The organism is Mycobacterium sp. NGS16 (assembly GCF_059813225.1).
On sequence record NZ_JCALEE010000010.1, the window covers coordinates 56807 to 145206 of the forward strand.

The following is an 88400-nucleotide window of genomic DNA, read 5'->3' on the forward strand; positions in this document are numbered from 1 at the left end:
GAGATCGACTACCACCTCTACGGGCGCTCGAGCATCCGTTACTTCAAGGGCCACTCGTCGCCACCCGACCAGCGGGGCTCGCTGGCCATGCACGTCGGCGCGTCGGCCGGGGACGGCACCAAGGTGACGCGCACCTATGTCGCCGACCACGATCACGGGGTGCTGTATGCGGTCGAATCCGGTCGTGGCGGTGACGGGTTGGAGGTGGTGGGGCACGCCGGCCTGCCGTCGTCACCGATCCGTTATCTGGGCACCGACGACACCAGGATCTACGCCGCCACCGACCAGCAGCTGGTGACCCTGGAGACGGCGAGCTTCACCGGCTACCCCGACGACATCATCCCGACGGTCAAGGTCGTCGACTACCGCGCTGGTCTCGGTGCGGAACAGGCCCGCTCGGCACCGCTGTCCGGGATGGCGATCGGTCCGCACCGGGTGTTCCTGACCTTGCGTGGGGCGCCGTATGTGATCAGCGTCGCCAAACCGCATCTCTGAGCCCAGGAGGGACACCGATGAGCACGTCCGCAGCGAACGTCTTCGGTGTCGACGACGACTTCGAGTGGATCGCCGAGCAGATCCGGGAACTCAAGCACCTGGGCGAGAAGACCGAGGTCACCCAAGACCAGAGCTACGACCTGTCCGTCCGATGGGGCACGGCGCTGGCCGGGCGGCTGCGGCGGCTGGTGCTCTACAGCTCGCAGGGCAGGCTCGAAGGCGCCGACGAACAACGGTTCCAGGTGCTGTGCACCGAACTGCGCGGGCTCTCCGAACTCATCGATCGTTTCGGACTCACGCAACCGGTGTTCACCGTGCCGGCACCGGCAAAAGCTAAGCGGCACCGGGGACCTCGACGGACCAACTCGCGGCGCGCGCCTGGCCGGCGTCGCGGTCCAGAAAATCCCTCTCCCGCAGCCTGATCGCCGTCCGTGGTTTGGCGCATTCCGGGTTGCGACACGTCAACGCCACCATGTAGGCGTCGTCGTCTTCGTCCAGGAACAAAAACCCCAGATACAGTGCGTCGCCGACGCTGAAGTCCGTTGCGCCACAGCACTCACAGTGCCCGCCCTTGGCGGCGAGCTGCTCGGTTACCCGCTGGCGCTCGGTGGCCTGCAGCCGGACCAGTTCCGGGCGCACCATCGCCTCCTCGGCCATCTCAGATCTCCACATCCTTGTCGTAGTGCACGTTGTCCTCACGCCAGCCGCCCAGGCCCATCCCGATGCCGGAATGGTCGTCGATGAACTCGATCTGGTTGATCCACTTGGCCATCTTGAACCCGACTTGGGTCTCCACCCGCAACCGCAACGGCGCGCCGTGCTTGATCGGTAAGGGTTTGCCGTTCATCTCGTAGGCCAGGATCGTCTGCGGCTTGTAGGCCAGTTCCAGGTCCATCACCTCGTAGAACTGCCCCGATCCCTCCGCGCTGGGTTCGTCGCGGCCGGTGTCCTGCATGGTCAGAAAGCAGATGTAGCGGGCCTGCGGCAGCGGGCGCACCTCCTGCAGCAGCCGGCTCAGGTGAATTCCACTCCACTGGCCGATGCTGGACCAGCCCTGGACGCAGTTGTGCAGTACCCGCTGGGTTTCCGGTTGACCCAGCGCCCGCAAGGCGTCGAGGTCCAAGGTCACCGGTTTCTCCACCAGGCCGCCGACCCGCAGCCGCCAGTCGGCAAAGTTGTGTACCGCCATCACCTTGTACTCATCCGAGCAGGGCGGCTTGCCGTTGACCCGGTGTTCTTCGGAGATCTTGCCTGGCGGGTAGTTCTGCCGGGAATTCAACGGCCGCAGCAGGATCAGCCGAGCCCGGGTGACAATGCTGCCCAGAATGCGGTGCACCTGGGTGGGCCGCCGCAGGCTCCATACCGTCGCCGCGACATGCACGGCCACGACCGCCGCAATGATGGCCAGCGACCACAACGTCGCCCAGTTGATGTTGCGCACCGCGCCGAAGATCATCAGCGACGTGAGCTGGCCCCAGCCCCAGAAGAACACCATCGACAGGTGGATCGCGATGAAGGCCAGGAACGCGGCCAGCCCGACGAAGTGCAGACTGCGTGCCCACTGCCGGCCTCCGAACATCTGGACATACCACGGGAAGCGCGCCTCGATCGCCGGGGATTGCGCGGCGCCGGTGAGGATTTGAAAAGGCGCCAGCACAAAGATGACGCCGGCATAGGTCAGCTTCTGGATGGCATCCAGCGGCTCGCCGGGCAGCAGCGGGGGGAGGTTGAACGTCAGGTAGGTGACGACGTCGTTCCAGGCCTCCGAAAAAATCGACCACGAATACGGCCAGTAGCGATGCCATTGGCCGGTCGCGAACAACAGGATGTAGTAGGACAATCCAACCGCGATCCAGCCCATCACCGAGATGAAGTGCCAGTGCCGCCCCATGCCCAGCTTCTTGTGCCCGGGTAGCGCAACGACTGAGCTGTAGTCCTCTTCCTCGTCGAGGGTGTCATAGAGCTTGTCGGTCGGCATTTCCCGGGGCGTGAAGCGTGCCCACTCGGTGCCCGGTTTGCTGTGCTCGTTCCAGTACAGCTTCGGGTGCGTGGAAAGTATCTCGATGCCGCTGCGCAGCAGCAACGTCAGAAAGAGGAAGTTGAGCCAGTGCTCGATGCGCAGCCAAGCGGGAAAATCGAGTGTCGTCATCAGTCGTGCCAGCCCTGGTGTTGGGGGTAGGCGACGTTGATCCGCAGCAACACCGACATGTGCACCGCGAGGAAACCGGCTGCGCAGGCCATGGCCCAGGTGCCGGGTGCGATGTCCCAGCGTCCGGTCAAGGCGACCAGACCCGGCCAACTGCCGGCCCGGCTTACCAGGTACAGCCCGAGAAAGACGACCGAAAGCAGATCGCCGAGCAGCCACCCCAGCGGTGGCAGCCGGGGGGTGACGGCAAGCCACATGATGCCCGCGGCCAGCAGGCAACCACTGATCAGCAGCGCGGAGTAGACCCCGAAGGACGCCGGCAGCGCTCGCTCCCGGATCACGACGTAGGCATGAGCTGCCGCGAGGCCCACCAGCAGCAGACCACCGAGTGCGGTCACCGTCCGCGGAAGGTCGAATGCGACATACCCGCCCAACCGCAGCATCCGGTGCAGCTGGTGCAGCCCCGTGCGCCGGAGGAGAGAGCTCACGCCGGCTGCGTACCCTGCGCCGCGGGGCGGCAAACCATCCTGCGCGGCCGCCACCATCCCGCCCCTCGTTGACTCAGTGCCGCTGTGCAGGTGGCGATTCCGGGCGCTCGGGTCGAGCCGGCGCCAAGGACCCGCAATCGCTCCGGCAAGTCCTCGCATCAGGGCGGACTCGGGACTAGCCTGACAATGATCCTGCTCCGACTGCGCCGGGGGCGCCACATGGCGAGAATCCTGCTGCTACCGCGCGACGGCGCCTGCCCGGCGCCGGTCGAATGAGCGGCGATGTCTGCGCCGGTATGGATGGGCGTCCCGCCGGAAGTGCATTCGGCGTTGTTGAACAGCGGCCCCGGAGCCGGGTCGCTGCTCAGGGCGGCCGCCGCGTGGTCGTCGATGAGCGCCGAATACGCCGCTGCGGCCGAGGAACTCAGCGCCGCATTGAACGCCGCCGGGACCGGGGTCTGGCAGGGTATCGCCGCGCAGTCCTACCTCGACGCCCATGCGCCGTTCGTGGCCTGGTTGGAGCAGTCGGCGGCTGCCAGCACCCGCATCGCCGTGCAGCATGAGATCGCCGCGGCCGCATACGAAGTCGCTGTCGCAACGATGCCGACCCTGGCGGAGCTGGCCGCCAACCATGCCGTGCATGCGGTGCTGGTGGCAACGAACTTCTTTGGCGTCAATACCATCCCGATCGCGGCCAACGAAGCCGACTACGCACGCCTGTGGGTTCAGGCGGCCGCCACCATGTCCGGCTATCAGACGGTGTCCGCCGCAACGTTGGCCGCTGCTCCGCCCGCCGCGCCGGCACCACGAATCGTCAACGCCGAGGCATCGCAGCCGGTGGCGGCCACCGGCGATCCGTTCGACTTGTCGTCGCTGATCGCACAGCTGGAGAAGTTCGAGGGCGCCCACAGCCTCCTGGAACTGATCTGGCCCGGCAATCCTTTCACCCCGTTCCCTCCGGGAACAGATTTCGGCGGCGCCTTGAGCGACATGGGGACCAGCTTCGTCGAGGGGCTGTTTCTCTACGATCCGCAGACCCTGGCCTTCGCGCACAACCCGGCCCAGCTGGTCTTCGTCATCGCCTTGGCGGGGGTCCAGCTCATCACGCACCGGATCTTCGACCTTGTCCAGCTGGTGTACAACTTCCCACAGCTGCTGCCGGCGATGTTGCCGCTGTTGCAGGCCCCGGTGACGGCGGTGGGCGGCCTGGCCGGGTTGGCGGGGCTGGCCGGGCTGCCGCAGCCCGCCGTGGTGCCGGCCGGAGTCCCGCCAGCAGCGGTCGGCATGCAGCCGTCCCCGACGGCCGTGGGCACTGCTGCCGCGTCGGGTACCTCCGCCCCGGCGCCGGCGCCGGCCGCCGCGGCCGCTCCCCCGCCCGCCTTGCCGCCGCCGGGCGCCGCCCCGCCGGTTGCCGGGTTGGAGGCGTTCGGCTATCTCGTCGGTGGGGGCGGGCCCGACATCGGGTTCGGTTCGGGAATGGGCAACAAAGCGCAGGAGCCGGACGCCCAGGGAGCCGCCGCTCGGGCCACCGCGCCCCTCGCCCGAGCGGAGGCGGGTCAGCGGCGGCGAGGGCGCCGGCGGGTGGGGCTACGCGGCTACGGCGATGAGTACATGGATCTGGATATGCCGATCGGCCCCGCGGCAGTGGCAGCGGATCGTGGCGCGGGGTCCCGGGGCTTTGCTGGAACCAGCCGGAAGGTCGGTGCCGGGGCGCCCAGCGGGTTGGCCACGGTGGCCGGCGACGGCTTCGGCGGCGGGCCGCGCATGCCGATGCTGCCGGATGGCTGGTGCGTTGGGAAAACGGACCGTTAGCCGTTGGCCTACGCCACTTTATTCACTTGCGTCACAGGCGATTTATTGGTCGGTGCCTCTCGCTACGATTCGCACATGCGTTCGAACAGTCGGAAAGAGATCGTCGAAGTCTTCGACGCGCTGGCGGCTGAGCTGGATCGGGCGCTGGAGCTGGACTTCTCGGCGCTGACACCGCGGGAGTGTGTGGCGCTGTTGCAGCGCTGCGAGCGATTGCGCCGCCGGCTGCCGGCGCTGGAGCATCCGCTGGTCAACCAGGTTGCCGCCACCGACCCGGCCGAACTGGGCGGCAAGCCACGCTGGGTGCTGGCCGACGAACTGCATCTAAGCCGCGGGGAGGCCGGTCGCCGCCTCGCCGAGGCCGCCGAGCTGGGCCCGCGCCGCACCCTGACCGGCGAACCGTTGGAACCGGTGTTGCCTGCCGTGGCCGCCGCCCAACGCGCCGGAGCGATCGGGGCCGCCCACATCGAAGTGATCCGCAAATTCTTCGACTACCTGCCCGACGGTCTCGACACCGCGACGTTGGTGCAGGCCGAAACAGAGCTCACCGAGCTGGCCGGCCAGTACCGGCCTGAGCAGCTGGCCAAACTCGCCGGGCGCATGGCCGATCACCTGCACCCCGACGGCAACTACACCGACGCCGACCGCGCCAAACGCCGCAGCCTGGTATTGGGCCCCCAGGACCGCGACGGCATGACCCCGATCAAAGGCCACCTCGACCCTCAGGCCCGCGCCACCCTTGACGCCGTGCTGGCCCGCTGGGCCGGCCCCGGCATGTGCAACCCCGCCGACCCCACCCCCTGCACCAGCGGCACCCCCTGCCAAGCCCAGATCCAGGCCGATGTGCGCAGCGCCGCCCAACGCAACCACGACGCCCTGACCGCCATGGGCCGCGCCCTGCTGACCAGCGCAGACCTCGGCCAGCACAACGGACTACCCGCGACCATCATCGTCTCGACCACCCTGACCGATCTGGAATCCGGCACCGGCAAAGCCCATACCGGCGGCGGCAGCTGGCTACCCATGCGCGACGTGATCGCCCTGGCCTCCCACGCCCACCACTACCTGCGGATCTACCACGGCGCCAAAGAACTGGCACTGTTTCACACCAAACGCCTAGCCACACCAGCCCAGCGCATCGTGCTGTATGCCAAAGAACGCGGCTGCAGCCACCCGGGCTGCCCCATTCCCGGCTACCTGTGCGAAGTCCACCACGACAACGACTACGCCAAAACCGGGCGCACCGACATCGACACCCTCAGCCTGCGCTGCGGCCCCCACCACCAACTGCTCACCTCAGGCGGCTGGACCACCCGCAAACTCCACAACGGCACCACCGAAACCCTGCCACCACCACACCTCGACCACGGCCAACCCCGCACCAACCACTACCACCACCCGGAAAAACTCTTGCGCGACAGCGAAGACGACAACGTGCCCTAGTCGCTGTCGGTAGCCTGCCGTAGCGTCCGGAGGCATGAAGACCGAGGCGTTGACCGCCGATTTCGTCGCAGAAGAATTCCGGTATGTAGCTGCCGGCGCGAAACGCCGCGCCGCATTTCCGGCAAAAGACTTCGTTCCCGGCCTCCAGGACATCACCGTCCCCGGCCTCGATGACCTGGCCAGCCTGCTGGCGTCGGCTCGCGGCTGGGGAGAGGTCGGAGGCCAGGACGAATGGTGGCGCGTCACGTTCAACGAACAGATGATTGAGACGGATTCAGCAGACATCCCGAACACCATCACCTTCCAGCGGACACGTCATAACCCGCGCACCGACTTCGATGCGTACCTGGCGCTACGTGGTACCGACCCGATCCTGTGGGCCTACGGCCGCGTGGACAGAAACCGGAGCGAGGAGAAGCTGTCGCATGTCAGCAGTGCGATGGTTGGCCTGCGGATGATGTGGGAATCAATCACATTGTGCACCGGCGAATATGAAAGCAAAGGGTTCGTGGCGGACATGAACTCCTGGCTTATGCGGGTGATCTACCGGAGAAACGGCGAGAACGAGTTTGAGTTTCGTACCCCCTGCCGGTTCCGGCAACCCGAAACGTGGGCGCCGCGTTGGGAGACCGTGGCGTGTCCCGCCAACAGATGCGTCGCTCAAGTCGGGCACCGCCGCAAGCATCGGCACGCCGACGGGCCTTAACCGCCTACAGCGGGGTCACATAGGCCGAGCTGATCCCGCCGTCCACCAAAAACGTCGAGCCGGTGATAAACGATGCGTCGTCGCTGGCCAAAAACGCCACTGCGGCCGCGATCTCTTCCGGCTCGGCGAAGCGGCCCACCGGTACGTGCACCAGCCGGCGCGCCGCCCGTTCGGGGTCGGCGGCGAAAAGCTCTTGCAGCAGAGGAGTGTTCACCGGCCCGGGGCACAGCGCGTTAACCCGGATTCCCTGTCGGGCGTACTGCACTCCGAGCTCCCGCGACATGGCCAGCACACCGCCCTTGGAAGCGGTGTAGGAGATCTGCGATGTCGCCGAGCCCATCACCGCCACGAACGACGCGGTGTTGATGATCGAGCCACGCCCGGCCGGCGTCATGTGCCGCAGTGCCGCCCGGCAGCACAGGTACACCGATTTCAAGTTGACGTCCTGAACCCGTTGCCAGGCAGGCAGTTCGGTGTTTTCGATCAGGTCGTCGTCGGGCGGGGAGATACCGGCGTTGTTGAAGGCGATGTCGACCGCGCCGAACGTCGCGGCCGCGGTGTCGAATAGCGCGTCGACCTGCGTCTGATCGGAGACGTCGACCGGCACGAACAGACCGTCCAACTCATCGGCGATCGCGGCGCCCGCCGACGGGTCCAGGTCGCCGACCACGATGCGGGCGCCCTCGGAGTGCATGCGCCGGGCGGCCGCCAGGCCGATTCCGCCGCCCGCACCGGTCACCACGGCAACCCGCCCGGCCAGGCGCTGGGTCAGATCGGTCACTCACATCTCCTTCACTGCGATGAATACGTTCTTGGTGTCGGTAAAGGCCAGGGGGGCATCCGGACCCAGCTCGCGGCCCAGCCCCGATTGTTTGAAGCCCCCGAACGGGGTGTTGAAGCGGACCGAGGAATGCGAATTCACCGACAGATTGCCGGCTTCCACCGCCCGCGACACCCGAAGCGCCCTCGAGAGGTCGTCGGTCCAGATCGACCCCGACAGCCCATACACCGTGTCGTTGGCCAGCGCCACGGCGTCGGCTTCGTCCTCGAACGGTAATACCGTCACCACCGGGCCGAAGATCTCCTCGGTGACGCAACGGTCGGTGGGCGCCGGGGTCAGCACTGTCGGCGGGAACCAGAACCCAGGGCCGTCCGGCGCCTGACCACGAAAGGCGACCGGCGCGTCATCGGGCACATACGAGGCCACCTTCTCCCAGTGTGGCCGCGACACCAGCGGACCCATCTCGGTGTCGCGCGAGGTCGGGTCGCCGACGACGACACCGGACACGGCGGGCTCCAGCAGCTCCATGAAACGGTCATAAACGTTGCGCTGCACCAGGATCCGGCTGCGGGCGCAGCAGTCCTGCCCGGCGTTGTCGAACACGCCGTAGGGCGCCGTCGCCGCCGCCCGCTCCAGGTCGCAGTCGGCGAACACGATGTTGGCGCTCTTGCCGCCGAGCTCCAACGTGACCCGCTTGACCCCGGCCGCCGCGGTGGCCAGCACCCGGGTGCCGTTGACGGTGGAGCCGGTGAACACGATCTTGGCCACCTCCGGGTGGGTGACCAGCCGCTCCCCCACCACCGCGCCCGGGCCGGGCAGCACCTGCACAAGGTCCGGCTCCAATCCGGATTCGACGGCCAGCTCGCCCAGCCGCAGGGTGGTCAGCGGAGTCCACTCGGCGGGCTTGATCAACACCGCGTTCCCGGCGGCCAACGCCGGGGCGAAGCCCCACGCGGCGATCGGCATCGGGAAGTTCCACGGGGTGATGATCCCCACCACGCCGAGCGGCTCGTGAAAGGTCACATCCAACCCGCCGGCCACCGGTATCTGTTGACCCGACAACCGTTCCGGGCTGGCCGCGTAGAACTGCAGCACGTCGCGGACATGGCCGGCTTCCCACTCGGCGGCCGCCACCGGATGACCGGCGTTGGTCACCTCCAGTGCGGCCAGCTCCTCGACGTGGGCGTCGACCACCGCGGCGAAGGCCCGCAACGCCGCCGCCCGCTCGGCCGGCGCGCGCCGCGCCCATCGCTTCTGCGCTGCCTGCGCTCGGCGCACCGCGTCGTCGACCGCGGCGGCGTCGAGGTGCTCGACGGCGGTGAACACCTTCCCGGTGGCCGGGTTGACTAAGTCGTGGGTCATCGGTTCACCTGTGCATAGTTGCGCGCCGCGTCCACGATCGCGGTGAACAAACGCAGGTCCTCGCGTGACGCCTCCGGATGCCATTGGACCGCGACCACGAAATCCTCCCCGGGGAGCTCGATCGCCTCGATGACACCGTCGTCATCGCGCGCGCTGACCACCAGCTTGTCACCCAGCTCGGCGATCGCCTGGTGGTGGTAGCACTGCACTACGCAGGTTTCGCCGATCAACTCGGCCAGCCGGGTACCGGCCACGGTGCGCACCGGCATCGGGGTGAACACGCCGTTGCCGGCCCGGTGGCCGGCGTTGCCGAGCACGTCGGGCAGATGCTGGTGCAGCGTCCCGCCGAATGCGACATTGAGCACCTGGGCACCGCGGCAGATCCCCAGCACCGGCAGCCCGCGCCGCAGCGCCTCGGCCAGCAGTGCGAACTCCCAGGCGTCCCGCGTCGGGTCGGGCCGATCGGTTTCGGCGTGCGCGGCCTGGCCGTAGCCGGAGGGGTCCAGGTCCCTGCCGCCGGTGATCACCAGGGCGCAAACCCCGTCGAGCACCCGTGCGGCGATCTCGGGCGTCACCGGCTGCGGCGGCAGCAGCACCGCGATACCGCCGGCGGCGGTGATGCCCTCGAGGTAATCGGCGGGCAGCAAGCCGGCGCGCACATCCCACACACCGGTCTGCGCCCGGTCCAGGTAGGTGGTCAAGCCGACCACCGGGCGATCGGGTTCAGAACCGTTCAAAACCCCGGACCCTTTCCCAGTCCGTCACCGCGGTGTTGAACGCGTCCAACTCCACCCGCGCGCCGTGCAGGTAGTGCGCGACGACGTCATCGCCGAACGCCTTGCGCACCACCGTGGATTCGGCGAACGCCTCGGCAGCCTCGGCCAGCGTCGAGGGCAGGTGCGGCAATCCGGCGCGGTAGGCGTCACCGTCGACCGGGTCGGGCAATTCCAGATCATTGTCAATCCCGTGCAGGCCCGCCGCGATCAGCGCCGCCACCGCCAGGTAGGGGTTGACGTCGCCGCCGGGTACCCGGCACTCCACCCGCAGCGAATCACCGTGGCCGACGACCCGCAATGCGCAGGTGCGATTATCCAGGCCCCACCCGATCACCGTGGGAGCGAAACTGCCGCCGACGAATCGTTTGTAGGAGTTGATGTTCGGCGCGTAGCACAGCGTCAGCTCCGCCAAGGTGGCCAACACGCCGGCCAGAAAGCTGCGGAACAACGCCGACATGCCGTGCGGGGCAGCCGGATCGGCGAACACCGCGGTGCCTTCGCTGCTGCGCAGCGACAGGTGCACATGGCAGCTGTTGCCTTCGCGTTCGTCGAATTTGGCCATGAACGTCAGGCTCTTGCCGTGTTGGTCGGCGATCTCCTTGGCACCGCTCTTGTAGACGCTGTGGTTGTCGCAGGCGACCAGCGCCTCCTCATAGCGGAAGGTGATCTCCTGCTGGCCGGTGTGGCACTCGCCCTTGACGCCCTCGCAGCGCATGCCCGCACCGGCCATGCCCAAGCGGATGTCGCGCAGCAGCGGCTCCAACCGGGTACCGGCGACCAGGCCGTAGTCGGCGTTGTAGTCCGTCCCGGGTGTCAGGCCGCGATAACCACCAGCCCACGCCTGCCGGTAGCTGTCGTCGAAGACCAGGAACTCGAGTTCGGTTGCCGCGTAAGCCACCAGCCCGCGCTCGGCCAGCCGCGCGATCTGCCCCGCCAGGATCTGGCGGGGCGCCACCGTGACCGGGTTACCGTCCGGCCAGAAGGCGTCGGCCAGCACATGGGCGGTGCCGGGCAGCCACGGGATGCGCCGCAACGTCGTGAAGTCGGGTCGCAGCACCAGGTCGCCGTACCCGGTGCCCCAGTCCGCGATCGGGTAGCCGGGAACGGTGTTCATCTCGACGTCGACCGCCAGCAGGTAGCTGCAGCACTCCACGCCGTGCCCGGCGACCTCGTCGAGGAAGTGCTGCGCCGCGACCCGCTTACCGACCAGCCGGCCCTGCATGTCGGTGAGCGCCACCACCACGGTGTCGATCTCGCCGCATCCGACCAGCTGCTGCAGTTCGACTTGGGACAGCATCGCGGGCCGGGTCATTGTGCTCCTTCACCGACGACGGTCCCCCCTGACGTTGAGTGCTGTCAGGCTACCCGCCCGCCGTCAGCCGATCGGCTCCAGCCGACGGAACTGCTGCGACCGATAGCAGTCGGCGCACGTCGATCGGCGGATCTTGCCGCTGGTGGTGATCGGCAGTGAGCCGGGGGCGACCAGCACGAGATCGGCGACCCGTACCCCGTGTGATCGCGAAACGGCTGCGGCGACATCCTTTTTCAGCGTCTGTATCCACTGCGCTTCCTCATCCGGGGTGCCCCGGCTCTTGATTTCGGCGATGACGACCAACTGCTCGCGCCCGTCCCCGGTCACCGGCACCGCCGCGACCCGGCCTCCGGTGAGTTCCTGCACGGTGGCTTCGATGTCGTCGGGGTAGTGGTTGCGGCCGTCGACGATCAACAGGTCCTTGATGCGGCCGACGACCAGCAGCTCACCGTCGTAGATGACGCCCAGGTCCCCGGTGCGCAACCACGGCTGCGCCGGTGTGCCCGGGGTCGGGACGTCGAGCCGCCCGCCGAAGGTGCGCTCGGTCGCCTCCGGGTTGTGCCAGTACCCGCTGGAGACATTGGGCCCGTGGATCCAGATCTCCCCGACTTGACCGTCTGGCCGCTCGGTACGCGTCTCGGGGTCGACGATGCGCACCGTGCAGGCGCGCGGGGCACCGATGCTGACCAGGTCGGCGCCGGCGGGGTCAGCTGCCGCGGTGCCGGCCACCAGCTTCTCGTAGTCGAGCCGGACGGTCACCGGCCGGTTCGCGCGCGGCGCCGAAGCCACGTAGACCATCGCTTCGGCCAGCCCGTAAGACGGTGCCAGTACATTGGCCGGCAGGTTGAAACGGGCGAACCGCTCGGTGAACCGGCGGATGGTCGCCGCGTGGATGCGTTCGCTGCCGGACAAGATGGTGTGCACGCCACTGAGATCCAGACCGGCCATGTCCTCATCGGTGGTGCGGCGCGCGGCCAACTCGAAGGCGAAGTTCGGCCCCGCGGTGAACGAGCAGGGGTTGATCGCCAGCTGCTGGATCCAGCGGGCCGGTTTCTGCAGGAAGCCGATCGGGCTCATCACCACCGATTGGCGGCCCAGGGTGACGGCGCCCATGACGCCGAGCAGCAGGCCCATGTCGTGGTAGAACGGCAGCCACGACACCAGGGTCAGGTCGGCCGGTGCCTCTCCCCCCTCGTCGGCGAAGTAATCGGCCAGCACCTGCTCGATGTTGGCGAAGACGTTGCGGTGCGAGACGACGACGCCGCGCGGCGAGCCGGTCGAGCCGGAGGTGTACTGCAGCAGCGCGGTCTTGGTGGTCAGCGCCCCGGCCCCGTTCCAGGTCACCGGCGAGTCGAGGTCGAGCAGATCCATCTCGATGATCGCCGGCGGGTTTCCGCCCAGGGCACCGATGCACGCCTGAATGTCGCCGACGACCGCCGACGTGGTGAGCACCGCTGCCGGTGCACAGTCCTTGAGGGCCGCCGTGACCCGCTCATCGTGGCTGCCGAACGCCGGTACCGGCAGCGGCACCACGATGCAGCCGGCTTCCATCGCACCGAAGAAGCCGGCGATGTACTCCAGGCCCTGCGGTGCGAGCAGCGCGACACGGTCGCCCGGCGATGCCACCGCGGCCACCTCGACGGCGATGGACTCGGTGCGCTGGGCGATCTGCGACCAGGTCAGTGTCTCGGCGTAGCCGGCTGGATCGACCTCGTAGTCGATAAAGGTGTACGCCGGCCGGTCCGGCCACTGCTGAGCACGTTCACGCAGCAGTGCCGGTATCGAATGTCCCCACGACAACACTTGCACCCCCCAAAGGATGATTATTCGATTTTTGTGAAGCCGACGCCCCCGATGACGCTCGGCTATGCCGAAAATACTCTTCCCGCCGACCCCTACCAGGTACTGGCCCGCAACACGATCTCCATCGCAAGTTGCGCAGTGAACTCGCTCGCGCTGCGGCGCCCCGGCAGCATAACCAGGCGGTGGTCGCCGTAAACGAACCGCTGGCTGGCGCTGGCCACCGAGGCCGAGGCCCGGGAACTGACCAGAACGGTCGTGTTGATCTCCACCGGTGGGCAGCGTTCGTCGCGGATCGCCCCGTTCAGATCCGGCGCCCGCGGATGTCCCCGGTCAAGCACCACCAGGCCGGTGAAGCGGTCCGGGCGCGTCGCCGCAAGCTCCCAGGCATTGTCACCACCGGTGCGGTCACCGACGAGCACGCCGCACTGGACTCCCAGCGAATCGAGGATTCCGACCACGGACTTCGGCGTCAGGCGCGGGTCCGCGCCGATCACGATGGTGCGCAACGACGCGGTGTGCAGCCGCTGACAGACGGCGTCGTACGAGGTAAGCGGATGTTGGGCGGCCGCGAGCACGACGACGACGGGCCCGGTGTGCGGGCCGGCGATATCGACCGGGATCGGAAACCCGTCGATGGTCATCATCGTGCCAGGCATTTCCGCAACGCTACAGCCAGCGGGCCCGCATCGGTGCGATTTTCGCAGGTCCTCAGCAGCTCGACAGTAAACAGCCGGGAAATCACACGAGTGTGAGGATCTCGGCGCCCTCGTCGGTGACCACCAGGGTGTGCTCGAACTGAGCGGACCAGCGCCCGTCGCTGGTCACCACCGTCCAGTCGTCGTCCCAGATCTCGTAGTCCAGGCCGCCGAGGTTGATCATCGGCTCGATGGTGAAGGTCATTCCCGGCTCGATGACGGTGTCGACCTCGGGTTGGTCGTAATGCAGCACCACCAACCCGTTGTGGAACGTCGTGCCGATGCCGTGCCCGGTGAAGTCACGGACCACGTTGTAGCCGAATCGGTTCGCGTAGGCCTCGATGACCCGACCGATCACCGAGAGCGCGCGGCCGGGCTTGACCGCCTTGATCGCGCGCATCGTCGCCTCCCGGGTGCGCTCCACGAGCAGCCGGTGTTCCTCGGAAACGTCCCCGGCCAGAAAGGTGGCGTTGGTGTCGCCGTGGACGCCGTCGATGTAGGCGGTGACATCGATGTTGACGATGTCACCGTCGGCGATCACCGTCGAGTCCGGGATACCGTGGCAGATCACCTCGTTCAGCGACGTGCAGCACGACTTGGGAAAGCCCTTGTAACCCAACGTCGATGGGTAGGCGCCGTGGTCGACCATGTAGTCGTGGGCGATGCGGTCCAGGGCATCGGTGGTAACCCCCGGGGCGACGGCCTTGCCCGCCTCGGCCAGCGCGCCCGCCGCGATCCGGCCCGCGACCCGCATCTTCTCGATCACCTCAGGGGTCTGCACCCACGGCTCGCTGCCCTCGGCGGCGGTGGAGCGGCCGACGTACTCCGGGCGCGGGATCGAGCGGGGCACCGGCAGCGTCGGAGACACCACACCGGGAGAAAGCGGGGCACGAACGGGCATTACGCCAGCTTAACGGCCCGCTAGCGGCGCAGCCGCTGCCGGCTGAGCCAGGGCCGCCGTGGGCCCCGGATGTCCACCGACCCGCACACCACGCGTCCGGCCAGCACGACATGCGGTGTGCCCTCGGCGGGGGCGTCCTTGCGGTGGTCTTTGGCGCTGCCGCCATAGACCTCGACGTCGTCGATCGAGGCGCTCGCTCCGTCGGGCAGCCGGATGCCGACGGAGCCGAATCGCATATCCAGTTCCATGACGACCACCGGCCCGGCGAAACGCGCCCTGGTGAGGTCGAGGTCGACAGACCCCAGGCGCCGCACCAACGCCAGCCGGGTCGGCACGATCCATTCGCCGTGCCGCTTGAGCGAGCCGGCCCAGCCGCGCAGTTCGACCCGGTCGGCCGCCGAGGTGACGATGGCGCGCGGCCCGGGCAGGTCCCCGATCAGCGTGTCGAGCTCGGAGCGCAGCCTGGCCTGCGACACCTGCGCCGCCCGTTCCTCGAATTCGCCGATGTCGATCAGCCCGAGGGAGACCGCATTGTGCAGGCGGCGCAGCGTGCCGTTGCGGTCCGCATCCGAGATGCGCAGCACCGCCGCCACGTCGTCATCAATGCCGGTCATGGCATCTCAACTTACCGCTGCCGGCGGGGGCGCGCCTTTAGAGCAGGAAGTTGTCCGGCAGCGAATCGAACATCACCTTGGTCATCCGCACCGCGTACTGCGAGCTGCCGCCGCCGACGATCAGCGCGGCGAATGCCATGTCGCCGCGGTAGCCGGCGAACCAGGAATGCGATCCGCCGGCGAATTCGGCCTCACCGGTCTTACCGAACACCGGCCCGCAGCCGGCGATGTCGCGCGCGGTGCCGTCGGTGACCACCAGGCGCATCATCTGACGCAGACCGTCGAGCATCTCCTTGCTCACCGGAGGAGCCTCCGGGCCGTTGACCGCGGTGGGCCGCCCCTGGATCAACCGGGGCACCGGGGTCTTGCCGGCGGCCACCGTCGCTGCGGCCAGCGCGACACCGAACGGGCTGGCCAGCACCTTGCCCTGCCCGAATCCGTCCTCGGTGCGTTCGGCCAGATCCACCGTCGGCGGCACCGAACCGGTGACCGTGGTGATGCCGTCCACCAGGTAGTCCACCCCGATCCCGTAGCGGCTGGCGGCCTGCGACAGCGCCCGCGGCGGCATCCGGCTGGCCAGTTCGGCGAAAGTGGTGTTGCACGAGTTGGCAAAGGCCCGCGACATCGACACCAGGCCGAGGTCGAACCCGCCGTAGTTGGGAATGGTGCGCTGGCCGATGTCGAGTTCGCCGGGACAGCCCACCATCGAATTCGGGGAGGCCATGTCACGTTCGATCGCCGCGCCGGCGGTGACCATCTTGAACGTCGACCCCGGCGGGTACAGGCCGGTGGTGGCGACCAGCCCGTCGGCGTCGGCGGCAGCATTCTGGGCAACCGCGAGCAGCTCGCCGGTCGATGGCTTGATCACCACCATCATCGCCTTGTCACCGCGGGTGTTGACCGCGTTCTGGGCGGCGCGCTGCACCGATCGGTCCAGGCTGATGGTCAGCGACGGCGCCGGCGACGGGTCGACCTCATGCAGCACCGCGACGTCGACACCGTTCTGATTGACGCTCACGACGCGCCAGCCCGCCTCGCCCTCGAGTTGCGCCGCGACGGCCTTCTTCACCTCGCCGATGAGCGCCGGGGCGAAACGGTCATCGGTGGGCAGCAGATCCGGACGCGGGGTGATCACCACCCCGGGCAGGTGGGCGATGGCGGCTTCGACACGGTCGTGGTCGTTCTTGCGCAGCGTGATCAGGTCCAGGGGGGTGATCGAGGAGCTGGCCTGTTCGGCCAGCCACTGCGGGTCGCCCAGGGTGTCGTCGAACGGCCGCAGCGCCTCGACCACCGCGCGCGCCGTGCGCATCAGGTTCTGCCCGGCCCGGCCGGCATCCAGCTCGTAGTGGTAGACGTAGCCGGGCACCAGCACGTCGGTGCCGCCGGCCTCGTTGACCGAGGCCCGCCGCGGCGGGTCGGCCCGCAGCGCGAACGTCTGGTGCTCGCCCAGCCGGGGGTGCAGACCGGTGGCCGTCCAGCGGACCGCCCAGTGACCTTCGTTGCGGACCATCTTGAGCTGGCCGTCGTAGGACCAGGTCCGGTTCTTCGGCAGCTGCCAGGTATAGCGGTAGGACACCGTCCCGGTGTCGTCGTTGTAGCGCGCGCCCAGTACCTGCGCGTCGAGGTGTTCGGCCTGCAATCCGGCCCAGGCGGCGTTGAGGGCACTGCGGGCCGTCGAGGGGTCATCACTGAGCTCGGCGGCGGCGGCCGTGTCGCCGGTGGCCAGCGCGGCGAAGAACCGCTCGGCGGTGGGCGCCGGGCCGTCCGGGCGGGGAGTGCAGGCGGCCAGGGCGAGCACCATCAACAGCACAGCCGATACTGATGTTGTTTTTGTTGCCATTGGTGCTGATGTTACGAAATGGACACGGTTGGCGCGCGGAGGCACACCGAGAGCTCAGTCCAGCAGCACCGTGGCGAACGTTCCGGCCTGGGTGAAGCCCACCCGCTCGTAGGCGGCGCGCGCCACCGCATTGAAATCGTTGACGTACAGGCTGGCGATCCGCCCGGTGCCGACGATCACCGCGGCCAGCATCGCAGTGCCACCGGAGCCCAGCCCGCGCCCCCGTCGTTCTGGATGCACCCAGACACCCTGGATCTGGCCGACCGTCGGCGACTGCGAACCCACTTCGGCCTTGAACACCACCTCACCGCGCTCGAAACGGGCCCAGGCTCGGCCCGCCGCGATCAGGTTGGCCACCCGCCGGCGGTAGGCCCGGCCGCCGTCACCGACCCGCGGATCCACCCCGACCTCGCCGATGAACATGTCGACGGCCGCCACCAGGTAGGCGTCGAGCTCGTCCGGGCGCACCTGGCGCACCTCGGGATCTATCGGGCAGCCCGGCATGGTGCTCAGCGCCATCAGCGGCTGGCTCTCCCGCACGTCACGGGCGGGGCCCCAGACGTCGGCGAGGCGCTGCCACATCGGCAGCACGTACTCGGCCCGGCCGACCAGCGACGAACAGCGGCGGATGGAGCTGACCGCCTTGTCGGCGAAGGCGGTCAGGTCGGCCGGCGCCCCGCGCAGCGGGATCAGATTCGCCCCGGCGTAGCACAGCGACTCGTCCGCGCCGCCGCGCGTCCACAGCTCACCGCCGATCGAGCGGGGGTCGACACCATGGTCAGCGACCCGCGCGGCCACCATGCAGGAGCCGACCGGATCCGCATCGAGCACCCGCCAGACCGCCGCGGCATCGCGGACGACCGACACCCGTCGCTGATCGAGACGGAAATCCGGCGGAGCCGACATCGTGACTCCTTCCGCGTACTGGTGCGTTCAGCTTACGGCGACGGTCGGTGAACCGCCGGGGGATCCCTCGCCCATTTCTGATGCGAGCCGCAGCGCCTCCTCGATCAGGGTTTCCACGATCTGCGCCTCCGGAACCGTCTTGATCACCTCGCCCTTGACGAAGATCTGACCCTTGCCGTTGCCGGACGCCACGCCCAGATCCGCCTCGCGCGCCTCACCGGGACCGTTGACCACACAACCCATCACCGCGACCCGCAGTGGGACGTCGATGCCCTCCAACCCGGCGGTGACCTCGTTGGCCAGCGTGTAGACATCGACCTGCGCCCGGCCGCACGACGGACACGACACGATCTCCAGGCCCCGCGGACGCAGGTTGAGCGACTCCAGGATCTGGTTGCCGACCTTGACCTCTTCCACCGGCGGCGCCGACAGCGAGACCCGGATGGTGTCGCCGATGCCGCGGGAGAGCAGCGCACCGAACGCCACAGCGGACTTGATGGTGCCCTGGAACGCCGGGCCGGCTTCGGTGACGCCCAGGTGCAGCGGGTAGTCACAGCGCTCGGCCAGTTGCTCGTAGGCGGCCACCATCACGACCGGGTCGTTGTGCTTGACGCTGATCTTGATGTCGCCGAAGCCGTGTTCCTCGAACAGCGACGCTTCCCACAGCGCCGACTCCACCAACGCCTCGGGGGTGGCTTTGCCGTACTTGGCCAAGAACCGCTGATCCAACGAACCGGCGTTGACGCCGATCCGGATCGGGATACCGGCGGCGCCGGCCGCCTTGGCGACTTCGCCGACCCGGCCGTCGAATTCCTTGATGTTGCCCGGGTTCACCCGGACCGCGGCACATCCGGCATCGATCGCGGCGAAGATGTACTTCGGCTGGAAGTGGATGTCGGCGATTACCGGCAGCTTGCTCTTGCGGGCGATCTCGGCCAGCGCATCGGCGTCTTCCTGACGCGGGCAGGCCACCCGCACGATGTCGCAGCCGGAGGCGGTCAGCTCCGCGATCTGTTGCAGAGTCGCGTTGACGTCGTGGGTTTTGGTGGTGCACATCGACTGCACCGCGATCGGGTGGTCGCTGCCCACCCCGACGCCGCCGACCATCAGCTGGCGCGTCTTACGGCGCGGCGCCAAGGTGGGCGCCGGCACCGCCGGCATACCTAGGCCGACGCTCATGAGGGCTCTCCTGTCAAAACAGTCTGATGGGGTTGACCAAATCGGCGGTCACGGTGAGCAGCATGTAGCCGACCACCACTACCAAGACTACGTAGGTGGCCGGCATCAGCTTGAGATAGTTCACCGGCGCAGCAGCGACCTTCCCGCGGGCCGACCGGACCATGTTGCGGAGTTTCTCGTAGACCGCGATCGCGATATGCCCGCCATCGAACGGCAGCAGCGGCACCAGATTGAGCACACCGAGAATGAAGTTCAGCTGCGCCAGGAAGAACCAGAACGCCACCCACAGCCCATGGTCGACGGTGTCGCCGCCGATGATCGACGCGCCTACCACGCTGATCGGGGTCTCCGGGTCGCGCTCGCCGTGCGGGTTGCCGATCGCGTGCATCAGCGCACCGACCTTGGACGGGATGTTGGCCAGCGACTTGCCCAGCAGCACCGACAGGTCACCGCTGAAGGCGAACGTGGCCGGCACCGCGGTGACCGGGTTGTACTGGGTCGGTCCGAATTGGGCGGCGCCGACGCCGATGGCGCCGACGGTGCTGGGGACGGCCTCACGGTCGGGGCCGTCGGCGATCCAGCGCTGCGTGGGAGTCACGTCGACGTACTTGGTGAGGGTGGCGCCGTCGCGCTCGACGACGATCGGCGTCACCCCGTGCTGTTTGCGCACGGCCGCAGCCATCTCCTCGAAGGTCGACACCGGCGTGTCACCGACTTTGACCACCACGTCGCCGGACTGGATGCCGGCCAGCGCGGCCGGGCCGGGACCCGAGCAGGTTCCCAGCTCGCCTTTGACGACTTCCGGTGCCACACAAGCCGTTTCGCCGATGACGGCGGTGGTCGGCGCGTGCAGGTTGGGCAGCCCCCAGATCACCGCGATGGTGTAGACCAGCACCAGGCCGATGATGAAGTTCATCCCGGGCCCGGCGAACAGCACCGCCACCCGCTTCCAGGTCTTCTGCTTGTACATGGCGCGGTCGACCTCGTCGGGCGCCAGTTCCTCCACCGCGGTCATGCCGGCGATATCACAGAAGCCACCGGCCGGGATCGCCTTGAGGCCGTATTCGGTCTCGCCGCGGCGCGTGGACCACAAGGTGGTGCCGAAGCCGACGAAGTAACGCCGCACCTTCATGCCGGTGGCCCGGGCCACCCACATGTGGCCGCATTCATGCAGCGCCACCGACACCAGGATGGCCAGCGCGAACAGCGCGATGCCGACCGCGAACATCATCGGGTGCTTCCGACCTTTCTCATCGCTATCGCCTCGACGACACGGGCTGCCCGCTCCCGGGCCCAGCGCTGCGCATCGAGTACGTCGTCCACGGTAGCGGGTTGGGCGGCCCACTGGTCGGCCGCGGCCAGCACCTCGGCGATGGTGTCGACGATGGCGGGAAATCTGAGCCTCCCGGCCAGAAAGGCCGCCGCCGCTTCTTCATTAGCCGCGTTGTAGACCGCGGTCATGCAGCCGCCGGTCTGACCGGCGTGGCGGGCCAGCTGAACCGCCGGGAAAACCGCATCGTCCAGCGGCTCGAATTCCCAGCTGGACGCCGAGGTGAAGTCGCAGGCCGCAGCCGCGCCGGGCACCCGGGCCGGCCAGCCCAGCGCCAGCGCGATCGGCAGGCGCATGTCCGGCGGGCTGGCCTGGGCGATCGTCGAGCCGTCGGTGAAGGTGACCATGGAGTGCACGATCGACTGCGGGTGCACCACGACGTCGATGCGGTCGTAGGGCACACCGAACAGCAGGTGGGTCTCGATGAGCTCGAGCCCCTTGTTCACCAGCGACGCCGAGTTCAGCGTGTTCATCGGCCCCATCGACCAGGTCGGGTGGGCGCCGGCCTGTTCGGGGGTAACGTGCGCCAGCTCGGACGCCGACCAGCCCCGGAAGGGTCCGCCGGAGGCGGTCAGCACGATCTTGGCGACCTCGTCGGGTGTGCCGCCCCGCAGGCACTGCGCGATCGCGGAGTGTTCGGAGTCCACCGGCACGATCTGGCCCGGCGCGGCGGCTGCCAGCACCAGCGGCCCGCCGGCGATCAGGGATTCCTTGTTGGCCAGGGCCAGCCGGGCCCCGGTCGCCAGCGCGGCCAGGGTGGGCCGCAGTCCGAGGGCACCGACCAGGGCGTTGAGCACCACGTCGGCTTCGGTCTCTTGCACCAGCCGGGTGACGGCGTCGGGTCCGCGGTAGGGGGCGCCGAGCGCTTCGCCGGCCCGTGGGTCGGCAACAGCGATATCGGTGACGCCGGTCTCGGCGCGCTGGGCGGCCAGCAGTTCCGGGTGGCCGCCGCCGGCGGCCAGCCCGACCAGCTCGAAGCGGTCCGGGTTGGCGGCGATGACCTGCAGCGCCTGGGTGCCGATCGAACCGGTCGAGCCCAACAGCAGAACTCTGGTGCGGCCCGCCGCAGACACACTCACCTGCCCATTGTGCCCGAGATCAGCTCGGCGGTTCCCCGCTGTAGTCACCGAAGCTCCACAAGTTGCCCTCCGGGTCGCGGACGGTGAACTCGCGGGCCCCGTAATCGGTGTCGCGCAGGGGCTGCACCACCTCGGCCTGGTGTTGCAGCACGCGTTCGTACAACCGGTCTGGGTCGCTGGTGACGACGTAGCCGCCCGCAGTGCCCGGTTCGCGGCACCACACCTTGCCGGGCTTGTGACTGCCGAGCATGATGCCGCCGCAGCCTTCGGGCCAGACCAACTCGGCGTGTTCGATGGTGCCGCCGTCGACGCCGTGTCGGGCCGTCACGACGAAGCCGAACGTCTCGACGTAGTAGTCGATGAGCCCCGGCGCGTCATGCGCTTGCAGTGTCAACCAAACAGTCGGATTCGAAGTTGTCATGGCACCACTCTGAGCGCACCGGGTGGCCACCGTCTTGAATGTTCCGGAACTCCTCGGACAGCCAGATCCCCGGCGGCACCCCGGCGAACCGCACGAACTCGCGGGTCAGGTGCGCCTGATCGGCGTAGCCGGCGTCACCGGCAATACCGGCGAGGTCGACCCGCCGGCGTCGGCGCGCCGCATCCGCCATCCGGGCGGTGGCGTATTCGAAGCGCATCAGCAGCGCGACGGTCTTCGGGGTGCGGCCCACCTCGCGGTTAAACAGCGTGGTCAGATGCCGTTGGCTCAGCCCGACCCGCTGGGCGATCGCGGTGACCGAAGCGCGCCCCCGGCTGCGCTCGAGAAGATGCCAAGCGTAGGCGACCTCGGGCCGCACGGCGCTGGGGCGCCCGCGGCTGCCCGTCGTCAAGTAGTCGGCCAGCAAGGCGAACGCCTGCGACCAGTGGCGGGTGTCGGCGACCCGCTCATGCAGCTGTTGCGCGCCGCGGCCGAGCATCGGCAGCGCGTCGAAGTCGGTCACGCTCAGCTCCGCCGCCGGCACGCCGAACACCGACCGCGCGGCCAACGGATGCAGGGCGACCTGGATGCCCGCTTGGCCGCGACGCTGGCGCACGTGGCTGGCCTGCAGGTGCAGGCCGCCGAGAATGACCGGATGCGGCCGGGCCGCCGGCAGGGCCTCGGCGGTGTCGGCGGCCTCCACGCCGTCGTCCAGGCTGACGATGAAGGTCAAGGTCGACGAGGGCAGCCCCCGGTGCACCGTGTCGGGGACGTCGAGCGCGCGGTAGCCCACCATCGACGTCACGCCCGGCGCGGAGCGCGGCGGAGCCACCACGAAATCCCAGATCTGCGGCGCGGCATCAGCGGCCATGGCGCCCACCGTAGCGCCGTAACCCGGCCCTTGACGGCTCAAGTCACCCGATGCAGAATCCTACACACTGTAGGAAATCTGAAAGGCGGACGAAGTGAGCACCCTGCGCCAATGGCTGTCCCTGCCCGATGCCGAGCCCGCCGAGGATTACGGATTCTTCGGCCCCGACTCGGTGACCTGGAAGGTGTGGAGCTACCCGACCTCACTGTCGATCGGTTTCCAGCGCGCCGTGGTCATCGAGGAGCTCGACCCCGGGCTGGTCGCCTCCGTCGACCACACCCAGGCGATCTACGACCGGCCGCGGACCCGCTACGACCGCACCCTGCGCTATTTCGCGATGGTGGCCTTCGGCGAAAGCCGCACCACCGTCGAGGCCGCCGACATGCTGGTGCGGATCCACTCCAAGGCCATCGGCGTCGACCCGGTCACCGGTGCGCACTACGACGCCAACGACCCCGCCGCCCAGCTGTGGATCCATCTCACCGCCTGGCACTCGATCCTGTACGCCTACGAGAAGTACGGGCCCGGCCCGCTCTCGGCCGACGAGGAAGCGGCCTACTGGGCCGACTGCGCCAAGGCGGCCGAGTTGCAGACCCTCGACCCGGCCGACGTGCCGCGCACCCGGGAAGGCATCCGCGCGTACTTCGAGCAGATGCGCCCGCAGCTGATCAACTCCGACATCGCCCGGCGCGCGATGGCCCACCTGCTGCACGCCGAGGTGATCCTGCCGCCGTCGCTGCCGCGGTTGCTGTGGCCGGCCACGCTGGTCATCACCGCCTTCCTGCGCCGCGGCACGCTGGCGACCATGCCGCGCTGGATGCGCCGGCTGGGCGGGGTGGGCACCTCGCGGCTGCTCGACGCGCTGATCGTGCCCCCGCTCAGTGCCGCGTTCACCTTGCTGAGCCTGAGCCCGCGCGTGCAGTTGATGCTGCTGCGGCTGATCTCACCGATGACGCTGCCGATCGGCACCCGGGTGCTGCGTTCGATCCGGCCGCTCGACCCGGTCACCACGACACCGCGCGAGGCCCAACAGCGTTTCGGCTACGCCGTGCCGGCGCAGGCCCACCTGGACTTCCGGGCCAAGCAGGCCAACCGGGTCTTCGGTGAAGGGTTGGCACCCAGCGATGAGGGGCTCATCGAGTCCCAGCCGATCCTGGGAAGCATCCGATGACCGGCGAGCTGCAGCAGCTGCTGGACCGCCGGCTGAGCATCCGCCAGCTGTTCTACCTGGCCGTCCTGGGATGGGTGCTGCTCGGCGTCTAGCTGGTGATTGGAGTGTTCTGGGCCGGCAGCCATTACCAGCACCTGGGCGAGGTCCGCGGCGCCGACAAGGTGTTCTCCGTTCTCGGCGAGATCGTCGCCTGGCCGGTACTGATCATCGCCGATATCCAACTACGCTGAACCGGTGCCGGAACCCGCCGCCAACCGGTCCCGCGCCGAGCATCTCGGTCCACAGCGCCGTCGCCCGCAGGTGCTCGACGCCGCCTTGCAGATCGCGGCGGACCACGGCGTCGCGGGGGTGACCATGGCGGCCATCGCCGAGCGCATCGGGGTCACCCGCCCGGTGGTGTACGCCTGTTACGACGGCCGCGGCGAGGTGCTGGCCGCACTGCTCGACCGGGAGACCGAGCTGATGCTCACCAGCCTGCTCGCCGAGTTGCCGCCGCAGCGGGCCGGCAGTGTCGAGGACCGGTTCGTCGCGGGCTTCTGCGCGTTCCTGTCCACCGTGCGTGAGCGCCCGGCGTCGTGGCGGATCATCTTCACCGCCGACCAGGACCCGGTGCTGGCGGCCGCCGTCGTCTCGGGCCGGGCCCGGCTCACCGAGCGGGTCGCCACGGTGATGCGGCCGCTGCTGAAACAGCGCGCACAGTCCGAGCGCACGCTGGCCGCGCTCACCGAGGTGTTCCTGGCCATCGGTGAAGCCGCCGCCCGCATGTTGCTCGATGCCGAGCAGCAGTGGACGCCGGAGAGCCTGGCCGAGATCGTCGGCCGCGCCGCCTACCGGACGTTTGCGATCTAGGCGGTATGCCAGAATGTTGCGCAGTCACCCGGGTGAATGTGAGGAGTCGAAGTGTCCAGTACCGAAGTGGAGCGCCATGGTGTTGACACCGCCGAGGTGCCGTCCGCGGCGTGGGGCTGGAGCGCGATCAATTACCGCACCTGGCACATCGTCGGCCTGGGCATCGTCGGGTTCCTGCTGCTGATGCTGCGGGGCAACCACATCGGCCACGTCGAAGACTATTTCCTGCTCGGGTTCGCCGCGCTGTCGCTGTTCGTCGTGGCGCGCGACATCATCGGCCGCAAGCGCGGCTGGCTGCGCTGAACCCCACTACTGGCTGTCGGCCGCCAACTGGCCACAGGCGGCTGCGATCTCGCGGCCCCGGGTGTCGCGCACGGTGCATTCCACGCCCTGGGCCCGCACCCGCCGGACGAACTCCCGCTCCACCGGTTTGGGACTGGCGTCCCAGTCACTGCCGGGTGTCGGATTGAGCGGAATCAGGTTGACGTGCACCAACTGGCCGAGCGCCTGGTGCAGCTTGCGGCCCAAGAGGTCCGCGCGCCAGGGCTGGTCGTTGACGTCGCGGATCAACGCATATTCCACCGACACCCGCCGGCCGGTGACATCGGCGTAGTAGCGGGCGGCGTCGAGCGCTTCGGCGACCTTCCAGCGATTGTTGACCGGCACCAGGGTGTCGCGGAGCTCGTCATCGGGGGTGTGCAGCGACAGCGCCAGTGTCACGCCCAGCCCCTCATCGGCGAGCTTGCGGATCGCCGGGGCCAGCCCGACCGTCGACACCGTCACCGATCGCGCCGAGATGCCGAACCCGTTGGGTGGCGGCGCGGTGATCCGGCGGACGGCGGCCACCACCCGGGCGTAATTGGCCAGCGGCTCCCCCATGCCCATGAACACGATGTTGGAGAGCCGACCGTGATCACGATCCCGTAGTTCGACGGCGGCGGCGCGGACCTGCTCGAGGATCTCGGCGGTGGACAGATTGCGGGTGAGCCCGGCCTGGCCGGTCGCGCAGAACGGGCAGGCCATGCCGCAGCCGGCCTGCGAGGAGATGCAGACGGTGTTGCGGCGCGGGTAGCGCATCAGCACCGACTCGAACTTGGTGTGGTCATGGGCGCGCCACAGCGTCTTGCGCGTCTCGCCGGCGTCGCATTCGATCTCGCTGGCGGCGGTCAACAGGGTGGGAAACAGCGCGTCGGCCACCGCGGAGCGCACCGCGGCCGGCAGGTCGGTCATCTGCTGCGGGTCGGCGTTCAACCGGCCGTAATAGTGGTTCGCCAGCTGGTTGGCCCGAAACGCCGGAAGGTCCAGTTCGGCGACGGCGGCGGCGCGGCCGGTCGGGTCGAGGTCGGCCAGGTGCCGCGGCGGCAGGGCGCGTCGCGGTGCGGTGAATACCAGCTGTGGCTTCATGATCCGTTTCAGTATGCCCGCGGCTCAGGGCAGGACGGTCAGCACGATCCAGGTCACCACGGCCGCGGGCAGCAGCGCGTCGAGCCGGTCCATGATCCCGCCGTGGCCCGGCAGCAGCCGGCCCATGTCCTTGATGCCCAGGTCGCGTTTGACCTGCGACTCGATGAGGTCGCCGAAGACCCCGGTGAACACCAGCAGCAGCCCCAGCGGCAGTCCCACCCACCACGGCCGGCCGAGGAACACCGTCACCGCGAACACCGCCGCGGCCACACCGAGCACCAGCGATCCGGCGAAACCCTCCCAGGACTTCTTCGGGCTGATCGCCGGCGCCATCGGATGCTTGCCGAACAGCACACCGACGGCGTAGCCGCCGATGTCGGAGAAGACCACCGGGAACAGCAGGCACAGCACCCGGCCCGGACCGTCGTCGCGGAAGACCAGCAGGGCCGCGAAGCTCATGCACAGCGGCACCCAGACCGCGATCAGGATCATCGCCGACATGTCCCGCAGGTAGTTGACCGGGGCGTGGTGCAGCCCCTGGTCGACCAGCCGCCACATCATGGCGACCACGACGGTGGCACCGAACGCGCCGAGCACTCCGCGGGCTCCGAACGGCAGCGACAGCCACAGCATCGCCTGGCCGCCGAGCGCCAGCGGCAGGAACGGCACGTCGTAGCCGACTTCCCGCAGCCGCCGGGTGATCTCGTGGGTGGCGATCGGAGTGGCCACTGCCAGGATCAGCACCCAAAAGCGCGGGGCGAACAGCAGCGTGTAGACCAGCAGCCCGCCGAGCACCGCCCCCACGACGATCGCGGCGGGGAGATTGCGTCCCGCCCGCGACTGCTTGTGACCGGTATCTGCACCGGTGTCGTTGTCTGTCACGGGTTTTGACTGCTGACGGCCGTTAGACCTCCAGCAACTCGCCTTCTTTGTGCTTGACCAGTTCGTCGATCTGGCTCACGTACTGCTGGGTGGAGCGGTCCAGGTCCTTCTCGGCCCGGCCGACCTCATCCTCGCCGGCGTCGCCGTCCTTGCGGATGCGGTGCAGCTCCTCCATCGCCTTGCGGCGGATGTTGCGCACCGAGACCTTGGCGTCCTCACCCTTGGCCTTGGCCTGCTTGACCAGCTCCTTGCGCCGTTCCTCGGTGAGCTGCGGCACCGAGACCCGGATCAGCGAACCGTCGTTGCTGGGGTTCAGGCCCAGATCGGAGTTTCGGATCGCGGTCTCGATGGCGCCCAGCTGGGACGCCTCGTAGGGCTTGATCACCACCAGCCGTGCCTCGGGCACGTTGATGCTGCACAGCTGGGTGATCGGGGTGGGCGACCCGTAGTAGTCGATGACGATCCGGGAGAACATTCCCGGGTTGGCCCGGCCGGTGCGAATGGTCGCCAGGTCGTCGCGAGCCACCGCCACGGCCTTCTCCATCTTCTCTTCGGCATCGAAGAGCGCCTCGTCAATCATCTGTGCCGTCCTCTCCCCCGCAAGCGGGTGGTACCCCACTTCTCAGGTGGTGACCAGTGTTCCGATCTTCTCACCCGCGACCGCCCGCGCGATATTTCCGTCCGTCAGCAGGTTGAACACCAGGATCGGCATGCCATTGTCCATACAAAGGCTGAACGCGGTGGCGTCGGCCACCCGCAGCCCGCGGTCGATGACCTCGCGGTGACTGATCGCGGTCAGCAGTTCGGCATCGGGGTTGACCCGCGGATCCTCGGTGAACACCCCGTCGACGGCCTTGGCCATCAGCACCACCTCGGCACCGATCTCCAGCGCTCGCTGGGCGGCGGTGGTGTCGGTGGAGAAGTACGGCAGCCCCATGCCGGCACCGAAGATCACCACCCGCCCCTTCTCCAGGTGCCGCTGGGCGCGCAGCGGAATGTAGGGCTCGGCGACCTGCCCCATGGTGATCGCGGTCTGCACCCGGGTGTCGATGCCTTCTTTTTCCAAGAAGTCTTGTAGCGCAAGGCTGTTCATCACGGTGCCGAGCATGCCCATATAGTCCGAGCGCATCCGCTCCATGCCGCGCTGCTGCAGCTGCGCGCCGCGGAAGAAGTTGCCGCCGCCGATGACAACCGCGACCTGCACGCCGTCGCGGACCACTTCGGCGATCTGGCGGGCGACCTGGGCGACGACGTCGGGGTCAAGCCCGACCTGCCCGCCGCCGAACATCTCCCCACCGAGTTTGAGCAGCACCCGGGAGTAATGGGGGCGGCCGGTCGGTGAGACCCGGTCGGTACTCGTCGGCTCCGTCATCAGGCTCCTCGGGCTCCGCGCATGACAGCGCCATCGCGGAAATCGGTCGCGACGGCACCTGTCATCCTGCCCTACCGGGCCGGTCAAAGGGTGCCCGGGGTCGAGACCCAGACCGCGCAACATCACAACAGATGAAAAATTTTTCAATTGATGGCTTTCTGCTGCTATGGTGGGCCCGTGCCGAACTCGCTGCACCAGGTGAAGGCCGAATTCTTCAAGACGCTGGGTCACCCGACCCGGATCCGGGTACTGGAGCTACTCGCCGAACGCGATCGAACCGTCGGCGAGCTGCTTCCCGAGATCGGCGTGGAGGCGTCCAACCTGTCCCAGCAGCTGGCCGTGCTTCGGCGCGCGGGCGTGGTGATGGCGACCAAGGAGGGCAACACAGTGGTCTACTCCATCGCCTCACCGGTGATCACCGAACTGCTCGCGGTGGCGCGCAAGGCGCTGACCGGACTGCTGGCCGATCAGATCGCGATTCTCGACGATCTACGGGCCGGCCGATGAGCTGGCTCAGCAGGATCTTGCGGCTCGGCCGCATCACCGAACCGGCCGGCGCCCGCCCGCCCGCTGACCCGCCCCGCGGGCTGTCCGGCTCGGTGCAGGTCCGCCATGTCGACGCCGGATCGTGCAACGGCTGCGAAATCGAGATCGCCGGGGCCTTCGGCCCGGTGTATGACGCCGAACGGTTCGGCGCCCGGCTTGTCGCGTCCCCCCGGCACGCCGACGCACTGCTGGTCACCGGGGTGGTCACCCGCAATATGGCCGAACCGCTGCGCAACACCGTCGGGGCCACGCCGAAGCCGCGGCGGGTCATCGCCTGCGGTGACTGCGCGCTGAACCGCGGGGTGTTCGCGCAGGCCTACGGAACGGTAGGCGCTGTCGGTGAGATCGTGCCGGTGGACGTCGAGATTCCCGGCTGCCCGCCCACTCCCGACCAGATCGTCGCCGCGCTCCGGTCGGTGACCGGAAGGTGACTGAGCCCCACCCCATGCGTCGCAACGCGGTTGGCCCGTTGCTCAGTGGTGCGACGACGATCGGAGTGGGCGCCGCCGGAGTCGGTGTCGGGTTGACCGGCGTGTTCGGTGCCGTGCCGGCGGTCCGGATCGGCTGGCTGCTTCCGCTGGCCGGCGTGCAGCTGCGGGTGGAGCCGGTCGGCGGCTTTTTCATGGTGCTGACCGGCGCGGTGGCGGTGGCGGCCGGCCTGTATTGGATCGGCTACTGCCGTCGCGAGCGGTTCGGTGCCATTCCGCTGACGGCGCTGCCGGTGTTCGTCGGCACGCTGCTGGCCGTCCCGGCGGCGGGCTCGGTGACCACGTTCCTGTTCGCCTGGGAACTGATGGCGCTGACGTCGCTGGTGTTGGTGCTCACCGATGCGCAGCGCGGCGAAGTGCGCTCGGCCGCGCTGATTTACGCGGTCATGACACAGCTGGGCTTCGTGACGCTGCTGTTGGGGATGGTCATCCTGGCGGCGGCCGCCGGTGACGACTTCAGCGGAATCGGCACGGTGCCCGACGGCGTGCGCCACACCGTGTTCGTGTTGACCCTGATCGGTTTCGGCTCCAAGGCCGGGCTGCTGCCGTTGCACGCCTGGCTGCCGCGGGCGCACCCGGAGGCGCCGAGCCCGGTCTCGGCGCTGCTCAGCGCCGCCATGGTCAATCTCGGTGTCTACGGCATCATCCGCATCGACCTGCAGCTGTTGGGGCCCGGTCCGCGCTGGTGGGCGTTGGCGCTGCTGATCGCCGGTGGCGCGTCGGCGGTGTACGGGGTGTTGCAGGCCTCGGTGGCCACCGATCTCAAACGGCTGCTTGCCTATTCGACGACGGAGAACATCGGGCTGATCACCCTGGCGTTGGGCGCCGCGATGTTGCTGGCGGGCGCCGGATCACGGCCGGCCGCGGCGGTGGCGCTCACCGCGGCGCTGCTGCACCTGATCGCCCACAGTGCGTTCAAAAGCCTCGGGTTCTTCGCGGCCGGATCCGTGCTGACCGCGACCGGCCTGCGCGACCTGGACCGGCTCGGCGGCCTGGCCCGCCGGATGCCGGTCACCACCGCGCTGTTCGGGGTGGCCGCGCTCGGCGCCGCCGGATTGCCGTTGGGCGCGGGCTTCGTCAGCGAATGGCTGCTGCTGCAGTCATTGATGCACGCCCGGCCCGGCCATGACGCCACCATCGCGCTGGTGACGCCGCTGGCGGTCGCGGCGGTGGCGCTGACCGCCGGACTGGGGGTGGCCGCGATGGTCAAGGCGTTCGGGATCGGATTCCTGGCCCGCCCGCGCACCGACGCCGCTGCGTCGGCGCGGGAATCCCCCGTCACGATGATCGCGGCGATGGCGCTGCCCGCGGCCGCCTGTGTGGTGCTGGCCGTCGCCCCCGGTGCGGTGGCTCCGATGCTGAACCGGGTGCTCGACGCGCTGACGTTCACCGACGCCCCGACGCTCGGGGTGTTCCTGCAGCTGCCCGGCTTGCACGGTTCCATCGCCCCGGGCGTGCTGGCCACCACCCTGGCCGCCGCCGTCCTACTGGTGTCGATCGGCGCCCGGTGGCGCTCGCGGCATCGTCCCGACCCGGCCACCGTGCCGCTGTGGGCGTGCGGCGCCGACGATCTGACCCCGCGCATGCAATACACCGCGACGTCCTTCGCCCAACCCCTGCAGCAGGTCTTCGACGATGTGCTGCGCTTCGAGACCGGTGTCGAGGTGAGCGGCCCGGCAGCGCCGACCTATGTGGTCGACCGGATCGCCTATCGAGCGCGGTCCGCCGACGTCATCGAGGACCGCTGGTATGCCCCGGTACTGAAGGCCCTCGCCGCGACCGCGCAGCTGGTCCGGCGCGCCCACACCGGCAGCGTGCACCTGTACCTGGCCTACGGCGCGCTGGGCGTGCTGATCGCCCTGCTGGTGGCGCGATGACCGCGATGGCCTACCTGGCGGGTTTCATCCAGGTCACCGGCGTCGTCGTCGGCACACCACTGGTCATCGGCCTGATGCGCCAGATCCGGGCGCGGGCCGAGGGCCGCGCCGGTGCCGGGATCTGGCAGCCGTGGCGTGACCTGCGCAAGCTGTTCGGCAAGCAGATGCTCCACCCGCGCGGCACCACCTGGGTGTTCGCGGCGGCGCCGGCCGCGTTGGCCGCCACCACGCTGGTCATCGTCGCCACCGCACCGCTGGTGGCCACCGACTCGCCGCTGGACCCGGTCGCCGACCTGATCACCGTGGTGGGGCTGCTGTTTCTGGGGACCGTGGCGCTCACGCTGGCCGGGATCGACACCGCGACGGCGTTCGGCGGGATGGGCGCCAGCCGCGAGATCACCATCGCAGCACTGGTCGAACCGACCATCCTGCTGGCGGTGTTCGCGTTGTCGATCCCGGCGGGCTCGGCCAACCTGGGCGCCATCGTCGGCAACACCCTCGCGCATCCCGGCCAGGTGTTCTCGTTGGCCAGTGCGCTGGCGTTCGTCGCGCTGTGCATCGTCATCGTCGCCGAGACCGGCCGGCTGCCGGTGGACAATCCGTCGACCCACCTGGAGCTGACGATGGTGCACGAGGCGATGGTGCTGGAATACGCCGGTCCCAAGCTGGCCCTGGTCGAGTGGGCCGCCGGCATGCGGCTGACGGTGCTGCTGGCGCTGCTGGCCAACCTGTTCTTCCCGTGGGGCATCGCCGGGGCGAATCCGAGCCCGGTCGACCTGGCGGTGGGCGCCGGTGCGATCGCGATCAAGGTCGCTCTGCTGGCGAGTGCGCTGGCCGTTATCGAGGTGTTCCTCGCCAAGCTGCGACTGTTCCGGGTGCCCGAATTGCTGGCCGGGTCCTTCCTGTTGGCGTTGCTGGCGGTGACGGCGGCGAACTTCTTCACCGGGGCGGGCCGATGAGCTACGACAACATGCTGGATCTGGCCGCCGGCGCGGTGCTGCTGACCGCGGTGCTGGCCGTCTGGCGCCGCGACCTGTCGGCGATCGTGCGGGGACTGCTCGTCGCCCAGGGTGCTGCACTGGCCGCCATCCCGGTGATTCGCGGTGTGCACGAACAGGATCGGGCCCTGATCGCGGTCGGGGTCGTGGTGGTGGCCGTGCGGGCCGTCGCGCTGCCGGGGCTGTTGGCCCGCGCGCTCGGCGCCGAATTAGAGCGCCGCGAGGCCACTCCCCTGGTCAGCATCGCCGCATCACTGCTGGTGGTCACCGCCCTGGTGGTGGTGGCATTCGCGATCGCCCAGCCCGTGGTGGACCTGCAGCGCAGCACCGCGACCAACGCCGCCCCGGCCGCGATTGCCACCGTCCTGATCGCCCTGTTCATGATGGCGACCCGCCGCCATGCCATCTCGCAGGCGGTCGGGCTGCTGATGCTGGACAACGGGATCGCCGCCACCGCGTTCCTGCTGACCGCCGGTGTCCCGCTGATCGTCGAACTGGGTGCGTCGCTGGATGTGCTGTTCGTGCTGATCGTGCTCGGTGTGCTGACCGGGCGATTGCGCAACGCCTTCGGTGGGGTGGATCTGGACCGGCTGCGGGAGCTGCGCGACTGATGACACCTCTGCTGCTGCTCGCCCTTCTGGCACCCGTTGGGGCGTCCGTGTTTTCGGTTGTGGCCGGCTGGCGCCGGCTCAGCGCAGTCGCGACGTGTGCGTCGGCGCTGACGATTCTCGGCTGCGGGATCGCCCTCGCGTTTCGGCTCGGTGACCGGGCACATCTGGCCCTGAACGGCCTGCTGCGCGCCGACGCACTGTCGGTGACCATGCTGATCGTGATCGGGGTCGTCGGCAGCCTGGCCACCTGGGCGAGCATCGGCTACCTCGACGCCGAGCTGGCCCGCGGGGTGACCGATCGGCGCGGTGCACGGCTGTACGGCATCCTCACCCCGGCGTTTCTGGCCGCGATGGCGCTTGCGGTGTCGGCCAACAACATCGGGGTGGTGTGGGTCGCCGTCGAGGCCACCACGGTGGTCACCGCGTTTCTGGTCGGGCACCACCGCAGCCGTGCCGCGCTGGAGGCCACCTGGAAGTACGTCATGGTCTGTTCGGTGGGCATCACCATCGCGTTTTTGGGCACCGTCCTGCTGCACTTCGCCGCTCGCCACGCCGGCGCCGGCGGCGAGGATGCGCTGCACTTCGACGTCCTGGTGGCCCATGCCGGCGGTCTCGACCCGGCGGTCACCCGGCTGGCCGGGGCACTGTTGCTGATCGGCTACGGCGCGAAGATGGGTCTGGCGCCGTTTCACAGCTGGCTGGCCGACGCGCACAGTCAGGCGCCGGCACCGGTTTCGGCGTTGATGAGCGGGGTGCTGCTGTCGGTCGCGTTCTCGGTGCTGATCCGGATCAAGCCGATCATCGACGCCGCGACGGGCCCCGCTTTCCTGCGGGCCGCGCTGCTGACCACCGGGCTGGCGACGATGCTCATCGCCGCGCTGCTGCTGACGGTCACCGCCGACCTCAAACGGATGCTGGCCTATTCGTCGATGGAGACGATGGGCCTGATCGCGGTCGCCGCCGCCGCCGGCACCGCGCCGGCCATCGCCGCACTGCTCCTGCACGTGCTGGCGCACGGGGTGGGCAAGACGGTGCTGTTCCTGGCCGGCGGCCAGTTGCAGGCCGCCCACGGCACCACGGCGATCAGCGAGATCACCGCGGTGTTGGGCCGATCACGGCTGGTCGGTGGCGCATTCGCGGCCGGGATGGTGGTGCTGCTCGGGTTGCCGCCGTTCGCGATGTTCGCCAGCGAGTTGGCGATCGCGATGTCGCTGGCCGACGCCCGGCTGGCGTGGGCCCTGGGACTGGCGCTGGTGGCGCTTCTGGTGGCGTTCGCCGCGCTGATCGCCAACTCCGGCCGCATGCTGCTGGGTGTACCGAGCCCCGGCGGCCCGCCGATCCAGGTGCCGGCCACCGTCGCGGCCGCACTGGTGACCGGGGTGCTGGCCGCACTGGCCCTGGGCGTGACCGCGGGCCCGCTGACCGACCTGTTCGCCACCGCCGCAACACAACTGGGGGCGCTGTGACGGCTTCGGTTTCCCGCGTCGCGGTCACCGGCACCGAGTTGGCCGACGCGACCGTGCGGTTGCTGGCCGACGGCTTCCGGCTCGCACTGGTGGCCGCCCACGATGAGGACGACCACCTGCGCGTGGTGTATCTGTTCCTCGCCGGCCGGCCGGACCGTCGCACCGAGCTGACCCTGACCGTTCCGGCGCAGCACCCGTCGATACCATCGCTGGCCCGGTTGTCTTTTCAGGCCGGCCGCTTCGAACGGGAGATGCTGGACCTCTACGGGATCACCCCGGTCGACCATCCGCAGCCGCGCCGCCTGGTGCGCCACGCGCACTGGCCGGAGAATTGGCATCCGATGCGCAACGACGCCGGGCCGCCGCCGGACTTCGTTGCGGCGGGCCGCTTTCCCTTCCTCAACGTCGAAGGCGCCGGCGTCTACGAGATTCCGGTCGGGCCGGTGCACGCCGGCCTGATCGAGCCGGGTCACTTCCGCTTCTCGGTGATCGGGGAATCGGTGCTGCGGCTCAAGGCGCGGCTGTGGTTCGTGCACCGGGGAATCGAGCGGCTGTTTGCCGGCCGCGGCGCCGGTGCCGCCGTCGAGCTCGCCGAACGGATCAGCGGTGATACCTCCGCCGGACACGCACTGGCGCACAGCCTGGCCGTTGAGGATGCCCTCGGTGTCCAGCTGCCGGATCCGGCGCACCGATTGCGCGCCCTGCTCGTCGAACTCGAGCGGCTCTACAACCACGCCGCCGACCTGGGGGCCCTGGCCAACGACGTCGGCTTCGGCCTGGCCAACGTCCACGCCCAACACGCCCGCGAGCAGCTATTGCGGATCAACGCGCAGGTGACCGGCCACCGTTTGTTGCGCCAGGCGATCCGGCCGGGCGCCGTTGTGCTGCAAGCGCTCCCCGATTCTGGGCAGCTGCAGGCCCTGGCCGAGGACATCGCGGAGATCGCCGAACTGACGCTGGGCAACTCGGTGATCTATGACCGGTTCGCCGGCACCTCGGTGCTGCATCGAAGCGACGCGGAAGCGCTAGCGACCCTGGGCTATGTGGCACGGGCCAGCGGGCTGGTCACCGATGCCCGCCTCGACCATCCGATCACCGACCTGCCGGTCACCGAGGCGACGGCGGCAACCGGCGACGTGCTCGCCCGCTACACCGTGCGTCGCGACGAGTTCGCCGCCTCGGTGGCGCTGTGCCGCAACCTGATCGAGAGCCATCGCGGGCCGCTCGAGTTCACCGCGGAGATTCCCGCGGCGGGCGGATCCGGTATCGGCATCGTCGAGGGCTGGCGCGGCACCATCGTGCACCGGGTGGAGATCGGCGCCGACGGAGCCATCACCCGCGCCAAGATCGTCGACCCCTCCTGGTTCAACTGGCCGGCCCTGCCGGTTGCCATGGGCGACACCATCGTCCCGGACTTCCCGCTGACGAACAAGAGCTTCAACCTGTCGTACGCCGGAAACGACTTGTAGCGGCTTGGGACCGCTGCGCCGTGTGTCAGGATATTTGACATGGGTGACGTGGACAGCGCTCCGCTGGGCTATCTGCTGTACCGCGTCAGCTCGGTGCTGCGCCCGCAGGTGTCGGCGGTGCTGGGCCCGTTGGGGCTGACGCTTCCCGAATTCGTCTGCATGCGAGTGCTTTCGCTTCGCCCGGGGCTGTCCAGCGCCGAGTTGGCCCGCCACATCAGCGTCACGCCGCAGGCCATGAACGCCGTGCTGCACCGGCTGCAGAACCGGGGCGCGGTGAGCCGGCCGCAGTCGGTGCCGTCCGGGCGGGCGCTGCCGGCGACGCTGACCGACGCCGGTCGCGACCTGCTGACCCAGGCGGAAGAGGCGGTGCGGGTCGCCGACGCCCGGGTGCTGGCGGCCCTGAGTCCGGCCGAGCAGCACCGGTTCCGGCAGATGCTGGAGCAGATCGGCGACCAGTGTTGATGGCGGCGGCCCGCTTCGCCCGGCTTCGCGCGCTTGCGACCTCCGCTAGCCCCGGCCGGTGATCCTGGGCCAGGGCTTCGCCGCCTCGAGTTCATAGGCCAGCTCCAGCAGCCGGGCGTCCTGACCGAAGTGGGCGCTGAACATCATGCCCACCGGCAGCCCGGCCGCTGATTCGGCCAGCGGCAACGAGATCGCCGGGTCCCCGGTGGCATTCTGCAGCGGGGTGAACGCCACCCAGTCCATCAGCCGATCGATGATCTGCCGGTAGTCGGCGGTGGGATCCAGGTGGCCGACCTTCGGGGTCTCGTGGGCCAGCGTCGGGGTGAGCACCACGTCGTAGTTGCGGAACAGCCGCGCGGTGTGCCGGCGCAGGCTCGCCAGCCGGGCGATCGCCAGCGGCAGCCGGTACAGGTGCCGGGTGGCATGGCGGTCCAGTCCCAGCGTCAGGTTGTCCAGCCGACCGCGGTCGAAGGTGGGGCCGAACATCCGCCGCCCGCCGCGCACCAGCGCGGTCGCCAAAAACGCCCAGTAGAGCAGGAAGTCGTCGGCGAAGTACCCCGGCACCGGTGGGCGGTCGACATAGTCGAGGTGATGTCCGAGTTCCTCGAGCAGCGCGGCGGTCTTCAACGTCAGCTCGCGCATCTCCGCCGACGTCTCGCGCTGGATCGATTGAGTGATCACCGCGATTCGCAGCCGCTGGCTGCCCGGCGCCCGGACGTCACCGACCGGGGGCAGTTTGGGGTTGCGCCAGATCCGTTCCGCCTCGGCGTAGAAGGCCGCGGTGTCCCGCACCGAGCGGGTGACCACCCCGTTGTAGACGATGCGCACCGGCATGGCGCGCAGGTCGGAGTCCAGCGGCAGCCGGCCGCGCGACGGTTTGAGGCCCACCAGACCGTTGCACGCCGCCGGGATGCGGATGGAGCCGCCGCCGTCGTTGGCGTGCGCGATCGGCACCACCCCGGCCGCGACGAACGCCGCCGACCCCGACGACGACGCCCCCGCGGTGTAGTCGGTGTTCCACGGGTTGCGCACCGCGCCCAGTCGCGGGTGCTCGGCGGCGGCGCTGAACCCGAATTCGGACAGCTGGGTCTTGCCCAGCGCGACCAGGCCGGTGCCCAGGTACAGCCGGGCGAAATCGCCGTCGGCGGCAGCGGCGTGCGGCTGCCACGCGTCGGTGCCCTGCATGGTCGGCATCCCGGCAACATTGACGTTGTCCTTGACGAAGGTCGGGATCCCGCCGAAGTAACCGCCGCGCGGCGCCGCGGCCGCGGCGCGCGCCCGGTCGAACGCCTGGTAGGCCAGGCCGTTCAGCTGCGGGTTGACCGCTTCGGTACGGGCGATCGCGGCTTCGACGAGCTCGGCGGGCGACACGTCGCCCGATCGGATCCGCTCGACCAGACCGACCGCGTCGGAGTCGCCGAGCGCGTCGTCACCGAAGGCGTGGACATGGTGCATGTCCTGACGCTAGCAAGAGCGCCCGTGCTGGGCAGGCTAGGCCTGGCCGACCTCGAACCGCGCAAACCGCGTCACGGTCACGCCCGCTTCGTCGAGCAGCGCCTTCACGGTCTTCTTCGAGTCCGACACCGCCGCCTGGTCCAGCAGCACGGTGTCCTTGAAGAAGCCGTTCACCCGGCCCTCGACGATCTTCGGCAGGGCGGCCTCGGGCTTGCCCTCCTCCTTGGCCGTCTCCTCGGCGATGCGGCGCTCGTTGGCCACCACGTCGGCGGGGACGTCGTCGCGGGTCAGATAGCGGGCCTTGAGCGCGGCGATCTGCAGCGCCACCGCGTGAGCCGCCTCGGTTCCGGCGCCGGTGTACTCAACCAGCACACCGACCGCCGGCGGCAGGTCGGAGGCCCGCTTGTGCAGGTAGGTCTCCACGGTGCCGTCGAAGTAGGCGACCCGGCGCAGTTCGAGCTTCTCGCCGATCTTGGCCGACAGCGCCTCGATCGCCTCACCGACGGTGCGGTCCCCGATCTTGGCAGCCTTGAGCTCCTCGACGTCGGAGGTCTTGGCCGCCGCTGCGGCGGTGACGACCTCCTCGGCGAGCGCCTTGAACTCGTCGTTCTTGGCGACGAAGTCGGTCTCGGAGTTCAGCTCGATCAGCGCGCCGTCCTTGGCGGCGACCAGGCCTTCGGCGGTGGCGCGCTCGGCGCGCTTGCCGACGTCCTTGGCGCCCTTGATCCGCAGCAATTCGACGGACTTGTCGAAGTCGCCGTCACTTTCAGCCAGCGCGTTCTTGCAGTCCATCATGCCTGCGCCGGTGAGTTCCCGAAGCCGCTTGACGTCGGCAGCGGTGTAGTTCGCCACTGTGGTGTGCCTTTCCTACGATGCGTCGGTGGTGGTGTCGGTGCCGGCGGCCGGCTCAGGTGCCGAGGTGGTGGCACCGGCGAGCAGCTCCTGCTCCCATTCGGCCAGCGGCTCGACGGCCTCGGCCTCGGCCTTGCCCTCGCCGTTGCCCTGACCGGCGCGGGCCTGCAGGCCCTCGGCCACCGCGGAGGCGATGACCTTGGTCAACAGCGCCGCCGAGCGGATCGCGTCGTCATTGCCCGGGATCGGGTAGTCGACCAGGTCCGGGTCGCAGTTGGTGTCCAGGATCGCGATCACCGGGATGCCCAGCTTGCGGGCCTCGCCGACGGCGATGTGCTCCTTGTTGGTGTCGACGACCCAGACGGCCGAGGGCACCTTGTTCATGTCGCGGATACCGCCGAGGCTGCGCTCCAGCTTGTTCTTCTCCCGGGTCAGACCCAGGATCTCCTTCTTGGTGCGTCCCTCGAAGCCACCGGTCTGCTCCATGGCCTCGAGCTCCTTGAGCCGCTGCAGCCGCTTGTGCACGGTGGAGAAGTTGGTGAGCATGCCGCCGAGCCAGCGCTGGTTGACGTACGGCATCCCGACCCGGGTGGCCTCGGCCGCGACCGATTCCTGCGCCTGCTTCTTGGTGCCGACGAACAGCACGGTGCCGCCGTGGGCGACGGTCTCCTTGACGAACTCGTACGCCTTGTCGATGAACGTCAGCGTCTGCTGCAGGTCGATGATGTAGATGCCGTTGCGGTCGGTGAAGATGAACCGCTTCATCTTGGGGTTCCAGCGACGGGTCTGATGCCCGAAGTGGGTGCCGCTGTCAAGCAGCTGCTTCATGGTTACAACAGCCATTGATCCATGGCTCCTTATTTGTTGTCGGTTGTCGCCCGGCGACGGGTGAGGCCGGGCCCTGGTGCCTGCTGAGCTGCCGGACCCCTGTCGGGGACCGCCGGCAACCGGTTGTGCTGCAGACACGCGAAGTCAGCCCGCTGACGCGAACCGCGCATGTGAGTTTACACGCCGCGAACAGGTGCTTTGTCCACAGCGGTGACTGGCCCGTTTCGGGGCCGCCGGGGTGAACTGGGCGGATGCGACGCACGGCGTTGTTCCTGGTCGCGGCGTTGCTGCTGGCGGCGCCGGCCCACGGCCACCCGGTGCGGCTGGACTGGCCGCTGCGCCCGCGCCCGGCGGTGGTGCGGGAATTCGACGCCCCGCGGCCGGATTGGCAGCGCGGACATCGGGGGGTGGACCTGGCCGGTGTCGCGGGCCAGCCGGTGTATGCCGCCGGCGACGCGACCGTGGTGTTCGCCGGGCTCTCGGGCGGCGTGCCGGTGGTGTCGCTGGCCCACCCGGGCGGGTTGCGCACCAGCTATCAGCCGGTTTCGGCATCGGTGCGGCCGGGCCAGCGGGTGACGGCGACGACGGTGATCGGGGTGCTGGCGCCCGGTCATCCCGGCTGTGGCGCGGCGGTGTGTCTGCATTGGGGCGCGATGTGGGGGCCAGCCTCGCGGGCCGACTACATCGACCCGCTGGGGTTGTTGGCCTCGACCCCGATCCGGCTCAAGCCGTTATCGTGACCGCCGAGTGTGGGGTTGATGCACGCGTGTCCGGAGAAAGCGTGACACAAGCCGACGTTCGGCGCCCGTTTTGGCGCTAGGCCCGGGGGTGGGCCCGCTCGTGCACCGCCCGCAGCCGCGCGACCGTGACATGGGTGTAGAGCTGGGTGGTGGCCAGGCTGGAGTGACCCAACAGTTCCTGCACGACCCGCAGATCCGCCCCGCCCTCCAACAGGTGAGTCGCCGCGGTGTGCCGCAACCCGTGCGGCCCCATGTCGGGGGCGCCGCCGACCGCGGCGACCGTCTGGTGCACGACGGTACGGGCCTGGCGCGGGTCCAGCCGGCCACCGCGGGCACCGAGCAGCAGGGCCGGGCCGGACTCCGCCGTCGCCAACAGTGGACGCCCGCGGGCCAGCCAGGCCTGCAGCGCCTCGGCGGCCGGCTCGCCGAACGGCACCGTCCGCTGCTTGTTGCCCTTGCCGAGCACCCGCAGCAGCCGACGTGAGGGATCGACGTCGTCGACATCCAGGCCGCACAGTTCGCTGACCCGAACGGCGGTGGCATAGAGCAGTTCGGCGATCAGCCGGTCCCGCAAGGCCAGCGGATCGTTTTGCTGTGCACCGGTTTTCGCGGCGGCCATGGCAGCGTGCGCCTGGTCGGTGCGCAATACCGCCGGCAGGGTCCGGCGAGCTTTGGGCAGTGCAAGCCGCGCCCCGGGATCCGATGCCAGCAGGCCGCGCCGGGCCGCCCAGGCGGTGAAGGTCTTGACCGTCGAGGTGCGCCGGGCCAGTGTGCTGCGGGCCGCGCCGGCGCCGGCCTGCTGGGCCAGCCAGCTGCGCAGCAGCGGCAGGCTCAGGCCGTCGATGCCAGGGTGTCCGCGTTCGGCGAGGAAAGCGAACAGCGACCGCAGGTCACCGAGGTAGGCACGGCGGGTGTGTTCGGAGCGTCCCCGTTCCAAAGCCAGGTGCTCGTCGAACTCCTCGAGAATCTCGTCCACCGACTCACGGTGGCAGAAGCCGTTCAAACGCTCAGGTGACGCGCCGCAGCGTGTCCGGGGTGAGATCAACCCGTGACGGATAACCGTCGACCGCCATGATCAGGTCGGCTTCGGCCAGCAGGGAGCGCAGCACGTGCACGATCCCGCCGACTCCGCCCAGCGCCAACCCGTAGGCGTAGGGGCGGCCGATTCCCACCGCGGTGGCGCCCAGCGCCAGCGCCTTGATGATGTCGGCGCCGGAGCGGATACCCGAGTCGAACAGCACCGGCAGCCCGTCGGCGGCCTCCACCACGCCCGGGAGGCAGTCCAGCGCCGGCAGCCCGCCGTTGGCCTGGCGCCCGCCGTGCGTGGAACAGTAGATGCCGTCCACCCCGCCGTCTTTGGCGCGCCGCGCGTCCTCGGGGTGACAGATTCCCTTGACGATCAGCGGCAGGTCGGTCAACGACCGCAGCCACGGCAGGTCGTCCCAGGTCAGCGGGTTGCCGAAGGTTTGCACCCAGGACAACACGGCGGCCTGCGGGTTCTCTTCGGGCGGTTGGGCCAGCCCGGCGCGGAACACCGGGTCGGAAAAGTAGTTGGCCAGGCAGTGCCCGCGCAGCTGCGGAAAGTTCGACGTCGACAAATCCCGGGGACGCCAGCCCGGAATCCAGGTGTCCAGGGTGACCACGATGGCCTGGTAACCCGCCGCCTCGGCGCGGCGCACCAGGCTTTCGGCCAACTCCCGGTTCTTCGGCGTGTAGAGCTGGAAAAACCCTGGGGTGTCGCCGAATTCCGCGGCCACGTCCTCCAGCGGGTCGGCGGTCAGGGTCGAGACCATCAGCGGAACACCGGTGGCCGCCGCCGCTCTTGCGCTGGCCAAGTCGCCGTGGCCGTCCTGGGCGCAGATACCGATGACACCGATCGGGGCCATGAAGATCGGGGCGGGCAGCCGCAGCCCGAACATCTCGATGGACAAGTCGCGCTGCGCGGCGCCGACGAACATCCGCGGAATGAGCCCCCATCCGTCGAACGCCGCGACGTTGGCCCGCTGGGTGCGCTCGTCTCCGGCGCCGCCGGCCACATATGACCACACCGATGGGGAGAGCGCCGCGGCGGCCTTGGCCTCCAACTCGGTGTAGGTCATGGGCAGCGCGGGCACCACCCCGGCCAGGCCCTGCAGGTAGATCTCGAACTGGTAGTCCCCGTACGCCATGGGGTTAGTCTGCCGCAGCCTCGGCTGCTTCTTTGCTGGCGAGCTCCTTCTTCCATTGCCGGAAGGTCTCTTCGGTGCGACCGCGCCGCCAGTATCCGGAGATCGACGCCCACTTGGCCTCCACCCCGCGCTCCTTGCGGATGTAAGGCCGCAGATTGTGCATGACGGCCTGCGCCTCGCCGTGGATGAACACCTGAACCTGGCCGGGCAGCCACAAGGTGGTGGTAACCGCCTCGATGAGCGGGGCGTTGTCACCGGCCCGGTCCTGCCCGACCAGGTCGGCACGTCCGCCGCGGTGCAGCCAGTTCAGCTGCACGCCCTGCGGCGCGGTCAGCGCGATCTCGTCTTCGGGGCCGGCGACCTCGATGAACGCCTTGCCGACGGCGTCGGCCGGTAACGCCTCCAGGGCGGCCGCGATGGCGGGCAGCGCGCTCTCGTCACCGGCCAGCAGATGCCAGTCGGCGGCCGGGTCGGGCGCGTAGGCGCCGGCGGGGCCCATCAGGTAGACGGGCTGGCCGGGCTGGGCGGCGGTGGCCCACGGGCCGACGACGCCGTGGTCGCCGTGCACCGAGACGTCGATGGTGATCTCCCGGGCGACCGGATCGGCCCGCCGCACCGTCAGGGTGCGGATCACCGGGCGATCCTCGGCCGGCAGGCCGTCGAAGCTGTCCAGCGTCAACGGCTGCGGGAGCACGGCGACATCGAGGTCGTTGCGCACGAAGACGACCTTGACGTAGGAGTCGGTGAACTCGCTCGGGCGGAAGGTATCGAATCCGGTGCCACCGAGCACCACCCGCACCATATGTTCCGAGAGGTGCTCGGTGCGGACTACCGCGAAGGTGTGAACCGGTCTTCCTGCCACGCTGCCTCCCCATCTTGGCCTGCCCCGCCGACTATACGAGCTACCGGTTGCCCCGGACGATCGCCCAGCTGCCGTCGCGGCGCTCGACCAGGCCCGCCACCTCCAGCATCGCCAGCGGCCCGAACACCTGTGGCGGGGGGAGCCCGGAGGCGACCGCGACCTGATCGACGGTCGCCACGCCGCGGCCCGGCAGCGCTTCGTAGACCTGACGTTCGGTGTCGCTGAGTCCGTCCAGCGGGGTCACCGGCCGGGGCGGGTCGGCTGCCAGCTCCCCCACCCGCCCGGCCAACTCGATCACCTCGTCGGCCCGGGTGACCAGCTCGGCACCGCCACGCAGCAGCACATGGCAGCCGGCCGAGGCCGCACTGGTCACCGGTCCGGGAACCGCGGCCACCGGACGGCCCAGCAGCCGCGCCCACGCGGCGGTGTTGGCCGCGCCGCTGCGCAGTCCGGCCTCCACCACGACCGTCGCGCCGGCCAGCGCCGCCACCAGCCGGTTGCGGGTCAGAAACCGGTGCCGAACCGGGCGGACTCCGGGCGGATACTCGGTGACCAGCAGACCGTGCCCGCCGATGCGGTGCAGCAGCGCGGAATGGCCTGCCGGATAGCAGATGTCGATGCCGCCGGCCAGCACCGCCACCGTCGTGCCGTCCGCGGCGAGCGTGGCGCGGTGTGCGGCACCGTCGATACCGTAGGCGCCGCCGGACACCACCGCCACGTCGCGCTCGACCAGCCCGGCGGCCAGGTCCGCGGCCACCACCTCGCCGTAGGCGGTCGCGGCCCGGGTCCCAACGATCGCGGTGGCACGTTCGGCGGTCTCCTCCAGGCGCGCCGGGCCCATCGCCCAGAGCACCAGGGGTGGGCGGCAACCCGGCTTTGGGGCGGCCGCGGCCCCGCCGAAGGCGGCGAACGCCAGTGCCGGCCATTCCTCGTCGTCTGGGGTGACCAGCCGACCGCCGCGGCGGGCCAGCAGTTCCAGATCCTGGGTAGCAGAGTCGATCTCGCGTCTGGCCTCGGTGTGCTTGGCCAGTTCCGGTTCGACGGCACCGCGCCGGATCCGCTCTGCCGCCTCGACCGGACCGACCCGGGCAACCAGGTCGGCCAGATCCGGCCGCGGCGGTTCGGCCACCCGGGACAGGTACGCCCAGGCCCGCAGGGTGGTCTGGTCGGTGCTCATCGGGCTGTCCCCGGTTGACGAAAGCTCAGGGCGGTGGCGACCTCGTCCAGGCCCGGTGAGTTGCGGCCCGCCAGGTCACTCAGCGTCCAGGCGACCCGCAGAGTGCGGTTGGCGCCGCGGATCGACAGCAGGCCGCGGTCCAGCGCGGTGCGCAGCGGGGCCATCGCGGCGGCACTGAGCCGAAACTTGCGCCGCAGCAAGGCTCCGCTGACCTCGGCGTTGGTGCCAAAGCCGTGCGGTTGCCAGCGGTCGGCCGCCGCGGCGCGCGCCGCTGCCACCCGGGCCCGCACCGTGGCCGTCGACTCCCCGTCGGCGGCGGAGAACGCGCCGGCCCGCACCGGATGCATCTGCACCCGCAGATCCACCCGGTCCAGCAGCGGACCGGACAAACGGCCGAGGTAGCGCCGTTTCTCCATCGGTTTGCAGGTGCAATCCCGCGGGTCGGCCGGCGCGCACGGGCAGGGGTTGGCCGCCATGACGAGCTGGAACCGGGCCGGGTAGTGGGCGACGCCGTCGCGCCGGGCCAGGCGGATCTCGCCGTCCTCCAACGGTGTGCGCAACGCCTCGAGGGCGCTGACCCGGATCTCGGCACACTCGTCGAGGAACAGCACCCCGCGGTGCGCGCGGCTCACCGCCCCCGGACGCGCCATTCCGGAGCCGCCGCCGACCAGCGCCGCGACGCTGGAGCTGTGGTGCGGTGCGATGAACGGCGGGCGGGTGATCAACGGTGCGCTGCCCGACAGTAGGCCCGCCACCGAGTGAATCGCGGTGACCTCCAGCGATTCGCTTTCGGTCAGCGGCGGCAGCAGACCCGGAAGGCGTTGCGCCAACATGGTTTTGCCGACACCCGGCGGTCCGGTCAGCATCAGGTGGTGTGACCCGGCCGCGGCTACCTCGACAGCGAACCGGGCGTGGGCCTGACCGACCACCTCCGCCAGGTCGGCGGGCGGTTGCAGGGCCGGCGCCACCGTGGTGATCCGCTCCTGCAGCCGCGCCGAACCGTCCAGCCAGTCGTGCAGCTGCCCCAGCGTCGCCACCCCGTAGACATCGATGCCGTCCACCAGGCTGGCCTCGGCGAGATTGTCCACCGGTACCACCGCGCGCGCCCAGCCGTCGTTCCTGGCGGCCAGCACCGCCGGCAGCACTCCGTGCACCGGCCGCACCCGCCCGTCCAGGGCCAGCTCGCCGAGCAGCACCGTCTTCTCCAGCCGGGGCCAGGGTGTGCCGCGGTCCGCCGAGAGCACCGCAGCGGCCAAGGCGATGTCGTAGACCGACCCCATCTTCGGCAGCGTCGCCGGCGACAGAGCCAGCGTCAATCGCGATGTCGGCCAATGCTGTTCACTGTTGGTGATCGCCGCCCGCACGCGATCCCGGGACTCCTGCAGGGCGGCGTCGGGCAGGCCCACCAGATGCACCCCGGGCAGCCCCGAACTGATGTCGGCCTCGATCTCCACGATCAGTCCGTCCAGGCCCCGCACCGCGACCGAGAACGCCCGCCCCAGTGTCACCAGCCCACCCCCTGCAGGTGGGCGATCTCCGGGTCGCGGCGCCGCCCGATCCGCACCCTGATCACGTCCATGCGGACGGTGTCCCAGTGCGATTGCTGACCGGCGAGCCACACTCCGGCCAGCCGGCGCAACCGGCGCAGCTTCTCCGGTGGCACCGCGTACGCCAGCCCGCCGAACCCGTCACCGGTGCGGGTTTTCACCTCGACGAACACCACGGTGCGCGCCGCCGGATCGGCAGCTATCACGTCCAGTTCGCCGTACCGGCAACGCCAGTTACGGGCCAGGATCGTCCACCCCTGCCCGATCAGGTGGTCGACGGCCAGCTGTTCCCCAAGCGCCCCCAGCTCGGCGCGCGTCATGGTTGTCATGCCGGCCAGGGTCGGTCATCGCACCGACAGCGTCGAGCCGCGGCGCGCCGAAAACCGCTGCAGCCCAGTCACTTGTCCACAGCGGCGACTTCATCCACAGCCGCCGGGTGACCGGCTAGCGCTAGCCGGCGTGCGCGCCCGGAGCCCGAACCACCAGCGGCACGCCGGGGAAGTATGCGGCCATCTCGGTGCGGGCACGGCGCAGCGCGGCGGTGCCGTAGCCCTTCTTGCGGTGTTCGGGGTGGATCCAGATCCGCACGTTGACCTCGCCCCGGTTGAGGTCGCCGAAGACCATGCCGACCTTCTGCGCACCGTCGACGGCGACGAACCACGCGGCGTCTTCGTCATCGACGCGAGACAGCCCGGAGAGGATTTCGTCGTCGAGGCCCCCGGCCGGCCCGCCGGACCCGTCGCCGCTGGCGCCGACGTCGGAGGTGCGCAGCGCAAAGATGTCACGATCGGCCGCACCGGCGAACGGGCGCAGCTGCAGCGTCTCACCGGAGCTCGCCGGGCGATCACCGAGGGTGAACGTCAACTCGTTGTTCAGGTCTTCGAGCTCCGCGGCGATCCGGCTGCGGGACTCCTTGGTCAGCTGATCCAGCGACATTCCGATCACCGCTTCGCAGCCCGCCGGTGAGGTGCCGAGCAGATTCGCGATCGCCTGCACCGCAGTCGCACGGTCGTCGGAGTCCACGATCACATCGAGTACCTCATGGCGGCGTTCCATGGCTTTGAGCAGTGCATCGGTGATTTCCCGACGGGAGACGGCACGGTCGACAGCGGTCATGCCTGCCAGCCTAGACCCAACTCCACGGCGACGCTGCGGTGTTATTCGGGCAGCCGCAGCTCGGGCTTTTCGACTTCTTCGATGTTGACGTCTTTGAACGTGACCACCCGCACCTGCTTGACGAACCGCGCCGGCCGGTACATGTCCCACACCCACGCGTCGGCGAGGCGCAGCTCGAAATACACCTCGCCGTCGGCGTTGCGCGGCACCATCTCGACACTGTTGGCCAGGTAGAACCGCCGCTCGGTCTCCACGACGTAACTGAACTGCCCCACGATGTCCTTGTATTCGCGGTACAGCGAGAGTTCCATCTCGGTTTCGTACTTCTCGAGATCTTCGGCACTCATCTGCTCAGCCGTCCTTCTGTTCGGTTCGTCGTCCCCATTGTCCCCGTAACCGGGGTCGCCACCGCGGCCAGCGCCGCCATATTGCGCACGTTGATGAACGAGTAGCGATGCTGACTGCACGGCCCCAACGCCGCCAGCGCCGCGGTGTGCGCAGGGGTGGAGTACCCCTTGTGCTCGGCGAAGCCGTAGCCGGGGTCCTCCAGCGCCACCATGTACCGGTCGCGGGTGACCTTGGCCAGCACGCTCGCCGCGGCGATGCAGGCGGCCACACCGTCACCGCCGACCACCGGAAGCGAGGGCATCGGCAGCCCCGGTACCCGGAATCCGTCGGAGAGCACGTAACCGGGCCGCAGGGCCAGTCCGGCCACCGCGCGCCGCATGCCTTCGATATTGGCCGCGTGCACGCCGCGCGCGTCCACGTCGGCCGGCGCGATGAACACCACGTGGTAGGCCAGCGCGTGCCGGCGGATCACCGGAAACAACTGCTCCCGCGCCTTCTCGGTGAGCTTCTTCGAGTCGTCGAGCGCCGCCAGCGCGGCGGGCCGGCCCGGCCCGAGCACACAGGCGGCCACCACCAGCGGTCCGGCGCAGGCGCCGCGGCCGACCTCGTCGACCCCGGCCACCGGCCCCAGCCCACTGCGATACAGCGCCGACTCCAGGGTGCGCAACCCCGGTGAGCGGCGGATCACCGTGCGCGGCGGCCAGGCCGGGGCCATGGTTTAAGGCTCCTGCTGCGGGTTTATCGCTTTCACCGGTCCCCAACGCGACGGCGGCCAGGCGATGAACCGGGTCTTGCCGATGACGTTGCTCACCGGCACCGTGCCGGCGTCGAGGTCTGCACCGGTGCACAGGATCCGGTGCTGCAGATCGGGCTGGATCGCCACCGTGTCGCAGTGCGCGCGGGAATCCGACGAGTGGGTCCGGTTGTCCCCCATCACCCACAGCCGGCCCTCCGGCACGGTCACCGGACCGAACTCGTTGCCCAGGCAGGGATAGACCATCGGGTCGACCATGAGGGTGGCCGGATTCAGGTAGGGCTCGTCGAGGGTCTTGCCGTCGACGGTCAGGCCGGTGTCGTTGCGGCACTGCACCGTCTGGCCCCCCACCGCGATGACCCGCTTGACCAGATCGTTCTCGTCGGGCGGGACGAACCCGATGAAGGACAAGGCATTCTGCACCCAGCGCACCGCGGTGTTGTCCGAGCGGATCGACTTGTAGCCGACGTTCCACGACGGCGGGCCGCGGAAGACGACGACGTCACCGGGGCGCGGCGCGCTGAACCGGTAGGTGACCTTGTCGACCATGATCCGGTCACCGACGCATCCGTGGCAGCCGTGCAGCGTCGGTTCCATCGACTCCGACGGGATGAGGTACGGGCGCGCCACGAACGTCAACACCAGGTAGTACAGCACCAGCGCGATCGCCACCAGCACGACCGACTCGCGCAGCGTGCTGTGCTTGCGGTCCTCGGCGGCGGGTGCCTCCGGCGCGCCGGCCTCGGCCTGGTCGACCTCGGGCTGGACGGCCTCGGGAGAGTTCTCGGGTGACGAGCCCGCGGTTTCGGTCACGAGATCAGGGTAGTGACCGCGTCAGCAGCGCCGCAGACCGACCGGAGCGAACCCGCCCGGACGGGCAAGTCAGCGCTTCTCCTTGATCTTGGCCTTCTTGCCGCGCAGTTCACGCAGGTAGTACAGCTTGGCCCGGCGCACGTCACCACGGACCACGACGTCGATGTGGTCGACGTTGGGCGAGTGCACCGGGAAGGTGCGCTCCACGCCGACGCCGTAGCTCTCCTTGCGGACGGTGAACGTCTCGCGGACGCCGCCACCCTGGCGGCGGATGACCACGCCCTTGAACACCTGGATGCGCTCTTTGGTGCCCTCGATCACCTTCACGTGCACGTTGACCGTGTCGCCGGGGGCGAAGGCCGGGATGTCGTCGCGCAGCGACGCCTTGTCGACGATGTCCAGCGTGTTCATTGCGGAAACACTTCCTCGCGGGTCGCGGCTGCCGACCGGCCCGCACACAGGTGCGCGTGCAGCCGGTAACCGAGCCGATGGGTTCGGGCATATTGTCGCATGGTGCGGTGCCCGAGACGCCGGGCCCCGGCTGCAGAATCAACTGCCGGGCGACAACTGCTCAATTGTGCCAGACGCGGCGCAACCAGTGAAATCGCGCAAATCGCCGCTGGTCGTTGCCGCCGGAACCGCCCGCATCGTGATAAGTCTGGTGAAGAGGCGGACCGCGCGATCGCGGCGTGCCCGCGGTAACCTATCCGGCGGGCCGATGGCAGCAAGTGTGGCGAGCCCGTAGATGTCGATTACCCGACTGATGCCTGTTGAGGAGGCCTACCAGCCGTGCGGCCATCGATGCTTCTGCTGACCATCGTCATGGTGATGTCGACGGTGGTGTTCGGCTGCGACGAGAAGGTCTACGGCGCCGCCGCCACCCGGCCCCCGCAGTACCGGGCGCCCGAGGTGGCGCCGGTGGCCACCGCGATCGACGCGCCCCGAGCACCCGCGATCCCCCCGGCCGCGGTGGTCGACGGGCTGGCGGCACGCATGCAGGACGCCACCGAGGAAGCCGCCAAGGCCGGTGCCAACATCTCGGTGGCCGTGCTGGACCGGATCTCGCACCAACTGGTCACCAACGGCAACACACGGCCCATCGCCACCGCCTCGGTGGCCAAGCTGTTCATCGCCGACGACCTGCTGGTCCACCAGTCCGAAGCCACATTGTCGGCCGACGACCAGGCCGCCCTGGATGTCATGCTGCGTTCCTCCGACGACGGGGCCGCCGAGACGTTCTGGAACCTGCACGGCGGCAACGCGATAGTCACCCGAGTGGCCAGCCGCTACGGCCTGGCCGGTACCGCCCCGCCGTCCAACGGTGCCTGGTGGAACACCATCAGCACCACCCCGGACCTGGCGCGCTACTACGACATGCTGCTCAATGGCTCCGGCGGCCTGCCGGCGGACCGGGCGGACATGATCATCAACGACCTGGCGCAGTCCACCCCCACCGGCATCGACGGCTACCCGCAGCGGTTCGGGATTCCGGAGGGCCTGTACAACGAGCCGGTGGCCGTCAAGCAGGGCTGGATGTGCTGCATCGGCAACAACTGGATGCACCTGTCGACCGGCGTAGTCGGCGCCGACCGTCGCTACGTGGTGGTGATCGAGTCCCTCCAGCCCAGCGACGACGCCACCGCCCGTGCCACGATCACCCAGGCGGTCAAGACGATCTTCCCCGGCGGCCGGATCTAGACCCGGATCTGGACTTCGCTACTCCCCCAACAGATCCGGGCGACGCTGCCTGGTCCTCTGCAGCGCGGCCTCATGGCGCCAGGCAGCGATCCGCGCATGGTCTCCGGAGAGCAGCACTTCGGGAACATCCAGTCCGCGCCAGCTCGGCGGCCGGGTGTAGCTCGGCCCCTCCAAGAGTCCGGCGCGGTCGGGGGAATGCGAATCATCGTGGCGTGACGCCGGATTGCCCAACACTCCGGGCATCAGCCGCAGCACCGCCTCGAGCATCACCAGCACCGCAGCCTCGCCGCCGGCCAGCACATAGTCGCCGATCGAGACCTCTTCGACCCGCATCCGCCGGGCGGCGTCATCGGCGACCCGTTGGTCGATGCCTTCATAGCGGCCGCAGGCGAACACCAGGTGCTGTTCCTGGCTCCACCGCTGGGCGGTGGCCTGGTCGAACCGTACACCGGCTGGTGTGGGGATGACCAAAACTGTTTGCTGCGAACAAATTTCGTCAAGCGCTTCGCCCCACACCGGCGCCTTCATCACCATCCCCGGCCCACCGCCGTAGGGGGTGTCGTCAACCGAGCGGTGGACGTCGTGGGTCCAGCGCCGCAGATCGTGAACGCCCAACTCGACCATTCCGGACTCGATCGCCTTGCCCGGCAACGACTGCCGGATCGGGTCCAGATAAGCGGGAAAGATCGTCAGAACATCGATTCTCATCGACTACCCGCCCAGGTCCAGCAGGCCGTCGGGTGGATCGATCTGCACGGTCTGGTCGGCCAGTGACACCGACGGCACGATCGCGCTGACGAACGGAACCAGCAGCTCCCCGCCATCGGTCCGCTTGATCGCCAGCAGTTCGCCGGCGGCGGTGTGCAGCACCTCGGTGACGGTGCCGACCCGCTCCCCCGTCGTGGTGCAGACGGTGAGCCCTTCGAGCTGGTGATCGTAGTAGGTGTCCGGTTCGGTGATCGGCGGCAGCTCAGCCGAGTCCACGACGAACACGGTGCCGCGCAACGCATCCGCACCGTCGCGGTCCGCGACCCCGGCTAACCGCACCAGCAGTCGCGCGCCGTGCGGACGCGCGGATTCGACGACGTAGTCGCGCGGCGGCCCGCCCTTCTGGTGGGCGTGCAGGGTCGCGCCCGGCGCGAACCGGAGTTCGGGGTCGTCGGTGCGGACCTCGACGACGACCTCGCCGCTGATGCCGTGGGCTTTGACCACCCGCCCGACCGTCAGCTCCATGAGCCGGCCGGCTACCGGTCGGTGTCGACCACGTCCACGCGGATGCCGCGTCCACCGATACCGGCAACGAGGGTGCGCAACGCGGTGGCGGTACGACCGCCGCGACCGATCACCTTGCCGAGATCGTCGGGGTGCACGTGCACTTCGACGGTGCGGCCCCGCCGGTTGGTCACCATGTCGACCCGGACGTCATCCGGGTTGTCGACGATGCCGCGCACCAAGTGCTCGACGGCATCTGCCACCACGGCACTCACGACCGCGCTCAGCTCTCGGCGGCCGGCTCGGCGGCCTCAGCAGCCGGGGCCTCGGCCGGGGCGTCCTCAGCCGTGGCCTCGTCCTTGGCCTTCTTGGCCTCCCCCGCCTTGGGAGCCTTCTTCTTCTTGGCGGTGGTGGCCTCCGTGGTCGGACCACCCTCGGCCTCGGCCAGCGCGGCGTTGAACAGCTCCAGCTTGCTCGGCTTGGCCGGCTTGACCTTCAGCTTGCCCTCGGCGCCGGGCAGGCCCTTGAACTTCTGCCAGTCACCGGTGATCTTCAGCAGCTTGAGCACGGGCTCGGTGGGCTGGGCCCCGACAGACAGCCAGTACTGGGCGCGCTCCGAGTCGATCTCGATCAGGCTCGGCTCTTCCTTCGGGTGGTAGCGGCCGATGACCTCGATGGAGCGGCCGTCCCGGCGGGTGCGCGCGTCGGCGACCGCGATGCGGTACTGCGGATTGCGGATCTTGCCGAGCCGGGTGAGCTTGATCTTGACAGCCATGAGTCACTCCTGGGTAGCACGCTGCAATTCAGCGATACCGGCGGATTTGCCGGTGTCCGGTTTTGCCTCGCGTGTATGACCACTGCGCGGTACGTAACCGCACGGCGGACAGCCGCCTATTGTGCCAGAACCGGCCCGTTGCGCCGAAATCGCCTCAGGGCAGCTTCTCGAAGCACTTGGTCTCGACGCGCCGGGTCATCCGCCAACCGCCGTCGGTCCGGACGAACTCGTCGTCGTACCACAGGCCCAGCAGCATGGTCGCCGGCTGCTCCCCACCGAAGACCATCGGGTTGAAGCAGAAGGTGCGCGCGGCGGCGGTGTCCCCGTCGACCCGGATCGACGGCAGGCCCAGCATGTGGGCGTAGCCGGCGAAGTTCGGCAGCACCTCCGCCAGCCAGGCCTTCACCTGCGGGTAGCGCCCGTCGATACCGCCCATCGCGCGGTAGTCGATGTAGGCATCGGCGGTGAAGACCGCGTCGAGGTCGTCGAAGTTGCGGGTGTCGATGGCGGTGGAGTAGTCGACCAGCAGCTGCTGGATCTGCCACCGGTCCGACATTTCGGCCTGGCTCAGCATTCCTCGATTCAACACCACGCCGGTAAGGTAACCGGCCATGCGGAAAATTCTGGCCGCACTCGCGGCTGTGCTGACCGTGTTCGTCACTACCGCGGTGACCGCTTCCGCCGATGTCGCCCAGCCCCTCGGTTCGGCACCGATTCCGGCCGGCCCCGCCCCGAACTGGCTCGTCGCCGACCTGGACTCCGGACAGGTGCTCGCCGAGCAGAACGGGTACGCCGTCACCCCGCCGGCCAGCACGATCAAGGTGCTGCTCGCGCTGGTGGCGCTCGACGAGCTGAACCTCGACGACACCGTGGTCGCCAGCCCGGCCGACACGCAGGTGGAGTGCAACTGTGTCGGCATCAAACCCGGCCACGCCTACACCGCGCGCCAGCTGCTCGACGGCCTGCTGCTGGTGTCGGGCAATGACGCCGCCAACGCGCTCGCGGACATGCTCGGCGGGCCGGAGGCGACCGTGGCGAAGATGAACGCCAAGGCTGCTGCGGTCGGCGCCACCACCACCCACGCCAGCACGCCGTCCGGCCTCGACGGCCCCGGCGGCCCCGGCGCCAGCACCCCGCACGACCTGGCGGCCATTTTCCGGGCAGCGATCGCCAACCCGGCGTTCGCCCAGATCACCGCGCAGCCCTCGGCGATGTTTCCCACCGAGTCCGGCGAGCGGCCCATCGTCAATATGAACGAGCTGCTGGCCCGCTACCCCGGTGCGATCGGCGGCAAGACCGGCTTCACCGACGCCGCCCGCAAGACCTACGTCGGCGCGGCAGCGCGTGACGGCCGCCGGTTGGTGGTCGCGATGATGTACGGGCTGATCCACGAAGGTGGCCCGACCTACTGGGATCAGGCCGCCGCGTTGCTGGACTGGGGTTTCGCGCAGGGCCCGCTCTCCGGCGGCGTCGGCAGCCTGTAGGCCACCCGGCGCGGTCAGTACACCCGGCCGCGCAGCATCACCAGATCCGGGCGGCCCAGCACGTCCGGCCCGCCGCGCGGGTCCTCGGTGAAGCAGAGCAGGTCGGCCGGGGCGCCGTGTTCCAGCCCCGGCGCGCCCAGCCAGCGCCGGGCATCCCAGCAGGCCGCGCCCAGTGCCTCGGTGGCACTGAGCCCGACACCTGTCAGGGCATGCACTTCGTCGGCGATCCGGCCGTGGGAGATCATGCCGCCGGCGTCGGTGCCGGCGTAGATCGGCACCCCGGCCTCTCGGGCGGCGCCGATCCGTGAGCGGCAGCTGGCATGCAGCGCCCGCATGTGCGCGGCGTAGGTCGGGTACCTGGCCGCCGAATCGGCGATCCCGGGGAAGTTCTCGATATTGATCAGCGTCGGCACCAGCGCGGTGCCGTGGGCCAGCATCAGCGCGATGATGTCGTCGGTGATACCGGTGCCGTGCTCGATGCAGTCGATGCCGGCGTTGATCAGCCCCGGCAGAGCATCCTCGCCGAAGACGTGCGCGGTGACGCGGGCCCCGTTGGCGTGCGCGGCATCGATGGCGGACTTCAGCACGTCGTCGGACCACAGCGGCGCCAGGTCGCCGATCCCCCGGTCGATCCAATCCCCGACCAGTTTCACCCAGCCGTCGCCCCGACGGGCTTGGGCTGCAACGGCTTCCGGCAGTTCAGCCTCGTCGTCGACGTCCAGGCCCAGCCCGGGAATGTAGCGTTTGGTGCGCGCCAGGTGCTGCCCGGCGCGGATGATCCGCGGCAAGTCGTCGCGGGAATCGAAGCCGCGGGTGTCGATCGGTGAGCCGGCGTCGCGGATCAGCAGCACCCCGGCACGACGCTCGGTTTCGGCCTGGCGCAGCGCCTCGTCAGCGTCGACCGGGCCGCCCGGACCGATTCCGATATGGCAGTGCGCGTCGACCAGGCCCGGCATGATCCAGCCGTCAGCGAAGACGGTCTGGGCGCCGTCGACCGGCTCGAGGCTGACCCGGCCTTCGACGATCCAGTACTCCACTGGAGTCTCATCGGGCAGCCCGCGGCCGCGAACGTGGAGCGCCAAACTACTTCTGGCCCGGGAAATTCAGCTTGGACAGGTCGAAATCGGCCAGCCCGGGCGGCAGCTCGTTGAGCCCCTCGGGCATCTGCGACAGATCCGGGAAACCGGCCGGCATGCCCGGCCCGAATGGACTGCGCACCTTCGGCGGGGTGGGCCCGCGCTTCTTGCCGCCCTTCTTCCCCTTGCCCTTCGCGGCTTTGCGGGTACTGCTCTTGCGGCCGAGCCCGGGCAGACCCATCCCGCCCATCATCGACGACATCATCTTGCGGGCCTCGAAGAACCGGTCGACGAGCTGATTGACCTCCGAGACGCTGACCCCGGAACCGTTGGCGATGCGCAGCCGGCGGGAGGCGTTGATGATCTTCGGGTCGGCCCGCTCGGCGGGCGTCATGCCGCGGATGATCGCCTGCAGCCGGTCGAGGTGGCTGTCGTCGACGGCGGCCAGCGCGTCCTTCATCTGGCCCGCCCCCGGCAGCATGCCCAGCAGGTTGCCGATCGGGCCCATCTTGCGGATCGCCAGCATCTGCTCGAGGAAGTCCTCCAGCGTGAGCTCCCCGGTGCCGATCTTGGCGGCGGCCTCCTCGGCCTTCTGCGCGTCGAAGACCTGCTCGGCCTGCTCGATCAGGCTCAGCACGTCACCCATGCCCAGAATGCGGCTGGCCATCCGGTCGGGGTGGAAGACGTCGAAGTCCTCCAGTTTCTCGCCGGTGGACGCGAACAGGATCGGCGCGCCGGTGACCTCCCGCACCGACAGCGCCGCGCCACCGCGGGCGTCGCCGTCGAGCTTGGTCAGCACCACACCGGTGAAGCCGACCCCCTCGCGGAAGGCGTCGGCGGTGGTGACGGCGTCCTGGCCGATCATCGCGTCCAGCACGAACAGCACCTCGTCGGGCTGGACCGCGTCGCGGATGGCGGCGGCCTGGGCCATCATCTCCTCGTCGATGCCGAGCCGCCCGGCGGTGTCGACGACGACGACGTCGAAGTGTTTGGCTTTGGCTTCGGCCAGGCCGGCGGCGGCGACCGCGACCGGGTCTCCGATGCCGATCTGGGCCTCGTGCGCCTGCGCGGAGGTGCCCGGATGCGGGGCGAACACGGCGACCCCGGCGCGCTCCCCGACCACTTGCAGCTGGTTGACCGCCCCCGGGCGCTGCAGGTCGCAGGCCACCAACAGCGGGGTGTGCCCCTGGCCGCGCAACCAGGTGGCCAGTTTGCCGGCCAGAGTGGTCTTACCCGCGCCCTGCAGACCGGCCAGCATGATGACCGTCGGCGGGGTCTTGGCGAACGCGAGTGTGCGGGTCTGCCCGCCGAGGATGCCGATGAGCTCTTCGTTGACGATCTTGACGACCTGCTGGGCCGGGTTGAGGGCACCGGAGACCTCCGCGCCCTTGGCGCGGTCCTTGATCCGGCCGATGAACTCCCGCACCACCGGCAGCGACACGTCGGCTTCCAGCAGTGCCAGCCGGATCTCCCGCGCGGTGGCGTCGATGTCGGCGTCGGTCAGACGCCCCTTGCTGCGCAGTCCCTGCAGGGCCGAGGTCAACCGGTCGGAGAGCGATTCAAACACGCAGCCAGCCTATAACTGCTCCCCGCGCGAGCCGGCAGGCGAAGGGGACCTCGCGGCAGACCGCGTGGTGCAGCGGACGCCGCCACCGCGATATCCCGAACACGTATTATGACCGCGAGGTTAGATAAATTGCACAGTTAATCGCGAGATTCGCGCCCGTTAAACAAGGGTTTCAGAGCTTTCACGCTCCGCTTGTTTTCGTTAAAGATACGCACCCAGCTGCTAATTAAATGTTACCGATCGCTGCGGTCGCTCTAATTCTGCAATGCTTCCTCGCATCGACAGTCAGCCCATCGGATCTCTCGGTTTCCGGTTCGATTCGCTCCGAGGAGAACACATGTCATTTGTGAAAGCGGGGCCTGAAGCAATGACCTCAGCCGCGGGCGAGCTGCAGGGCATCGGCGAAGCCCTCGCCGCACAGAGCGCCTCGATACGAATCCCCACCACCGCCATTGCCCCGGCGGGTACGGACCCGGTCTCCCAACTGCAGGCGGCGGTGTTCGCGACCTACGGCAGCCTCTACCAGTCGATCAGCGACCAAGCGGCGGTCGTTCACCAGCAGCTCGTGGGTGCCCTTGGGCAGAACGCCGTTGCGTACTCCACCGCCGAGGCGACCAACCAGTCCGCGACGTCGCTGGACGCGGCGATCCAGGGGTTCTTGACCGACATCCTCGGCGTCCCGACCAGCGGCAGTTCTTCGCTGCTGTCCGGCAACGCCGCCAATATCGGCAACATCGGAATGGGTAACTGGGCCTCTGCCTGCTCGGCCCTGCTCGGCCTGGCCGGCGGCGGTCTTCTCGACTTTCCCGAAGAGGTCGCCGCCGAAGCAGGGAGCCTGGTCGGGTTCGACCAGGCCATGCCGGCCGGCGCGGCGGGGCCGGCGGCCGGCGTGGGTGCGACACCGGCCGGGTTGGCACAGGCCACCGCAATGGGCGCCTCGGCCGCGCCGAACTGGGCCGGCGAAGGCGCCGCCGCGGCGGGCGCCACTCCGGCCCGTCCGGCGACCGCGAGCGCAGTCGCCCCGCACGCCACGCCGAGCCTGGCAGCCGTACCTGCCGCCCTGCCGTCGGCGGCACCCGGCGACCGCGGCATCGGAAGATTCGGCGCGCCGCGCTATGGCGCCAAGCCCACCGTCGTACCCAAGCAGCCCGCGGTCTAGCCCCGCCCGACGAGGATCGGATACCCGCATGTCTTTCGATTTCGGAGCCCTCCCCCCGGAGATCGTGTCCGCCTGGATGTACAGCGGGGCCCGGTCCGGGCCGCTGATGTCGGCCGCCTCGGCGTGGAGCAGCCTGGCCGCCGAGCTGGAGGCTTCGGCAGCGTCCGCCCAGGCGGTGATCTCAGAGTTGACCGGCGAACTGTGGACGGGGCCGGCTGCGGCGGCGATGACCGCCGCCGTAGCCCCCTATCTGACCTGGCTGAACACCACCTCCGCTGCCGCCCACCATGCCAGTTCGCAGGCGATGGCCTCGGCGGCCGCCTTCGAGGTCGCCCACGCGGCGACGGTGCCCCCGCCCGTGATCGTCGCTAACCGGGCACAGCTGGCGGCACTGGTCGCATCGAATCTGCTCGGGCAGAACACCCCGGCGATCCTGGCCACCGAGGCCCACTACCTGGAGATGTGGGCGCAGGACACCCTGGCCATGTTCGGCTACAGCACCGCGTCGGCCAGCGCAGCAGAGTTGTCGCCGATCTCTCCGGCGCCGCAGCCCACCAACCCGGCCGGATCGGCGGTCGCCGGCGCCACTGCAGCCGGGGGCCTCCAGCAGGAACTGGCCCACGCCCTGACGACCCTGCAGGGGGCGTTGCAGACGGTCAGCTCACCGCTGGCCTCGTCGACGTCGACGGCCATGCCCCTCGGCAACGCCGTCGACCTCTTCCTGGGCACCCCCTTGTTCTCGAACGCCATCAACGGAGGCGTGAACACCGCGGCATGGTTTGTGTGTACCGCAATCCCGACTGCGGTGTCGCTGGGCCACACCTTGGCCTTGGCCGGGCCGGCCAGCCTGGTATCCGACGTAACCGGCGCCGAAGGTCTCGCGGCCGGCTTGGGCCCGGCGGTCCTGGCCGGCATGGCGCAACCGGCGGGGGTGATGGCGTCCGGCGCGGCGCCGGTGGTGGCCGGACTGGGCCAGGCCGCCACCGTCGGCGAGGTGTCGGTGCCAGCCTCGTGGTCGGCGGCGGCGAGCACTGAAGTCGCGGCATCGACCGGCTCGGGCTGGACCGCTGCCGCCGAGGAGGCAGCGCCGATGCACGCCGTACCGGCCGGGATCGGATCAGCGGCCTGCGCCGGACGCTCCGGGTTCGGTTCGGGTCTGCCCCGCTACGGCGTCAAGCCGACCGTGATGCCCAAGCAGGTGTTCGTCTGACAGCGGCCGGAGCGACCCCGTGGTCTCGGTTCACCGCGGGGACCTCGCCCTCCATCTGGGGCTCAGGTAGGGGGGCCGACGGACGTCGATACTTCGGACAGGTTCGGTGGCGGATGCAGCCGCAGTTGAGGCCGATGATGCACGCTTGAGGACCGGGAGAACCTGCGCTCGGCGCCGCTACCGCCCGACTCGGCGGCGAAGTCGCCGCCGAGGTGCCGAACGCGCCGACACCGCTGAACCCGACGGCCAAGACCGCGCCGGCTACGGCCAGCCCGGCACGCGTCATCCTGCTGCCGTCGCGCATCGTCGCGATGTTTCGCCCGTGTTTCACCGTGCTCACACGCTACGGGTCATTCCTGGCAAGTTCCTGACTCCCAGCGGCTCACTCACCCAGTGCCTTGCGCGGTCCCAGCATCTAATTTCGCGAGAACGTAAACTGCCGAAGCGTTATTGGATTAATTCGTGGGCATCTCGCGCGCGATACAGAAAACTGGCAAGCGGCTTTGCTTCATGCGCGGGCGACAATTGATCGGTACCCCCGCAATATCGATGAACTCCACGTCCGCTCGGCATCAGAAAACGGCGGGCCGCGGCCTGAACAATGGCGAAAAGTACAGCGTCAGACCAACGCGCTGAGCAGATGCTTCTCGATCACCGTTCGATCCCTCGGCGCCGGCAGGACGACACAGAACACGTCGTCTGCCGTCGATCCCCTGGTGGTGACCTTCGCCCACACGACGTCGGCGCCGGCCCGTTCCAGCGCCGCGGCAAGCCGTGCCAGGAGGCCGGGGCGGTCCGCAGCGCGGACTTCGACGATCAGCCGGCCGGGCGTGCTGTCGAACCACAAGATGCGAGGCGGGGCCGCCGGGCCGCTCGCCGGGACGCCGGCGGGAACCTCACCGCAAATGATCCGGTGCGATTCGTCCCGACGTCGCTGCAACCTGGCCTGGACGTCGATACCGCCTGAGAGCGCAAGACGGAACTGCTCGCCAACTAGCTGGGCGACCGGCGGGGCGCCGAAATGCGGAGACACCACGAACTCGGTGATCGCCGACCCGTCCCGAATGTTGACCGTCGCCGCGTGCACCCGCAACGAATTCATCGCCAACACCGCCGCAGCCTTCGACAGCAGACCGCGCTGGGCGGGGGCGATCATGACCGCGCGGTAGGTGCGTCCACCGGGGTCGCGGCGCAGATCCACGTGTACATCACCCGCCTTCGCCAGCACGACGTACTCGGTGTCGACCGGGTCGCCCTGCGGCAGCGGCTCACCGGCCATCACGAGGCGGCAGCGTCGAACCAGGTCGGTGACCAAAGTTGCCTTCCAGCCGCTCCATGCCTCCGGGCCGGTGGCCAGCGCGTCGACCACGGTCAACGCGTGCAATACCTCGAGCGTCACTACGTCTGCGCCCAGTGCCGCCGCAACACAGGCGATGACGTTCGGATCATTCAGATCGTGCCGGGTGACGACCTTCGACAGCAGCAGGTGATGTGTCACCAAAGTGGCGAGCATCGTGACGTCACAGGGCCACAAGCCCAGCCGAGTACCGATCCGGGCCACCAGCTCGGCACCGATCAGGCCGTGATCGCCGCTGCGGCCCTTGCCGATGTCGTGCAGCAGAGCCGCAAGGACCAGCAGATCCGGACGTGCCACCTGGGTTGTGAACGCCGCAGCCCGAGAAGCGGTTTCGATGAGATGACGGTCGACGGTCCAGATGTGGACAGGGTCGCGGGGCGGCAGGTCGCGGATCATCGCCCATTCCGGGAACAGCCGGCCCCACAGCCCACTGCGATCCAGCGCCTCGATGGTCGTCACCGTCGCCGGGCCGGCGCCCAGTAGTACCAAAAGGTCGTCGACGGCCTCCCGAGGCCACGGCACCGGCAGGTCGGGCGCATCGCTAGCCAGCCGGCTCAACGTGGCTGGCGCGATGGGCAATCCGGTGCGGGCCGAGGCGGCCGCCACCCGCAACAGCAGACCGGGATCGCGCTCAGGCCGGGCGTCGCGGGCCAGTACCACCTCTCCGGCGAATGCGACCACGCCGTCATCCAGTGGTCTCCGCAGCCGCGGCCGCACCGCTGAGATTCCGCGTCTCGGCAGAGCGTTGGCAGCGATTCGCAGGCCCATGTCAACGCGGTAAGTGATGGTGCGCGCCGCATCGGACAGGCTGCGCGCCAGGTCGTACCGGTCGCCGATGCGCAGTGCAGCACCGATCTCGTCGGCGTACTGGGCCATCAGCAGGTCGTGTCCGCGCCCGGAGACTCGATGCAATTCGGTACGGACATCCAGCAGCCGGAGGTATGACGCGTCGACCAAACCTCCTCGGGCCTCCGAGCGGCAGACCGTCGCACGGTCCGCAAGGTGCGCGATTGCCAGCGCGTCAAGCAACTGCACGTCGCGCAACCCTCCGCGTCCGCATTTCAGGTCGGGCTCGATGCGATGCGCTACTTCGCCGCTACGCCGCCACCGTGCGTGCGTCGTTTCGATGAGTTCGCTGTAACGGGAGCGGATTCCGTACCGCCACCGGTGGCGCACCTCGTGGATCAGCTGCGTCGAGAGCCGTTCATCACCGGCGATATGGCGCGCGTCCAGCATGCCCAGGTCGGCGAACAGATCGGCACCGGCGACCTCGATCGCCTCGGCCACGGTGCGCACACTGTGGTCGAGGCGAACTCCGGCATCCCACAGCGGATACCACAACAGCGCGGCAACCTCTGCGACGGCGTCGGCGGATTTGCCGTCGTGCAGCAGCAGCAGGTCCAGGTCTGAGTGGGGAAGCAACTCGCACCGGCCCAGCGAACCGGTCGCGACGATCGCGAATCCGCTGTCCGCCGCGATGCCGATCTCCGTCGCCTTCGCGGTCAACCAGCGCTCGTGCAGCCGTCGCCACTCATCACGCAGCGCGGCGGAGTCCAGCCGGCCCGCGGACTCCGAGCGAAGCGCTGCCCGTGCCCGCGCCAAATCCATGGTGGTGCGGGAAGATCGCACCGACCGTGTGGCGGGGTTCCCTTCGCGTTGCGTCATCGCGGCCCACCGAGGTCAACTCGGATCGGATCTCATACGGCATCTGCTCCGCGCTCACCGGTACGCACCCGCATCACCGTCTCCACCGGGCTCACCCACACCTTGCCGTCGCCGATCTTTCCGGTGCGCGCCGCCCGCGCGATGATGTCCAGAATCTGCTCTACCGCAACGTCGTCGACCAGTACCTCGACCCGCAACTTCGGGACGAAGTCAACCGAATACTCCGCCCCTCGGTAGACCTCGGTGTGGCCCTTCTGCCGCCCGTAACCCCGAACCTCACTGACGGTCATACCCTGCAGGCCCGCCTGTTCCAGGCCGGTCCTGATGTCCTCCAGCGTGAACGGCTTCACGATCGCGGTGATCAGCTTCATACTCTCTTCTCTCTTCGGCGGAGTAGGCGGGGGCCGGGCTGCCGTCGACCGCGAAGTCGTAGCCGCTTTCGGCATGTAGCGCTTCGTCGATGCCCGAGGCCTCGGCTTCTGCGTCCAGACGCAGTCCGATGGTGTACTTGACGATCCATGCCACGGCAGCTGTGCCCACCGCCGAATAGGCCGCAACGCTGAGCGCGCCGATGATCTGGCGCCACAACTGCTGTGTACCGCCTCCGTAGAGCAAGCCGGGCGATACGCCGGCACCGCCTGCGATCGCGGCGGTCGCAGGTGCCGCCAGGAAACCCACCAGCACGGTGCCGACCAGCCCGCCGACCAGATGCACCCCCACGACATCAAGGGAATCGTCCAGGCCGAAACGGTATTTCAACCCCACCGCCAAAGCGCAGGCGACACCGGCGACGACACCGATCACCAGCGCGCCGACGACGTTCACCGAGGCGCATGACGGGGTGATGGCAACCAGACCGGCGACTATTCCCGATGCCGCACCCAGTGACGTGGCATGCCCGTCTCGAATTCGCTCGGCCAACAGCCAACCGAGCATTGCCGCGGCGGCCGCAACCGTGGTGGTGATGAAGGTCGACCCCGCGACACCGTTGGCGCTGACCGCCGAGCCCGCGTTGAACCCATACCAGCCGAACCACAGCATGGCGGCTCCGAGCATCACCAACGGGAGATTGTGCGGACGCATCGCCGCGGGCCAGCCGCGGCGCCGGCCCAGGATGACGGCAAGCACCAGCGCTGCGGTGCCCGCGTTGATATGCACCGCGGTGCCGCCGGCGAAGTCGATCGCGTGCAGCTTGTTGGCGATCCAGCCGCCGTGGGCTGCCGCCGCTCCGTCGAACGCGAACACCCAGTGCGCGACAGGGAAATAGACGAGGCTCACCCACAGAGCGGCGAACAGCAGCCAGCTTCCGAACTTCAACCGATCGGCAACCGCTCCCGAGATCAAGGCCACCGTGATGATCGCGAACATCAACTGGAAGGCGACGAAGACGTTCTGCGGCACCGTACCGACGACCGGAATCTCAACCGCCGAGCCGGTGCCGCCGGAACCGGCGGGCACGGCGTTGACACCGATCAGGCCCTTCAAGCCCCAGTAGTCGGTGGGGCGGCCCAGCACATTGCCCACGTCGTCGCCGAAGGCCAGCGAGTACCCGTAGAGCACCCACAACACGGTCACCACAGCCATCGCGCTGACGCTCATCATGATCATGTTCAGCACGCTTTTGGCGCGCACCATCCCGCCGTAGAAGAACGCCAGGCCCGGTGTCATCAGCAGGACCAGCGCGGCGCTGATCAGCATCCAGGCGGAATCGCCGGTGTCCGGCACCCCCATAATCGGAAAACGATCCAAGAGTCCAGACCTCCTCGCCGACCAGCTGCCCGGTACGTAGACCAAGTTGGTCAAACAATGCGGAGTTGTTGTTTCGCCTGCAGCGCTGCGCTGTTGCGGGCATGTCACAACCTGCTCACACAGCAGGGCCGTATGCGGGCCGCGACACCAGGGATGTTCGCTACAGCTGGCGCAACGCGAGGCGAGCGGCGTTGGCGCCGCACATGCCGTGCGCGCCCGGCCCCGGTGGGGTTGCCGCCGAGCAGATATACACGCCGGGGATCCCCGTACTGTAGGGCGACAGCGTAACGCGCGGGCCAAAGGTCAACTGGCGGAGGTCTTTTGCCCCGGTCATGATGTCACCGCCCACGAAATTGGGGTTGTAGCGCGGCATTTCGGTGGTGCTGCGCACGGTGTGGCCGATGACGCGGTCGCGGAAACCCGGGGCGAACCGCTCGATCTGGGCGATGATCGCCGCGGTGGCATCCCCGGTGTAGCCGTTGGGCACGTGGGCGTAGGTCCACACCGGGTGCACGTTGCCGACGGAGCGTTGCGGGTCGGCCAGATACTGCTGACCCACCAGGACGAAGGGCCGCTCGGGCATGCGTCCGGCGTGGATGTCGCGTTCGGTGGCAGCCAGCTCGCGGTGCGGCCCGGCCAGGTGCACGGTGCCGGCCAGCCGGGCGTCGGGGTTGGTCCACGGCACACCCTCCTCGACGGCGAAGTCGACTTTGAAGGCGCCCGGCCCGCGCCGGAACCGCCGATAGGCCGCGGACACCCGCGGCGGCAGGCGGGAACCGAGGATCCCGGCCACAGCCTCAGGTGCCAGGTCGAACAGCGTCACGTCGGCGGGCGGCAGTTCCGCCGCAGAGGTCACCGGCACCCCGGTCTCGATGGTGCCGCCCAGCTCGGTCAGCGCGGCGGCCATGGCGTTGGCGATCGCCTGTGATCCCCCGGCGGCCACCGCCCAGCCGTGCCGGTGGCCGGCCGTGAGGATGCCCAGCCCGATCGCCGAGGTCATCGGGTAATGCAGTGGCCGAAACGCGTGCGCGGCAACGCCGGCGAACAGCGCCCGCGCTTGCGGGGTGGTGAACCAGCGGGCCACTGCGGACGCGGGCAGCATCGTGGGCGCGCCGAACCGGGCCAGGGTCAGTGGATGGTGCGGCAGTCGCAGCAAGGGGCCCATGATGTCGGTGCTGAGCGCATCGAACCGGGCGACCGGGCGGTCGAAGAGTCGTCGCCAGCGGCCGCCGTCGCGGCCCAGGCCCGCGGCGGTCTGCTCGACCGAGCGGTACAGCACCCCGGCGCTGCCGTCGTCGAGCGGATGGGCGCAATCGATTTGCGGCCAGCGCCACCGCAAGCCGTAGCGGTCCACGTCGAGGCTGGACAGGAACGGGGAGCCGACGGCCATCGGGTGGATCGCTGAGCAGTCGTCGTGCAGCAGGCCCGGCAGGATGGCTTCGCTGCTGCGGGTGCCACCACCGACCTCGTCGGCGGCCTCGAGCACAGTGACCTGCACGCCGTGCTGGGCAAGGGTCACGGCGGCGGCGAGCCCATTGGGCCCGCCGCCCACCACAATCGCTGTGCTCACGCCGACACCTCCGGCCGGCAGCACCCGGCGGCGCTAGGCGTGCTTGCCCGGTGCACCGCCGGCGCCGCCGGCGCCACCCGTCCCGCCGTCGTTGGGTAGACCGGCCGCACCGGGGCTACCGGATGCTCCGTCGGTCGCTCCGCCGTTGCCCCCGTGCCCGCCGTCGCCGCCGGGACCGACGATGCCGTTACCACCGGCGCCACCGGCACCCCCGGCACCCCCGGCACTGTCCACCAGGTTGGTGGCCGCGCCGCCGTTTCCGCCGCGACCGCCGTTAGCACCGGTCAGGCCGCTGCCGCCGGCACCGCCGACGCCTCCGGCGCCGCCGGTGCCACCGGTGGTGCCGTGACCGGCGGCTCCACCCGAGCCACCGTCGCCGCCGCGGCCTCCCACGCCGAGCGGGTTGTTCAAGCCGGCACCGCCCGCGCCACCGGCGCCGCCATCACCGTCTACTCCGGCCTTGCCCGCCCCGCCGATCCATGCGTTGTTGGCGCCGGCCGCTCCACCGCGACCGCCGTCGCCGCCGTTGCCGCCGTTGCCGCCCATCGGCTGAGAAGCCGTGCCGGCGGCACCGGCCGCTCCGGCTCCACCGGCGCCGCCGTCACCGCCGTCACCGCTGATACCCAGGAACCAGCCGGCTTTGCCGCCGACACCGCCGTTGCCCGCGTCACCGCCGTTGAGTGCGGTGACCTCGGATCCGTTGACCCCGGCCCAACCCGACCCGCCGCGGCCACCGGCTCCGCCGAAGCCCCAACCGGCCAGGGCGTCGCCGCCTGCCCCGCCGTCGCCGCCGTCGTGCGACACCAGCGTCGAGCCGTCCAGCGTGTCGTGGAACCCGGTACCGCCCTGGCCGCCGGCACCGCCATCGCCGAACCACAAGCCACCCGAGCCGCCCTGGCCACCGGCACCGGCTTCGACCACCGTGCCGTCGGTGGCAAGGTAGGCGGCGGCTCCCTGACCGCCCGCACCACCGTTACCGAACAAGCCGGCATCGCCGCCGGCACCACCCATGCCGTCGTTGATCCCGGGCACGCCGGCGGCACCGGTGCCCCCGTCACCGAAGAGGAAGCCGCCGTCGCCGAGGTCGCCCAGACCGAGCCAGCCGAATAGCGAGTTGTTGACGCCGTTGAAGCCGTCGATGCCGTCGCCGATCAGATCGCGGCCGAACATCAACACCCACGGCGTATTGATCAGGTCGATCAGCAGCTGGTTACCGGCGTTATGCAGGAAGCTCTCCAGGGCATCGTGGATGGGGAGGTAGAAGGCGTCCTGGTAGAGCTGCGCCCAGTCGGCCGGCTCGAAGGCATTGAAGTCGACCGAGCCGATATCGATCGGATCGGCGCTGGCCATGCCGATGTCGACCTGATCGAACGCCGACAGGTCGAACCACGTGCCGGGGTCGAAGACGTCGAAATCCGCCTGGGCCGACGGCGCGGTCGCCATGGGCGTCAGCGCCAGCGCCAACGCCGCTGCGGCGCCCGCCACGGCACGACAGAACCGGCCGGCCGCGGTGCGACCACGCTGCCCGGTAGCGCGACGATGACGACGATTCATGGGGATTGACCTTTCTGAGACTGTGCTGCGCCGACTGGCCGAGGCTGGCTTAGGCGGGGTCGATCGTGTCGAGGCCGAGCAAGTCGGCGATCCACGAAAGGTCGGGGTTACCGTCCACGACAGACCCGAGGGAGTTCGGGAAGTCGGTGTCCGCGGGGTCGGTGGCCTCTGCCGAACCGCCGAACAGCGAGCCGGCGTCCTGCATGTCCAAGAACACCCGCTGCGCCGCGGTCCACAGCATCGAGAACGGTTCCTCCCCAAGGAATCCCCCGGGGATGTAGGTCTTGGGGTCCTGCAATTCCTTGAACATGTCCTGGACCCCTTGCGTCCAAGCATTGGACAGCGCGGCGTTGATGTCGGTCAGGCTGATGTTGCTCGGCAGCAGGTCCCAGCTGATGGTGGTCGGTACGTTGGCCGGGCCCTGGTTCCAGCCTTCGGTGAGGCTGCCGTAGCCGAGGTTGACCAGGATGCGCATGCTCGGTTCCAGCAGAGCCGCCAACGGGCTGCCCCAGACCGGGTTGAGCCGCAACAGATCCAGCAGCGGCAGGTGTTCGGTGGGGATCATGTAGTAGTTGGTCAGGCCCGAGGGGTCGGTGGAGTCCAAGGGGATTGCGTTGGCGATGTCCTCGTGGCTCAGCCCCAGGTATCCGTCGTGGATCAAGAACATGCCGGCGATGGCGTTGAGCGTGGACAGCAGGTTCAGCGGGTATTTCGGGAAGTCGGCGTACCCGTCGTATTCCATCGTGTAGACGTCGGTGGTGTAGTAGTCCGGAGTCGGGTGCCCCAGGGTCAATCCGTTCCAGAAGGTGAGGTCGCCGCCCCATAGGTTGAGCATTTCGACAATGCCACCGTTGGGGTTGGCGGCGTTGCCGACCAGCACGAAGTGGACGTCCTCAGCCGGCACGCCCTGATGCTGGAGCTGCTCCATGGTCATCGCCGACATCGCCGCGCTCTGCGAGTAGCCGAACACATACACCGGGTTTTCGGCGTTCACTTCGCCGGTGGCGACCTCCTTGTTGATCGCCTCGGCCAGGATCTGGGCGCCCTGGACTTCCGAGAGGTTTCCCGGGAAGTACAACTGCGGCGTGAACAGTGATTGCGCGGTGCCGGTGAAGCCGTGCGGCTGCAAATAGAAGAGGTTAGCGGCGTTGACATAACCGTCCGACGGCAATGGAATCCCGCTGCCGCCCATAACGAATGCGATGGATCCCTCGGTCAACTGCACCGCCGGCGCTGACGCAGCAGACGACCGGGCGGTGAGCGGCGACAGGCCGAGTATGCCGGCGAAGACGGCGAAAACGCTTACGGCAGCGACGAGTACGTGTCTACGACGCGGCGCGCTCGCGCCGGTCGGACCCGACGCCGCGACCAGTTCTGCCATGAAAGCTCCCAACCCCTGACCCTGCGACCGAACCGTTACCTGATCGAAATTAGATCACCCGCAACAGTTTTAGTCAGTAGTTCCGCGGAATGCCAGCCAGGCTGACATAACTTCGCTTATTGGGACGTAGTGATAATGTCGGCCATTTCCATCGGCCGAAACCCGGGCCGGAAAGGCGTCCGCGTAAAGTGTCTGCCGTGGATATTAATGGAGCAAGCGCGATCGTTACCGGTGGCGCATCAGGAATCGGTGCGGCGACTGCCCGCCAGTTGGCCGCCAAAGGTGCCCGGGTCGTCGTCGCCGACCTGCAGGCCGACAAGGGTGAGGCGCTGGCCCACGAGATCGGCGGGGTGTTCGTGCCGGTCGACGTGACCAGCACCGAGCAGATCATCGACGCCGTCAACACGGCGGCGGACCTCGGACCGCTGCGGGCACTGGTGAACTCGGCCGGTATCGGCTGGGCCCAGCGCACCATCGGCAAAGACGGCCAGTTCGAGTCGGCGCACAACCTGGACCTGTACAAAAAGGTGCTCGACATCAATCTGGTCGGCACCTTCGACTGCATCCGGATCGCGGCCACCGCGATGAGCCGCAACGAGCTGACCGACACCGGCGAGCGGGGCGCGATCGTCAACATGACCAGTGTTGCCGCCTTCGACGGCCAGATCGGCCAGGCCGCCTACTCGTCGTCCAAGGGCGGGGTCGTGGGTCTGACCCTGCCGGTGGCCCGCGACCTGTCCGCGGTCGGTATCCGGGTGAACACCGTCGCACCGGGCCTGATCGACACCCCGATCTACGGCGAAGGCGAGGCCTCCGAGGCGTTCAAGGCCAAACTCGGTGAGTCCGTGCTGTTCCCGCACCGGCTCGGCAAGCCCGAGGAGCTGGCGTCGATGGTGGTCGAGCTGCTCACCAACTCCTACATGAACGCCGAGGTCGTCCGGGTGGACGGCGGCATCCGGATGCCGCCGAAGTAGCCGGATTCCGACCCCGAAGGCCCCCGGTAATCGGGGGCCTTCTGCGTCGGGCACCTGATCACTGAGCCGGCGGCCCATTCCGTGGCGGGGTCGAGTTCGTCACGGCCGTACACCGCCAGCTCTCCGGGAATCCTCCACTCCAGCGCGTGCCGAACGTGAGCGGCCCTTGTCTGACACGATTGCGACGCGTTTGAACGCCGAAGGATGCGGTCCTCTCCAGCCGATTCCGCCGCATCCGGGGCCCCGGTCGACTATTCGAACTCGTTACCGCGTGACTGGTGTTCGCGGAGCCGGGTCGAGAAGGTCATCCACTCACCGGATTCGGCATCACGCAGCAGGCTCCGATGTTCGGCCAGCACAAGGTCGGGGTCTCCGCTGACCGTCGAGCTGCGCATGATCGAGAGGTACTGGCGGTCCTGAAGGCGGTCGTAGAACGCCAGCATCGTGGAGTTGTTGGCAAGCTCCACGAAGGCCCGGTGAAACTGCATGGCCAAGGCCGCGAAGCCCGGATAGTCGCGCCGACGCAATGCGTCCTGTTGTCCGTCAAGGTTGTCCAGGAGACGCGCACCCAGGAGTCGGCGAGCTTCCGGATCGGCGAGCTGCACCCCGGCGCATTCAAAGGCGTGCCGCACCTGGGCTGACTCGCGGATGTCGTCGACACTCAGTTCGCATACCAGCGCGCCGCGCTTGGGGTAGATGCGCACCAGTCCCTCGTCTTGTAGACGGCCCAGAGCCGCACGCACCGGCGTTCGGCTCATCGACATCGACGCCGCCAGGCTCGACTCGCTGAGCATGGCCCCAGCGGGGTATTCGCCGCTGAGGATGCCCGCGCGGATCACCGCATGGGCGTGCTGCGCGGAATTGGCAGACCCGGCGGCCATGCGCCTCCTCTCCGGATCTCGATGGTTCGCGTCCAAGCCTGGGCCCGGCAGATGATATCCGGCCGACGGTTCGCACCCTCTAGGATACCGCTAGTATCCTAGGTGTGGTTCGAATCGCTCGGGCCTGATCCGGCGAGCTGCGCCTGCCGGCGCGGGGAAATTGAGGAGTGCGGTGACAACACCAGTGGGCGCGCATCAGCCGGAGGAATCTGCTGCCGTTGCAATGGCGTTCGCCGATCGGATCACCGATGCGCTGGACGCCGCCAGCCTTGCGCTGCTGCTGAGCCTCGGTCACCAAAGCGGCCTGTTCGATGCGTTGGCCAACCTGTCAGCACCCGCGACCAGCGCTGAGATCGCCGCTGTCACCGGGCTCAACGAACGCTATGTCCGCGAGTGGCTGGGGGGCACAACCGTGGCCGGTGTGGTGGACTACGACGCCGCAACCGCGTCATATCGACTGCCGCCGCACCATGCTGCGGCGTTGACCCGTGCTGCCGGGTCCGCCAACCTCGCGCGCGTGGCGCAGTACATCGCCCTGCTCGGCGAGGTCGAACAGAAAGTGTTGGGGTGCTTCCAGCACGGCGGGGGGCTGCCCTACAGCGACTACCCCCGTTTCCATGCCGTGATGGCAGAACGCAGCGGTGAAGTGTTCGACACTGCGCTGGTCGACACCGTCCTACCTCTGGTCGACGGCTTACCGCAACGGCTGCGCGACGGCGCGGAGGTGGCCGATTTCGGCTGCGGCAGCGGCCACGCCGTCAACGTGATGGCGGCGGCCTTCGGCAACAGCCGCTTCACCGGCATCGACTTCTCGTCCGAAGGCATCGAACGGGCGACCCGGGAAGCGGCCCAACGGGGATTGCGGAATGCGACCTTCGAGAGCCACGACCTGACGACGTTCGACCGCGCTTCGGCGTACGACCTCGTCACCGCGTTCGACGCCATTCACGATCAGGCACACCCGGCGCGGGTGCTGGAGAACATCTATCGATCCCTACGGCCCGGGGGCACCTTCCTGATGGCTGATTCGCGGGCATCAAGCCAGCTGGAAGACAACATCGGCGTGCCCACCAACACCTACCGCTACACGGTCTCCCTGATGCACTGCATGCCCGTCTCGTTGGCGCTGGACGGTGCCGGACTGGGCACCATGTGGGGCCGCCAGCTCGCCATGTCGATGCTGGCCGACGCCGGGTTCACCGAGGTGAAATGCACTGAGATCGACGAGGACCCGTCGAACTACTACTACATCGCCCGCAAGCTGTGACGGTGCACGCGGCGCCGGGCTCGGTGCCTTGGGTCAGCCCGCGTTGCGCGCCAGGTTGATGGCGTACTCGCTGACGAAGTGGCCCGCTGCCGGTTCACCGGAACCACAGCTGCCGTCGGACTCCCCCACCCGCTTGACCCACAGGTAGGCGTCGGCGTGCGCGCCCGCGGTGTCGGCGGTCGGCGGCGTACCCAGCGCCCGTCCGCTGGGGTTGCACCACCCGAACGGATCGCCTTCCGCCGGGCCGTTGCCGTTGCGGGAGGTGTCGATCACGTAGTGGGCACCGCCCGTCATCCCGGAGATCTCTTCGCCGTAGCCGATCTCCTCTTCGGTGCTGAAATAGTTCGTGGAGTTCAGGGCGAAGCCCCGCGCACGCGCCACCCCGGCCTGGTTGAGCCGGTTGGCCATTTCGCCGGCGCTGACCCAGCGCGAGTGCCCGGCATCGACGTAGACGGCCGTCGCCGGGTTGCGGCCCAGGGTGTCGACGGCATAGCTGATCAGGTCGAAACGCTCCTGGCGCTGATCGCCTGACAGGCAGTCGGCCATCGCCAACGCGTCGGGTTCGACGATGATCGCGGCCGGGTTGCCGCCGATCCCGTCGGCGACGCTGTCGATCCAGGCGCGGTAGGACGCCCCGGAGGAGAATCCGCCCGCGGCGTAGCTGCCGCAGTCACGGTGCGGGATCGCGTAGAGCACCAGCACCGGCATGGCACCGGCCGCGGCCGCCGCCCCGGTGTGCCGGGCCACCGTCGCGCCGACGCTACCGACCCCGAACGCCTGGTCGAGCCAGTAGGCCTGCGGAGTGTTGGCCACCCGGGCCAACTCGGCGCTCTCCGGCTGCGCGTTGGCCGCATGCATCGCCTTCGAGACGGGATCGACGTAGAAGGGCATCCCGGCCAGCGGGTTGCCCTCATCGGCCAGTGCCGGGGCCGCGCCGGCCAGGGTCGCAGCGGCCAAGAGGGGGGTGAGGCAGCGCGCGATCGCGCCGAATGCTGAGGGGAGCACAGGCAGAAATTACCTTATGGCCGACCCGTGGTCACAAGACGGTCACGATCGAATACTGGCCTGCTCAGCCGAGCAGCGCGTCGACGAAGGCGGCCGGCTCGAACGGCGCCAGGTCGTCGGGCCCCTCACCGAGCCCCACCAGCTTGACCGGCACCCCCAGCTCCTGCTGCACCCGGAACACAATGCCACCCTTGGCGGTGCCGTCCAGCTTGGTCAGCGCCACCCCGGTGATATCGACGACGTCGGCGAATACCCGCGCCTGCGCCAGGCCGTTCTGCCCGATGGTGGCGTCGAGCACCAGCAACACCTCGTCGACCGCCGCGCGGCGCGTCACCACCCGCTTGACCTTGCCGAGTTCGTCCATCAGGCCGGTCTTGGTGTGCAGCCGGCCGGCGGTGTCGATGACCACCACGTCGGCGCCGGACGACACGCCCTTGTCGACGGCGTCGAAGGCGACCGAGGCCGGGTCGGCGCCCTCGGGTCCGCGCACCACCTCGGCGCCCACCCGCGCCGCCCAGGTCTGCAACTGGTCGGCCGCCGCGGCCCGGAAGGTGTCGGCAGCGCCCAGCACCACCCGCCGGCCGTCGGCCACCAGCACGCGGGCCAGCTTGCCGACGGTGGTGGTCTTGCCGGTGCCGTTGACCCCGACCACCAGCAGCACCGACGGGTGGTCGTCGTGCGGCAGCGCCCGGATGGAGCGGTCCAGGCCGGGCTGCAGCTCACCGATGAGCACGTCACGCAGCACCGCGCGGGCTTCGGCCTCGGTGCGCACCTGCCCGCCGGCCAGCCGTTCGCGTAGCTGCGAGACCACCGATTCGGTGACGGTGGGCCCCAGATCGGAGACCAGCAGGGTGTCCTCGACGTCCTGCCAGGAGTCGTCGTCCAGGTCTCCGCCGCCGAGCAGCCCGAGCATGCTGCGCCCCAACGCGTTCTGCGACTTGGCCAGTCGGCCCCGCAGACGCTGCAGCCGGCCGTCCACCGGTTCGATCTCCGGCTCCACGGTCTCGACGGCGGCGGGCGCTGCCGGGGGCTCGGGGGGCGCTTCGGGTAATTCGACCTCGGTGATCGTGCGCCGGGGTGCATCCCGGGGCTCCGTGGCGTCGTCTCCGATGACGGGGGCCGGGGGCTCGGTACGGCTGAACGTGATATCCGAGGAGGCGGCGTAGCCGCCCGAGCGGTCCAGGCTCTCGCGCTGCGGCGCGGACAAGCTGATGCGCCGCCGGCGGTGGCGCAGCAGGCCGAAGATCAGTGCGGCGATAACGACGAGTGCGGCGGCGACCGCGATGGCAATCCAGAGACCTTCAGTCACCCCGCCATTGTTTCAGGGCCAAGGTGAGCATGGCCTGCCGGTGGTGCCCGGCAGTCCGCGCCCACGACGCCGACGCGGGTACTCCGCAGCCAATCCAGCTGCGGGCGACCCACGGCGCCGGGCCCGGACGGTATTCCGGACATCACAGCTAGCCCGGGCTGGAGACCAGCTCCTCGCCGCGGATGCGCTGGGAGATCACCGCGGTGATCCCGTCGCCCTGCATGGTCACCCCGTACAGCGCGTCGGCGACCTCCATCGTCGGCTTCTGGTGGGTGATGACGATCAGCTGTGAGCGGGCCCGCAGCATCTCGAACAGCGCCAGCAGGCGCCGCAGATTGGTGTCGTCGAGCGCGGCCTCGACCTCGTCCATGATGTAGAACGGCGACGGGCGGGCCCGGAAGATCGCAACCAGCATGGCGATCGCGGTCAGTGATTTCTCCCCACCGGACAGCAGCGACAGCCGCTTGACCTTCTTGCCGGGCGGACGGGCTTCCACGTCGACGCCGGTGGTCAGCATGTCACTGGGGTCGGTCAGCAGCAGCCGGCCCTCCCCGCCGGGGAACAGCGCGGCGAACACCTCGGTGAATTCGCGCTCAACGTCGGCGTAGGCATCGGTGAACACCTGCAGGATGCGTGCGTCGACCTCCGACACCACGTCGAGCAAGTCCTTGCGGGCCGCTTTGACGTCCTCGAGCTGCGTGGACAAGAAGTTATAGCGCTCTTCGAGTGCGGCGAACTCCTCCAGGGCCAGCGGATTGACCCGGCCCAGCTCGGCCAGTTCCCGTTCGGCGCGCTTGGCACGACGCTCCTGAGTGGGCCGGTCGAAGGGCATCGGGGCGGGCGCGGTCACCTGCTCACCGCGCTCCCGGGCCTGCTCGAATTCGGCGAGTTCCAGCTCGGTCGGCGGCAACGGCACATCGGGCCCGTATTCGGCGATCAGGTCCGCCGAACTCATCCCGAACTGTTCGAGCACCGTCTGCTCAAGTTGCTCGATCCGCAACGCGGCCTGCGCCTTGGCGACTTCGTCGCGGTGCAGCGACTCGGTGAGCGCGGTGATGCGCGTACTCAGGGAGTTCACCTCATCGCGGACCGCGGCCATCGCGGCGGCCCGCTGCTGGCGTTCGCCGGCCAGCCCGTCCCTGATCCGCGCCGCCGCCACCACCACCAGCTGCAGGCGCTGGGCCAACGCCGTCCCGGCGTCGGCCACCGCGGCGGCCGTGGTCGCGGCGAGCGCACGGGCGGCACGGGCCTGTTCGGCGCGCACCCGCGCCTCGCGTTCGGCGGCGGCCGCCCGGCGCAGCGAATCCGCTTTGCCCCGAACGGCGTTGGCACGCTCCTCGGCAGTGCGCACCGCCAGCCGGGCCTCCACCTCGACGCTGCGGGCCGCCTCGGCGGCGGCCGCGATCTGCTGGCGGTCGACCGGCTCCGCGGCGGCGGTCGGCTCGTCCTGTTCGGCGTTGCGCAGCCGGGCCTCCAGTTCACCGAGTTCGGTGACGGCCTGCGCCCGCCCGGCCTCCAGCTCTTCGCGTTCCCGCAGCCGGCGGCGCCACTCGGTCTCGGCGGCGCGGGCGTCCTGCCCGAGCCGGCCCAGCTGCTCGTGGGTCGCGGCAATCGCGGCGTCGGATTCGTTGAGCGCGGCCAGTGCCTGCTCGGTGGCGTCCTGGCGGGTGGCCTGCTCGGCCAGGGCCCCCGATAGGGCCGCGCTGAGCTGTCCGACCTGCGTTTCGGCGGCGGCCAGCTCGGCGCGCGCCTTGTCGATCTCGCTGTTGATCTCCAGCGTGGACGGCTTGCGGTCCGATCCGCCGCTGACCCACCCGGCGCCGACCAGGTCGCCCTCGACCGTCACCGCGCGCAACCCTGGGCGGGCGGCCACCAGGTCCAGTGCCGCGGGCAGGTCGGTGACCACCACCACCGACGACAGCATGGCCGTCATCGCGCCGCGCAGCCGGTCGGGGGCCTCGATCAGCTCCAGCGCCCACTGCGCTCCGTCGGGCAGGGCCCTGGTGCCCTCGGGGGGCGGTGGCAGCGGCCAGTCCCCCAGCACGATCGCGGCCCGCCCGCCGTCGGCGCTTTTCAGCGCGTTCAGCGCCGCGCGGGCTGCACCGGCGTTTTCCGCGGCCAGCGCGTCGGCGGCCGACCCGAGCACCGCGGCCAGCGCCGCCTCGTAGCCCGAGCGCACCTTGACCAGCTTGGCGATCGACCCGAAAAGGCCGGCGCCGCTGTGGTTCTGGGCCAGCCAAGCGGCGCCGTCGCGGCGTTCCAGCCCCATCGACAACGCGTCGATGCGGGCGCGCAGGGAGGCGACCTGCCGTTCGGCGCTGCGCTCGGCGGCCTGGAGTTCGGCGACCCGCTCATCGGCCAGCCGCAAGGCGGCCACCGTCCGCTCGTGTTGCTCGTCGAGGCCGACCTCGCCCTGGTCGAGCTCACCGACCCGGCCCTGCACGGTTTCGAACTCGGCCTGGGCGGCCTGGGCGCGCGCGGCGGCCTCCTCGATGCGCGCCGACAGCTGTGCGACGTGGGCGTCGATCGACTCGACGCGCGCCCGAATCGTCTCCACCTGACCGGTCAGCCGGGCCAAACCCTCGCGGCGGTCGGCTTCGGCGCGCACCGCGGCCAGGTGCGCCTTCTCGGCCTCGGCGCTGCGACGCTCGCGTTCTGCCAACTCGGTGCGGGCGGCCTCGAGCCGGGTACCGGCCTCGGCCAGTTCGGCCAGCAGCTGCTGCTCGGCGGCGGCCACCTGCTCGGCCTCGGCCTCCAGCGCGTCCGGGTCCACGCCGCCGGTGGTGATCGGCTCCTCGTCGAGATGATGGGCGCGTTCGCTGGCGATCCGCACGGTGGCGCTGACCCGCTCGGCCAGCGCCGACAGCGAGAACCAGGTCTGCTGTGCGGCTTCGGCGCGCTGAGTCAAGGTGGCGACCGCTGACTCGTGGGCGGTCAGCTCGTCGGCGGCCACCGTCAGCCGCTCGGTGATCTGGTCGTGTTCGCGGCGCAGCGCCGCCTCGGCTTCGGTGGTCCCGGCGAATTCGGTTTGCCGGGTGACCAGGTCGTCGGCCGTCAGCCGCAGCCGGGCGTCGCGCAGATCGGCCTGGATGGTGGCGGCGCGGCGCGCGACCTCGGCCTGGCGGCCCAGCGGTTTGAGCTGGCGGCGCAGTTCGGTGGTCAGGTCGGTCAGCCGGGCCAGGTTGGCCGACATCGCTTCGAGTTTGCGGACCGCCTTTTCCTTGCGTTTGCGGTGCTTGAGCACCCCGGCGGCCTCTTCGATGAACGCCCGGCGGTCTTCGGGCCGCGACTCCAGGATCTGCGCCAGCCGGCCCTGGCCCACGATGACGTGCATTTCGCGGCCGATACCGGAGTCGCTCAGCAGCTCCTGGACGTCCATCAGCCGGCAGCTGGCGCCGTTGATCTCGTATTCGCTGGCGCCGTCGCGGAACATCCGCCGGGTGATCGACACCTCGGCGTACTCGATCGGCAGCGCGTTGTCGGAGTTGTCGATGGTGACGGTGACCTCGGCACGGCCCAGCGGGGCCCGCGAGGAGGTGCCGGCGAAGATGACGTCTTCCATCTTGCCGCCGCGCAGCGTCTTGGCGCCCTGCTCCCCCATCACCCAGGCCAGGGCGTCGACCACATTGGACTTGCCCGACCCGTTGGGCCCGACCACGGCGGTGATACCCGGCTCGAAGCGCAGAGTCGTCGGCGAGGCGAAGGACTTGAAGCCCTTCAGCGTCAGACTCTTGAGGTGCACGGGGTGTGAGACTACCGGTCTAGCGTTCGGCGAAGCCGTCGATCGGCTCGCCGGCATCGGACCAATCGACGACGACGGTGCTTACCCGGCCCGGTGTGGAGCCGCCCTGCAGCAACTCCAGCAGGCGCTGACAGTCCGCGCGGAGCCCCTGGGCGACGACCTGCACCCGCCCGTCGGGGCGGTTGGCGGCGTACCCGGTCAGCCCCAGCTCCAGCGCCCGCGACCGGGTCCACCACCGAAAGCCCACGCCCTGGACGTGGCCGTGCACCCAGGCGGTGAGCCGCACGTCAGGGCCGGCCACGGTCGGCGACCTCGAAACGCACCTCGGTGCCGGACTGCAGCGTGCGGCCCACCGTGCACACCTGCTCGACGGCGCGGTGCACCACCGTCAGCAGCCGCTGCACCTCGGCGTCATCCAGACCTGACAGGTCCAACTCCAGGGTCTCCTCCAGCAGCGGGTAACGCTCCTGCTCACGATCGGCCGGACCGCAGACCTGGATCGTGGCCGGGTAGTCGTCACCGAGGCGGCGGGCCAGTGGGGCGTCGCTGGACATGCCGGTGCACGCGGCCAGGGCGATCTTGAGCAGTTCGCCGGGGGTGAAAACGCCGTCGACATCCTCGCTGCCGACCAGCACCTGCGCGCCCCGGGAACTGCGGCCGGTGTAGCGCCGGGTACCGGTTCGTTCCACCCACAGTTTCGTCATGGGGACATTTTCACCGCCAGGCCGGCGCCTGGCTACGCCGGCGGGAGATCAGAGTGCCGCGACGTTCTTTCTGCCGTATTGGCGTTCCATCATGGCGGTGTCCCCGTATACCTGGACGCGCAGCGTCTTGCCGTTGCCGATGGTGTAAACCTCGGCGCTGTGGCCTCGTTCTCCACCGACCGAGGCCTCGCTGAGAACCACCACCGTGTCGCCGTCGGCCAGGAAGCGTGCGGAGCGATCATCGGCGCCTTCGCGGCCAGAGCCGTGACGAACTCGCTGAGTTCCTTTTTGCCCCGGTAGGTTCCGCTCACCGCGCTGTCACCCGGTTGCACCCATTCGATGTCGTCGTCGAAGAGCGCCATCAAGGCTTCGGTATCACCGCTGGCGAATGCTTGATAACCGCTTCCAGTTCGATGTTCTGCTCAGACATCCTTCGATTCCTTTCATGGGTAAATTCTGTTGTCCCCGGCCAGCTTTCAGCGCCATTGCCGGTACACCTCCGGTGACGTCCGGGCCCTGTCGGGCCGGCTCGGAGTCGGTGCGATGACCACGTGCGACACGATTGACACCTCCTCGGGTCATCGGTGGCTTCGTGTCCGTGATGCAGCTGCGAACACACGCCCAAGGCAAGCACTGCGGCCGCAAAATTGCCTCATCCCAACGGATGAGATCGCAGCTGGCCCTGCTGGTGCTGCGCGCCGAGGGCTTGACGCCGATCGCCGAGGGGTTGTCGGTGTCCTTGACCACCGTCAAGACCCACCTGCGGCATGTTTTCGACAAAACCGGCGGACCTGACGGCAGCCGCCTCGCGGCAAAGTGCACCGCACCGGGGCATACTGACCGTTCATGGCCACCCTCGTCGCATTCCACGCCCATCCCGACGACGAGGCGGTGCTGACCGGCGGGACCCTGGCACGTGCGGCGGCTGAGGGACATCGGGTGGTCGTGGTGACAGCGACAGATGGGCGGGTGCACAACGACGACGTGGAACGCCTCGCTGAACTACGTTCCAGCGCCGATGCGCTCGGCGTACACCGGCTGGAATGCCTCGGCTATGCCGATAGCGGCTTCGGTGCGCAGTTCTATCCCGATCCCCCGGGCCGGGTCAGGTTCGCCCGCGCAGACACCGAGGAGGCCGCGCAGCGGCTGGCCGCCATCCTGCGCGAGGAAGCCGCGGATCTGTTGTTGAGCTACCAGGCCAACGGCGGCTACGGCCACCGGGACCATGTGCAGGTGCATCAGGTCGGCAAGCGGGCCGCCGAACTCGCGGCGACACCACGCGTGCTGGAGGCCACTATGCCCCGGGAGTTGCTCGCCCGCATCAGTGCCACCGCTCGGCTGCTGCGGCTGCCGGCGCCGTACGGCCGTGACGTGGTTCGCACCGCCTACGCGCCGGGATCGTCGATCACCCACCGGATCAACGTCTTTCGGTACGCCCGGCAGAAGCGTGACGCGTTTGCCGCGCACCGTTCGCAGATCGGCACCAGCGGCGCGGCGGCCCGCCTGTTCGCGGTGCTGATGCGATGTCCACCGCAGGTCGCCGGGCTGATCTTCGGCCGGGAATGGTTCGTCGACCCGACGCTGCCGCCGGGGCGGGTATACCGCGACATCTTCGAGTGACCCGGCGTCAGCGCTGGCATTTCGGGCAGTAGTACGACGAGCGGTTCATGAACTTGGCCCGCCGTATGAGCGTCCCGCACCGCCGGCACGGCTGGTCTTCGCGGCCGTAGGCGTCCAGTGACCGGCTGAAGTAGCCGGATTCGCCGTTGACGTTGACATAGAGCGAATCGAACGAGGTGCCACCGGCGGCCAGCGCATCACCCATCACCGCCCCGGCGGCCTGCAGCAGTGCTCGCAACCGCGGGCGCGACAGCGTATCGGCCATTCGGGTGCCGCGGATGCCGGCACGCCACAGCGCTTCGTCGGCGTAGATGTTGCCGATCCCGGACACCACCGTCTGGTCGAGGAGTTGACGCTTGATCTCGGAGTGTTTGCGCCGCAGCACGTTCACCACCGATTCGGCGTCGAAGCGCGGGTCCAGCGGATCGCGGGCCAGGTGCGCCACCGGCAGCGGCACCATGCTGCCGTCGACGGTGACCAGCTCGGTGAGCTGCCAGCCGCCGAAGGTCCGCTGGTCGACGAAGCTGACCTTCGTCCCGTCGTCGAGCACCGCGGCGATCCGCAGGTGCTTGGTGTCGGGCAACTCCCCCAGCAGCATCTGTCCGCTCATGCCCAGGTGCACCACCAGCGCCTCGTCGGTGCTCAACAGCAGCCACAGATACTTGCCGCGCCGGTCGGTGCCGGTGATGCGGGCGCCGAGCAGCCGGCCGGTCAGGTCGGCAGGACCGGCCTCGTGCCGGCGCACCGCACGTGGATGGTGGACCCGGACGCCGCTGAGGGTGCGGCCCACCAGGTGAGCGTCCAAGCCGCGGCGTACCACCTCGACCTCGGGAAGCTCCGGCATCGTCAGGCGGGCGGCGCGTCGTCGGTCGGGTCCAGCGCATCCAGCGCCGTCCAGGCCGCGGCCGCGGCCTTCTGTTCGGCCTCCTTCTTCGACCGGCCGACACCGGAGCCGTATTCGGTGTCCGACACCACGACGACGGCGGTGAACTCCCGATCGTGGTCGGGCCCGGTCGAGCTGACCTGGTAACTCGGCACGCCGAGCCCGCGGGCCGCGGTCAGCTCCTGCAGGCTGGTTTTCCAGTCCAGGCCGGCCCCCAGGGTGGCCACGGTGTCCAGCAGCGGTCCGAACAGCCGCAGGATCACCGCCCGGGCGGTATCGATACCGTGCTGCAAGTACACCGCGCCCAACAGCGACTCCATACCGTCGGCCAGGATGCTGGACTTGTCGGCCCCACCGGTGTTGACCTCACCGCGGCCGAGCAGCAGGTGCGCGCCCAAGCCGTCCTCGGTCAGCCCGCGCGCCACATCGGCCAGGGCCGCCGTGTTGACCACGCTGGAGCGCAGCTTGGCCAGGTCGCCCTCGGGCCGGTCGGGGTGGCGGTGGAACAGTTCGTCGGTGATGGTCAAGCCGAGCACGGCGTCGCCGAGGAACTCCAGCCGCTCATTGGTGGGCAAGCCGCCGTTCTCGTAGGCGAAACTGCGATGGGTGACCGCCAGCGTGAGCAGATCGTCGGGCAAGTCCACCCCGAGCGCATCCAGCACCGCCTGCCGGGGACGGCTCACCGGTCACCGTCATCAGTGGACTGAGCCGACCCTGGACCCACCATCCCGGCGAGTTTGGCCCAGCGCGGATCGATCTTGTCGTGATGGTGGCCCGGTTCGGCGCCGGCCAACGCGACCCCGCAGTCCGGACACAGTCCCGGACAGTCCGGATCACACAGCGGCGACAACGGCAGCGCCAGCCCGACCGCGTCGACGATCGCCTGCTCGAGGTCCACCGCGTCGTCGACGACCCGGCCGACCTCGTCGTCGTCGGTGGTGGCGTCGGTGGTGCTGTCCGGGTAGGCGAACAGCTCAGTCAACTCGACCTCTATGTCGCCGGTCAGCGGCCGCAGGCAGCGCGCACATTCGCCCGCGGTGGCCGCCGAGACCGCCCCGGTCACCAGCACACCTTCGGACACCGACTCCACCCGCAGATCCAGCTCGACGGCGGTGTCCGGGGGAATCGCCACCAGGTCCAACCCGATACGGCCCCGGCTGGAGCGCTGCTCGTGCAGCGCGATCATCGAGCCGGGACGCCGGCCCAGCCGGGCGACGTTCACCACGAACGGCGAAGGCAGCTGCCGCTGCCCGCCCTTCACGCCAATACCCGGGTGCCTCGCCATGCCGCGATTCTACGCAGCGGGCATTGCCGCGTTCGCGGGTCAGCGGGTCGCGTAATCGTGGGTGCCCGCGGCGGTCCGCAGTTGGTGGCGACCGCGGTTGATCGAGCGCAGGGTGCCGTTGAGGAAGTCCTCGAACTCGGCCAGCTTGGCGTCGACGTAGATGTCGCACTCGCCGCGCATCCGGTCGGCCTCGGCGTGCGCCGAGTCGATCAGCCGGGTGGCCTCGGCCCGCGCCGAGGTCACCACCTCGTTCTGCGACACCAGCCGCTGCTGCTCCTTGATGCCTTCCTGAACGGCCTTCTCGTAGGCGGCGTTACCGTTCTCGACCAGCCGGTCGCATTCGGCCTGGGCACGGCTGGTGGCGGTCTCGAACTCCCGCTTGGCGGTCGCGCTCAGGCGGGCCGCCTCCTCGCGGGCCTCGCCGAGCATCCGCTCACTGTGCCCGCGCGCCTCGGCCACCATCCGGTCGGCCTGCCCCTTGGCGTCGGCCAGCAGCCGATCGGCCTCCGCCCGGGCGTGGCTGACCAGCGAGTCGGCTTCGGCGGTGGCGGAGCTGACCATCGAGTCCGCGTGTTCCTTGGCCTCGTTGAGCACCGAGTCACGGGCGTCGAGCACATCCTGGGCGTCGTCGAGTTCGCCGGGGATCGCATCCCGAATGTCGTCGATCAATTCCAGGACGTCGCCGCGGGGCACCACGCAGCCGGCCGTCATCGGCACACCACGGGCTTCTTCAACAATGGAGCCCAGTTCGTCAAGGGCTTCGAACACTCGGTACACGGCAGCACCCTCCAGGCATAGTTGTTGTTACTAGTGTGCCCTCTGTTACGTATGTGACTGCGTTAGCGACTCGGTGTGTCGGATTTTGGGCCGCCTCACCGGTAGCCTGTCCCGTTGAATCCGGACCAGCGAAAGGCGGCCATGACAAACGGTTCCGGGGAGTCTCGAGGTTCCAGCGGTTCCGCGACCGACATCGGCCGATTGCTGCTGCGCTGTCCCGACAGCCACGGCATCATCGCCGCGGTCAGCGCCTTCCTGGCCGATGCCGGCGCCAACATCATCTCGCTGGATCAGCACTCGACCGCGCCCGAGGGCGGGACGTTCGTGCAGCGGGCGATCTTTCACCTGCCCGGCCTGCCCGCCGCCATCGATGACCTTCGCCGGCGGTTCGGCGCCACGGTAGCCGAGCGGTTCGCGATGGACTACCGGTTCGCCGAGGCCGCCAAACCGAAACGGGTGGCGATCATGGCCTCCAAAGCCGACCACTGCCTGCTGGATCTGCTGTGGCGCAACCGCCGCGGCGAGCTGGAGATGACGGTGGCGATGGTGATCTCCAACCACCCGGATCTGGCCGAGCAGGTGCGCCCGTTCGGGGTGCCGTTCTTTCACATCCCCGCCAACCGCGACATCCGTGCCGAGGCCGAGCAGCGTCAGCTGCAGTTGCTGTGCGGCAACGTGGACTTGGTCGTGCTAGCCCGGTACATGCAGATCATCACCGGTGAGTTCATCGAGGCGCTTGGCTGCCCGCTGATCAACATCCACCACTCCTTCCTGCCGGCGTTCATCGGCGCGGCCCCCTATCAGCGGGCCCGGGAACGCGGCGTCAAGCTGATCGGCGCGACTGCGCATTACGTCACCGAGGTCCTCGACGAGGGGCCGATCATCGAACAGGACGTGGTGCGGGTGGACCACACGCACAGTGTGGGCGATTTGGTGCGATTGGGCGCCGACGTGGAACGGGCGGTGCTGTCAAGGGCGGTGCAGTGGCACTGCCAGGACCGGGTGATCCGGGTGGGCAATGAAACGGTGGTGCTCTAAACCGCTGCTGCGGCGCCGATTTCACCGGCCCGGTGCCACGCGTTGCGCTCCGCGCTGAACGCCTCGGTTTGTTGGCGACGGAACTCGGCGATCGTCTCGGCGTTGTCGGTCAGGAAGCGGCGGTAGTCGGGCAACGAGAACTCGCCGTCGCTGATCGATACCCGGCCACGGCCGGCCGCCATGTCGGCACGCATCTCGAGTAGCTCTTCGGCCTGTACCGGGTAGAAGCTGATGCGGTCGAAGTAGCGCAGCAGCCACGGTGTTTCGGGATCGAACAGGCCGGCGGTGGCGTGCCGGTGGTTCCACACCTGGGTGGTGCGTCCGACGAATTGGTAGCCACCGGGGCCCTCGATGCCGTAGATGCACAGGTAGGCTCCGCCGATCCCGACAGCGTTCTCCGGGGTCCAGGTGCGGGCCGGGTTGTACTTGGTGGTGACCAGCCGCTGGCGCGGGTCCAGCGGGGTGGCCACCGGTGCGCCGAGGTAGATATCGCCCAGCCCGAGCACCAGGTACTGCGCGTCGAAGACGATGTCGTAGACCTGCGAGATGTCGGTCAGTCCATTGATGCGCCTGATGAATTCGATGTTCGACGGACACCATGGCGCATCGGGCCGCACGCCGTAGGTGTAACGGCGGATCGCCTCGTGGGTGGCGGGGTCATCCCAGCTCAGCGGCAAGCGCACCGACCGGCTCGGCACGACGAGTTCACCGCAGGCCTGCAGCGCTTCGTCGATGCCCACCAGCTCCGCGACCACCTCGTCGCACGACACCTGCTCGGTGTCGAACTGGACCTGCAGTGAACGCACCCCGGGCGTCAGTTCCTGCATCCCGGGCAGTTCACGCTGCCGCAGTTGGTCGTAGAGCACCTGCACGCGTGCCCGCAGCGCCAGATCCAGTGTCATAGGGCCGTATTCGAGCAGGATTCCGCCGTCACCGGCGCGCCGCAGCGTGACAGCGGTCCCGTCGTGTCCGGTGTGATGCTGCAATACCCCGTCGTCACCGTCGCCGGAGCGGGAGTGCACAACGGGCAGCGCCGCCCGTCGGCGCGCGCCCAGCGACGACACCGGCGGGGCGTGGTCCGCGCGGACGGGCACCAGCCGCACGGTGTCACCGGGCGCGAGTTGGCCGAGTTTCCATCGGTCGCCGCGCACTACCGTCACCGGGCAGACGAAGCCGCCCAGGCTGGGGCCGTCGGGCCCCAGCAGGATCGGGGTATCACCGGTGAAGTCCAGTGCCCCAACGGTGTAGGCGGTGTCGTGGATGTTCGACGGGTGCAGGCCGGCCTCCCCGCCGTCGGGGCGGGCCCAGTGCGGCTTCGGTCCGGCCAGCCGCACACCGGTGCGGTCGGAGTTGAAGTGCACCGTGTAGTCGGTGGTGGTCAGGGTGGTCATGTCGGCGCGGGTCAGGAATTCTCGTGCGGCGTGCGGGCCTTCGGTCACCGCGAGTTCCCAATGCCGGCCGATGCTGGGCTGACTCTGCCCGGGCGCACGGTGCAGTGCCGGCGCTGCACCGTTACGGCCGGCGGCCCGAAGCTGGTCGCCTTCTTGCAGTGCGCGACCGTGATGCCCGCCGAACACGCCTTGGGTGAAGGTGGCTGCGCTGCCGAGGAATTCCGGCTCGACGAGTCCTCCCTCGACAAGCACATAGCAGCGCATACCGGGTCCGGCGATCGTGCCGATCTCAACTACGCCGCCGGCGGGCACCTGCACCGACTGCCACTGCGGAACCGGGGCGCCGTCCAGGGTGACCGGCACCGGGGCACCGGTCACGCAGACCCAGGCGGGGCTCGAGAACTGCAGACTGGGACCCACCTTGGTGCATTCCAGGCCGGCCGCCCCCTCGGGGTTTCCCAGCACCTGGTTGCCGACCCGAAACGACACGTCGTCCATCGGCCCGGACGGTGGAACCCCGACGTGCCAATAGCCCACCCGGCCGGGCCAGTCCTGCACCGTCGTGAACAGCCCGGGCCGGACCACCTCGATGCCGATCATCTCCGCCTGATCACCATGCGCACCGGCGTCGGGTCAAAACCGTTGCACGGGTTGTTGATCTGCGGACAGTTCGACACCAGCACCAGGGTGTCGGTCTCCGCACGCAACGTCACGCTCTTACCCGGAGCCGAGATGCCGTCGACGATGCCCAGGGTGCCATCGGCCTCGACGGGCACGTTCATGAACCAGTTGATGTTGGAGACGATGTCACGCTTGCCTAAGCCCCAGCGTGCGCCCTCGGCGAGGAAATTCTCCACGCAGGCGTGCTGGTGGGCGGTGTGATGCCCGTAGCGCAGCGTGTTGGACTCCTGCGAGCAGGCCCCGGCGATGGTGTCGTGGTTCCCGACATCGTCGGCGACGACGGTCATCAGCGCAGTCCCGTCAGCGGCGCGCAGCACCGAACCGGTGCCCACGAAGATGTTGCGCTGGGCGGCCACGGTGGCTTGCGCGCTGTAGCGCCGGGTGTGATCGGCGGCGTCATAGAGCAGACAGTCCACCGCCTGGTTGCCGTGCAGGTCGATGATCTGCAGCTGATCCCCGGCGCGCACCACCGCCGACCAGGGCGCCCGGGCCGGCACCACCTCGTCGGAGACGGCCGGTAACTGGGTGGTCATGACCGCTCCCCCGCTCCCGCGGCCCACGCCGCCTCGGTGTTCTCCAGAGCGCGCAGATACTCCGGGTCCTGGTTGGCCGGTGTCACCAACTGCTCGCCGGCTTTCCAGCCGAGTACGTCCAGCGCGGTCGCGGGCGGGTCGGGATCCAACGGGTGCGCGGCGTTGACCACCACCAGCAACACCGGAAGGTGGATCAGCAGGTCGACCGCTGCCCCGGCACCCGCGGATCCGGTGAATTCCAGTGCCCCGCTACCCGGTTCGACGCGGACACCGCGGAACAGCGACACCGATGGGGCCACGTCACGGATGTCCAGGCCGTGTTTGATCGCACCCAGCAGCAACAGCTGGCGGCCGGTGGCGTCGGGCCCGCAGAGCATGTCGTGATGGCCCGAGGAGTCGGCGACGACGGTGGCCAGTACCCGGCCCTGGTCCGAGAGCAGCGGATGGCCGGCGCCGAGGTAGGCCTGCCAGGGCACCTTCATGGTGTCGGCGACGTTGAGCCGTTCCCAGGGCGCCTCAGCGCGATACAGCAGCAGATGCGCGCAGGCGCCGCCGTCGACGTCGATGAACCGGATCCGGCCGCCCCGAGCCAGCACCTTGGTGGCGTAGCCGTTGGCCGGGATGGACTCGGCCCAGACCAAAGACGACGAGTCGACGTCATCGGGGGCCACCGGGATGCGCATCTGGGCCCGGTGCGCCTGGGCGCGGGCGTGGGAGCGGGCCCCGCGGGTGGAGTCGGTGCGTACTTCGTCCATGCCAGGACGGTACCACATTTTCTATCGATCGATAGTTTTTAGGGCGCGAAGGCCCGCCGCGTGATAGGCAGTAAGGCGTGCAGACCGACCGACGAGGACGTCCGCGGCTGGTGGCGTCTCGCCGGCCGGGCAACAGCGCGCGCGATGAGATTCTTGATGCGGCAGCAGAGTTGTTCACCACCATCGGCTATGCCGCCACCTCGACCCGGCGCATCGCCGAGAGTGTCGGCATCCAGCAGGCCTCGCTGTATCACCACTTCGCCGCGAAAGACGACATCCTCGACGCGCTGCTGGCCGGCACCGTGGACACCTCGGTCGCACTGGCCGCCGAGCTGCTGGCCGAAGGCGGACCCGGGGCGCCCCGGCTGCACACGCTCGTCGTCGCCGACGCCACCCAACTATGTGGTGGCAGCTGGAATCTGGGCACCCTGTATCTGCTTCCGGAGCTTCGTGTCGAGCGCTTCGCCGCTTTCCGCCGGCGCCGGGGCCAGTTACGGGATTACTACCGGGAGCTGTCGCGGGTGGTGATCGCCGAGCACGACGGACCAGCCGAGGCCGACGACTTTGCGTTCCGGTTGGTGGAGGCGGTGATCAACCGCCGCTCCGATGACGGCGCCTGTCCGCCGGAGTACCCGTGGGCCACCGCGGAGGCCGCGTTGCGGGTGCTGGGCTGCGGTGGTCGTTTCGCGCGGATGCGGCAGGGCACGGCGGACCGTTTGGGGTTGTCGCCGGGATAGCTCGCCGGACGCCGCGGTCACATGCGGCGGTATCGCCGGCGATATCGACTCGGCGTTGTTGTCGCCGGATCACACGCCCGCGGACTCGCGCGAAAGCCAACTGTCGGACCCTACTGCGATGATGAAGCCATGTCCTCGATCGCGGCGGTTGA

The 88400-nt window shown here is 69.3% G+C and carries 89 protein-coding genes and 2 pseudogenes (1 of these 91 cut by a window edge); 27 read left to right on the plus strand and 64 right to left on the minus strand.

The window, feature by feature from the left end:
- Both AC5Y4Q_RS18730 and AC5Y4Q_RS18735 read left to right on the plus strand, forming a co-directional pair.
- Nucleotides 1-495 carry the final stretch of a hypothetical protein gene (locus AC5Y4Q_RS18730; RefSeq protein ID WP_499959948.1) on the plus strand. The gene continues 567 nt to the left of window position 1, outside the view, so the window shows 495 of its 1062 coding nt (coding positions 568-1062); its start codon lies beyond the left edge, outside the window; it ends in the stop codon at nt 493-495.
- Between the two features lie 17 nt (nt 496-512).
- On the plus strand, nt 513-917 hold the full coding sequence (locus AC5Y4Q_RS18735; RefSeq protein ID WP_064923851.1) for a hypothetical protein: 405 nt from the start codon (nt 513-515) through the stop codon (nt 915-917).
- Here AC5Y4Q_RS18735 and AC5Y4Q_RS18740 read toward each other — a convergent pair.
- The 3 genes from AC5Y4Q_RS18740 to AC5Y4Q_RS18750 are packed head-to-tail and all read right to left on the minus strand — an operon-like array spanning nt 829 to nt 3129.
- On the minus strand, nt 829-1152 hold the full coding sequence (locus AC5Y4Q_RS18740) for a hypothetical protein (RefSeq protein WP_064923850.1): 324 nt from the start codon (nt 1150-1152) through the stop codon (nt 829-831). The two genes, AC5Y4Q_RS18735 and AC5Y4Q_RS18740, sit on opposite strands and share 89 nt — an antisense overlap.
- 1 nt (nt 1153) lies before the next feature.
- Nucleotides 1154-2644 (minus strand): molybdopterin-dependent oxidoreductase, encoded by a 1491-nt coding sequence (locus tag AC5Y4Q_RS18745; RefSeq protein ID WP_064923849.1) that lies wholly within the window; start codon nt 2642-2644, stop codon nt 1154-1156.
- Nucleotides 2644-3129, minus strand: a complete 486-nt coding sequence (locus AC5Y4Q_RS18750; protein WP_499959950.1) for an oxidoreductase — start codon at nt 3127-3129, stop codon at nt 2644-2646. The genes AC5Y4Q_RS18745 and AC5Y4Q_RS18750 overlap by 1 nt, the downstream gene beginning before the upstream one ends.
- A gap of 282 nt (nt 3130-3411) precedes the next feature.
- Here AC5Y4Q_RS18750 and AC5Y4Q_RS18755 point away from each other — a divergent pair, with 282 nt between their 5' ends.
- From AC5Y4Q_RS18755 to AC5Y4Q_RS18765, 3 genes are all read left to right on the plus strand, one after another.
- The gene (locus tag AC5Y4Q_RS18755) at nt 3412-4941 is read left to right on the plus strand and encodes a PPE family protein (protein ID WP_499959951.1); all 1530 of its coding nucleotides are present in this window, start codon (nt 3412-3414) and stop codon (nt 4939-4941) included.
- 75 nt (nt 4942-5016) lie between these two features.
- Nucleotides 5017-6381: an HNH endonuclease signature motif containing protein gene (locus tag AC5Y4Q_RS18760; RefSeq protein WP_499959953.1), complete on the plus strand. Its 1365-nt coding sequence runs from the start codon at nt 5017-5019 to the stop codon at nt 6379-6381.
- A 34-nt stretch (nt 6382-6415) separates the two neighbouring features.
- Nucleotides 6416-7087 carry a hypothetical protein gene (locus tag AC5Y4Q_RS18765; protein WP_499959955.1) on the plus strand — a complete coding sequence of 224 codons (672 nt, stop codon included), beginning with the start codon at nt 6416-6418 and terminating at the stop codon, nt 7085-7087.
- Nucleotides 7088-7091: 4 nt separating this feature from the next.
- Here AC5Y4Q_RS18765 and AC5Y4Q_RS18770 read toward each other — a convergent pair whose 3' ends face one another.
- From AC5Y4Q_RS18770 to AC5Y4Q_RS18840, 15 genes are all read right to left on the minus strand, one after another.
- Complete coding sequence (locus tag AC5Y4Q_RS18770; protein ID WP_064923979.1) at nt 7092-7868, minus strand: 3-oxoacyl-ACP reductase; 777 nt, start codon at nt 7866-7868, stop codon at nt 7092-7094.
- Nucleotides 7869-9230, minus strand: coding sequence for an aldehyde dehydrogenase family protein (locus tag AC5Y4Q_RS18775; protein ID WP_499959957.1), 1362 nt, complete (start codon nt 9228-9230; stop codon nt 7869-7871). It abuts the gene before it with no gap.
- Entirely contained in the window at nt 9227-9940 is a 714-nt protein-coding gene (locus tag AC5Y4Q_RS18780; protein WP_064923981.1) for a gamma-glutamyl-gamma-aminobutyrate hydrolase family protein, read from the minus strand. Before AC5Y4Q_RS18780 ends, AC5Y4Q_RS18775 begins: the two co-directional genes overlap by 4 nt.
- A gap of 13 nt (nt 9941-9953) precedes the next feature.
- Nucleotides 9954-11318 carry a glutamine synthetase family protein gene (locus AC5Y4Q_RS18785; protein ID WP_499959959.1) on the minus strand — a complete coding sequence of 455 codons (1365 nt, stop codon included), beginning with the start codon at nt 11316-11318 and terminating at the stop codon, nt 9954-9956.
- Between the two features lie 63 nt (nt 11319-11381).
- Nucleotides 11382-13121: an AMP-binding protein gene (locus AC5Y4Q_RS18790; protein ID WP_499960005.1), complete on the minus strand. Its 1740-nt coding sequence runs from the start codon at nt 13119-13121 to the stop codon at nt 11382-11384.
- Between the two features lie 92 nt (nt 13122-13213).
- On the minus strand, nt 13214-13777 hold the full coding sequence (locus AC5Y4Q_RS18795; RefSeq protein WP_064923983.1) for an alpha/beta fold hydrolase: 564 nt from the start codon (nt 13775-13777) through the stop codon (nt 13214-13216).
- A gap of 82 nt (nt 13778-13859) precedes the next feature.
- Nucleotides 13860-14717 (minus strand): type I methionyl aminopeptidase, encoded by an 858-nt coding sequence (map, locus tag AC5Y4Q_RS18800; RefSeq protein WP_064923984.1) that lies wholly within the window; start codon nt 14715-14717, stop codon nt 13860-13862.
- Between the two features lie 20 nt (nt 14718-14737).
- Complete coding sequence (locus tag AC5Y4Q_RS18805; RefSeq protein WP_064923985.1) at nt 14738-15331, minus strand: DUF1707 SHOCT-like domain-containing protein; 594 nt, start codon at nt 15329-15331, stop codon at nt 14738-14740.
- 37 nt (nt 15332-15368) lie between these two features.
- On the minus strand, nt 15369-17171 hold the full coding sequence (locus AC5Y4Q_RS18810) for a penicillin-binding transpeptidase domain-containing protein (protein WP_125225687.1): 1803 nt from the start codon (nt 17169-17171) through the stop codon (nt 15369-15371).
- A gap of 54 nt (nt 17172-17225) precedes the next feature.
- Nucleotides 17226-18077, minus strand: coding sequence for a GNAT family N-acetyltransferase (locus AC5Y4Q_RS18815; protein ID WP_064923987.1), 852 nt, complete (start codon nt 18075-18077; stop codon nt 17226-17228).
- Between the two features lie 27 nt (nt 18078-18104).
- A complete protein-coding gene (gene ispG / locus AC5Y4Q_RS18820) occupies nt 18105-19256 on the minus strand; it encodes a flavodoxin-dependent (E)-4-hydroxy-3-methylbut-2-enyl-diphosphate synthase (RefSeq protein ID WP_064923988.1) in 1152 nt (383 codons plus the stop codon).
- Between the two features lie 13 nt (nt 19257-19269).
- Nucleotides 19270-20487, minus strand: a complete 1218-nt coding sequence (locus tag AC5Y4Q_RS18825; RefSeq protein ID WP_064923989.1) for a M50 family metallopeptidase — start codon at nt 20485-20487, stop codon at nt 19270-19272.
- Nucleotides 20484-21665 (minus strand): 1-deoxy-D-xylulose-5-phosphate reductoisomerase, encoded by a 1182-nt coding sequence (gene dxr, locus AC5Y4Q_RS18830; protein WP_109535767.1) that lies wholly within the window; start codon nt 21663-21665, stop codon nt 20484-20486. Before dxr ends, AC5Y4Q_RS18825 begins: the two co-directional genes overlap by 4 nt.
- 19 nt (nt 21666-21684) lie before the next feature.
- A complete protein-coding gene (locus AC5Y4Q_RS18835; RefSeq protein ID WP_234786428.1) occupies nt 21685-22059 on the minus strand; it encodes a VOC family protein in 375 nt (124 codons plus the stop codon).
- Nucleotides 22040-22879, minus strand: a complete 840-nt coding sequence (locus tag AC5Y4Q_RS18840; protein ID WP_064924050.1) for an AraC family transcriptional regulator — start codon at nt 22877-22879, stop codon at nt 22040-22042. Before AC5Y4Q_RS18840 ends, AC5Y4Q_RS18835 begins: the two co-directional genes overlap by 20 nt.
- A gap of 169 nt (nt 22880-23048) precedes the next feature.
- Between AC5Y4Q_RS18840 and AC5Y4Q_RS18845 the strand changes: the two genes are divergently transcribed.
- From AC5Y4Q_RS18845 to AC5Y4Q_RS18860, 4 genes are all read left to right on the plus strand, one after another.
- Nucleotides 23049-24125, plus strand: coding sequence for an oxygenase MpaB family protein (locus AC5Y4Q_RS18845; protein ID WP_064923992.1), 1077 nt, complete (start codon nt 23049-23051; stop codon nt 24123-24125).
- Between the two features lie 95 nt (nt 24126-24220).
- The gene (locus AC5Y4Q_RS18850) at nt 24221-24355 is read left to right on the plus strand and encodes a hypothetical protein (protein WP_268967041.1); all 135 of its coding nucleotides are present in this window, start codon (nt 24221-24223) and stop codon (nt 24353-24355) included.
- A gap of 4 nt (nt 24356-24359) precedes the next feature.
- Nucleotides 24360-24974 carry a TetR/AcrR family transcriptional regulator gene (locus tag AC5Y4Q_RS18855; protein ID WP_064923994.1) on the plus strand — a complete coding sequence of 205 codons (615 nt, stop codon included), beginning with the start codon at nt 24360-24362 and terminating at the stop codon, nt 24972-24974.
- Between the two features lie 51 nt (nt 24975-25025).
- Entirely contained in the window at nt 25026-25277 is a 252-nt protein-coding gene (locus AC5Y4Q_RS18860) for a DUF2631 domain-containing protein (RefSeq protein ID WP_125225688.1), read from the plus strand.
- Between the two features lie 6 nt (nt 25278-25283).
- Here AC5Y4Q_RS18860 and rlmN read toward each other — a convergent pair whose 3' ends face one another.
- From rlmN to pyrH, 4 genes are read right to left on the minus strand one after another with little or no spacing between them, the layout of a single operon-like run.
- Nucleotides 25284-26378: a dual-specificity RNA methyltransferase RlmN gene (gene rlmN, locus AC5Y4Q_RS18865; protein WP_125225689.1), complete on the minus strand. Its 1095-nt coding sequence runs from the start codon at nt 26376-26378 to the stop codon at nt 25284-25286.
- A 24-nt stretch (nt 26379-26402) separates the two neighbouring features.
- Nucleotides 26403-27260 carry a phosphatidate cytidylyltransferase gene (locus tag AC5Y4Q_RS18870; protein WP_064923997.1) on the minus strand — a complete coding sequence of 286 codons (858 nt, stop codon included), beginning with the start codon at nt 27258-27260 and terminating at the stop codon, nt 26403-26405.
- Nucleotides 27261-27282: 22 nt separating this feature from the next.
- Nucleotides 27283-27840 carry a ribosome recycling factor gene (frr, locus tag AC5Y4Q_RS18875; protein WP_064923998.1) on the minus strand — a complete coding sequence of 186 codons (558 nt, stop codon included), beginning with the start codon at nt 27838-27840 and terminating at the stop codon, nt 27283-27285.
- 42 nt (nt 27841-27882) lie between these two features.
- Nucleotides 27883-28632, minus strand: coding sequence for a UMP kinase (pyrH, locus tag AC5Y4Q_RS18880; RefSeq protein WP_064923999.1), 750 nt, complete (start codon nt 28630-28632; stop codon nt 27883-27885).
- Nucleotides 28633-28809: 177 nt separating this feature from the next.
- Here pyrH and AC5Y4Q_RS18885 point away from each other — a divergent pair, with 177 nt between their 5' ends.
- Genes AC5Y4Q_RS18885 through AC5Y4Q_RS18920 form a run of 8 tightly spaced genes read left to right on the plus strand, consistent with a single transcriptional unit; the run spans nt 28810 to nt 36549 of the window.
- Nucleotides 28810-29139 carry an ArsR/SmtB family transcription factor gene (locus AC5Y4Q_RS18885; protein WP_109535768.1) on the plus strand — a complete coding sequence of 110 codons (330 nt, stop codon included), beginning with the start codon at nt 28810-28812 and terminating at the stop codon, nt 29137-29139.
- Complete coding sequence (locus tag AC5Y4Q_RS18890; protein ID WP_125225690.1) at nt 29136-29609, plus strand: NADH-quinone oxidoreductase subunit B family protein; 474 nt, start codon at nt 29136-29138, stop codon at nt 29607-29609. Before AC5Y4Q_RS18885 ends, AC5Y4Q_RS18890 begins: the two co-directional genes overlap by 4 nt.
- Before the next feature lie 14 nt (nt 29610-29623).
- Nucleotides 29624-31543 carry a proton-conducting transporter transmembrane domain-containing protein gene (locus tag AC5Y4Q_RS18895; RefSeq protein ID WP_125225695.1) on the plus strand — a complete coding sequence of 640 codons (1920 nt, stop codon included), beginning with the start codon at nt 29624-29626 and terminating at the stop codon, nt 31541-31543.
- Between the two features lie 5 nt (nt 31544-31548).
- Nucleotides 31549-32502 carry a respiratory chain complex I subunit 1 family protein gene (locus AC5Y4Q_RS18900; RefSeq protein WP_125225696.1) on the plus strand — a complete coding sequence of 318 codons (954 nt, stop codon included), beginning with the start codon at nt 31549-31551 and terminating at the stop codon, nt 32500-32502.
- Nucleotides 32499-33152 carry a hypothetical protein gene (locus AC5Y4Q_RS18905; RefSeq protein ID WP_064924004.1) on the plus strand — a complete coding sequence of 218 codons (654 nt, stop codon included), beginning with the start codon at nt 32499-32501 and terminating at the stop codon, nt 33150-33152. The genes AC5Y4Q_RS18900 and AC5Y4Q_RS18905 overlap by 4 nt, the downstream gene beginning before the upstream one ends.
- Nucleotides 33152-34618, plus strand: a complete 1467-nt coding sequence (locus tag AC5Y4Q_RS18910) for a proton-conducting transporter transmembrane domain-containing protein (RefSeq protein ID WP_064924005.1) — start codon at nt 33152-33154, stop codon at nt 34616-34618. Before AC5Y4Q_RS18905 ends, AC5Y4Q_RS18910 begins: the two co-directional genes overlap by 1 nt.
- A gap of 38 nt (nt 34619-34656) precedes the next feature.
- The gene (locus AC5Y4Q_RS18915; protein WP_419179756.1) at nt 34657-36087 is read left to right on the plus strand and encodes a hydrogenase large subunit; all 1431 of its coding nucleotides are present in this window, start codon (nt 34657-34659) and stop codon (nt 36085-36087) included.
- A 39-nt stretch (nt 36088-36126) separates the two neighbouring features.
- Nucleotides 36127-36549 carry a MarR family winged helix-turn-helix transcriptional regulator gene (locus AC5Y4Q_RS18920; RefSeq protein ID WP_125225692.1) on the plus strand — a complete coding sequence of 141 codons (423 nt, stop codon included), beginning with the start codon at nt 36127-36129 and terminating at the stop codon, nt 36547-36549.
- Between the two features lie 45 nt (nt 36550-36594).
- On the opposite strand, the gene AC5Y4Q_RS18925 is transcribed toward AC5Y4Q_RS18920, so the two are convergent.
- From AC5Y4Q_RS18925 to rpsB, 3 genes are read right to left on the minus strand one after another with little or no spacing between them, the layout of a single operon-like run.
- Entirely contained in the window at nt 36595-38004 is a 1410-nt protein-coding gene (locus tag AC5Y4Q_RS18925) for an amidase (protein WP_064924008.1), read from the minus strand.
- Nucleotides 38005-38040: 36 nt separating this feature from the next.
- Nucleotides 38041-38856: a translation elongation factor Ts gene (gene tsf, locus AC5Y4Q_RS18930; protein WP_064924009.1), complete on the minus strand. Its 816-nt coding sequence runs from the start codon at nt 38854-38856 to the stop codon at nt 38041-38043.
- Between the two features lie 15 nt (nt 38857-38871).
- Nucleotides 38872-39699 carry a 30S ribosomal protein S2 gene (gene rpsB / locus AC5Y4Q_RS18935; protein ID WP_064924010.1) on the minus strand — a complete coding sequence of 276 codons (828 nt, stop codon included), beginning with the start codon at nt 39697-39699 and terminating at the stop codon, nt 38872-38874.
- 257 nt (nt 39700-39956) lie between these two features.
- Between rpsB and AC5Y4Q_RS18940 the strand changes: the two are divergent.
- A pseudogene (locus AC5Y4Q_RS18940) lies at nt 39957-40421 on the plus strand (M23 family metallopeptidase); the annotation flags it as partial.
- 79 nt (nt 40422-40500) lie between these two features.
- Here the strand turns inward: AC5Y4Q_RS18940 and AC5Y4Q_RS18945 are convergent.
- From AC5Y4Q_RS18945 to rplS, 11 genes are all read right to left on the minus strand, one after another.
- Nucleotides 40501-41400, minus strand: coding sequence for a tyrosine recombinase XerC (locus tag AC5Y4Q_RS18945; RefSeq protein ID WP_064924012.1), 900 nt, complete (start codon nt 41398-41400; stop codon nt 40501-40503).
- Nucleotides 41401-41431: 31 nt separating this feature from the next.
- Nucleotides 41432-42592: an alpha-hydroxy-acid oxidizing protein gene (locus AC5Y4Q_RS18950; protein ID WP_064924013.1), complete on the minus strand. Its 1161-nt coding sequence runs from the start codon at nt 42590-42592 to the stop codon at nt 41432-41434.
- Between the two features lie 4 nt (nt 42593-42596).
- Nucleotides 42597-43454 (minus strand): siderophore-interacting protein, encoded by an 858-nt coding sequence (locus AC5Y4Q_RS18955; RefSeq protein ID WP_499959969.1) that lies wholly within the window; start codon nt 43452-43454, stop codon nt 42597-42599.
- 40 nt (nt 43455-43494) lie between these two features.
- Nucleotides 43495-44631, minus strand: a complete 1137-nt coding sequence (gene dprA, locus AC5Y4Q_RS18960; RefSeq protein ID WP_499959970.1) for a DNA-processing protein DprA — start codon at nt 44629-44631, stop codon at nt 43495-43497.
- Nucleotides 44628-46139 carry a YifB family Mg chelatase-like AAA ATPase gene (locus tag AC5Y4Q_RS18965; protein ID WP_064924016.1) on the minus strand — a complete coding sequence of 504 codons (1512 nt, stop codon included), beginning with the start codon at nt 46137-46139 and terminating at the stop codon, nt 44628-44630. Before AC5Y4Q_RS18965 ends, dprA begins: the two co-directional genes overlap by 4 nt.
- Nucleotides 46136-46507, minus strand: coding sequence for a YraN family protein (locus AC5Y4Q_RS18970; protein ID WP_064924017.1), 372 nt, complete (start codon nt 46505-46507; stop codon nt 46136-46138). Before AC5Y4Q_RS18970 ends, AC5Y4Q_RS18965 begins: the two co-directional genes overlap by 4 nt.
- A 121-nt stretch (nt 46508-46628) precedes the next feature.
- Entirely contained in the window at nt 46629-47294 is a 666-nt protein-coding gene (locus tag AC5Y4Q_RS18975; RefSeq protein ID WP_064924018.1) for a GNAT family N-acetyltransferase, read from the minus strand.
- 41 nt (nt 47295-47335) lie between these two features.
- Nucleotides 47336-47641, minus strand: a complete 306-nt coding sequence (locus tag AC5Y4Q_RS18980) for a DUF2469 domain-containing protein (protein WP_012393608.1) — start codon at nt 47639-47641, stop codon at nt 47336-47338.
- Nucleotides 47638-48357 carry a ribonuclease HII gene (locus AC5Y4Q_RS18985; RefSeq protein ID WP_064924019.1) on the minus strand — a complete coding sequence of 240 codons (720 nt, stop codon included), beginning with the start codon at nt 48355-48357 and terminating at the stop codon, nt 47638-47640. The genes AC5Y4Q_RS18980 and AC5Y4Q_RS18985 overlap by 4 nt, the downstream gene beginning before the upstream one ends.
- Nucleotides 48358-48360: 3 nt before the next feature.
- Nucleotides 48361-49209, minus strand: coding sequence for a signal peptidase I (gene lepB / locus AC5Y4Q_RS18990; protein ID WP_499959971.1), 849 nt, complete (start codon nt 49207-49209; stop codon nt 48361-48363).
- Between the two features lie 69 nt (nt 49210-49278).
- Nucleotides 49279-49620 (minus strand): 50S ribosomal protein L19, encoded by a 342-nt coding sequence (gene rplS / locus AC5Y4Q_RS18995; RefSeq protein WP_019736221.1) that lies wholly within the window; start codon nt 49618-49620, stop codon nt 49279-49281.
- Nucleotides 49621-50010: 390 nt separating this feature from the next.
- On the opposite strand from rplS, the gene AC5Y4Q_RS19000 reads away from it, so the two are divergent.
- Nucleotides 50011-50907: a serine hydrolase gene (locus tag AC5Y4Q_RS19000; RefSeq protein ID WP_499960008.1), complete on the plus strand. Its 897-nt coding sequence runs from the start codon at nt 50011-50013 to the stop codon at nt 50905-50907.
- 18 nt (nt 50908-50925) lie between these two features.
- Here the strand turns inward: AC5Y4Q_RS19000 and trmD are convergent, their stop codons facing one another.
- From trmD to AC5Y4Q_RS19025, 5 genes are all read right to left on the minus strand, one after another.
- Nucleotides 50926-51615: a tRNA (guanosine(37)-N1)-methyltransferase TrmD gene (trmD, locus tag AC5Y4Q_RS19005; RefSeq protein WP_064924021.1), complete on the minus strand. Its 690-nt coding sequence runs from the start codon at nt 51613-51615 to the stop codon at nt 50926-50928.
- 3 nt (nt 51616-51618) lie between these two features.
- A complete protein-coding gene (gene rimM, locus AC5Y4Q_RS19010) occupies nt 51619-52140 on the minus strand; it encodes a ribosome maturation factor RimM (RefSeq protein WP_064924022.1) in 522 nt (173 codons plus the stop codon).
- 11 nt (nt 52141-52151) lie between these two features.
- On the minus strand, nt 52152-52394 hold the full coding sequence (locus AC5Y4Q_RS19015) for an RNA-binding protein (RefSeq protein ID WP_019736217.1): 243 nt from the start codon (nt 52392-52394) through the stop codon (nt 52152-52154).
- Between the two features lie 8 nt (nt 52395-52402).
- Entirely contained in the window at nt 52403-52894 is a 492-nt protein-coding gene (gene rpsP / locus AC5Y4Q_RS19020) for a 30S ribosomal protein S16 (protein ID WP_064924023.1), read from the minus strand.
- 154 nt (nt 52895-53048) lie between these two features.
- Nucleotides 53049-53468: a nuclear transport factor 2 family protein gene (locus tag AC5Y4Q_RS19025; protein WP_064924024.1), complete on the minus strand. Its 420-nt coding sequence runs from the start codon at nt 53466-53468 to the stop codon at nt 53049-53051.
- A 37-nt stretch (nt 53469-53505) separates the two neighbouring features.
- Here AC5Y4Q_RS19025 and AC5Y4Q_RS19030 point away from each other — a divergent pair, with 37 nt between their 5' ends.
- Nucleotides 53506-54378: a D-alanyl-D-alanine carboxypeptidase family protein gene (locus tag AC5Y4Q_RS19030; protein ID WP_499959973.1), complete on the plus strand. Its 873-nt coding sequence runs from the start codon at nt 53506-53508 to the stop codon at nt 54376-54378.
- A gap of 14 nt (nt 54379-54392) precedes the next feature.
- Here AC5Y4Q_RS19030 and AC5Y4Q_RS19035 read toward each other — a convergent pair whose 3' ends face one another.
- Together AC5Y4Q_RS19035 and ffh are read right to left on the minus strand one after the other, a co-directional pair.
- The gene (locus tag AC5Y4Q_RS19035; protein WP_499959974.1) at nt 54393-55460 is read right to left on the minus strand and encodes an amidohydrolase family protein; all 1068 of its coding nucleotides are present in this window, start codon (nt 55458-55460) and stop codon (nt 54393-54395) included.
- Nucleotide 55461: 1 nt separating this feature from the next.
- Nucleotides 55462-57021 carry a signal recognition particle protein gene (gene ffh / locus AC5Y4Q_RS19040; RefSeq protein WP_064924027.1) on the minus strand — a complete coding sequence of 520 codons (1560 nt, stop codon included), beginning with the start codon at nt 57019-57021 and terminating at the stop codon, nt 55462-55464.
- A gap of 337 nt (nt 57022-57358) precedes the next feature.
- On the opposite strand from ffh, the gene AC5Y4Q_RS19045 reads away from it, so the two are divergent.
- Entirely contained in the window at nt 57359-58180 is an 822-nt protein-coding gene (locus AC5Y4Q_RS19045; protein WP_499959976.1) for a PE family protein, read from the plus strand.
- 28 nt (nt 58181-58208) lie between these two features.
- A complete protein-coding gene (locus tag AC5Y4Q_RS19050) occupies nt 58209-59390 on the plus strand; it encodes a PPE family protein (protein ID WP_499959977.1) in 1182 nt (393 codons plus the stop codon).
- A gap of 619 nt (nt 59391-60009) precedes the next feature.
- Here AC5Y4Q_RS19050 and AC5Y4Q_RS19055 read toward each other — a convergent pair.
- From AC5Y4Q_RS19055 to AC5Y4Q_RS19080, 6 genes are all read right to left on the minus strand, one after another.
- Nucleotides 60010-62412 carry a [protein-PII] uridylyltransferase gene (locus AC5Y4Q_RS19055; RefSeq protein WP_499959979.1) on the minus strand — a complete coding sequence of 801 codons (2403 nt, stop codon included), beginning with the start codon at nt 62410-62412 and terminating at the stop codon, nt 60010-60012.
- 32 nt (nt 62413-62444) lie between these two features.
- The gene (locus AC5Y4Q_RS19060; RefSeq protein WP_064924031.1) at nt 62445-62783 is read right to left on the minus strand and encodes a P-II family nitrogen regulator; all 339 of its coding nucleotides are present in this window, start codon (nt 62781-62783) and stop codon (nt 62445-62447) included.
- Nucleotides 62689-64161 carry an ammonium transporter gene (locus tag AC5Y4Q_RS19065; protein WP_499959981.1) on the minus strand — a complete coding sequence of 491 codons (1473 nt, stop codon included), beginning with the start codon at nt 64159-64161 and terminating at the stop codon, nt 62689-62691. The genes AC5Y4Q_RS19060 and AC5Y4Q_RS19065 overlap by 95 nt, the downstream gene beginning before the upstream one ends.
- Before the next feature lie 160 nt (nt 64162-64321).
- A complete protein-coding gene (locus tag AC5Y4Q_RS19070; protein WP_499959983.1) occupies nt 64322-65731 on the minus strand; it encodes a phytoene desaturase family protein in 1410 nt (469 codons plus the stop codon).
- 33 nt (nt 65732-65764) lie between these two features.
- Nucleotides 65765-67285 carry a hypothetical protein gene (locus tag AC5Y4Q_RS19075; protein ID WP_499959985.1) on the minus strand — a complete coding sequence of 507 codons (1521 nt, stop codon included), beginning with the start codon at nt 67283-67285 and terminating at the stop codon, nt 65765-65767.
- Between the two features lie 49 nt (nt 67286-67334).
- On the minus strand, nt 67335-68666 hold the full coding sequence (locus tag AC5Y4Q_RS19080; protein ID WP_499959987.1) for a PE-PPE domain-containing protein: 1332 nt from the start codon (nt 68664-68666) through the stop codon (nt 67335-67337).
- A gap of 197 nt (nt 68667-68863) precedes the next feature.
- Between AC5Y4Q_RS19080 and AC5Y4Q_RS19085 the strand changes: the two genes are divergently transcribed.
- Nucleotides 68864-69640: an SDR family NAD(P)-dependent oxidoreductase gene (locus AC5Y4Q_RS19085; protein WP_064924054.1), complete on the plus strand. Its 777-nt coding sequence runs from the start codon at nt 68864-68866 to the stop codon at nt 69638-69640.
- 251 nt (nt 69641-69891) lie between these two features.
- Here the strand turns inward: AC5Y4Q_RS19085 and AC5Y4Q_RS19090 are convergent, their stop codons facing one another.
- The gene (locus AC5Y4Q_RS19090) at nt 69892-70521 is read right to left on the minus strand and encodes a GntR family transcriptional regulator (RefSeq protein ID WP_499959989.1); all 630 of its coding nucleotides are present in this window, start codon (nt 70519-70521) and stop codon (nt 69892-69894) included.
- Nucleotides 70522-70744: 223 nt separating this feature from the next.
- On the opposite strand from AC5Y4Q_RS19090, the gene AC5Y4Q_RS19095 reads away from it, so the two are divergent.
- Entirely contained in the window at nt 70745-71788 is a 1044-nt protein-coding gene (locus AC5Y4Q_RS19095; RefSeq protein ID WP_499960010.1) for a class I SAM-dependent methyltransferase, read from the plus strand.
- A gap of 33 nt (nt 71789-71821) precedes the next feature.
- Here the strand turns inward: AC5Y4Q_RS19095 and AC5Y4Q_RS19100 are convergent, their stop codons facing one another.
- The 7 genes and pseudogenes from AC5Y4Q_RS19100 to AC5Y4Q_RS19130 form a co-directional block, all read right to left on the minus strand.
- Nucleotides 71822-72793 carry a glycoside hydrolase family 6 protein gene (locus AC5Y4Q_RS19100; RefSeq protein WP_082952768.1) on the minus strand — a complete coding sequence of 324 codons (972 nt, stop codon included), beginning with the start codon at nt 72791-72793 and terminating at the stop codon, nt 71822-71824.
- A gap of 64 nt (nt 72794-72857) precedes the next feature.
- The gene (ftsY, locus tag AC5Y4Q_RS19105) at nt 72858-74102 is read right to left on the minus strand and encodes a signal recognition particle-docking protein FtsY (RefSeq protein WP_064924036.1); all 1245 of its coding nucleotides are present in this window, start codon (nt 74100-74102) and stop codon (nt 72858-72860) included.
- Nucleotides 74103-74250: 148 nt separating this feature from the next.
- Entirely contained in the window at nt 74251-77844 is a 3594-nt protein-coding gene (smc, locus tag AC5Y4Q_RS19110; RefSeq protein ID WP_499959991.1) for a chromosome segregation protein SMC, read from the minus strand.
- 19 nt (nt 77845-77863) lie between these two features.
- The gene (locus AC5Y4Q_RS19115; RefSeq protein WP_064924038.1) at nt 77864-78145 is read right to left on the minus strand and encodes an acylphosphatase; all 282 of its coding nucleotides are present in this window, start codon (nt 78143-78145) and stop codon (nt 77864-77866) included.
- Nucleotides 78132-78548: an OsmC family protein gene (locus AC5Y4Q_RS19120; protein WP_499959993.1), complete on the minus strand. Its 417-nt coding sequence runs from the start codon at nt 78546-78548 to the stop codon at nt 78132-78134. The genes AC5Y4Q_RS19115 and AC5Y4Q_RS19120 overlap by 14 nt, the downstream gene beginning before the upstream one ends.
- Before the next feature lie 48 nt (nt 78549-78596).
- A complete protein-coding gene (locus AC5Y4Q_RS19125; RefSeq protein ID WP_499960012.1) occupies nt 78597-78752 on the minus strand; it encodes a hypothetical protein in 156 nt (51 codons plus the stop codon).
- 98 nt (nt 78753-78850) lie between these two features.
- Nucleotides 78851-78910, minus strand: a pseudogene (locus AC5Y4Q_RS19130) (nuclear transport factor 2 family protein); the annotation flags it as partial.
- Between the two features lie 484 nt (nt 78911-79394).
- On the opposite strand from AC5Y4Q_RS19130, the gene AC5Y4Q_RS19135 reads away from it, so the two are divergent.
- Nucleotides 79395-80168 carry a PIG-L deacetylase family protein gene (locus AC5Y4Q_RS19135; protein WP_499959995.1) on the plus strand — a complete coding sequence of 258 codons (774 nt, stop codon included), beginning with the start codon at nt 79395-79397 and terminating at the stop codon, nt 80166-80168.
- Nucleotides 80169-80175: 7 nt separating this feature from the next.
- Here AC5Y4Q_RS19135 and mutM read toward each other — a convergent pair whose 3' ends face one another.
- From mutM to sepIVA, 4 genes are read right to left on the minus strand one after another with little or no spacing between them, the layout of a single operon-like run.
- Nucleotides 80176-81012, minus strand: coding sequence for a bifunctional DNA-formamidopyrimidine glycosylase/DNA-(apurinic or apyrimidinic site) lyase (gene mutM / locus AC5Y4Q_RS19140; protein ID WP_064924041.1), 837 nt, complete (start codon nt 81010-81012; stop codon nt 80176-80178).
- Nucleotides 81013-81014: 2 nt separating this feature from the next.
- Nucleotides 81015-81734: a ribonuclease III gene (rnc, locus tag AC5Y4Q_RS19145; RefSeq protein WP_499959998.1), complete on the minus strand. Its 720-nt coding sequence runs from the start codon at nt 81732-81734 to the stop codon at nt 81015-81017.
- Nucleotides 81731-82336: a YceD family protein gene (locus tag AC5Y4Q_RS19150; RefSeq protein WP_499960000.1), complete on the minus strand. Its 606-nt coding sequence runs from the start codon at nt 82334-82336 to the stop codon at nt 81731-81733. Before AC5Y4Q_RS19150 ends, rnc begins: the two co-directional genes overlap by 4 nt.
- A 39-nt stretch (nt 82337-82375) precedes the next feature.
- Entirely contained in the window at nt 82376-83113 is a 738-nt protein-coding gene (sepIVA, locus tag AC5Y4Q_RS19155; protein ID WP_125225995.1) for a cell division protein SepIVA, read from the minus strand.
- Between the two features lie 141 nt (nt 83114-83254).
- Between sepIVA and purU the strand changes: the two genes are divergently transcribed.
- A complete protein-coding gene (gene purU, locus AC5Y4Q_RS19160) occupies nt 83255-84151 on the plus strand; it encodes a formyltetrahydrofolate deformylase (protein ID WP_064924044.1) in 897 nt (298 codons plus the stop codon).
- On the opposite strand, the gene AC5Y4Q_RS19165 is transcribed toward purU, so the two are convergent.
- The 3 genes from AC5Y4Q_RS19165 to AC5Y4Q_RS19175 are packed head-to-tail and all read right to left on the minus strand — an operon-like array spanning nt 84148 to nt 87511.
- Nucleotides 84148-86142: a 5-oxoprolinase/urea amidolyase family protein gene (locus AC5Y4Q_RS19165; protein WP_064924045.1), complete on the minus strand. Its 1995-nt coding sequence runs from the start codon at nt 86140-86142 to the stop codon at nt 84148-84150. The genes purU and AC5Y4Q_RS19165 overlap by 4 nt on opposite strands.
- On the minus strand, nt 86139-86756 hold the full coding sequence (locus AC5Y4Q_RS19170; RefSeq protein ID WP_064924046.1) for an urea amidolyase associated protein UAAP2: 618 nt from the start codon (nt 86754-86756) through the stop codon (nt 86139-86141). The genes AC5Y4Q_RS19165 and AC5Y4Q_RS19170 overlap by 4 nt, the downstream gene beginning before the upstream one ends.
- Nucleotides 86753-87511 carry a DUF1989 domain-containing protein gene (locus AC5Y4Q_RS19175; RefSeq protein WP_499960003.1) on the minus strand — a complete coding sequence of 253 codons (759 nt, stop codon included), beginning with the start codon at nt 87509-87511 and terminating at the stop codon, nt 86753-86755. Before AC5Y4Q_RS19175 ends, AC5Y4Q_RS19170 begins: the two co-directional genes overlap by 4 nt.
- A gap of 77 nt (nt 87512-87588) precedes the next feature.
- Here AC5Y4Q_RS19175 and AC5Y4Q_RS19180 point away from each other — a divergent pair, with 77 nt between their 5' ends.
- Complete coding sequence (locus AC5Y4Q_RS19180) at nt 87589-88248, plus strand: TetR/AcrR family transcriptional regulator (RefSeq protein WP_125225993.1); 660 nt, start codon at nt 87589-87591, stop codon at nt 88246-88248.
- Nucleotides 88249-88400 lie beyond the last annotated feature (152 nt).

Coding starts and splice junctions, on each gene's coding strand:
- AC5Y4Q_RS18735 (WP_064923851.1), top strand. CDS start 513: ATGAGCACGTCCGCAGCGAACGTCTTCGGTGTCGACGACGACTTCGAG.
- AC5Y4Q_RS18740 (WP_064923850.1), bottom strand. CDS start 1,152: ATGGCCGAGGAGGCGATGGTGCGCCCGGAACTGGTCCGGCTGCAGGCC.
- AC5Y4Q_RS18745 (WP_064923849.1), bottom strand. CDS start 2,644: ATGACGACACTCGATTTTCCCGCTTGGCTGCGCATCGAGCACTGGCTC.
- AC5Y4Q_RS18755 (WP_499959951.1), top strand. CDS start 3,412: ATGTCTGCGCCGGTATGGATGGGCGTCCCGCCGGAAGTGCATTCGGCG.
- AC5Y4Q_RS18760 (WP_499959953.1), top strand. CDS start 5,017: ATGCGTTCGAACAGTCGGAAAGAGATCGTCGAAGTCTTCGACGCGCTG.
- AC5Y4Q_RS18765 (WP_499959955.1), top strand. CDS start 6,416: ATGAAGACCGAGGCGTTGACCGCCGATTTCGTCGCAGAAGAATTCCGG.
- AC5Y4Q_RS18775 (WP_499959957.1), bottom strand. CDS start 9,230: ATGACCCACGACTTAGTCAACCCGGCCACCGGGAAGGTGTTCACCGCC.
- AC5Y4Q_RS18785 (WP_499959959.1), bottom strand. CDS start 11,318: ATGACCCGGCCCGCGATGCTGTCCCAAGTCGAACTGCAGCAGCTGGTC.
- AC5Y4Q_RS18795 (WP_064923983.1), bottom strand. CDS start 13,777: ATGCCTGGCACGATGATGACCATCGACGGGTTTCCGATCCCGGTCGAT.
- map (WP_064923984.1), bottom strand. CDS start 14,717: ATGCCCGTTCGTGCCCCGCTTTCTCCCGGTGTGGTGTCTCCGACGCTG.
- AC5Y4Q_RS18805 (WP_064923985.1), bottom strand. CDS start 15,331: ATGACCGGCATTGATGACGACGTGGCGGCGGTGCTGCGCATCTCGGAT.
- AC5Y4Q_RS18810 (WP_125225687.1), bottom strand. CDS start 17,171: ATGGCAACAAAAACAACATCAGTATCGGCTGTGCTGTTGATGGTGCTC.
- AC5Y4Q_RS18815 (WP_064923987.1), bottom strand. CDS start 18,077: ATGTCGGCTCCGCCGGATTTCCGTCTCGATCAGCGACGGGTGTCGGTC.
- ispG (WP_064923988.1), bottom strand. CDS start 19,256: ATGAGCGTCGGCCTAGGTATGCCGGCGGTGCCGGCGCCCACCTTGGCG.
- AC5Y4Q_RS18825 (WP_064923989.1), bottom strand. CDS start 20,487: ATGATGTTCGCGGTCGGCATCGCGCTGTTCGCGCTGGCCATCCTGGTG.
- AC5Y4Q_RS18840 (WP_064924050.1), bottom strand. CDS start 22,879: ATGGTGGGCTACCGCGCGCTCGACGTCCCCGACACGGTGCACCGGGGG.
- rlmN (WP_125225689.1), bottom strand. CDS start 26,378: ATGAAGCCACAGCTGGTATTCACCGCACCGCGACGCGCCCTGCCGCCG.
- frr (WP_064923998.1), bottom strand. CDS start 27,840: ATGATTGACGAGGCGCTCTTCGATGCCGAAGAGAAGATGGAGAAGGCC.
- pyrH (WP_064923999.1), bottom strand. CDS start 28,632: ATGACGGAGCCGACGAGTACCGACCGGGTCTCACCGACCGGCCGCCCC.
- AC5Y4Q_RS18890 (WP_125225690.1), top strand. CDS start 29,136: ATGAGCTGGCTCAGCAGGATCTTGCGGCTCGGCCGCATCACCGAACCG.
- AC5Y4Q_RS18895 (WP_125225695.1), top strand. CDS start 29,624: ATGCGTCGCAACGCGGTTGGCCCGTTGCTCAGTGGTGCGACGACGATC.
- AC5Y4Q_RS18900 (WP_125225696.1), top strand. CDS start 31,549: ATGGCCTACCTGGCGGGTTTCATCCAGGTCACCGGCGTCGTCGTCGGC.
- AC5Y4Q_RS18905 (WP_064924004.1), top strand. CDS start 32,499: ATGAGCTACGACAACATGCTGGATCTGGCCGCCGGCGCGGTGCTGCTG.
- AC5Y4Q_RS18910 (WP_064924005.1), top strand. CDS start 33,152: ATGACACCTCTGCTGCTGCTCGCCCTTCTGGCACCCGTTGGGGCGTCC.
- AC5Y4Q_RS18920 (WP_125225692.1), top strand. CDS start 36,127: ATGGGTGACGTGGACAGCGCTCCGCTGGGCTATCTGCTGTACCGCGTC.
- AC5Y4Q_RS18925 (WP_064924008.1), bottom strand. CDS start 38,004: ATGCACCATGTCCACGCCTTCGGTGACGACGCGCTCGGCGACTCCGAC.
- rpsB (WP_064924010.1), bottom strand. CDS start 39,699: ATGGCTGTTGTAACCATGAAGCAGCTGCTTGACAGCGGCACCCACTTC.
- AC5Y4Q_RS18950 (WP_064924013.1), bottom strand. CDS start 42,592: ATGGCGTACGGGGACTACCAGTTCGAGATCTACCTGCAGGGCCTGGCC.
- dprA (WP_499959970.1), bottom strand. CDS start 44,631: ATGAGCACCGACCAGACCACCCTGCGGGCCTGGGCGTACCTGTCCCGG.
- AC5Y4Q_RS18970 (WP_064924017.1), bottom strand. CDS start 46,507: ATGACAACCATGACGCGCGCCGAGCTGGGGGCGCTTGGGGAACAGCTG.
- AC5Y4Q_RS18975 (WP_064924018.1), bottom strand. CDS start 47,294: ATGACCGCTGTCGACCGTGCCGTCTCCCGTCGGGAAATCACCGATGCA.
- AC5Y4Q_RS18980 (WP_012393608.1), bottom strand. CDS start 47,641: ATGAGTGCCGAAGATCTCGAGAAGTACGAAACCGAGATGGAACTCTCG.
- AC5Y4Q_RS18985 (WP_064924019.1), bottom strand. CDS start 48,357: ATGGCCCCGGCCTGGCCGCCGCGCACGGTGATCCGCCGCTCACCGGGG.
- rplS (WP_019736221.1), bottom strand. CDS start 49,620: ATGAACACGCTGGACATCGTCGACAAGGCGTCGCTGCGCGACGACATC.
- AC5Y4Q_RS19000 (WP_499960008.1), top strand. CDS start 50,011: ATGCTTCTGCTGACCATCGTCATGGTGATGTCGACGGTGGTGTTCGGC.
- trmD (WP_064924021.1), bottom strand. CDS start 51,615: ATGAGAATCGATGTTCTGACGATCTTTCCCGCTTATCTGGACCCGATC.
- rimM (WP_064924022.1), bottom strand. CDS start 52,140: ATGGAGCTGACGGTCGGGCGGGTGGTCAAAGCCCACGGCATCAGCGGC.
- rpsP (WP_064924023.1), bottom strand. CDS start 52,894: ATGGCTGTCAAGATCAAGCTCACCCGGCTCGGCAAGATCCGCAATCCG.
- AC5Y4Q_RS19025 (WP_064924024.1), bottom strand. CDS start 53,468: ATGCTGAGCCAGGCCGAAATGTCGGACCGGTGGCAGATCCAGCAGCTG.
- AC5Y4Q_RS19030 (WP_499959973.1), top strand. CDS start 53,506: ATGCGGAAAATTCTGGCCGCACTCGCGGCTGTGCTGACCGTGTTCGTC.
- AC5Y4Q_RS19045 (WP_499959976.1), top strand. CDS start 57,359: ATGTCATTTGTGAAAGCGGGGCCTGAAGCAATGACCTCAGCCGCGGGC.
- AC5Y4Q_RS19050 (WP_499959977.1), top strand. CDS start 58,209: ATGTCTTTCGATTTCGGAGCCCTCCCCCCGGAGATCGTGTCCGCCTGG.
- AC5Y4Q_RS19055 (WP_499959979.1), bottom strand. CDS start 62,412: ATGACGCAACGCGAAGGGAACCCCGCCACACGGTCGGTGCGATCTTCC.
- AC5Y4Q_RS19060 (WP_064924031.1), bottom strand. CDS start 62,783: ATGAAGCTGATCACCGCGATCGTGAAGCCGTTCACGCTGGAGGACATC.
- AC5Y4Q_RS19075 (WP_499959985.1), bottom strand. CDS start 67,285: ATGAATCGTCGTCATCGTCGCGCTACCGGGCAGCGTGGTCGCACCGCG.
- AC5Y4Q_RS19080 (WP_499959987.1), bottom strand. CDS start 68,666: ATGGCAGAACTGGTCGCGGCGTCGGGTCCGACCGGCGCGAGCGCGCCG.
- AC5Y4Q_RS19090 (WP_499959989.1), bottom strand. CDS start 70,521: ATGGCCGCCGGGTCTGCCAATTCCGCGCAGCACGCCCATGCGGTGATC.
- AC5Y4Q_RS19095 (WP_499960010.1), top strand. CDS start 70,745: ATGGCGTTCGCCGATCGGATCACCGATGCGCTGGACGCCGCCAGCCTT.
- AC5Y4Q_RS19120 (WP_499959993.1), bottom strand. CDS start 78,548: ATGACGAAACTGTGGGTGGAACGAACCGGTACCCGGCGCTACACCGGC.
- AC5Y4Q_RS19135 (WP_499959995.1), top strand. CDS start 79,395: ATGGCCACCCTCGTCGCATTCCACGCCCATCCCGACGACGAGGCGGTG.
- mutM (WP_064924041.1), bottom strand. CDS start 81,012: ATGCCGGAGCTTCCCGAGGTCGAGGTGGTACGCCGCGGCTTGGACGCT.
- AC5Y4Q_RS19150 (WP_499960000.1), bottom strand. CDS start 82,336: ATGGCGAGGCACCCGGGTATTGGCGTGAAGGGCGGGCAGCGGCAGCTG.
- purU (WP_064924044.1), top strand. CDS start 83,255: ATGACAAACGGTTCCGGGGAGTCTCGAGGTTCCAGCGGTTCCGCGACC.
- AC5Y4Q_RS19165 (WP_064924045.1), bottom strand. CDS start 86,142: ATGATCGGCATCGAGGTGGTCCGGCCCGGGCTGTTCACGACGGTGCAG.
- AC5Y4Q_RS19170 (WP_064924046.1), bottom strand. CDS start 86,756: ATGACCACCCAGTTACCGGCCGTCTCCGACGAGGTGGTGCCGGCCCGG.
- AC5Y4Q_RS19175 (WP_499960003.1), bottom strand. CDS start 87,511: ATGGACGAAGTACGCACCGACTCCACCCGCGGGGCCCGCTCCCACGCC.